General features: G+C 64.4%; 114 protein-coding genes and 5 pseudogenes (1 of these 119 running past the window's edge). 62 read left to right on the plus strand and 57 right to left on the minus strand.

Going from position 1 to position 112,909, the window contains the following annotated elements; all coding sequences use genetic code 11:
• The 3 genes from ACFV2O_RS31030 to speE form a co-directional block, all read right to left on the minus strand.
• Positions 1 to 131: the 5' portion of a fatty acid desaturase family protein gene (locus ACFV2O_RS31030; RefSeq protein WP_379255030.1), read on the minus strand. The gene continues 1,153 nt to the left of window position 1, outside the view; the window shows 131 of its 1,284 coding nt (coding positions 1-131); it begins with the start codon at positions 129 to 131; the stop codon falls past the left edge of the window.
• A gap of 236 nt (positions 132 to 367) precedes the next feature.
• On the minus strand, positions 368 to 1,123 hold the full coding sequence (locus ACFV2O_RS31035) for a phosphohydrolase (RefSeq protein ID WP_379255031.1): 756 nt from the start codon (positions 1,121 to 1,123) through the stop codon (positions 368 to 370).
• 345 nt (positions 1,124 to 1,468) lie between these two features.
• Positions 1,469 to 2,401 (minus strand): polyamine aminopropyltransferase, encoded by a 933-nt coding sequence (gene speE, locus ACFV2O_RS31040; protein WP_379255033.1) that lies wholly within the window; start codon positions 2,399 to 2,401, stop codon positions 1,469 to 1,471.
• 599 nt (positions 2,402 to 3,000) lie between these two features.
• On the opposite strand from speE, the gene ACFV2O_RS31045 reads away from it, so the two are divergent.
• Positions 3,001 to 3,507 (plus strand): winged helix-turn-helix transcriptional regulator, encoded by a 507-nt coding sequence (locus tag ACFV2O_RS31045; RefSeq protein WP_379255035.1) that lies wholly within the window; start codon positions 3,001 to 3,003, stop codon positions 3,505 to 3,507.
• Positions 3,508 to 3,621: 114 nt separating this feature from the next.
• Here the strand turns inward: ACFV2O_RS31045 and ACFV2O_RS31050 are convergent, their stop codons facing one another.
• Positions 3,622 to 4,623, minus strand: coding sequence for a hypothetical protein (locus ACFV2O_RS31050; protein WP_379255037.1), 1,002 nt, complete (start codon positions 4,621 to 4,623; stop codon positions 3,622 to 3,624).
• A gap of 90 nt (positions 4,624 to 4,713) precedes the next feature.
• Here ACFV2O_RS31050 and ACFV2O_RS31055 point away from each other — a divergent pair, with 90 nt between their 5' ends.
• The 3 genes and pseudogenes from ACFV2O_RS31055 to ACFV2O_RS31065 form a co-directional block, all read left to right on the plus strand.
• Positions 4,714 to 5,331 (plus strand): TetR/AcrR family transcriptional regulator, encoded by a 618-nt coding sequence (locus tag ACFV2O_RS31055; RefSeq protein ID WP_379255038.1) that lies wholly within the window; start codon positions 4,714 to 4,716, stop codon positions 5,329 to 5,331.
• Between the two features lie 228 nt (positions 5,332 to 5,559).
• Entirely contained in the window at positions 5,560 to 5,733 is a 174-nt protein-coding gene (locus tag ACFV2O_RS31060) for a hypothetical protein (RefSeq protein WP_379255039.1), read from the plus strand.
• Between the two features lie 1,288 nt (positions 5,734 to 7,021).
• A pseudogene (locus tag ACFV2O_RS31065) lies at positions 7,022 to 7,192 on the plus strand (transposase); the annotation flags it as partial.
• 72 nt (positions 7,193 to 7,264) lie between these two features.
• On the opposite strand, the gene ACFV2O_RS31070 reads toward ACFV2O_RS31065, so the two are convergent.
• The 7 genes and pseudogenes from ACFV2O_RS31070 to ACFV2O_RS31100 all read right to left on the minus strand — a co-directional run bounded on the left by ACFV2O_RS31070 (position 7,265) and on the right by ACFV2O_RS31100 (position 13,529).
• Complete coding sequence (locus ACFV2O_RS31070) at positions 7,265 to 7,453, minus strand: hypothetical protein (protein WP_169332755.1); 189 nt, start codon at positions 7,451 to 7,453, stop codon at positions 7,265 to 7,267.
• 49 nt (positions 7,454 to 7,502) lie between these two features.
• A pseudogene (locus ACFV2O_RS31075) lies at positions 7,503 to 7,676 on the minus strand (IS701 family transposase); the annotation flags it as partial.
• Between the two features lie 80 nt (positions 7,677 to 7,756).
• Positions 7,757 to 8,914: an acyl-CoA dehydrogenase family protein gene (locus tag ACFV2O_RS31080; protein WP_379255041.1), complete on the minus strand. Its 1,158-nt coding sequence runs from the start codon at positions 8,912 to 8,914 to the stop codon at positions 7,757 to 7,759.
• Positions 8,915 to 9,517: 603 nt separating this feature from the next.
• The gene (locus tag ACFV2O_RS31085; protein WP_379255043.1) at positions 9,518 to 11,224 is read right to left on the minus strand and encodes an aldehyde dehydrogenase family protein; all 1,707 of its coding nucleotides are present in this window, start codon (positions 11,222 to 11,224) and stop codon (positions 9,518 to 9,520) included.
• Positions 11,225 to 11,233: 9 nt separating this feature from the next.
• Positions 11,234 to 11,596 (minus strand): 2Fe-2S iron-sulfur cluster-binding protein, encoded by a 363-nt coding sequence (locus ACFV2O_RS31090; protein ID WP_379255045.1) that lies wholly within the window; start codon positions 11,594 to 11,596, stop codon positions 11,234 to 11,236.
• A 12-nt stretch (positions 11,597 to 11,608) separates the two neighbouring features.
• Positions 11,609 to 11,863, minus strand: coding sequence for a hypothetical protein (locus ACFV2O_RS31095; protein WP_157171078.1), 255 nt, complete (start codon positions 11,861 to 11,863; stop codon positions 11,609 to 11,611).
• Positions 11,864 to 11,927: 64 nt separating this feature from the next.
• Positions 11,928 to 13,529: an AMP-binding protein gene (locus tag ACFV2O_RS31100; protein WP_379255046.1), complete on the minus strand. Its 1,602-nt coding sequence runs from the start codon at positions 13,527 to 13,529 to the stop codon at positions 11,928 to 11,930.
• A gap of 720 nt (positions 13,530 to 14,249) precedes the next feature.
• On the opposite strand from ACFV2O_RS31100, the gene ACFV2O_RS31105 reads away from it, so the two are divergent.
• From ACFV2O_RS31105 to ACFV2O_RS31125, 5 genes are all read left to right on the plus strand, one after another.
• On the plus strand, positions 14,250 to 14,714 hold the full coding sequence (locus tag ACFV2O_RS31105; RefSeq protein ID WP_379255048.1) for a nuclear transport factor 2 family protein: 465 nt from the start codon (positions 14,250 to 14,252) through the stop codon (positions 14,712 to 14,714).
• 6 nt (positions 14,715 to 14,720) lie between these two features.
• Positions 14,721 to 15,224, plus strand: a complete 504-nt coding sequence (locus ACFV2O_RS31110) for a hypothetical protein (protein ID WP_379255050.1) — start codon at positions 14,721 to 14,723, stop codon at positions 15,222 to 15,224.
• Positions 15,225 to 15,610: 386 nt separating this feature from the next.
• Positions 15,611 to 17,638, plus strand: a complete 2,028-nt coding sequence (locus ACFV2O_RS31115) for an FAD-dependent oxidoreductase (protein WP_379255052.1) — start codon at positions 15,611 to 15,613, stop codon at positions 17,636 to 17,638.
• A gap of 456 nt (positions 17,639 to 18,094) precedes the next feature.
• Entirely contained in the window at positions 18,095 to 18,658 is a 564-nt protein-coding gene (locus ACFV2O_RS31120) for a PadR family transcriptional regulator (protein ID WP_379255054.1), read from the plus strand.
• Positions 18,659 to 19,196: 538 nt separating this feature from the next.
• Complete coding sequence (locus ACFV2O_RS31125) at positions 19,197 to 19,541, plus strand: hypothetical protein (protein WP_379255056.1); 345 nt, start codon at positions 19,197 to 19,199, stop codon at positions 19,539 to 19,541.
• A gap of 407 nt (positions 19,542 to 19,948) precedes the next feature.
• Here ACFV2O_RS31125 and ACFV2O_RS31130 read toward each other — a convergent pair whose 3' ends face one another.
• From ACFV2O_RS31130 to ACFV2O_RS31145, 4 genes are all read right to left on the minus strand, one after another.
• The gene (locus tag ACFV2O_RS31130) at positions 19,949 to 20,254 is read right to left on the minus strand and encodes an ATP-binding protein (protein ID WP_379255057.1); all 306 of its coding nucleotides are present in this window, start codon (positions 20,252 to 20,254) and stop codon (positions 19,949 to 19,951) included.
• Positions 20,255 to 20,716: 462 nt separating this feature from the next.
• The gene (locus tag ACFV2O_RS31135) at positions 20,717 to 20,887 is read right to left on the minus strand and encodes a hypothetical protein (protein WP_373281169.1); all 171 of its coding nucleotides are present in this window, start codon (positions 20,885 to 20,887) and stop codon (positions 20,717 to 20,719) included.
• Positions 20,888 to 21,038: 151 nt separating this feature from the next.
• Positions 21,039 to 21,737, minus strand: a complete 699-nt coding sequence (locus tag ACFV2O_RS31140; RefSeq protein ID WP_379255058.1) for a hypothetical protein — start codon at positions 21,735 to 21,737, stop codon at positions 21,039 to 21,041.
• Positions 21,738 to 22,056: 319 nt separating this feature from the next.
• The gene (locus tag ACFV2O_RS31145; protein WP_379255059.1) at positions 22,057 to 22,698 is read right to left on the minus strand and encodes a class I SAM-dependent methyltransferase; all 642 of its coding nucleotides are present in this window, start codon (positions 22,696 to 22,698) and stop codon (positions 22,057 to 22,059) included.
• A gap of 183 nt (positions 22,699 to 22,881) precedes the next feature.
• On the opposite strand from ACFV2O_RS31145, the gene ACFV2O_RS31150 reads away from it, so the two are divergent.
• Entirely contained in the window at positions 22,882 to 23,298 is a 417-nt protein-coding gene (locus tag ACFV2O_RS31150) for a helicase-related protein (RefSeq protein ID WP_379255060.1), read from the plus strand.
• A 447-nt stretch (positions 23,299 to 23,745) separates the two neighbouring features.
• Here ACFV2O_RS31150 and ACFV2O_RS31155 read toward each other — a convergent pair whose 3' ends face one another.
• The 3 genes from ACFV2O_RS31155 to ACFV2O_RS31165 all read right to left on the minus strand — a co-directional run bounded on the left by ACFV2O_RS31155 (position 23,746) and on the right by ACFV2O_RS31165 (position 26,680).
• On the minus strand, positions 23,746 to 24,414 hold the full coding sequence (locus ACFV2O_RS31155; protein WP_379255061.1) for a hypothetical protein: 669 nt from the start codon (positions 24,412 to 24,414) through the stop codon (positions 23,746 to 23,748).
• Positions 24,411 to 25,046 (minus strand): RNA polymerase sigma factor, encoded by a 636-nt coding sequence (locus ACFV2O_RS31160; RefSeq protein ID WP_379255062.1) that lies wholly within the window; start codon positions 25,044 to 25,046, stop codon positions 24,411 to 24,413. The genes ACFV2O_RS31155 and ACFV2O_RS31160 overlap by 4 nt, the downstream gene beginning before the upstream one ends.
• 611 nt (positions 25,047 to 25,657) lie before the next feature.
• A complete protein-coding gene (locus tag ACFV2O_RS31165) occupies positions 25,658 to 26,680 on the minus strand; it encodes a tyrosine-type recombinase/integrase (protein WP_379255063.1) in 1,023 nt (340 codons plus the stop codon).
• 580 nt (positions 26,681 to 27,260) lie between these two features.
• Between ACFV2O_RS31165 and ACFV2O_RS31170 the strand changes: the two genes are divergently transcribed.
• Positions 27,261 to 28,016, plus strand: a complete 756-nt coding sequence (locus tag ACFV2O_RS31170; protein WP_379255065.1) for an HD domain-containing protein — start codon at positions 27,261 to 27,263, stop codon at positions 28,014 to 28,016.
• Positions 28,017 to 28,095: 79 nt separating this feature from the next.
• Here ACFV2O_RS31170 and ACFV2O_RS31175 read toward each other — a convergent pair whose 3' ends face one another.
• The 3 genes from ACFV2O_RS31175 to ACFV2O_RS31185 are packed head-to-tail and all read right to left on the minus strand — an operon-like array spanning position 28,096 to position 29,763.
• A complete protein-coding gene (locus ACFV2O_RS31175) occupies positions 28,096 to 28,932 on the minus strand; it encodes a helix-turn-helix domain-containing protein (protein WP_379255067.1) in 837 nt (278 codons plus the stop codon).
• Entirely contained in the window at positions 28,929 to 29,459 is a 531-nt protein-coding gene (locus ACFV2O_RS31180; RefSeq protein WP_379255069.1) for a DUF6879 family protein, read from the minus strand. Before ACFV2O_RS31180 ends, ACFV2O_RS31175 begins: the two co-directional genes overlap by 4 nt.
• Positions 29,437 to 29,763: a hypothetical protein gene (locus ACFV2O_RS31185; protein WP_379255070.1), complete on the minus strand. Its 327-nt coding sequence runs from the start codon at positions 29,761 to 29,763 to the stop codon at positions 29,437 to 29,439. Before ACFV2O_RS31185 ends, ACFV2O_RS31180 begins: the two co-directional genes overlap by 23 nt.
• Positions 29,764 to 29,943: 180 nt before the next feature.
• Here ACFV2O_RS31185 and ACFV2O_RS31190 point away from each other — a divergent pair, with 180 nt between their 5' ends.
• The 7 genes from ACFV2O_RS31190 (at position 29,944) to ACFV2O_RS31220 (ending at position 37,616) form a co-directional block, all read left to right on the plus strand.
• Positions 29,944 to 30,663: a histidine phosphatase family protein gene (locus ACFV2O_RS31190; protein ID WP_379255072.1), complete on the plus strand. Its 720-nt coding sequence runs from the start codon at positions 29,944 to 29,946 to the stop codon at positions 30,661 to 30,663.
• Between the two features lie 102 nt (positions 30,664 to 30,765).
• Entirely contained in the window at positions 30,766 to 31,644 is an 879-nt protein-coding gene (locus tag ACFV2O_RS31195; protein ID WP_379255073.1) for an SAM-dependent methyltransferase, read from the plus strand.
• A 70-nt stretch (positions 31,645 to 31,714) separates the two neighbouring features.
• Positions 31,715 to 32,512, plus strand: a complete 798-nt coding sequence (locus ACFV2O_RS31200) for an SAM-dependent methyltransferase (RefSeq protein ID WP_379255074.1) — start codon at positions 31,715 to 31,717, stop codon at positions 32,510 to 32,512.
• A 120-nt stretch (positions 32,513 to 32,632) separates the two neighbouring features.
• Entirely contained in the window at positions 32,633 to 34,249 is a 1,617-nt protein-coding gene (locus ACFV2O_RS31205; protein ID WP_379255076.1) for an FAD-dependent monooxygenase, read from the plus strand.
• A 254-nt stretch (positions 34,250 to 34,503) separates the two neighbouring features.
• Positions 34,504 to 35,820: a cytochrome P450 gene (locus ACFV2O_RS31210; protein WP_379255078.1), complete on the plus strand. Its 1,317-nt coding sequence runs from the start codon at positions 34,504 to 34,506 to the stop codon at positions 35,818 to 35,820.
• A gap of 13 nt (positions 35,821 to 35,833) precedes the next feature.
• Positions 35,834 to 36,781 carry a hypothetical protein gene (locus tag ACFV2O_RS31215; protein WP_379255079.1) on the plus strand — a complete coding sequence of 316 codons (948 nt, stop codon included), beginning with the start codon at positions 35,834 to 35,836 and terminating at the stop codon, positions 36,779 to 36,781.
• A gap of 199 nt (positions 36,782 to 36,980) precedes the next feature.
• Positions 36,981 to 37,616: an AAA family ATPase gene (locus tag ACFV2O_RS31220; protein WP_379255081.1), complete on the plus strand. Its 636-nt coding sequence runs from the start codon at positions 36,981 to 36,983 to the stop codon at positions 37,614 to 37,616.
• Between the two features lie 16 nt (positions 37,617 to 37,632).
• Here the strand turns inward: ACFV2O_RS31220 and ACFV2O_RS31225 are convergent, their stop codons facing one another.
• The gene (locus ACFV2O_RS31225; RefSeq protein WP_379255083.1) at positions 37,633 to 38,358 is read right to left on the minus strand and encodes a dihydrodipicolinate synthase family protein; all 726 of its coding nucleotides are present in this window, start codon (positions 38,356 to 38,358) and stop codon (positions 37,633 to 37,635) included.
• A gap of 170 nt (positions 38,359 to 38,528) precedes the next feature.
• On the opposite strand from ACFV2O_RS31225, the gene ACFV2O_RS31230 reads away from it, so the two are divergent.
• Positions 38,529 to 38,900, plus strand: a complete 372-nt coding sequence (locus tag ACFV2O_RS31230) for a hypothetical protein (protein WP_379255084.1) — start codon at positions 38,529 to 38,531, stop codon at positions 38,898 to 38,900.
• Between the two features lie 38 nt (positions 38,901 to 38,938).
• On the opposite strand, the pseudogene ACFV2O_RS31235 reads toward ACFV2O_RS31230, so the two are convergent.
• The 3 genes and pseudogenes from ACFV2O_RS31235 to ACFV2O_RS31245 form a co-directional block, all read right to left on the minus strand.
• A pseudogene (locus tag ACFV2O_RS31235) lies at positions 38,939 to 39,207 on the minus strand (YnfA family protein).
• Between the two features lie 386 nt (positions 39,208 to 39,593).
• Positions 39,594 to 39,797: a hypothetical protein gene (locus ACFV2O_RS31240; RefSeq protein WP_379255086.1), complete on the minus strand. Its 204-nt coding sequence runs from the start codon at positions 39,795 to 39,797 to the stop codon at positions 39,594 to 39,596.
• Positions 39,798 to 39,985: 188 nt separating this feature from the next.
• Entirely contained in the window at positions 39,986 to 40,333 is a 348-nt protein-coding gene (locus ACFV2O_RS31245; RefSeq protein WP_379255088.1) for a hypothetical protein, read from the minus strand.
• A gap of 108 nt (positions 40,334 to 40,441) precedes the next feature.
• Here ACFV2O_RS31245 and ACFV2O_RS31250 point away from each other — a divergent pair, with 108 nt between their 5' ends.
• The 3 genes from ACFV2O_RS31250 (at position 40,442) to ACFV2O_RS31260 (ending at position 43,939) form a co-directional block, all read left to right on the plus strand.
• The gene (locus tag ACFV2O_RS31250; protein WP_379255089.1) at positions 40,442 to 42,382 is read left to right on the plus strand and encodes a hypothetical protein; all 1,941 of its coding nucleotides are present in this window, start codon (positions 40,442 to 40,444) and stop codon (positions 42,380 to 42,382) included.
• 217 nt (positions 42,383 to 42,599) lie between these two features.
• On the plus strand, positions 42,600 to 43,220 hold the full coding sequence (locus ACFV2O_RS31255) for a hypothetical protein (RefSeq protein ID WP_379255091.1): 621 nt from the start codon (positions 42,600 to 42,602) through the stop codon (positions 43,218 to 43,220).
• 212 nt (positions 43,221 to 43,432) lie between these two features.
• The gene (locus ACFV2O_RS31260) at positions 43,433 to 43,939 is read left to right on the plus strand and encodes a hypothetical protein (RefSeq protein WP_379255093.1); all 507 of its coding nucleotides are present in this window, start codon (positions 43,433 to 43,435) and stop codon (positions 43,937 to 43,939) included.
• Positions 43,940 to 44,067: 128 nt separating this feature from the next.
• On the opposite strand, the gene ACFV2O_RS31265 is transcribed toward ACFV2O_RS31260, so the two are convergent.
• On the minus strand, positions 44,068 to 44,328 hold the full coding sequence (locus tag ACFV2O_RS31265) for a hypothetical protein (protein WP_379255094.1): 261 nt from the start codon (positions 44,326 to 44,328) through the stop codon (positions 44,068 to 44,070).
• Between the two features lie 325 nt (positions 44,329 to 44,653).
• Here ACFV2O_RS31265 and ACFV2O_RS31270 point away from each other — a divergent pair, with 325 nt between their 5' ends.
• The 5 genes from ACFV2O_RS31270 to ACFV2O_RS31290 all read left to right on the plus strand — a co-directional run bounded on the left by ACFV2O_RS31270 (position 44,654) and on the right by ACFV2O_RS31290 (position 50,144).
• On the plus strand, positions 44,654 to 46,141 hold the full coding sequence (locus ACFV2O_RS31270) for a hypothetical protein (protein ID WP_379255095.1): 1,488 nt from the start codon (positions 44,654 to 44,656) through the stop codon (positions 46,139 to 46,141).
• A gap of 224 nt (positions 46,142 to 46,365) precedes the next feature.
• Complete coding sequence (locus tag ACFV2O_RS31275; protein ID WP_379255096.1) at positions 46,366 to 46,812, plus strand: hypothetical protein; 447 nt, start codon at positions 46,366 to 46,368, stop codon at positions 46,810 to 46,812.
• 96 nt (positions 46,813 to 46,908) lie between these two features.
• The gene (locus ACFV2O_RS31280) at positions 46,909 to 47,883 is read left to right on the plus strand and encodes a hypothetical protein (RefSeq protein WP_379255098.1); all 975 of its coding nucleotides are present in this window, start codon (positions 46,909 to 46,911) and stop codon (positions 47,881 to 47,883) included.
• A gap of 213 nt (positions 47,884 to 48,096) precedes the next feature.
• Entirely contained in the window at positions 48,097 to 49,500 is a 1,404-nt protein-coding gene (locus ACFV2O_RS31285; protein ID WP_379255100.1) for a DNA recombination protein RmuC, read from the plus strand.
• A gap of 269 nt (positions 49,501 to 49,769) precedes the next feature.
• Positions 49,770 to 50,144, plus strand: a complete 375-nt coding sequence (locus ACFV2O_RS31290; RefSeq protein ID WP_379255102.1) for a hypothetical protein — start codon at positions 49,770 to 49,772, stop codon at positions 50,142 to 50,144.
• Positions 50,145 to 50,172: 28 nt separating this feature from the next.
• On the opposite strand, the gene ACFV2O_RS31295 is transcribed toward ACFV2O_RS31290, so the two are convergent.
• The 8 genes from ACFV2O_RS31295 to ACFV2O_RS31330 form a co-directional block, all read right to left on the minus strand.
• A complete protein-coding gene (locus tag ACFV2O_RS31295) occupies positions 50,173 to 50,685 on the minus strand; it encodes a hypothetical protein (protein WP_379255104.1) in 513 nt (170 codons plus the stop codon).
• 515 nt (positions 50,686 to 51,200) lie between these two features.
• Positions 51,201 to 51,644, minus strand: a complete 444-nt coding sequence (locus ACFV2O_RS31300) for a hypothetical protein (protein ID WP_379255105.1) — start codon at positions 51,642 to 51,644, stop codon at positions 51,201 to 51,203.
• Positions 51,645 to 51,890: 246 nt separating this feature from the next.
• Positions 51,891 to 53,114 (minus strand): hypothetical protein, encoded by a 1,224-nt coding sequence (locus ACFV2O_RS31305; RefSeq protein WP_379255107.1) that lies wholly within the window; start codon positions 53,112 to 53,114, stop codon positions 51,891 to 51,893.
• On the minus strand, positions 53,111 to 53,974 hold the full coding sequence (locus ACFV2O_RS31310) for a glycosyltransferase family 2 protein (protein ID WP_379255109.1): 864 nt from the start codon (positions 53,972 to 53,974) through the stop codon (positions 53,111 to 53,113). The genes ACFV2O_RS31305 and ACFV2O_RS31310 overlap by 4 nt, the downstream gene beginning before the upstream one ends.
• Positions 53,971 to 54,585 (minus strand): hypothetical protein, encoded by a 615-nt coding sequence (locus ACFV2O_RS31315; RefSeq protein WP_379255111.1) that lies wholly within the window; start codon positions 54,583 to 54,585, stop codon positions 53,971 to 53,973. The genes ACFV2O_RS31310 and ACFV2O_RS31315 overlap by 4 nt, the downstream gene beginning before the upstream one ends.
• The gene (locus tag ACFV2O_RS31320; protein WP_379255112.1) at positions 54,579 to 55,151 is read right to left on the minus strand and encodes a hypothetical protein; all 573 of its coding nucleotides are present in this window, start codon (positions 55,149 to 55,151) and stop codon (positions 54,579 to 54,581) included. The genes ACFV2O_RS31315 and ACFV2O_RS31320 overlap by 7 nt, the downstream gene beginning before the upstream one ends.
• Positions 55,144 to 57,606, minus strand: a complete 2,463-nt coding sequence (locus ACFV2O_RS31325) for a PEP/pyruvate-binding domain-containing protein (RefSeq protein ID WP_379255113.1) — start codon at positions 57,604 to 57,606, stop codon at positions 55,144 to 55,146. The genes ACFV2O_RS31320 and ACFV2O_RS31325 overlap by 8 nt, the downstream gene beginning before the upstream one ends.
• Positions 57,603 to 58,337, minus strand: coding sequence for an aspartyl/asparaginyl beta-hydroxylase domain-containing protein (locus ACFV2O_RS31330; RefSeq protein WP_379255115.1), 735 nt, complete (start codon positions 58,335 to 58,337; stop codon positions 57,603 to 57,605). Before ACFV2O_RS31330 ends, ACFV2O_RS31325 begins: the two co-directional genes overlap by 4 nt.
• A 193-nt stretch (positions 58,338 to 58,530) precedes the next feature.
• Between ACFV2O_RS31330 and ACFV2O_RS31335 the strand changes: the two genes are divergently transcribed.
• The 3 genes from ACFV2O_RS31335 to ACFV2O_RS31345 all read left to right on the plus strand — a co-directional run bounded on the left by ACFV2O_RS31335 (position 58,531) and on the right by ACFV2O_RS31345 (position 61,500).
• Positions 58,531 to 59,862: a helix-turn-helix domain-containing protein gene (locus ACFV2O_RS31335; protein ID WP_379255117.1), complete on the plus strand. Its 1,332-nt coding sequence runs from the start codon at positions 58,531 to 58,533 to the stop codon at positions 59,860 to 59,862.
• Between the two features lie 11 nt (positions 59,863 to 59,873).
• Positions 59,874 to 60,413: an NUDIX domain-containing protein gene (locus ACFV2O_RS31340; RefSeq protein WP_379255119.1), complete on the plus strand. Its 540-nt coding sequence runs from the start codon at positions 59,874 to 59,876 to the stop codon at positions 60,411 to 60,413.
• Between the two features lie 700 nt (positions 60,414 to 61,113).
• Positions 61,114 to 61,500 carry a hypothetical protein gene (locus ACFV2O_RS31345; protein WP_379255120.1) on the plus strand — a complete coding sequence of 129 codons (387 nt, stop codon included), beginning with the start codon at positions 61,114 to 61,116 and terminating at the stop codon, positions 61,498 to 61,500.
• Here the strand turns inward: ACFV2O_RS31345 and ACFV2O_RS31350 are convergent.
• From ACFV2O_RS31350 to ACFV2O_RS31375, 6 genes are all read right to left on the minus strand, one after another.
• Complete coding sequence (locus ACFV2O_RS31350; protein ID WP_379255121.1) at positions 61,481 to 63,103, minus strand: PfkB family carbohydrate kinase; 1,623 nt, start codon at positions 63,101 to 63,103, stop codon at positions 61,481 to 61,483. The genes ACFV2O_RS31345 and ACFV2O_RS31350 overlap by 20 nt on opposite strands.
• Complete coding sequence (locus ACFV2O_RS31355; protein ID WP_379255122.1) at positions 63,100 to 63,975, minus strand: hypothetical protein; 876 nt, start codon at positions 63,973 to 63,975, stop codon at positions 63,100 to 63,102. Before ACFV2O_RS31355 ends, ACFV2O_RS31350 begins: the two co-directional genes overlap by 4 nt.
• 1,102 nt (positions 63,976 to 65,077) lie before the next feature.
• Positions 65,078 to 65,422, minus strand: a complete 345-nt coding sequence (locus tag ACFV2O_RS31360; protein ID WP_379255124.1) for a hypothetical protein — start codon at positions 65,420 to 65,422, stop codon at positions 65,078 to 65,080.
• 77 nt (positions 65,423 to 65,499) lie between these two features.
• Positions 65,500 to 66,315 (minus strand): SAM-dependent methyltransferase, encoded by an 816-nt coding sequence (locus ACFV2O_RS31365; RefSeq protein WP_379255126.1) that lies wholly within the window; start codon positions 66,313 to 66,315, stop codon positions 65,500 to 65,502.
• Positions 66,316 to 66,633: 318 nt separating this feature from the next.
• Entirely contained in the window at positions 66,634 to 67,650 is a 1,017-nt protein-coding gene (locus ACFV2O_RS31370) for a nucleoside hydrolase (protein WP_379255128.1), read from the minus strand.
• Positions 67,619 to 68,140 (minus strand): hypothetical protein, encoded by a 522-nt coding sequence (locus tag ACFV2O_RS31375; RefSeq protein ID WP_379255130.1) that lies wholly within the window; start codon positions 68,138 to 68,140, stop codon positions 67,619 to 67,621. The genes ACFV2O_RS31370 and ACFV2O_RS31375 overlap by 32 nt, the downstream gene beginning before the upstream one ends.
• Before the next feature lie 669 nt (positions 68,141 to 68,809).
• Here ACFV2O_RS31375 and ACFV2O_RS31380 point away from each other — a divergent pair.
• Together ACFV2O_RS31380 and ACFV2O_RS31385 are read left to right on the plus strand one after the other, a co-directional pair.
• Entirely contained in the window at positions 68,810 to 70,186 is a 1,377-nt protein-coding gene (locus ACFV2O_RS31380; RefSeq protein WP_379255132.1) for an XRE family transcriptional regulator, read from the plus strand.
• Positions 70,183 to 71,031, plus strand: coding sequence for a DUF1932 domain-containing protein (locus ACFV2O_RS31385; RefSeq protein ID WP_379255134.1), 849 nt, complete (start codon positions 70,183 to 70,185; stop codon positions 71,029 to 71,031). Before ACFV2O_RS31380 ends, ACFV2O_RS31385 begins: the two co-directional genes overlap by 4 nt.
• Positions 71,032 to 71,803: 772 nt before the next feature.
• Here ACFV2O_RS31385 and ACFV2O_RS31390 read toward each other — a convergent pair.
• Entirely contained in the window at positions 71,804 to 72,490 is a 687-nt protein-coding gene (locus tag ACFV2O_RS31390) for a hypothetical protein (RefSeq protein WP_379255135.1), read from the minus strand.
• An 807-nt stretch (positions 72,491 to 73,297) separates the two neighbouring features.
• Between ACFV2O_RS31390 and ACFV2O_RS31395 the strand changes: the two genes are divergently transcribed.
• The 3 genes from ACFV2O_RS31395 (at position 73,298) to ACFV2O_RS31405 (ending at position 75,907) form a co-directional block, all read left to right on the plus strand.
• Entirely contained in the window at positions 73,298 to 74,305 is a 1,008-nt protein-coding gene (locus ACFV2O_RS31395) for a hypothetical protein (RefSeq protein ID WP_379255136.1), read from the plus strand.
• A 590-nt stretch (positions 74,306 to 74,895) separates the two neighbouring features.
• Positions 74,896 to 75,441: a hypothetical protein gene (locus ACFV2O_RS31400; RefSeq protein ID WP_379255137.1), complete on the plus strand. Its 546-nt coding sequence runs from the start codon at positions 74,896 to 74,898 to the stop codon at positions 75,439 to 75,441.
• Positions 75,442 to 75,499: 58 nt separating this feature from the next.
• Positions 75,500 to 75,907 (plus strand): hypothetical protein, encoded by a 408-nt coding sequence (locus tag ACFV2O_RS31405; RefSeq protein ID WP_379255139.1) that lies wholly within the window; start codon positions 75,500 to 75,502, stop codon positions 75,905 to 75,907.
• A gap of 353 nt (positions 75,908 to 76,260) precedes the next feature.
• On the opposite strand, the gene ACFV2O_RS31410 is transcribed toward ACFV2O_RS31405, so the two are convergent.
• From ACFV2O_RS31410 to ACFV2O_RS31420, 3 genes are all read right to left on the minus strand, one after another.
• Positions 76,261 to 76,461, minus strand: a complete 201-nt coding sequence (locus ACFV2O_RS31410; RefSeq protein ID WP_379255140.1) for a hypothetical protein — start codon at positions 76,459 to 76,461, stop codon at positions 76,261 to 76,263.
• 110 nt (positions 76,462 to 76,571) lie between these two features.
• Entirely contained in the window at positions 76,572 to 76,799 is a 228-nt protein-coding gene (locus ACFV2O_RS31415; protein WP_379255141.1) for a hypothetical protein, read from the minus strand.
• Between the two features lie 516 nt (positions 76,800 to 77,315).
• Positions 77,316 to 78,107 carry a hypothetical protein gene (locus tag ACFV2O_RS31420; protein WP_379255143.1) on the minus strand — a complete coding sequence of 264 codons (792 nt, stop codon included), beginning with the start codon at positions 78,105 to 78,107 and terminating at the stop codon, positions 77,316 to 77,318.
• A gap of 76 nt (positions 78,108 to 78,183) precedes the next feature.
• On the opposite strand from ACFV2O_RS31420, the gene ACFV2O_RS31425 reads away from it, so the two are divergent.
• The 4 genes from ACFV2O_RS31425 to ACFV2O_RS31440 all read left to right on the plus strand — a co-directional run bounded on the left by ACFV2O_RS31425 (position 78,184) and on the right by ACFV2O_RS31440 (position 81,078).
• Positions 78,184 to 79,158 (plus strand): ATP-dependent DNA ligase, encoded by a 975-nt coding sequence (locus ACFV2O_RS31425; protein ID WP_379255144.1) that lies wholly within the window; start codon positions 78,184 to 78,186, stop codon positions 79,156 to 79,158.
• A 416-nt stretch (positions 79,159 to 79,574) separates the two neighbouring features.
• Positions 79,575 to 79,730 (plus strand): hypothetical protein, encoded by a 156-nt coding sequence (locus tag ACFV2O_RS31430; RefSeq protein WP_350910434.1) that lies wholly within the window; start codon positions 79,575 to 79,577, stop codon positions 79,728 to 79,730.
• The gene (locus ACFV2O_RS31435) at positions 79,727 to 80,122 is read left to right on the plus strand and encodes a hypothetical protein (protein ID WP_379255145.1); all 396 of its coding nucleotides are present in this window, start codon (positions 79,727 to 79,729) and stop codon (positions 80,120 to 80,122) included. Before ACFV2O_RS31430 ends, ACFV2O_RS31435 begins: the two co-directional genes overlap by 4 nt.
• A gap of 215 nt (positions 80,123 to 80,337) precedes the next feature.
• The gene (locus tag ACFV2O_RS31440) at positions 80,338 to 81,078 is read left to right on the plus strand and encodes a hypothetical protein (protein ID WP_379255147.1); all 741 of its coding nucleotides are present in this window, start codon (positions 80,338 to 80,340) and stop codon (positions 81,076 to 81,078) included.
• Here the strand turns inward: ACFV2O_RS31440 and ACFV2O_RS31445 are convergent.
• Complete coding sequence (locus tag ACFV2O_RS31445; RefSeq protein ID WP_379255148.1) at positions 81,071 to 81,268, minus strand: hypothetical protein; 198 nt, start codon at positions 81,266 to 81,268, stop codon at positions 81,071 to 81,073. The two genes, ACFV2O_RS31440 and ACFV2O_RS31445, sit on opposite strands and share 8 nt — an antisense overlap.
• A 199-nt stretch (positions 81,269 to 81,467) precedes the next feature.
• Between ACFV2O_RS31445 and ACFV2O_RS31450 the strand changes: the two genes are divergently transcribed.
• Positions 81,468 to 82,007, plus strand: a complete 540-nt coding sequence (locus ACFV2O_RS31450) for a hypothetical protein (protein WP_379255149.1) — start codon at positions 81,468 to 81,470, stop codon at positions 82,005 to 82,007.
• A gap of 660 nt (positions 82,008 to 82,667) precedes the next feature.
• Here the strand turns inward: ACFV2O_RS31450 and ACFV2O_RS31455 are convergent.
• Both ACFV2O_RS31455 and ACFV2O_RS31460 read right to left on the minus strand, forming a co-directional pair.
• Complete coding sequence (locus ACFV2O_RS31455) at positions 82,668 to 83,501, minus strand: AAA family ATPase (protein WP_379255150.1); 834 nt, start codon at positions 83,499 to 83,501, stop codon at positions 82,668 to 82,670.
• A gap of 360 nt (positions 83,502 to 83,861) precedes the next feature.
• Complete coding sequence (locus tag ACFV2O_RS31460; RefSeq protein WP_379255151.1) at positions 83,862 to 84,824, minus strand: hypothetical protein; 963 nt, start codon at positions 84,822 to 84,824, stop codon at positions 83,862 to 83,864.
• A gap of 219 nt (positions 84,825 to 85,043) precedes the next feature.
• Between ACFV2O_RS31460 and ACFV2O_RS31465 the strand changes: the two genes are divergently transcribed.
• A complete protein-coding gene (locus ACFV2O_RS31465; RefSeq protein WP_379255152.1) occupies positions 85,044 to 85,505 on the plus strand; it encodes a hypothetical protein in 462 nt (153 codons plus the stop codon).
• Positions 85,506 to 85,593: 88 nt separating this feature from the next.
• On the opposite strand, the gene ACFV2O_RS31470 is transcribed toward ACFV2O_RS31465, so the two are convergent.
• From ACFV2O_RS31470 to ACFV2O_RS31480, 3 genes are all read right to left on the minus strand, one after another.
• Positions 85,594 to 85,923, minus strand: a complete 330-nt coding sequence (locus tag ACFV2O_RS31470; RefSeq protein WP_379255153.1) for a hypothetical protein — start codon at positions 85,921 to 85,923, stop codon at positions 85,594 to 85,596.
• A gap of 188 nt (positions 85,924 to 86,111) precedes the next feature.
• Entirely contained in the window at positions 86,112 to 86,726 is a 615-nt protein-coding gene (locus ACFV2O_RS31475) for a restriction endonuclease (protein ID WP_379255155.1), read from the minus strand.
• Between the two features lie 14 nt (positions 86,727 to 86,740).
• On the minus strand, positions 86,741 to 87,793 hold the full coding sequence (locus tag ACFV2O_RS31480; RefSeq protein WP_379255157.1) for a hypothetical protein: 1,053 nt from the start codon (positions 87,791 to 87,793) through the stop codon (positions 86,741 to 86,743).
• Positions 87,794 to 88,304: 511 nt separating this feature from the next.
• On the opposite strand from ACFV2O_RS31480, the gene ACFV2O_RS31485 reads away from it, so the two are divergent.
• Entirely contained in the window at positions 88,305 to 89,198 is an 894-nt protein-coding gene (locus tag ACFV2O_RS31485; protein WP_379255158.1) for an IS982 family transposase, read from the plus strand.
• Between the two features lie 22 nt (positions 89,199 to 89,220).
• Here ACFV2O_RS31485 and ACFV2O_RS31490 read toward each other — a convergent pair whose 3' ends face one another.
• Positions 89,221 to 89,607 (minus strand): hypothetical protein, encoded by a 387-nt coding sequence (locus tag ACFV2O_RS31490; RefSeq protein WP_379255159.1) that lies wholly within the window; start codon positions 89,605 to 89,607, stop codon positions 89,221 to 89,223.
• Between the two features lie 197 nt (positions 89,608 to 89,804).
• On the opposite strand from ACFV2O_RS31490, the gene ACFV2O_RS31495 reads away from it, so the two are divergent.
• Both ACFV2O_RS31495 and ACFV2O_RS31500 read left to right on the plus strand, forming a co-directional pair.
• Positions 89,805 to 90,317: a DUF6283 family protein gene (locus tag ACFV2O_RS31495; RefSeq protein ID WP_379255161.1), complete on the plus strand. Its 513-nt coding sequence runs from the start codon at positions 89,805 to 89,807 to the stop codon at positions 90,315 to 90,317.
• Between the two features lie 89 nt (positions 90,318 to 90,406).
• Positions 90,407 to 91,528 (plus strand): alpha/beta hydrolase, encoded by a 1,122-nt coding sequence (locus ACFV2O_RS31500; RefSeq protein ID WP_379255163.1) that lies wholly within the window; start codon positions 90,407 to 90,409, stop codon positions 91,526 to 91,528.
• A gap of 37 nt (positions 91,529 to 91,565) precedes the next feature.
• Here the strand turns inward: ACFV2O_RS31500 and ACFV2O_RS31505 are convergent, their stop codons facing one another.
• Together ACFV2O_RS31505 and ACFV2O_RS31510 are read right to left on the minus strand one after the other, a co-directional pair.
• Complete coding sequence (locus ACFV2O_RS31505) at positions 91,566 to 92,126, minus strand: TetR/AcrR family transcriptional regulator (protein WP_379255164.1); 561 nt, start codon at positions 92,124 to 92,126, stop codon at positions 91,566 to 91,568.
• A 466-nt stretch (positions 92,127 to 92,592) separates the two neighbouring features.
• Complete coding sequence (locus ACFV2O_RS31510) at positions 92,593 to 93,111, minus strand: hypothetical protein (RefSeq protein ID WP_379255165.1); 519 nt, start codon at positions 93,109 to 93,111, stop codon at positions 92,593 to 92,595.
• A gap of 303 nt (positions 93,112 to 93,414) precedes the next feature.
• On the opposite strand from ACFV2O_RS31510, the gene ACFV2O_RS31515 reads away from it, so the two are divergent.
• The 3 genes from ACFV2O_RS31515 to ACFV2O_RS31525 are packed head-to-tail and all read left to right on the plus strand — an operon-like array spanning position 93,415 to position 95,353.
• Positions 93,415 to 94,443, plus strand: coding sequence for a hypothetical protein (locus ACFV2O_RS31515; protein WP_379255166.1), 1,029 nt, complete (start codon positions 93,415 to 93,417; stop codon positions 94,441 to 94,443).
• Positions 94,443 to 94,724, plus strand: a complete 282-nt coding sequence (locus tag ACFV2O_RS31520; protein WP_379255168.1) for a hypothetical protein — start codon at positions 94,443 to 94,445, stop codon at positions 94,722 to 94,724. Before ACFV2O_RS31515 ends, ACFV2O_RS31520 begins: the two co-directional genes overlap by 1 nt.
• Entirely contained in the window at positions 94,721 to 95,353 is a 633-nt protein-coding gene (locus ACFV2O_RS31525; RefSeq protein WP_379255170.1) for a hypothetical protein, read from the plus strand. Before ACFV2O_RS31520 ends, ACFV2O_RS31525 begins: the two co-directional genes overlap by 4 nt.
• 165 nt (positions 95,354 to 95,518) lie before the next feature.
• Here the strand turns inward: ACFV2O_RS31525 and ACFV2O_RS31530 are convergent, their stop codons facing one another.
• Both ACFV2O_RS31530 and ACFV2O_RS31535 read right to left on the minus strand, forming a co-directional pair.
• Positions 95,519 to 96,526 (minus strand): tyrosine-type recombinase/integrase, encoded by a 1,008-nt coding sequence (locus ACFV2O_RS31530; protein WP_379255171.1) that lies wholly within the window; start codon positions 96,524 to 96,526, stop codon positions 95,519 to 95,521.
• A gap of 690 nt (positions 96,527 to 97,216) precedes the next feature.
• A complete protein-coding gene (locus tag ACFV2O_RS31535; protein ID WP_379255172.1) occupies positions 97,217 to 97,438 on the minus strand; it encodes a DUF2283 domain-containing protein in 222 nt (73 codons plus the stop codon).
• A gap of 315 nt (positions 97,439 to 97,753) precedes the next feature.
• On the opposite strand from ACFV2O_RS31535, the gene ACFV2O_RS31540 reads away from it, so the two are divergent.
• The 6 genes from ACFV2O_RS31540 (at position 97,754) to ACFV2O_RS31565 (ending at position 101,591) form a co-directional block, all read left to right on the plus strand.
• Positions 97,754 to 97,894: a hypothetical protein gene (locus tag ACFV2O_RS31540; protein ID WP_379255174.1), complete on the plus strand. Its 141-nt coding sequence runs from the start codon at positions 97,754 to 97,756 to the stop codon at positions 97,892 to 97,894.
• A complete protein-coding gene (locus ACFV2O_RS31545; RefSeq protein WP_379255175.1) occupies positions 97,891 to 98,082 on the plus strand; it encodes a hypothetical protein in 192 nt (63 codons plus the stop codon). The genes ACFV2O_RS31540 and ACFV2O_RS31545 overlap by 4 nt, the downstream gene beginning before the upstream one ends.
• Before the next feature lie 515 nt (positions 98,083 to 98,597).
• On the plus strand, positions 98,598 to 98,834 hold the full coding sequence (locus ACFV2O_RS31550) for a hypothetical protein (RefSeq protein WP_379255176.1): 237 nt from the start codon (positions 98,598 to 98,600) through the stop codon (positions 98,832 to 98,834).
• A complete protein-coding gene (locus ACFV2O_RS31555; protein ID WP_379255178.1) occupies positions 98,831 to 100,630 on the plus strand; it encodes a zeta toxin family protein in 1,800 nt (599 codons plus the stop codon). Before ACFV2O_RS31550 ends, ACFV2O_RS31555 begins: the two co-directional genes overlap by 4 nt.
• A gap of 78 nt (positions 100,631 to 100,708) precedes the next feature.
• Positions 100,709 to 101,005 carry a hypothetical protein gene (locus ACFV2O_RS31560; protein WP_379255180.1) on the plus strand — a complete coding sequence of 99 codons (297 nt, stop codon included), beginning with the start codon at positions 100,709 to 100,711 and terminating at the stop codon, positions 101,003 to 101,005.
• A 133-nt stretch (positions 101,006 to 101,138) separates the two neighbouring features.
• Positions 101,139 to 101,591, plus strand: a complete 453-nt coding sequence (locus ACFV2O_RS31565; RefSeq protein WP_379255182.1) for a hypothetical protein — start codon at positions 101,139 to 101,141, stop codon at positions 101,589 to 101,591.
• Positions 101,592 to 101,593: 2 nt separating this feature from the next.
• Here the strand turns inward: ACFV2O_RS31565 and ACFV2O_RS31570 are convergent.
• Positions 101,594 to 102,434 (minus strand): annotated as a pseudogene (locus ACFV2O_RS31570) (IS701 family transposase); the annotation flags it as partial.
• Positions 102,435 to 103,489: 1,055 nt separating this feature from the next.
• Here ACFV2O_RS31570 and ACFV2O_RS31575 point away from each other — a divergent pair.
• From ACFV2O_RS31575 to ACFV2O_RS31585, 3 genes are all read left to right on the plus strand, one after another.
• Positions 103,490 to 103,651, plus strand: a complete 162-nt coding sequence (locus ACFV2O_RS31575; protein WP_379255184.1) for a hypothetical protein — start codon at positions 103,490 to 103,492, stop codon at positions 103,649 to 103,651.
• Between the two features lie 506 nt (positions 103,652 to 104,157).
• Positions 104,158 to 106,869 (plus strand): class III lanthionine synthetase LanKC, encoded by a 2,712-nt coding sequence (gene lanKC / locus ACFV2O_RS31580; RefSeq protein WP_379255185.1) that lies wholly within the window; start codon positions 104,158 to 104,160, stop codon positions 106,867 to 106,869.
• Entirely contained in the window at positions 106,866 to 107,954 is a 1,089-nt protein-coding gene (locus ACFV2O_RS31585) for an MsnO8 family LLM class oxidoreductase (protein ID WP_379255186.1), read from the plus strand. The genes lanKC and ACFV2O_RS31585 overlap by 4 nt, the downstream gene beginning before the upstream one ends.
• Before the next feature lie 256 nt (positions 107,955 to 108,210).
• On the opposite strand, the pseudogene ACFV2O_RS31590 reads toward ACFV2O_RS31585, so the two are convergent.
• A pseudogene (locus tag ACFV2O_RS31590) lies at positions 108,211 to 108,612 on the minus strand (IS701 family transposase); the annotation flags it as partial.
• A 500-nt stretch (positions 108,613 to 109,112) separates the two neighbouring features.
• Between ACFV2O_RS31590 and ACFV2O_RS31595 the strand changes: the two are divergent.
• The 6 genes from ACFV2O_RS31595 to ACFV2O_RS31620 all read left to right on the plus strand — a co-directional run bounded on the left by ACFV2O_RS31595 (position 109,113) and on the right by ACFV2O_RS31620 (position 112,809).
• Positions 109,113 to 109,601 carry a macro domain-containing protein gene (locus tag ACFV2O_RS31595; RefSeq protein WP_379255187.1) on the plus strand — a complete coding sequence of 163 codons (489 nt, stop codon included), beginning with the start codon at positions 109,113 to 109,115 and terminating at the stop codon, positions 109,599 to 109,601.
• Complete coding sequence (locus ACFV2O_RS31600; protein WP_379255189.1) at positions 109,588 to 109,944, plus strand: hypothetical protein; 357 nt, start codon at positions 109,588 to 109,590, stop codon at positions 109,942 to 109,944. Before ACFV2O_RS31595 ends, ACFV2O_RS31600 begins: the two co-directional genes overlap by 14 nt.
• Positions 109,945 to 110,225: 281 nt before the next feature.
• The gene (locus ACFV2O_RS31605) at positions 110,226 to 110,906 is read left to right on the plus strand and encodes a hypothetical protein (RefSeq protein ID WP_379255190.1); all 681 of its coding nucleotides are present in this window, start codon (positions 110,226 to 110,228) and stop codon (positions 110,904 to 110,906) included.
• A complete protein-coding gene (locus ACFV2O_RS31610; protein WP_379255192.1) occupies positions 110,903 to 111,679 on the plus strand; it encodes a DUF2786 domain-containing protein in 777 nt (258 codons plus the stop codon). The genes ACFV2O_RS31605 and ACFV2O_RS31610 overlap by 4 nt, the downstream gene beginning before the upstream one ends.
• Positions 111,676 to 112,179, plus strand: coding sequence for a TIGR04338 family metallohydrolase (locus tag ACFV2O_RS31615; protein ID WP_379255194.1), 504 nt, complete (start codon positions 111,676 to 111,678; stop codon positions 112,177 to 112,179). The genes ACFV2O_RS31610 and ACFV2O_RS31615 overlap by 4 nt, the downstream gene beginning before the upstream one ends.
• 39 nt (positions 112,180 to 112,218) lie before the next feature.
• Positions 112,219 to 112,809, plus strand: coding sequence for a hypothetical protein (locus ACFV2O_RS31620; protein WP_379255195.1), 591 nt, complete (start codon positions 112,219 to 112,221; stop codon positions 112,807 to 112,809).
• Positions 112,810 to 112,909 lie beyond the last annotated feature (100 nt).

The raw sequence follows: 112,909 nt of genomic DNA on the forward strand, positions 1-112,909 counted from the left end.
CGAATGTAGTCCGCATCTCGTTGTCCAAGTGACTGTTCTATATTTCGTCGGAGCTCGTCGAGCTCGCAACCGAGGGCTTCCACATCTGCCTCAGTAAGGTGAGCGAATGCCTTGATATCCGTGACTGCCAACAATATTCCTATGCATCTCGTCGGACGCGACCGGCAATCATCGTCCAAATTCGTTAGCTATGCGGATGCCTTTGAAGACATCCCCTTACACGCCCGTCACCACTCTGCCTGGCCCCCAAGTTCGCTTGTCTGTTGAGTTGGGCATTTCTCCAACGACGGGGCGGTTATGGAGGAGTTCGACTGATCCTCTCGTGATCGTCGAGCAGTGAGACCACCATCGCGCGGGACGCAGCGGGCTATTCGGAGAACGGCGCGGAGTTGACTATCAGTTCGAATCCAAATCTGTAGAGTAGAGCAGTTCTTCCGTCGGGTACAGCTTCAGCCTCGCGGGCTACGGCGCGGGTCACGAGGCGCTTGAAGTCCAGGCGTGGATGGCGCGCAATGATGTCGGCAACCCACTGTGGGTCGAGTTCTTTGAGGCGATCTCCGAACAGGTCTACTCCTGCGCCGGCCGCGAGCGCTCCGGCGAGATCGGAAAGGTCGGAGTCGACACCAAGAGTCATGTGTCCGGCGATCCCGTCGCGGACGAGCGCGACGCGATCGGCAGTGCCGCCGAGGTTGCTGAGCAAACGCTCCGCGTGCTCCGCGCCACGGACTGCAAAGCAGCGGTTTGGTTGAGGGTTCTCCAACTCGATGTCATGAAGCATGGCCGAGGTGAAGAACAGTTCATCGTCCAGCTCGGCATCGTGCGCGTAGGCCAGGGCCTTACCGAAAGCCCACACGCGATAAGAGTGGTTTAGCATGGTAGAACTCAACAGGTTCTGCGCTTCCCGTTCGGCGGCTGCTGTCATCGGTGTATTAGGCGGCCGCAGCGCCGCCCCCTTGAGCTGGGCAGTCGGTCCCCGAGCACCGGAGAATGACGTGATGCGCCCGCCCAGCAGAGTCGGCATCGCGAACAGAAGAAGACCCAGCAATTGATTCCACTGCCGTCTGGTCAAATTGCCGCCAGTTATCTTGGCCCAGCTCCACTCAAATCCCTGAGGTGGCGCCATAACGGACCTTGACCTTCCTCATATCGGGCCAAAAAGATACGAGCCCAAGCCGAGCGCTATAGACCTGCCGATGCACATTTCGCTCTCTTCAGAATTGGCATCTCTATCCCTATGTGTCAATGAAAATGGATTTTTCATTTGGGCGGACGCGCGGTCGTCACCTATATCGACTCCTGTGGCGGCGCCTTCCGGGCACTTCATCTGCGGTCTCGCGCGACTCACTGCACGTCGGAATATCCATAAGGCAAGGAAGTAGAGATCATGGCACGGGCCCGTAAGACCACTGAGCCGATCACCGCTCTACGCGTACGCCAACAGGGACGAATCCCAACTAGCGGTCAGGCATTAGATGCCGATATTTGGCCGAACAACCCCCGAGTCCACACAATGACCGGCGTTCTCGGGCAGCCGTTCATCGCCGCCGGAATCAGGCGCCACTTTCAGGAATTCTGGAAGATCGAAACAGGAACGCAAGATCGCATCGTTTACATACTTGGCACTCTTGTCGAACATTGTCGCCGGAATCTCGTAGTACATTTTTGAGCCGAGGGAGAAGCTCCAGAACCCACCCGGATAGGTGGGCACCGTTGCGCCATATACCCCGATTATTGGGAACAAGCGTTCGAGATTATGTACAGTTTGATTCATAACTTCTCGATGGAACAATGGCGATTGACTTTGACAGACCATCAAGCCGTCCCCCTTCAAGGCATGATGCACATCACGGTAAAAGCCGTACTCAAACAGTCCCATAGCAGGTCCGATGGGATCCGAAGAGTCCACCACGATCACATCGTAGCAACCCCTCTTCGTCTTGATGAATTCCACACCGTCGGCAAATATGAAATTCACCCGTGGGTCCGACAAATTACCCGACACGGTGGGCAAATGTACTCGGCATGCCTCCACAACGAGCTCGTCTATTTCGACCATGTCGATCTTCTTGACGCAGTCATATTTCGCGACCTCACGAGCCGCTCCACAATCTCCACCGCCCACGATGAGAACATGCTCCGGGTTGGGGTGGATCATCATAGGAACGTGGGTGATCATTTCGTTGTAGATGTGACCATCCAGAGATGTGGATTGCACCACTCCGTCCAATACCAGCATGCGCCCGAAGTCATAAGAATCCAATATCATCACATGCTGAAATGTAGAATGACCGGCGTAGATCACTTCTTTGATGCGATAGCTGACCTTCAGATTATCCCGCTCGTCTTCCACCAGCCAGAAATCGCTACCGACCTGCTCCAAGAATTCCAGCTGCTCGTTCACTTGAATATCAAACTCCTTCGATGGTCGAACTCGGGCACTATCGCCCTCGTGGATACATGCAATACACGAAAGTCCAGCTGTCGAAATTACTGGCACAGCCTGCAATGGCAGTCGCCATGCACCGTTACACTCGACTGCCTTCTCAACGCAAAAATTTTGAATCCGCGACCTACGACCTGCAGTGATAGAGACAAAGCATCTACCACCACAGAGACGCCAGTAGCGGACCTTGCATTGATGTTACGATCACTGCCCCGACACCCGTCGACACGATTTCGATACGACTTCACCGAACGGGCTCCAGCCTGTACAACAGTACGCGCTTCATACCAAAATGACGTTCCGCGAACAGCGGCAATTCCAGTTTCAGTTGGCGCACCGCTGTCGGGGACGCACATCTTCACGTGAACTGTGTTGTTCAGCAAACTTACGTCAAAGCGTGAGGGCTAGGCCTGTCAACTTTGACGCCTCTGACTCATACCCCGACCGAACCCGCGAATCGGGCGGCGTTACGCTTATCCTCCAGGCTGGCTCCCGCACGGTAGCGTGATGCATATACAGACCTTATACTGCTGGCTTGCGTATAGCAAGGGACTGAGATGGCAAGAACTGACTTCGGCCGCATCGCGTGTTCGATCGCACGCTCAGCGGCGATCGTCGGCGATGCATGGGCACTACTGGTCGTCCGCGATGTCGCTGTTGGGTTGCACCGGTTCGACGAGATTCAGCGTGACCTCGGCGTGGCGACCAACGTGCTGAGTGATCGCCTGCAGCGCCTGACCGACGCCGGGGTCCTGCGCCGGCACCGGTATGAACAGCATCCGGACCGGTTCGAGTACCTGCTGACCGACAAGGGGCGTGACCTAGTACCCGTTCTGCTCGCCTTAATGGCGTGGGGCGATCGCTGGGAAGCGGATCCGGACGGGCCACCCCTGATCCTGTATCACCATGACTGCCACCACATCACTGAGGCCGCTGTGACCTGCGGTCAATGCGGGAACGACCTGACAGCCGATTCCGTCGAATACCGGCCTGGACCCGGCGGACGCCACGCGCCGGGCACCGCGATCATTGGCACTGTACTCACGTCCCCGCCGATCGAGTAGAACTGAACCGGGCACTCGATGCGCCGTCCAGGCAGGCGGCGGAAGGTTCACGGATGAAACGGTCCTGCCTCGACCGAACCGCCGGTGATTCGGACCCAATAGCAACCGGGTTGTTCATACCGAGGCGAGTTCCGGCTGGCGAGGAGCATCTGAGGCCGCGGCCGCGCGCTGGCGAGTTTCGCGAAGCGTGCCTATCGCAAAAAAGAACACGCCGCAGACCACCCAAACAGCGAGAACCAGTAGCGGCTTGGTTGCGCCCGCACCATCGAAGTAGGCGAGGCAGCGCAAAAGGCTGCCGGTGGCGCCGGGCGGGAGCAGTTGACCGAACGCACCCCAGCCAGCTGGAAGCATCTCTGGGGCGCTGGTGAGTCCGGACAGAGGGTTTCCGAGGAATATCAGCGTGAGCGCGCCGAGGGCAAGACCGACGTTGCCGAAGGCGGTGCGCATCCCGAGGATCATCCAGCAGGATGCGGCGATGCCAAGCGCAGCCCCCGCGGCCGTAATCCAGTAATTGCCGTCGACAGCCCCGAGTCCGTATTGCAGCAGCGCGGTCAGGGAGGAGCCGCCTACCAGAGCAAAGCCGATCGAACCGACGACTCGTTGGGCAGTTCCTTGTACCAAGAACAGAAGTAGTATCGCGCCGATGTATCCGCCCAGCGACAGGGGTAGTGCGCCTGCGCTCAGCCCCGCGCCCTTGGGGTCGTCCGCTGGAAGCGGCCGAACATCGGTCACTTTCACGTCGTTGCCGAACCTTGTCGCCGCTTCCCTGAGCAGCGCCCCTACCGCAGGACCCGCGGCGGAAGCCACCATCAGCTCTGGGCTTCCACTGGCTGATGTGTTGATGGCGCCATACACATCCCGGTCGAGGATGCGCGCCCTGGCGGCGCCAGCGTCAGAAACGACAGTGATGTCGAAGGCACCCGGGTAGGCGCGCTCCAATTGCTGTTCCGTTTGCTGCGCGCCCGGACCGGACACGGCGAGGGGCAGTTCATGTGGCTTGGAATTGATCGCTGGCAAGGCGAACGCCGAGAGCATGCCGATGAGCAAGGTCGCCGTCAGGCAAGTGACGAGGAATACCCGACCCCAGGGGCTTGTAGGTGCGGATGGTGTACTCATGCCGCCTTCCAATAAGAAACGATACGTATACTAAACGCGATGCTAAGCTAAGAGCGATAAGAAACGCAACGTTCTCTGCAAGGTAGGTAGATGCCCCCCGTCACTCGCCGCCGCGGCCGAGACCTGGAGCGGGCCCTTCTCGACGCTGCAAGGAAGGAGCTGACCGCAGTCGGGTACCACGGCCTCACCTTCGAGGGGGTCGCCGCCCGGGCCCACACCAGCAAGCCGGTCCTCTACCGCCGCTGGCCCACCCGGGCGGAGCTAGTCACCGCCGCACTTTTCGACGTGCTCCCTTCAGACGAGGAACCACCGGACACAGGGTCACTGCGCGGTGACGTCATCGCCTTGCTGTATCGCGGACGTGAGCGCTTCACAGCGATCGGTGCCGAGGCGGTCTGGGGCGTCATGGCGGAGAGTATGCGGGAGCCGGCGCTAGCCGAGCAGCTGCGAAGCCGCGTAGGTACAGCGCTGTATCACGGTGTCCTACGCCGTTTGATCGACCGGGCCGACGAACGAGGCGAGATCTGCGCGGGATCGCTCCCGGACCGCGTCGTCTCACTGCCGACCGACCTGGCTCGCAGCGAGCTACTCGTTCATGGTGAGCTAACCGACGACGCGGTGATATCTATTGTCGACGAGATTTTCATGCCGCTGGTCACCTCACTTCAGCCGGAGGGTCGGGCAGCTTCTCCTCACAGGGTGGTGTAGACGGCGCTCGGCGATGGCGAACGCAGCGGAGACCTGCAAGATCGACGAAATTCTTGTTTGGCCGTAACCATGCACCAGTTCGACGAGCAGCCGCACTCATCCGGAACTCGGCAGATCGGTCGATCGTCTGACCGTACGTCGGCCGCGCACATCGTTGGCGGCGATCACATGTCGAGTCGCCGGTGTGGTTTCGATGTCCTACAGAATCATCTGCTGGATTTTCACGAAGTGACCGACAGGACCAGTATGGGCATCCCAGTCGAACGCGGTGCCGAACTCGTGCACGGCCCGAACGTCTCCACCTGGCCGCTACTGCGCCCCGCCGGTATCGATACGCACCAATGGAACGTGGAGCGGTGCCGCTTCAACCCGGGGAGTGCGTGGGTCAGCCAGCGCGCCTAACAGTTCTGCAACTTCTCCCAGAGGCGGCCCACACTGCGGACCCACTGCCCGCACCTCTGCCCGGAGAGACCGCAGCCAACCACCTACAGCGTCTTGGAATTTCGCCGCAGAACTACCCTCGCACTGCTGGTGATCGATACCGACAGTGAACAGTTTACGAAAATGCCCGCCGAAGAGATGATTGAGAACCTCGCAACCGCACTCAGCGCACCGATCAACGGCCCCGATCGACGACGGCTACACTGACTTCTCCGCGATCGGTGGGTACGACACAGTAATCGAACAGGTAGCGATCGGGCTGGACATCCGGAAGAAGCACGAGGTCACCATGGTCTGCCATAGCCGCAAGGGCGTCGAGGTGCTCGCGGGCGGTGAAGTGTTCCCCGGGAAGAAACTCGTGGTGGCGCTCCCGGCCGCCAGGCGCGGCAGGGGACGATCCATTTCGACGCGCCGCTGCCAGAGACCCTGCGCAAGTAGTTGTTCGGAAGTCGCCTACTGCCGGTGTACAAGGGCCTACTCGAATTCGCGGCACCGATCCTACCGGAACCGTGGGATCTGATCGAGGACTACTCGGTGAATCCCCCCACCATGTGGAACGGCTCGGTGGACGAGCCCGGCTATTGCGGCCAGGTCGTGGTCGACTGGGCCACCGGAGACGCGGCAAGTGAACTGCTGGCCCTGCCCGAGAATCAGCGACTCGCCGCCTCCCTGGAAACTGGCCGCAGGACAAGTACGCCTTGGGCGCCTACCCCGCCCCCAACTCGAAACAAGACGGCCTTTACGAGCCGATCGATAACACCGTCTTTGGGCCGGTATGGTCACCAGTTCGATCCACGAGTCCTACAGCACCGGCCTCAATGCCAGCTCTGCTGTGCTGCGCAGCCTGTGAGCGCATGCGGCACAACGCAATTACGTTATCCTGAAAGCGCCCTCGCCGACGTCCCGGTGGGTGGCCGGGCCGCAGTCATCCGGGTGTGGGTTCGGCGACTCGTCTCCCCCACAGGACACTGCTGCGTTGCGTTTCGTGAACAAGTGCCTGGTGTGGTGGAACGCTACCAGCGGCGGACTGTTCGTCTGATCCGGTAGGTGCGCGCAGTGGTGTGGAAGCTGGCCGGACGGGCGGCTACGCCGCTGCCGACCTAGCTGGCGGTGCGTTGGCCCGCGATACCGCCGTCCGCCGCATCGGCCGGCACCGCGGGCGCTGTGCGGGGACAACTTCGCGCTGCGCTACCGAAACCGTTACGACACAGTCCTGATCGACGCCGTCAGGCACTAGCGGATCGACCTGCTGCCTGACCGTAGATCCGAGAGACTCAAGACGTGGCTGCGTGAGCATCCCGGCGTCGAGGTCGTCGTGAGCGACGGGTCGGCCGCCTACTCCGAAGCGATCCGGCGCTCTCTGTCCGCCGTGACCCGGGCTTGCAATCGGTGGCATCTGCGGCACGGGCTGACACGAGCGGTAGAGAAGGCAGTGGCCGCCCACGGCCGATGCTGGACCGAAACGACAGGCTCGGCCTCGGACTCAACACCGTCAAGCGTTACGCCCGTGCTCGCGAACCCGATCGGCTGCGCCGTCCACCCCGGATACCGTGGCCGCCTGGTCGACTCTTGCTGCGACCACCTGCGTGCTCGCCGGGCCGCCGAACCCTGCGTCGCGGTTCTGCACCTGTTCCACGAGATCAAAGCCCTTGCCTGCCCCGGCAGCATCAACCTGCCGCACGATACCCGTTCCTGCGCGGCCTCGACCAGGACCACGATGCTGCGATCACCGGGCTCACCTCACCGGCCCGCTCGGCCAGCGTCCACCCGTTCTTACGCTCGAGCCCCGCGACCAGCCCGGTCACGTACTCCCGGGCCCGGCCCCGCGGCTCCGACCGCGTGAACCGCCCACCGATCCTCTCGTGCAACGAATCCAACTCCGCTGCAACAACATCCACCACCACACCAGCAAGCTACCGAACCGACTGCCGTTGCAGTACTAGTCGTGAGGCCTTGCTTGGGCGGTTTCGGGAGGAAAGACTTGTCACCGAAATCGGCTGGTGATATCGCGACCGATGATCTCTTTCATGATTTCGGTGGTGCCGCCGTATAGTGTCTGCACCCGGGCATCCCTGTAGGCGCGTGCGATCGGGAACTCGTTCATGAACCCGTAGCCGCCAAAGAGCTGCAGACAGCGCGTCGTGACCCGCTGCTGGAGTTCGGTGACCCACCACTTGGCCTTCGACGCCTCGACCATGGTGAGGGTGCCGTCGTTCAGTCGCAATATGCAGCGCTCGATGTAGGCACGGGTGACATCGATCTCGGTCTCCATCTCGGCCAACTGGAAGCGGGTGTTCTGGAAGTCGCCGATGCGCCGACCGAACGCCTTGCGCTGGAACACATAGTCCAGCGTCCAGGAAAGAGCAGCCTCGCAAGCTACCATGCCTCCGACGGCGATCGAGGTGCGTTCCTTGGGTAAGTGCTGCATCAAGTAGAAGAAGCCCTGTCCTTCCTCGCCAAGCAGATTCGATTCTGTTAGCCGGACGTTTTCGAAAAACAGCTCAGCAGTGTCCTGACCAAGGAGGCCAAGCTTGTCTAGCTTGCGGCCCCGCTCGAACCCTGGCATGCCCTGCTCGACCACAAACAGACTGAACGAGCCTGCGCCCGCACCTTCCCTGGTCTTCGCCAGGACGATGACGAGGTCGGCAAGAATACCGTTGCTGATGAACGTCTTTTGCCCGTTCAGCACCCAACTATCTCCATTCCGTTCGGCGTTGGTGCGAATGGCTTGCAGATCACTACCTGCATTAGGCTCGGTCATGGCGATGGCACCGACAAGTTCGCCGGTGCCACAGCCCGGCAGCCATCGCCGCTTCTGCTCTGCACTTGCAAGGTCGAGAAGGTACGGCAGCACGAGGTCGTCCTGGACAGCTAGGCTCATATTGAACGATGTCGCCGCGATTGCAGCAGTCTCCTCGGCGACGACCATGCGGTAGCGCCAGTCGGTCTCCCCAGCGCCTCCGTACTCCTCGGGAACGGAAAGGCCAACGATCCCACTCTGCCCGGCCGCGGTCCAGACAGCCTTGTCGATGAGGCGCTGCTCTTCCCAGGTGTCGTAGTAGGGAGCAACCTCACGCTTGAGAAACTTCCTGACGCTGGCGCGGTAGGCATCGTGGTCGGGGGTGAAGAACGGCGATAGCATGACTGTGTCACCTAGAGCTTTCTCTTGAAGATCGTTTCTGGTCGTGGTCGTCGGGAGCCGACAGACAAAGTCGATGGCGGCCCGGCGCTCGCAGGTGGCGCATTCACTTTGCCCAGGCGATCACTTCGGCCTCGATTGTTGGACACCTCGCGCTTCAAGCGCCATTGCCTCGGCGTCCGAGCGGAGCATCTTCGCAGCGTCCAGCGAGAGCGCTGGACCCGACGCATGCGCTCTTGCAGTTCACGCGATCAGACATTGCCAGCGCAGATGACGATCACGTCGTAGTCCTAGATCGAGCACTCTCGACTCATGGGCATGCGGCCGCCTGGATGTCCGGACACCGCTCGACCCTATGCATCGCGAGCGCCTCGCCGCATTGCGCCGACGCACCAACACTATCGAGTCGACGATCCTGCCATCCTCGCTGTACACCGGAGAGACGCAGCCGGTGACGTTCACCATGGTCACAGATCACACGCCCTGTGCGCCCGAGTGGTCGCCATTCTTGACGTGTCCTCCGCCTGCGTCGAGATGAACAGCTACGCTGTGCGTTCGGTTTCCAGGTTCCTGCGGTTCGTAACGGCATGCTGATCAGCATGGCTGTCAGCCGCGCAGCGCTGAGGAGAGGACGCCGCTCACCGTTGTCCAGCGCGGCCGCTTAGCGAAATTGGTCAGCCGTTCAAGAGTGGTGGTAGCGGTGCGGTTGGTGACGAACCACGGCGGCTTAGGTGTGAGGGTGAGTTCGCCATGGAGAACTGACCGAGGTGCGGGTCGGAACGGCCCACGCAGCACAGTGCGTTCGGGTTCGTCGATGAGAAGTGCGTTGTGCACAACTCCGATCCCGCTCTGAATATCGGCGAGAGTATGTCCGGGGAACGCACCCCAAGTGGCGCGGGCGGTGAGATATCCGATGCCTGTCCACGCATTTATAGCGATGGTGCCGTATCTCAGCTGTGCTACGGCTACATCGAACGCGGCGCCGAGGACCTTGATGCTGTGGGGGTGAGCGACAACGTTGATACCGAGAGTGCCTTCGAGTTCGTCGTTACAGACTCGGACGGCCTGGCTGAGGAACTCTTCTTCGGTGCCCGGCAGCTCGAGGATGCCGAGCACCGGCGCGAAGTACTCTGTGCACAGGGCAGGTTCGGTGCGGGTCGGCTGCAGGTGTTCGATGAGTATGCGATCGGTGTGTGGGCCGATCACTTCTGCATGGCGATACTCCGAAAGTGCGCGGGCGACGCGGTCTGCCGCTCCAGGGTAATAGTCAACGCGCGCCGGTGTTCGCTGGATTGCACGGCGAAGTTCGTCCAAGAACTGCCGTTTCTGCGGCCAGTTCGCGCTGATAATGGCCACTTGAGCAGCGATGCAGTTGTAGCCGTTGTTGTGCAATCGATGGGTTGCGACGTGTTCGGCTTGGTATCGCAGGTCTGAGGTAGACCATTTACCCGGAAGAACGACTGTCGGAGAGACACCTCCGAGCTCGCTCGTGATCGGCTTGGTCAGCAGAGGTGTCGCGTTGGCCTTACGAATGGCGCCGTCTTGACCGGCACCGAAGACGATTGTGTCGTGAGTCGCGGCGCTGCCGGTGATGTGCACGGCCGCGACGGCGGGGTGCTGTGTCAGCTCGGCACCGATTCGCGGTCCACCGGTCAGGATCCGCATGAAATCCTGGTCGATCGCTGGTGCAAAGATCTTTTCCAGTACCGGCAGGAGCGGATCGGCGATGGGGTTCAATTTGATAACTACCACGCGGTTGCCGGCGTACATTTGATACAGCGCGTCCAGAGGTGCGATGGAAAATATGTTGCCGGCACCGAGGACGACTGCGATCCCGTTTGTCTGTTCGGGGAAACGTTGCCCCAGGCCGGCGCGTGCGCGCATCGATGCCGCATCCACACCGGGTTTCGACCACACCTGCGCTCGGAACCCGTTGAGCACCAACCTGTCGAAGCGATCATGGGGAAGCACCTCGACTGCGGTACGACCACCGGGCGCCGGAAGAAATCGACAACCGTCGAGAGGGCTGCGTTCTTCCTCAAGCTTCCGCACACTCTCGGCGAGTGCTGCTGTTCCGGTCATCAGCGGATACGGTCCGGTCGACCACTCCTCACCGACCAGCGGTGAGCCTGCGGGAAGCCCTTTGATATCCGCGGCGATCTCGACCCATTCGCGTGCGTACGCGGCGGTGCTGGTGTGTATCTGTTCGAGTAGGCCACGTCGTTCGGACAAAGTAGTCGTCGCCCAGACGTTTTCGCCTCGGCGCAACGCTGCCAGCGCGGTAGAGACCGTCGCTTCCACGCTTGAGTCCATCAGAGATCCTTACTGCTCGCGCGCTTCGATGCACAACGGGGCACTGTGCATACCAAGATCGACATCGGTGCTCGGACAGGCGACACACGAGTGGGTGTCACCGAACTGGCTGTCGGGCAGCAGAAGCCGTGCCTCTTCCGCAAGGTTGGCACTGCCCGTGACGACGCGTATTCGACACCAACTGCATTCACGCGAGCGACACGCCACTTCTGGCCGGATACCGTTATCCTCCAGACCGTCGAGCAGCGCGCGAAAGGTGTCGACCACCTGGCGCGTTGCGGCCGCATGGTCACGACGGTGGAGGATGCGGTCTTCGATCTTCCTGCGAATGTCGGCCGAACCATCGCATCGTTCGGTGAGAGGGTGTTTCATCGAGCACTTCTTTCAACTTGTTTCGGTGCGCAGCAGGCGCCGAGCAACACGGGCTTCAGGTTCGAGGGTGCGCTGGAAGCCGCCGATGCCGGCCCAGGATCCGGCCGGATGGAGCCCAGCAAAATGCGGTTCGCGTTCACTGTTGCAGGACAGGCAACCTCTGGTGGCATCTTGGTCGCAGCCATAGATGGAGCCGCCGGGATGACCGCGACAGCGCAGGGCGGTCATCGAAGTAGCGGCATCGGCTTCTTCGTTGGAATGGGACATAGCCGTATCGCATGCACATGTCGCGTGGGCGGCAGCCGATCGCCACCCGAATGACTGATCCAGCTCATGTCGTCGCTGCGCGGCTGGCTTCCAGCTCTTTGAGATTTTTCCGGAGGATCTTGCCGGCCACGGATCGCGGTACGGAGTCGATGAATTCAACCGCACGTACTCGCTTGTGCGGTGCCACACGTTCGGCGACGAAGTCCATTACTTCCGCGTCCTCGAGCCGTGTATCCGGCTGCTGTACAACAAATGCCTTCGGATGTTCTTCACCGTCGGCGTTGCGTACTCCGATAACGGCCGCGTCTGCAATCGCGGGATGACTCAGCAGTACTGCCTCAAGCTCAGCCGGTGGTACTTGGTAACCCTTGTATTTTATCAATTCTTTGAGACGGTCGACTATGAATACGACCCCTTCGCTGTTCACTCTTGCCACATCTCCGGTATGGAGAAAACCGTCCTGGTCGATGACTTCGACTGTTGCGTCGTCTCTGCCCAGGTATCCGGCCATCACATTGGGGCCTTTACAGCACAGTTCGCCGGGCTGGCTCAGCCCCTCTGCTGGAGGGTCGATTTCGTCACCGGTTGTGAGATCGATTAGCTTGCACTCGATATTCGCCATTGTGAGGCCGATTGATCCGTGCGGAATGTCATCACGGTTTTCCGGGATGCCGTGACTAGCCGGGCTCATCTCCGTCATCCCGTAGGCCTGCCGTACGCGGCAGCCCAAGCGGGCGGCGACCGCGCGACCGAGTTGCTCATCGAGGGCCGCCGCGGCACACAGGATGGTCCGAATGCTGCTGAGATCGAAACTCTCGATCATGGGATGTTTGGCCAGAGCGACGACGATGGGAGGGGCCACGTAGAGATAGGTGCAGCGCCAAGTGGCAACGAGCGTTAGGAAATCCTTTAGATCGAATTTGCTCATCGTGATGATAGTTGCCCGACGATGCAGGCCAGCGTTGAGCAGCGTGTTGAAGCCGTAAATGTGGAAGAACGGCAGCACAGCAATGATGTGATGCCCAGGTCCGACATCCATCAATGGTTCGAGTTGACACAAATTGGCAACCAGGTTGCGGTGCGTGAGCATCACACCCTTGGGCTTCCCCGTAGTTCCGGACGAGTACGGCAGAAGAGCGATGTGAGTCGCGGGATCGATAACAATCTGCGGTACGGGGCTGCGGTCAGCCAACAGGTCCCCCAGCGACGGGTAGCCCTCCGAGCCATCGACCACGATAAGGCGACCTGCAACGATCCCTGCCGCCTCGGCTGCAATCGCAGCTTGCGGCAGTAGTGCAGACATCGTGAATAAGAACCGTGCCTTTGAGTCGACGAGCTGATTAGCGATCTCCTCAGCGGTGTATAAGGCATGCACCGGGGTCGCGGTGCCACCGGCCCTTAGGATGCCGTGAATAATCGACGCAAACTCTGGAACATTGGGCATGTGCACTGCCGCCACATCTCCGACTGCAAGCCCCCGAGTAGCCAAAGCGCCTGCGACAGAATCGATCTGATCGATCAACGATCGGAAGGAGATCGTCGCTCCGGTCCCGCCGTCGATGAGTGCGGAGCGAAGGAAGTCAACCTCTTCCATCCGCCCGAACAAGAAGTCGTAAACAGTCGAACTGGGGATCTCAACGTCAGGGAAGGGGCTCTTGAAGCTCAAGGTATCGCTCCTGGTTGTCGTGACTGCTTTGAAATCATGGGTGCTGTTTACCCACACCTAAGGGTGTGCTGCGATTCCCAGGTACAGCGTGGGCTCAGCGCAGCTGCGACATCTCGAACCGCGTTGCGTGTGCTATGCGGCGTCGTGCAACCACATCGAGCGCTCGCCGCCAGCGATGTATCAGCATTCACTGTCGGGTGAGTCACATCCGAGGTCAGCATAAGGCCAACAAGCAGTCTAGACAACTAGTTGCTTAGCCGCTTTCGTCCACGCCTGACTGTAAGACTGTCGGCACACCTGACGCGCCGACGCCTACCACCGACCGACTTGTCGCCACCGCGACGTGTCGTCGCACGCCATAGGCTCCGTTACCAGGGGAGAGCCTAGGCGCATGCGTAGCGTCCCCCTCCGTGCCCAACCGGCCATACAGGTGCGCATAGGGTGCGCTTCCTCTGGACGTGCAGGCAGCGGTATGGTATGAGTTAGACAACAAGTTGTCTAGACGAAAGAGTGAGTCAGCGCTCCGCTTAGTCGCTTCGACAGCGTCGGCCACGACGGCCGCGCTTGCAAGTTCGCGTCCTTGCGCGCTCGTGCGCCCGCAGCGATGAGTAAAAGCTGCTGGCCCGGCGGTCTGAAACGAATTGCCTCAGATGTTATCTGCGGGCCAGAGCAGGGCGGGTTCGTTGTGAAGAAACGAATAGCAAAAGGAGTATGTGAGACGTGTATCACCGCATTGTTGAGCAAAAGCTGAGAGCTACATTCGGCGACGTCAACCGCGGCAATTACATCCCCGTGGTGAATGGGTTCGCGGAACAGGGTCTGCACTGGTTCTCCGGCACACATGCACTGAGCGGAGAAAGGAGTGGGCCTCATGACATAGCTCGATGGTACGGGCGGCTCGCCCTGCTGTTTCCGGACCTGACCTTCACCATCGTCGAGGTGGCGGTCAGGGGCTGGCCGTGGAATACCACGGCAATGGTCGAATGGACCGACAAACTGCATGACCGTAAGGGTGTCGAATTCACCAATTCAGGTGTGCACGTAGTCAAACTGCGCTGGGGTAAGATCGTATCTCTCCGAATCTACTGCGACACAGCCCGACTGGCCATGGTTCTGCGCACGCTTGCCGAACAAGGAGTCGAAGAAGCCACAAAAGAGCCGATAATTTCGAGATCGAGGAATTAATTTGCGATGAAAACTTTAGCCGCATTAAAGTCTCAAAGCCTCAAATTGCGAGCGTTGGGGGCACTCGCCTTCGGAGTGTTCTGCAGCGCGCCGCTACACCCGGCAGCAATAGCACACCCGCTTGATACGCCGAGCGATATATCAAGCATGATCGGCGCTGCAACGCTCTACATCCAATCCCTCGTCACCCATAACGCGGAGAACGTCCCCCTCGCACCTGATGCCTACCGGGTCGAGAATGGGTTCGTCACCGGTATTTCTGCTGAAGATATCCGGACGCAGCTCGATACTGGGCCGCAGTACAGTGTCCTGACAGGTATTCGCAGGCTCACTTGGCCTTCGATAGAAAAGGATAGCGTCACTGCGGACTACTATCTCGACACTTGCGGGCCTGTTGTACCCGTGCAATTTCTCACCACACATGTTATTGAACACTTCACATTCGATGCCAGTGGTCAGATCAAATATATCGAAGCCTCCCTTACAATACTTCCAGGGCATGCAGAATAGCATCAGAAGTGCGACCGCCTCGAATAAACGAGAGCCCGCCTCACGACGCCTGCTGCTACATAAACCTCTATTAAGGATCAACTCGATCGCCTCCCAGGCCCCCTCAGGCACCAACTCCTGACGAAGGTCTATGCAGCGTATGAATCGTGACTACTTTGCTATCGCTGCGCCCAGAGCATGGGCCGCCCTATGGGCATGCTTCAATTCGGAGGGGCCCGGCCGGGAAGCTCGAGATGACCCAGGTGTGGCGTAGATGATCAGGCTCGGCTTCCGTTTGCACGGGATCCATAGTTGCACCGAGTGATACCGAGTCGAGTCAATTGACGTCAGAGACACATGATGTATTACCTATTCAAAAAGTATTTGCTTAACAAGAAAATTGGGCTATGAGTGAACTGACGTATCCGCACTTATTGAAACCACTCGACCTGGGCTTCACCACATTGCGCAACCGCGTTCTGATGGGGTCGATGCACGTCGGCCTGGAAGAGGCGCCTAATGGGTTCGAGCGTATGGCCGCGTACTACGCTGAACGGGCCCGCGGTGGCGCCGGCCTGATAGTCACAGGCGGCTTTGCGCCCAACGAGGCCGGCCGACCCGCTCCGGGCGGGGCGATGCTGATCAACCGTGAAGGGGTCGAAAAGCACAGGGTTGTCACCGACGCAGTTCATGTCGCCGACGGCAAGATCGCCCTGCAGATCCTGCATTTCGGTCGCTACGCCTACCACCCCGACCTGGTCGCTCCCAGTGCGCTGCAGGCGCCGATCAGCCCACACGTGCCCCGCGAACTGACTGACGCTGAGATCATGCAGACCATCGATGACTATGCCCGCTGCGCGGCGCTTGCCAAAGAGGCTGGCTACGACGGTGTGGAAGTGATGGGTTCCGAGGGCTACCTCATCAACGAGTTCATCGCCCGTCAGACCAACCATCGCACCGATCGATGGGGTGGAGCATACGAAAATCGGATTCGCTTCCCGATCGAAGTCGTGTCCCGGGTCCGCGAGGCGGTGGGGGAAGAATTCATCATCATCTACCGGTTGTCGATGCTCGATCTGGTACCGGGCGGGTCGACTTTTGATGAGGTCGTCACCCTGGCCAGGGCCATCGAAAGGGCAGGAGCAACAATCATCAACAGCGGCATCGGCTGGCATGAGGCTCGAATCCCAACCATCGCCACCTCGGTCCCCCGCGGCGCATACGCCTGGGTCACCAAGAAACTGATGGGCGCCGTCACCGTGCCGCTGGTCACCAGTAATCGGATCAATACTCCCGATAAGGCGGAAGAACTGCTCGCCAATGGGTATGCTGATATGGTTTCGCTCGCCCGGCCATTCCTTGCCGATCCCGACTTCGTGGCCAAGGCCGCTGCTGGAACGCCTTACGCCATCAACACCTGCATCGGGTGTAATCAGGCATGTCTCGATCACACCTTCTCGTTGAAGATAACATCCTGCCTGGTCAATCCACGCGCGTGCCACGAGACCGAACTCGTGCTCGTGCCCGCCGAACGGAAAAAGAAGATCGCCGTCGTCGGCGCCGGACCGGCCGGTCTCGCGTTCGCTGTGTCAGCGGCGGAACGCGGTCATCACGTCACTTTGTTCGACGCTGCCGGTCAGATCGGCGGCCAACTCATTGTGGCGCGCGAGGTACCAGGCAAACAGGAGTTCGATGAAACGTTGCGCTACTTTCGGCACCGACTCGACGCAACCGGGGTCTCTGTGCGCCTTCGTACGACCGTCAGTGCCGATGATCTCGTCGCGGGCGGATACGACGAGATCGTACTGGGCACGGGCGTCACTCCACGCGTTCCCGATTTGCACGGCGTCGGCCATCCGATGGTGCTTGGTTACCTCGACGTCCTGCGCGATAAGAAACCGGTCGGCGAGCGAGTAGCCATCTTGGGTGCCGGAGGTATCGGATTTGACGTAGCTGAGTACCTCACCGGTTCGGGCGCCGATACTAGCCGCGACATCGCCGCATTCCTCGCAGGCTGGGGTGTCGACGAAGAGCTCAGCGTCGCCGGTGGCCTAATGCCACCACATCAGCGCCAATCCCCCCGCACGGTTACCTTGCTCCAGCGCAAGACCAGCAAGGTCGGAGCCGGGCTCGGCAAGACCACGGGCTGGATCCACCGAACAGAACTCAAGCATCGCGGTGTGGATATGATCGCGGGTGCATCCTACGATCGCATCGACGACGATGGTCTGCACTTTCAAATCGACGGCCGAAAGGCGGTACTTGCCGTTGACAACGTCATCTTGTGCACCGGGCAGGAGCCCAACCGAGACCTGCATCGACAACTCGAGGCACGCGGTTGCACCGCGCATCTGATAGGCGGCGCCGACATTGCCGCTGAACTGGATGCCAAACGGGCCATAGACCAGGGCACTCGGCTTGCGGCAGCTCTCTAACCACTTGCGGGCGTTGTATGGTGAAGGCGGTCAGCCTGCGGCAGAATGAGTCGATATCGGAGTCGCGAATAGTTCTGGTGTGTTGATATCACCGATACGGACACATGAGGCGCGACAACACCGATACCTTAATCAACAATCAAGGTCGGATGGCAACATCCCGTCTCGACCGCCCTGGAACAACGGCGACTTCGAGTCGTTCATCGCAGGCTGCGTCACGCAGTGGGTCACATTTGCAGCCATTGACCAGCCGGATCTACGCCCGCGTCGTAATCGGCGATTCAAGAACGACCACAACTAGCGGTACCGGCCTTCGGCACTAGGTCCTTACCCCGGCCAAGTACATTGAATCGAACACTCCGGACGCAAATACCGGGCGACTGCATCATCGGCGCGGTCACAATGACGACCTCAGATGGGTAGAAAAAATATTGATTATTATGCTACTTTAAAATCATGGCACTACGCAATGCAGTTCTTGCTCAACTCGTTCACGGCGAGGCTTCCGGTTATGAGTTGGCGAAAGGATTCGACGCCTCGGTTGCCAACTTCTGGATGGCTACACCGCAACAGCTGTATCGAGAACTCGATCGCATGGCAACGGAAGGCCTGATCGATACGCAAGTGGTTCAGCAGGACCGCAGGCCGAACAAGCGTGTACACACTATGACTCCGGCGGGCCGCGAGGCGTTGCACGATTTCATCGGCGAACCAACGAAGCCGAGTGCGATGCGTGACGACCTGCTCGTTAAGGTCCACGGGATGGACACCGATGACGTATCTGCCGTCCGGGCTGCTGTCACCGAGCGGCTGGAGTGGGCGCAGGGCAAACTGGATCGGTACGAGCGATTACGCACTCTCATTCTGGACGGCCGGACCGAGCAGGCGTATCTCGCCGAAGCAGACCGTATAGGGCCCTATCTCACCCTCCTGCGAGGCCTCACCTTCGAGCAGGAGAACGTTCGTTGGGCTGAGTTCGTGCTGAAGGTTCTGGACAGGCGCAGCGTCCAACACTTCTAAAAATGTCTGTCGGATCTCGCAGGCAACTACGCAGGGGCGGGGCCGAGCGAGCCTAGGAGTGCTTTGTTAGGTGCTCGGAGATGTGTTCTGCTGCAATGGTGTTGCGTAGGAGATCGATGCGGTCCGACCGGTGATCGATGAGTTCGCCGGGGAGCTGTTCGCCGGGTTCGCCCGACTGGACCGTCGGGTCAAGGGGCAGCTGTATCTGCGGAGCCTGCTCTTGGACAGTAAGCGCAAGTCGAAATAGCCCATTGCGGCACGGCTCGGGGTAGATCATCAGCAGCTGCAGCAGTTCGTGACCACCTCGACCTGGGACCCCACCCAGGTCCGCGCCCGGCCGACCGGGCGAGCGGCACGGTTGGTCGACCCAACGCCCTTGTGGTTGACGACACCGGGCTTCCGTCCGGCGGCGCCCGGGCCGCCACCGACCCGGGCGAAACCGGACAGATCGCTGCCCGCGGGCGCAGTGCGCGATCCCTGACCTGGCCAGGTAACCCTGCGGGGCCTTCGCCGGCACCGGTGCGGTGGCGGAGGGCTGATGGACGCGATCGAGGCGACAATCACAGCTGGCTTGATTGGCACCGGGACAGTCGGGCAGCTTCATGCGGCGTGCGGGTCTGGTCAGACGCTGGTCGTGGCCGAGTGCGCGCGGTGGCTCGTGGCACCCGGCGGGGTGGCCGTAGCGGTGGTGCCGTTGATCGCCCTCACAGATACCCTTTCGGTCGGGTCCGGCCGAAGTGTCGCGATCGCGGTGTGCAGCGACGACACGGTGGCTGCCGACTCGGCGGGCCACGCCGCCAACGTGGACACCACGGTGAGCACCAATGTCCCGACACTCACGGAATGTGACTCGGCCGCGGTGGTGACCGCGTCGTGGTGTTGACGTACGTGTCGGCGGACCGCATAGTCGGCGCTTTCGCCGAGGCCGGTCTGATCGCAGACCTTCTGGCGGCATCTGAGGGACTTTCGGATCGTGGTGATTGGCGTCGTCGACTCTCGGATGCGGAAAATGCTGAGGGACAGAGACACTGCATGTGTGGATCGACCCGGGGCACCCGAGCTGCGGACCGTGTGGCTAGGCAGGCGGATTCTGGCGTCGATTCCAGACGAATTTGAGCGTCATTGGGTGCCTCGAAGGGCCCTCGATCCATACGAAAAGTAGCGTCACTTGCGCCGGCCGTCGATTACGGCTCCGGGCCGAGATACGGCTGGGATCGACAGGTCAACCACCTCAGCGCAAGCACAGCGGCAGACTCTTCTCCACCCAGTTGCAGGTGGCCAGAGTGTGGATCATCGCCGGGTCGACGTTCGGGTTGGCCTCGAAATAGGAGGCCCGCAACGATTTTTCGCGGGGCACCGGGCCGCGCGGATGCGCCGCTCGCTGCGGCGGCGGGCGCGGTCGTCGCACTCGGCCAGCAGCAGTTCGGCCAGAAGAGACCGATACGACATCTGTTCGCGTTCGGCGGTGTCGGCGATCTCGGCGAACTGCTGAGAGATCAAGGGCAGTCGCAGCATCCGGCATGCCTGATCGATCGAGGCGTCGGCGGCCTGCTCGGTCATTCCGCGGCGCCGGGGCGTGCTGGAAGTGGTGGTCATGAACTGGTTCCTTCTGCGGGTGGGTAGGGGCGACGCAATAACTGGTCGTAGACGGCCACCGACGGCAAAGGCCTGGAATCGGGCGGCAGTTGCGCCACCCGGCGCACGGTCAGCGACGACACCGGATTGGGCTAATCCAGCTCCACCGGCAGGCGCGGTGGCTCCGTGTCGCGATCTTGCGGGGTCTCCAGCGCCACAGCGTCGGCGCTCAGCGCACCGTCCTCCAACGCGGCCCTCAGCCCGGCAATGACCTGATCGGGAGGCATGTGTCGATGCAGCAGTAGCACCTCGATGAGGGCGCGGTTGCCGTCGCAGTCGCCGTGTGCCTTGCGGGCCGCGGCTCTCCACGCGTGGTGAGCCGCAGTGAATCGACCGGCCGTGCGCGCCTGCTCCAGGGCTGTCGCCCCGGCCAGCGCGCCGGGCTTGCGTATGAGCCCTTCTCTGCCAGGTAATAATCAAGATTCATGCGGTTCTGCCCCTTGCCCGCGATGCGTTCGTGCTGGGCGACCTCGGTGCGGCTGTCGTAGCCACCAGCGTGGACGCGTGCAACAGCACCCGCACTTGACGGCCGATCAACCGGATCGGCACGCTGTAACGATTGGTACGAACCGTGATCAGCGAATACCTGTCCACGCCCGGGGCACAAACCGGTCTGGAATTCCTCGTCCGGCAAACGCTTCAGCAACCCTCTTTCGACCTCGAAATGCTCCCCGACCGTGCGAGCCGGGCACCGACACGACGCGCATCATCGGCGTAGTCGAACTCATCGATCAACGCGTTCAGCTCATCGACCGAGTCCACGCGAGGCACCGGCACAAGGAGGTTGCGGCGGAAGAGCCGATATCGCCTTCCAGACCGCTCTTCTCGTGAGCCCCGGGAGTTCTAGCTGGCAGTAAAAGACATCGAGATTCCAGTGGGACCGGAACGCCGTCCACCGATCTGTCTCAACCCACCTCCGCGGCAGCCCGATCACCCGCGCGACTGCCGCGTTCAAGTTGTCGTAGCGGACCTTCCCGAACGGTACCCCGCCCAACCGCAGCAACGCGTGAACATACCCCTCGAAGAACGCTTCCTGACCACCCGAGGTGGACATCCGGTGAATCGCTCTGCAGAGAACGAAAAGAGAACAAGAACATCTCGATCCTCTCACCGCCAAGCTCGACGGTGACTTCCTCGAACTCGAGCTCGGCTTCCTCGCCACGACGGTGCGTCTGCGAATGAACACCTCGGCCGGGCCGCGACCGGCAGCAATACGGATTTCCGGTTGCCGTATCGACACGTATCCGCGCACCGTCTCGTAGTTGACATCGACCATCCGATGCTTGTCGATCAATCGAGCGAAGATCCGCCGCACCGCGCGCCACTGCTTGCGCGGCGCATCCAGATTCGCCACCAGTGACTCGTCGATGACCGGCTTGAACTCATCCAGCTTCGACGCCCGCGACGGATACTTCTTCCGCTCGGCCGGCCACGCCGCCCGCACCGTCTGGTACCCGACGTTCTACTTAAGCCGCAGATCCCGACCCGACATCCCAGCCCGAGAGTCTGGCCAAATCGCGGCCTACAGCTCACCTCGGACTGACGCGGCGACGGCAACGCGGCTCCTACGAGACAGGTTCCAGCCCCTCAGACAGCGCATACAGCACGTTGCGGCGCAACCTACCACCATCACGACCAGGTGAAGCCGAAATTCGTCTGTACCAACATCTTCGGATCACCAGCGATGTTCAGTGGTCAAGCCGATGCTGCCGGCGATCAACAGCAGCATGCCCAAACAGGTGGACGGCCGGAATGCCCGCTTCTCACATGCCTGGGCTGTTCGGCTTCTGCCAGACCAGAAGGTAACGCCAGAACAGGAGTCGTCGAACCCGCACGCCAGGCAGTACCGCGGCGGCCTGGCGGGCGACCTCTCGGGTGGTCAGCGGCGGATCCATGACGACGGGCATGGTCGAGCTGGTGGAGTCCTTCGCGAACCCGCTTTTGCTTCCCAGCAACCTTCCCGACAGGAACACCACCCCAAGCAGGCGGGAACCAACTGTCGCGACGATCTCAACAGGCAGTTCCCGGCGCAGGTCCGGTCGAGGCAGAGCAATGGCAGCAAGGACCCCGCCAGGCCGCAGCGCAGGCGCGAGTACCGCCAGTGCATCCTGCAACGGCATGTGGTGCAGTGCAGTGATCGAGAACACCGCGTCGTAGTCCTTACCCGGCAGCGAGTCGGTCAGCACATCAGCGAGAACGCAGTTCACGTTACTGGGGGTGCGGCGCTTCGCCTCCTCGATCATCTCCGTGGAGCGATCGACGGCGTCGACCTGTTCAGCCCGTTTGGCAAGTCGAGCCGCGAACGCTCCCGCACCACAGCCGACATCCAGCACCCGTCGGCAGTGCTGCGGCATCCGGCGGAGAAGCAGCCGGTGGTAATAGGCGTTGTGATCCCAATCAAGCACAGCCAGACCCTACCCGGCAACGCCGCTCGCGCCCTCTGGCACCCGCCTCGGACGGAGCACACAAAACGTTGCGGCGCAACCTATCACCATCCCGACCCTGAGACGTCAAAATTCGCCTGTACCCACATCTTCATATCAGCAGTGACGTTCAGATCCGCCTGTAAGTGATGTCGTAGATGACCTGTGGAACCAGACCGTGGTCGCCCAGGCCATCTGGTCAAAGCGGCGCACACCTACGGGCTGCGCCGCACTCTGGTGTTCACCACCGTGTCAACGCGGCCGCCCGAATTGGCGCGGTCACTGGCCGGCGTGGTCGATCGTGTGCCCGCCAATCAGCGCCCGCCCGGTCCGCTGGTGTCCTGGCACGTGCACGGGCAGCAGCCGATCGAATTCCGGAAAGGGATCATGGATCACCTGCGCGCCCCGACGAACGGTGGCTGGTCGGTTGTGACGAACGTTCGATGTCCGCATGAGGGCATCGACGTCCCCGCAGTCGACTGCGTCGTGTTCGCCCTGCCGAAACGGTCCCCGGTGCATGTCGTCCAGGTTGTGGGACGAGCGTTGCGGCACCCGAAAACACCGCCGACATCGCCAGAGTGATCGTGCCGATGGTGGTCCCCGACTATTCAATTATCGGATGCAGCCAAAAACGGCAGCTCAGCGCGCCCCGCCTGCGCAGTCAGCTGGGGGCCGACCACCTGTAAGCGGATGCCATACGGATGACTATGCCGTGAAGATGTCGGGGTCGCTCCGGCCAGGGAAGGTGACTTCCCGGCCAGCCCGACTGTGCCGGGCGGCTACACGGTCGAGCACACTACGTACGATTTCAGCGACATTCCTCGGAATGGCGATTTCGCCGTGCTACCAATCGAGCCCCGGACCGGTGCGTCGGTACGGGGCTCGTTCGGGGGTATTCGCGCCTATCCACCGATCGCTCGGTAGCTTGACGAAAGCAAACCTACCTCGCGCAGAAGCTTTCTCCAAATCGAAACGTCCCCGTCCAGCACTGCTCGGCAGCGCGCCAGCGTGAATCGTGACTGTGCCGATCTATTCCGCTTTCCGCATCCTGGGCAACTCGGTGTCGATACCGCGGTGTCCGGGTTGCTGTGCGCATCGGCTCCACCTGTAGTGGGGGTAGTGGTCGTCCTTTTTGATGTAGGACAGCCGCAGCAGGACCTGTTCCAGCGACATCGACAGTTCGGCGGCGAGTTCGGCCATGACCAGCATCATGGTGGCGCTGTCGAGTTCGTGAGGGTCGGTGAGGATTTCGTCGAGCACCATGCCGCTGAAGGCTTGTTGTCGGGTCAGGACCCGTCCGGGCAGCCAACTCAACGCCCACCGCTGTCCACGGATCCCGTCGGCCAGGCGGATCGCGACCTCCGGGGAGATGGCACTGGCGATCCGCAAGGGCCCGATGATCAGATCGTTCATCCGCGCGGCCACAATCTCCTTCAACGACACCGCGTTCACCGCTGAGGCGGCGGCCCCCCTGTCCCCGACCGCCGCGCAGTCGTCGTCGCTGAGGCGCGCGCCGCGCTGGGCTTGCTCGGTTTCGGCTGGGGTGAGCTTGTCGATGGTGCGCTGCAGCTGTTGCAGACCTGCATCGACGTCATAGTGGTAGTCGTTGTCGGATGCCAGGTAGCCGTCGAGTTCGGTGAATACCTCGTAGATGCTGACTGTCGTGGTGGTGGTGTCCCTTTCGGTGTCCTTGGTCATGCTGTTACTTCACCTCCGTTATCGGCCCCTGTGCGTGGGGTGCGCGGGATGCGGCCGTGTGGATCGAACTCGATCCGGTAGCTCCCGCTGTTCTCGATCGCCCGGATCCTTCTGCGGGCTCGGCTCTTGTGTGAATGCACCGTCGACACACTCGCGCCGATCACTGTCGCGATCTCCGCATCCGGCAGCCACAGATCCCACGCCATCACCGCCACCCGGTATTCCGCGGCGGTCAGGTTCTGTCGCAGCACCTGCCACACGTAATTGACGGTGTCGTCGTCGAGGACGCGGTCGGCGGGGTTCTTGGTCACCACCGACAGCCCGAGCATCGGCACCGCGGTGTCTGTGTAGTCGGGCACCGACACGACGCCGTCGCTGCGCCGCCACGAATCGATCACCCGGCGTTTGGCGATGGTCATAATCAACGCAGCCGCCTCTGGCGCTTCGGCGTTGAGGAAGTCGCGGTCGTATTGCTCCCACACGGCGAGGAACACTTCTTGCACGATGTCGTTGGCCCGGTCACGATCGCCCCCGAATGCTTTGATCGCGAGCCGGAACACCGCAGGAGCGTGAGAGCGAAACAGGTTGTCGAACCGGCGTTGCGGACCGGCCGGATGCTGCTGATCTGTCATCGCGCCGAAAACTCCCCGCCGATCAGGCCCGAAGACTCCGACACCGTGAACCGTGCTACGCCTTCGGGAAGGATCGACCGTGGCCCCGTGCCGTCGGTGCGGCGGCGGGTGCTGGCGAGCACGGTGGTGGCGGACACGTGACAACGTGCGGTCCTGACAGTGGCCGGCAGCCGCCGGGGGTTCGGTAGCTGCGTTAGGGACCGCGGGACCGCCGGTACCAACGCAGAACACCACGCAAGCGGGCCCGCCATCGACAGCCGACCCTCACCAACCCACAACAGCGTCATGCCACCTACTTCGTAGCGCAAGCATGAATTCTTGAACCCGCCACGGCCAGTCGCGCCGACACGCCGAAACATCTGTCCAGCTCGTAACCGGTGCCGCCGCTGGCGTCGCGGCATCGCCTCGGGCTGCGACATCCTCGGCGAGTCCGGCACAACTGATCACTGCCCGCCACGGTCGGCAGGAACAGCTCGAGATCATCGCATCGCCAGCCACCAAGCACGGTCGTCTGCGCCCGTGGGCAATATCGGCAACTCCCGATGGACGCTGCAGATTCGCGCGCGGCAGGGCGCGAGGGCTGCTCGCTCTTACGGCCCGGTAGGTCGTCGTCACAGGTCGAAGGCCAACTGGTGGTCGGTCACGCGGGCTGCGTCCGCCGGAATCTGGTGGTGGCCGGGCGGAACGGTGTCCGGTACGGCCATTGCTTCGGCGATCTTGCTGGCGAGGCGAGGCTCGAGGGGCAGTTGCAGGGTGTGCAGGCGCTGTGGGTTGGGGCGGGTCAGTCCCATGGTCTGCGCGACGATCCATGGTTCGATGCCGGATTCCATCATGCGGGTATCGAAGGTGTAGCGCAGGGTGCCTGGTGAGAGTTCGAGCCCGGCTTCGCGACCGATCGTGCGCACGATGCGGTCGATCGAGCTCGAGGAGATGCGCCGCCGCCGCTCGGAAACGAACAGTGCGCGCGGGCGCAGCGCGCCGAGCATGGCGCGCCGTTCGGCCAGCCAGAGCTCCAGCAGGCGTCGAGTGCTCGCCGCCAGGACAACCGTCCGCGTGGTCCCGGAAAGTCCATGGACCCTGAGACAACCGGACTCGGCGCGAAGGGTCAGCCCGTCCACATCCAACAGGCGAACTTCCGACAGCGACAGGCCGTTGTTGAGCAGCAGCCCGACGATCGCGTGATCACGGTGGCTGCGCGCCGCGGCCGCGCGCAGCAGCGAACTCTGCTCGCCGGCGGTGAGAGTGCGCGGAGTGCGTGAGGGGTGTTTGATCCGCGCGAGCGTGGTCGGCCCCACACCGCGCCACCGGTAGAAGGTGTTGATCGCCGCACGGGCGAGGTTGACCGTCGACGGCAACACCCGCCGCTCACCGGTCAGATGATCGTGGTACGCCAACACGACCCGATCCCGAACGACCGGATCATGAAGCGCCTCTCGACGATCTGCCCGAGTCTCCAGCCACCTCAACAGATCCGCGACGCGCTCGCAGTAAGTCTCCCGGGTCCGCTGCGACAGATCGTCTCGACCCGCCAGATACGTCTCGAACCGGTCCAGCTCTTCCCGCGCCCACAACGACCGCGGCGCCGACTTCCGCATCGACGCCCTCTGCACCACCGCGGTGACAGCGCTTCCCATACTCACCTCCCGGCACGATCCGCCCGTCGAGGATCGCACTCACCACCGACAATGCGCCACTTAATACGATTAGTGCCCAACCGGATCCCCGCGATGGGCACTAATCGACAATAGATCGAAGTCTAAGAAACAATGGCGCTCCGTGAGATGACCGCACCGCCGATAAGCGAAAAAGCCACTGGCAGCCAACGGCTACCGCAGGGAAACCATCGAAACCGTCGTCATGGGCCCGTTCCGGCCGAATATTGACTTCGATCTTGCCCGTTGCGCATTAGGGCGGGAGCGAATCACCCGACGAAAGAGTGCGCTTGCACAACCGACGCGCAGCTGTACCGGTGATGATACAACCAGTGGTTTCACGGCATTCCGCGGCGAGACACATTCAGCGCGACCATAGTTGGGCCACCCGGTGTGGGTGATGGTCTGCAATCGCTTGTACAAAGTGGGTTGGCTACTGCTATTGACGGAAGGGGCCGGGGCTGCCAATTCTGGTATGGAGATACATCGTGACGGTGGCCGAATTCGCGCCACGATTCGTGCGGTCTCGCATACTGTTGGTTCAAGGAAGTCGAGGTGTGTCATGGCGCCGCCCCCGGGGTTCGATTGGAACTGGGCTGTCACTAGCGGAGGGAATTTGACTCGTCGTCAGATGAATCAATTGCTCGGGCTTCTGCTCATTACGATGCCCGGCTTACTGGGTGGTCGCATCGCGTCGTTCTTCGGTGCTCGAACAGCGGCCACCCGACTCGACCTCACAGCGCTGCAGCCACCCGATTCAGCCATGGCGCTGGCCGCCGGACGAGAAGCGCGTGGCGTGCTGAGCGCCAGCATGCTCAACCACTCCTACCGCGTCTGGGCCTTCGGTAAAACCCTTGCCCGCGCACAGGGCGCCCAACTGGATGACGAACTGTTCTACACCGCGGCCATGCTGCACGACATCGAACTGGAGAACCCACAACCGAAGGGCTGTTTCGCAGTCCGCGGCGCAGAGCACGCCGCCCAGCTCCTCGGCGAACTCGACGTGCCCGCCGATCGGGTCGCCCTCATCCGCGACGGCATCGCCGGGCACATGACCCTCGGCGCCGACTCCGACCTTTCCGACCTCGCCGGCGCGCTCTCCGCCAGCGCAGGGGTCGATCTCTTCGGCAACCGCATACAAGAACTCGATCCGCAGTGGGTCGCCGAAATCATCTCCCGCCATCCACGCTTGGACTTCAAGCGCCTCGTGACCGCAGCCGTGGCGCGGGAAGCCGAAGCCGTCCCCGACGGACGAACCGCTCTTCTACGCAGCTTCGGATTCGACCTCATGGTCGACTCGTCGCCATTCGCCGAGTAAATCGCTTGGATGATTCCAGGGCCCACCTTGCGACTCGTCGTGAGGCGACAAATTTGTGCCTCAGATCGTCACGTTGAAGCTACGGCTCGGTCGCTCGTCCGGCTTGGATGATCATCGCTCGAGCCTCGTCGCCGTAAGCCGCCTGTCGGCGAAGGCCTTCCCAGGCCTTCTCGTAGTACAGCAGCTCTGAGGGCGTTGTGATCGATAGTTCCGCACTGAGCGTCTCGACGAGCGCGAGTCGCGCATCGTAGACCGCAAAACTAGTTGTGGTGTATACGAACTGGGATCTCATTGGGACGATGCCCAGCACGAGGCGCGGGTTGCCGAATCCCGTATCGAGCAGATGCTGCAGTTGCGCCTCTCGGACTTCTTCGTCACCGACGGACGTGTAAAGCACAGGTTCGTGGAGCAGCACCGAAAACTTCGTTCGGCCCGTGCGAAGGGCACTTCCTCGCGCCATCCGTGCGTTGACCGCTTCTTCCAGGTCATCGTAGGTGCCAAGAAATCCGATGCACGTCGACAGGACCGCACGTGCATACGACTCGGTCTGCAGTAGTCCTGACACGATCACCGAGGAATAGATCCGGACTGCATGCGCGTCCATGTCGAGCTTCACGCCGCGGCGCTGTCGATGCGCGTGGCCGCCTGCGGCCACACGCTTCCACTCCGCCCACTGTGCTCGAGCATTGCGCAGCGACGCAATCAGGTCCGGTAGCACGAGCTCAGCACCGCAGATACGGCACCAGTCCTCGATATCCGCCTCGCTCGGTGATTGCTTGCCGGTCTCGATGCGCGAGACCTTCGACCAGTGCCAGCCTGCTGCGTTGCCGAGTTCGCGTCCGCTGAGCCGTGCAGATTTGCGAAGTTCACGCAGGCGTGTCCCGAGTACCTGCTTGCTCTGGGCGGCGCCTGTCACCGGCGAGTCAGGTACTCGACGTAGGGTGTGGACGCCGACCAGACCCGGTCCCTGACCTCTGCAGCATAGGCAACGATGACGGGGTCGTCGGTGGAGGCGGCGCCGACCCAGTATCCCCGTTCGTCGAACAGGCTGTAAGCGACCAAATTGTCATCGAACAGCCAAAAGTCATCCGCGGAGGAGTCAGGAGACTCGGCCAGATGCCGGGCCAGGTAGCGGACGTCCTCGCCAGCCGCAACGTTGTGACGGGTCAGCGCCAGCAGGTATCGGGTGTAGAGGGTATGCGGTTCGGAGACAATGCGCGCTCGCTGCATCACCACGCCGCGCTCGACTGCCGCTTCGACCTGTCGCTGCCATCCGGCGAACCACTCCCCGCCCGGGTCGATTGTTTCGTCTTCCCGGAACGCAGCCAACGAAGGCTCCTCGTTCTCGGTCAGGTAGTCGTCTCGTGTCTCCAGGTGGAACGCGCGGTGCTTCGCCGAGCCGAGCGCCGCGCGAAATCGTTCAGCCCCGAGCAGTAGCTGCATCCGGGCGCACCTCCTGGCCGATCGCCACCTCCACCGCGGTCTCGTGGTCGGGAATCTTCATCTGTGCCAGCGCTTCCGAGTCGATGACGGGTTTGCCGGACAGATAGAACGTTCCATGTCCGGAGTCTTCCAGTCCTGTCAAGCAGGTTCCGGCCGGACTGTAGGCGAGTAGCCGGTGGGGAATCTCGATTCGACTGTCGTCGTCGGTCTTCCACCCTTGGACGAGGTAGGTGTCCCGGTCGCTGGCATACAGGCGCGGCGACCCGTCGCCGCCTGACTCACCGCCGATGAACCGTACTTTCATGTGCTGGACAGCCCTTCTGTTTGTTGTGGAAGTGTGCGATTGCATCTCCAGAGTCGCAGTTGAAGCTTCTATGCGTCAACCGATTGCGCACATTTGCGCACATTTGTAGTGGCGGGATGTCAGCGAGCCATACCGTCGACATGCCCGGGATCAGCGGCATGCGAGAGGATGTGAGACGCGGTGAACAGCGGCAACACACACGCCGCAGACGTACGGTTGCTCCTCATCTGCCACGGACATGCACCAAGCGATGCCCGCAACGAATTCATGGGCCCGAGGCGATGCCGCGGTCTGGACAGGGCAGGTCAGCAGCAGGCGCGGTTACTCGGTCAACGGCTCGCCGCGCAGCATCTGCAACCACAGGTGATTCACCACATTGACGTAGCCCGAGCTGAAGACACCGCGAACATCATGGCCGCGTTCCTGGGCCATCCACCCGTGTTGGCGAGTCTGAGCTGCCGCAACTACGGAACGGCCGACGGAGCGCTCGTAGATGAGATCTATGCAGGCTTCGAGTCGCCCTCGGAGCTGAGGCCCGACATGCCATTTGCTGAGGGCGCGGAGTCGTGGGCGCAGCTGACCGCGAGGGTGGGACGTGAACTCAACAACATCATCGCTCGCCAAGGCGGACGGTCGACTGTCGTGGTGTGCGACCAGGACACAATCGGGGCCACCTTCCAGCTCTACCGCGGCGACTCACCCGACGCGGCGCAATCCCGACGCAGCGGAAACACCGGCATCACTGAGTGGCAGCTGACGCTCGAAAAGGACGGCGATCCAGCGGCAAAGAAGTGGAGAGGAAAACTCCTGTGTCACAACGACGTAGCACATCTGCCGAATTCACTCGGAACCTCGCGAGGCCGTCAGCTCACCAGTAGCCGCCCGCCTGTACGAGCGTGACCCGCAGCCAATGGAGACCTGTGCTCCGACGCGCCATTACCTCATCCGAAGACGTTGCGGCACTGAATAGTGCGGCTGCAACGCAGGACCATTGGAGTACTTGTGTCGATTGATCCGTCTCCTCAGACCGGCGTCCGCGCTCCCGTGGGTGTGGACACGACGCGCGCGAGTATCGCCCGCGTCTATGACGCCACCCTCGGTGGCAAGGACAACTATGAAGTAGACCGCTTCGTGCGCGACAAAGTCGCCGAGGTCGCGCCGCGGCAGAGCGATGTCGCCTGGATGAATCGCCGCTGGCTGCACCGGGTGGTGCGTTATCTCGTCGGTACCGCCGGCATCGGTCAGCTGCTGGATGTCGGGGCGGGTCTGCCGACCGTCGGCAACACACACGAGATCGCGCAACAGCAGACCCCCACGGCGCGCGTGGTGTACGTCGACAACGATCCGGTGTGCAACATCCACGGCCGCGTACTACTCGAGCGCAACGAGCACACACGGTTCGTGCCTGCGGATCTGACCGCGCCGGAAACTCTGCTGGCGAACTCCGAGGTGACCCAGCACCTCGACCTCACCCGACCGCTGGCGCTGATCCTGTGCGGCATCCTGCATCACGTCGACGACGATCTCGATCCGGCGGGGATCATGCGTCAGTACATCGATGCGCTGCCCGCCGGCTCCTACGTCGCGATCACGCATTTCTACGATCCCGCCGACGGCGGCGAGGCGCACGAGATGGCCATCGAGCTGCAACGGCGTTTCACCGAAATGGGCCTTGGCTCCGGGTGGTACCGCACCAGGGAGCAGATCGCCTCGTACTTCGGCGATCTGGAACTGATCGAGCCCGGTCTGGTCGAACTCGACGACTGGTGGCCGATGGGGCCCGCGCTGCGGCCGCGGCTGACGGAGGAACGTCTGCTGCTCGGCGGCGTCGGTTTCAAACCCAGCGAACGCGGCAACGTGACGCTTCTTCCGCGCCGCTGACTCCACGTCAGCGACGCCGCCGCCTCGAGCGGTCACTCGAACTCTCACCCCGTGTAGGAGCGCACACCCGATGCTCGAAGACCACAGCCCGGTCGTCCGAACCGATATCCCCCACTCCGCGCGCATCTGGAACTACTGGATGGGCGGCAAGGACTATTACGAGATCGACCGCATCGCAGGCGATGCCGGGATCGAGGTGGATCCGGACATCACCACCATGGCGGTGCAGTCGCGCCAATTCCTCATCCGCGCGGTGGGCTACCTCGCCGGGGAACAGGGCATCCGCCAGTTCCTCGACATCGGGACCGGCCTGCCCACCATGCAGAACACCCACGAGGTGGCCCAGAGCGTCGCGCCCGAGTCCCGGATCGTGTACGTGGACAACGACCCCCTGGTGCTCACCCACGCGCGGGCACTGCTCACTTCCACCACGCCCGAGGGCGTCACCACCTACGTCGACGCCGACTACCACGATCCCGAGCGGATCATCGCCGACGCCAAGAACGTCCTGAACTTCAACGAGCCCATCGCCGTGATGTTCATGGGCGTGCTCGGTCACGCCAAGACCTACGAGGATCTGCTGCGCATCGTGCACACCGTGCTGGACGCCGTGCCGTCGGGCAGCTACCTGGTGATGTGGGACGGCACCGACGATTCGAAGGCCTTCGTCACGATGTGTGAGAACTACACCGGCACCGGCGGTGTGCCCTACATCCCCCGGCCGCAGGCTCAACTGCGCCAGGTTTTCGACGGCCTGCACCTGGTGGAGCCGGGCTTCGTCTCGATCACGCAGTGGCGCGCGGATGAGACGGAAGTGGGCGAGATTCGGCCGATCTCGGCCTACGGCGCGGTCGCACGCAAACCGTAGAGCAATTGTCGACCGGCGGGGTTTTCCGCCGCATCCGAGTAACGAGAATTCGGGGCGAGCCCGCCCATTCTCTCAACATTTCTGTGGCGATCATTCACGTCTTGTTCAGGAGTAAATTTCATGTCTGCCATTTCTGTGTCGGACTCCCGGATTGTCGTTGTGGGCGCCGGCGCTGCTGGGCTGATGACCGCTCTGCAGCTGTGGCTGCGGGGCGAGCCTTGTGTGGTGATTGACAAACGGCTCAGCCCCTGGTCGGATACCCGTGCGATCACGCTGCATTCGTCCACGCGCGAGGATCTCGAAGCGATCGGGCTTGCCGACAGCCTCGGCGCGGCAGGTCTGCCGAGCTACTCGATGGACTACCACTTCAAGGGCGCCAACCGCGGGGGTGAATCTCCGCGACTGGATTTCACAAAGCTCAAGGAGACGAAGTACCGCGATATTCTGAACATTTCTCAGGAGGTCACCGCCCGGATTCTGCGTCAGCGTCTGACGTCGCTCGGGTGCGAGATTCTGTGGGGCACTGAACTGCGGCACCTCACCCGTGACGACGGCGGTCGGATCACCGCAACGTTGGGCATGCGCGGCGATGCGGTGGAGGTGATCCGCCCTGAGTTCGTGGTGGGTTGCGATGGGGCGCGCAGCACTGTGCGCCGTCAGCTGGGCATCGAGTTCGTCGGCGCGGCATACGACAACGACCTGAGAATGATGGACACCGTGCTGTGGGGGCTGCCGCTTCCCCGCGACCGCCTCCACTACCTGATCTGCGATCAACGCCTGGTATTCCTCGCTGCATTGCCCAGTGATCCACAGGTCCCGCTGTTCCGGGTAATCATCGGCGAACTCCGAAGCGATGGTCACCGCGCCGAGACCACGCACGCCCTGTTCCAGGAAGCGTTCGACGTGCATTTCAACGGTGCGGTGACCGTGGGTGAGCCGAAGTCGGCGATCAGCGATTTCCGGCTCGGGCAGCACATCGCCACCCGCTACAGCAACGACAGCGACAACATCATCCTGTGCGGCGACGCCGCTCACACCCAAACCATCGCCGGGGGCATGGGCCTGAACCTGGCCCTGCAGGACGCGATCAATCTCGCCCCGAAACTGGCATTGGTCGTCAAGGGCCTGGCCGATCCCTCGCTGCTGCGTTCGTACGAAACCGAACGGCGCCAGGCCGCGATCCAGGCCGGCGAGGTCGCCGGCCGCGTGCACGGCGTGATCATGGACCCTCGCACGCCCCTGGAACAACGCGCCGCGGCAGCGGCGGAGTTGAACGACGAAGCCGTCGGGCTGATCTCCGGTCACCGACTCAACTATCGAGCTGTTATCGGGCAGGCCGCAGAGCTCACAGTGCTGGAGGGGTTGACAGCGGGCGAGCGCGCCCCCAACGTCGCCATCACCCGCGAGCAGCGCGTCCATGACCAGATCGGTCACTACTACACGCTGCTGGGTGTCCAGGACGAGCCCGACTCGGCTGCGGCATGGACGAAACTGGCCCGCGAGGTCCACGAGCGTTTCGGAGAACGCGTCCGATTCACCCTCATCACGCCGCCCGGAGTTCACAGCGGCGCACCGGTCCCATCCATCATGGCCGAAACCAGACAGTTCCATTCCGTCTACGGTGCCCGCGACCGAAACGCGCTGTGCCTGGTCCGGTCGGACCACTATGTCGACATGCGCTGCCTACAAGACCAGCAGGACGCGCTTCTCAACAAACTCGGCGCTGTCTTGACCTGACAACGCAGCCACGACGCGCCCAACTCGTCGCGCCGACCGCGCGCGACAATCTCACGCTCACCGGATCTCTCGAACCCTCGTCAGTGCACCCTGCGGCCCAGCGGCCCGAGCGGCGCGGGAGACGCCTGTCCGAGCGACCCGCATCGCCGTTTCGTTCCCTTCCCATCATCCTCGAATCCTCATGTGGAGTACGACCTCGAATGACAACACCCCCATCACCGACACCCGCAGACCCAACGGCCACCACGACTGGAATGTGCCTTGTTTCGCACGGGTCTCCATTCCCCACCAATGATCCACGCGTCCCCCTCTACGGCTCGGACTTCGCCGCCGACCCGCACGGCCTTTACGGCCGCCTCCGTGAGCAATATGGTTCGCTGGCGCCGGTCGAACTGGAGCCGGGAGTTCCCGCGACGCTTGTTGTTGGGCACGCGACGGCTGTGAAAATTCTTCACGACACCGACCACTTTGGATCCGACCCCAGCATCTGGCAACAGCACGTGCCGCCGGGATCGGCCGTTCTGGAGATGATGCGACACCTGAGGGCGGCCAGATTCACCGATGGGGACGCCCATAAGCGTCTTCGCCAGGCCTGCGCCGACGCTATCGACGGGGTGAACCTGTTCGATATTCCCGCCCTCGTCGAGGGCATCGCTGTGGCACTGATCAACGAATTCTGTCAGACCGGTCACGCCGACCTGCTCGAGCAATACGCCTCCAAGCTGGTGCTCGCAGTCCTCAACGAGATCATCGGCTGCCCACCAGAAATCGGTGACCGCGTCGCCACAGGAATGGCGTTGCGTTTCGACTCCGGCGGAGACGCCGCCCAAGGCGTAGCCATGCTGCGTGATGCGCTCAGCGCGCTGATCACGTTCAAACGCGCACAGCCGGGCGACGACATCACCTCACGACTGGTGTGCCACCCGGCCGATCTCGATGACGAGGAGATGTTCGCCCAGCTGGCAAGTCTCTACGGCGCGGGCTTCGAAGCCCAGCGCAACCTGCTGACGAACACCGTATTGCTCGCTCTCAACGACCCCCGATTCCACGGCGACCTCCACGGGGGCAGCTTGTCGACGCGTGACGCGCTCGACGAGGTGCTGTTCACCGATCCGCCCATGACCAACTTCTGCATCAGATACCCCCGCCAGCCGACGCTGATCGACGACGTGTGGTTGCCGCCGAACCAGCCGGTCCTCATCAGCCTCGCCGGTTGCAACCACGACCCGGCGCTCAGCGCTCAAGACCGCACCGGCAATCGGTCGCATCTGGCGTGGGGCGCGGGACCGCACATCTGCCCAGCGAAGTCGGTTGCGTATCTCATCGTGGAGCATGGGGTCGATCAAGTGCTCGATGCCCTGCCCGACATGAAACTGGCCGTGCCCGCGACCGAACTGGTCTGGCGGCCAGGGCCTTTCCACCGGGCGCTGTCCGCGCTGCCGGTCATCTTCCCCGCGACGCCGCCTTTGGTGACAGGGCTGTGGTCGTTGACCACGGTGCCGAATACCGCTGGGAAGCTGACCGGCGGTCCGGCGCTGAACCGACGCCGCCCTACCTCCCGCCTGGTGTGAACGGATTCTCGCTGTGGGTGATATCGATGACGACGATTGCTGCGATCCGACCGCGTGGTACCACCACGAACTGTGGCGCGCCGAGACCTACGGTTGGGACAGCCTCGCCAAAAAGCTTCGCGAGGCCGGCCCACCAGCACGCGAACTCGCGCGCACCCCGGTCATCTTCGAGGCGCCGATCACCAGCGATCCCGGCAATCTGCTGGCACTACTGAGCGCCGCAGCCTCGAACGACCTCGCGCTCGTCGTCACCAGTGACGCCGCTAGCCGCGCACTGGGATGCGCCCGTTACGTCCTGGACTCGGTCGGCCGCGACGACGTCCCGGTCGTCGGCCAGGCGCGACCGCCGCAACAACACCACGGGCTGGACAGTGACGGCTCAGCTGCTGCCGCTGTCGACGATCCCAGTGTGGATGTCCTCGCCGCGGTCCGGAAGGTATGCGCGACCTCTTCTCCCGCTGTGCGCTGGATCGCCACCGGCTCCCCGGCCACGCTCGCCAGCGTGCTCCGGCATGACGCGCAGCTGCGCACGCTTCTCGCGGTCACCCTGTCCGACACCGAATTTCTCCACGCCCCTGCTGACGCGGCCGCGGTTGTCGAGTCCGTGGAAGATCTGATGCTCGTACGATCGCAGACGGTGTCGGTTGCGGAGATCACCATGCACGACGGGCTGTTCGCTGCATGCGGCGTACCGGCCGATCCCGCGCTCGGGCCCCTTCTGGACCGCTGGCCCGCTGACCCGGTGTGTTCTGCGCTGCCCATCGCGACGACAGCCGCAGGATTGCTGATGCCGTTCGAATTCACCCAAGAGCATGTGATCATCAGCGAGTCCGGACAGATCATCGTCGATCCGGCCAGTGGCTACCGGCGGTGGGTCACCACGGAAATCAGCGATGTAGCCTTCTGGCTGAGTAAGCAATTGGCGCATCTGCCCATCGCGCGCGAAAGGCCGCGAGCGTGACAGGCGCAACCGAGATTCTTGAGCTCTACGACACGGTGGACAGCGCGTGAAACCGGGGTCGCATGATGTTCGGCAGCCTGGGACCCCAACCGATCACTCGCCCGTGGACGCGACAGCAATGTCAGCGACACAGAACACGCTGCGAGACTCGACAATTCAGCTCCGCAACTTCGCCAAGGCTTCGTGATGGACTGATCACATGGCAGATGATCACCCCACACTCAGCTCCGCCTTGCCCCAGTCGGTGGCAGAAGCGCTGCGCGACGCGGTCACCGGACTGCACGACTGGGGCGCTATCGTCGTCGCAGGATTCCCAGCGTCCGGGAAGTCGACGGCCGCAGCATATCTCGCGGACGTGTTGGGCGCTCCGGTGTTGGACAAGGATCGGTTCGCGCCGGTGCTGGAGGAATCGGTCATGCAGACGTTGACCGGCGACCCCCACGATCGCGACTCCGAGACCTACCGCACGCTTGTCGGCCCCGGCATCTACGACGGGCTCATCCGGACCGGACTCACCGTCGCCGCCACACACCCGGTCGTGCTCGACGCCCCGTTCCTGTCCACTATCCGCCAAGCCGCCGCGCGTGAGATGCCGCTGAGCGATCACCTCCGGGACTACACCGGCCTTGCTGAATCGGTTCCGCTGGTGACGATCTGGCTCGATGCGACCGCGCCGCTGATCCGCGCGCGGATGATCGCGCGCGGCGCCGAACGCGACGCACCCAAGCTGGCGAACTGGGAGACCTACCGCACAGAAGTTCTCGATAGCGGAGTCCGCGCCCTCGCCCACACCTTCTGTGACCACGTCATCGCCACCTCTCCTGCGGCGGGATAGCTGTCGGGGCGGGTGGTCAGTGGCGCGTACCGGCGTGTAGCGCGTCGATCGCGGGCAGCGTTTCACTGCGGAGGAAACGTTCGATGCGGGTGCGCTGCTGCTCGTCGACACCGGTCAGTGGCGCGCGTACTTGTAGGGGGAAGCCGGGCAGCCGTGTGGCTGCTGCGGCCTTCGCGAACGCGATGTCCGACAACCCCATCGCCTTGCGGGTGTCGCTGTAGGTGTCGCATACCCGCTGCCAGTTGCTCGCCGAGGCTTCGTCACCGGTCCTGGCGGCTGCGGTGATCGTGACCGGCAGCTCGGCGACCGGGCCGCCCGCGCCGGTGACGACCCCGTCCAGGCCGAGTTCGGCCAGCCGCGCCGCGGCGCGGTCGTCGCCGACGAGCACCGACAGCCGCGGGCAGCCTGTCTTGTACGCCCGGGTGACCTCGAGATCCTTCCCGGAGTCCATGACGCCAACCAACTGCGGGAACTCCCCCGCCAACCGTGCTACCACCACCGGGCTGACCGGGTTACCGGCGTGGCGTGGGAAGTTGTACACCAGCCACGGCAGCTCGATGCCGGTCATGACTTGGCGGAAGAACTGCTCGACGCCGGACTCGGGTGCGGCGGCGAAGAAGTACGGGGCGATCACCGCCACAGCGTCGGCGTGCTCCACGGCATGCCGCGCTGCCGCGCGGACATCGGCCACCGCCGTGGCCCCGACATGCGCGATCACCGTCCCCGCCCACTCGCTGCACATTCGCCGCAGGCGCGCCCGTCGGGGCGCACTTCACCAAGTGCTGGGCACCCGCGGGCGGGAGGTTCATCGTCGCGGGCACCGGCACCGCTGCGGTCGTCGAACCGTGGCTGAAGGCGATCGCCGCCGGTCCGGATCGCTCGGCGGCCGCGGTAATCGCCGAGGCGGAGTCGATGCTGCCGCAGCTGTGGCGTGAGGTCGGCGAGCAGTTCGGTGAGGACCAGCTCGGCCCGACCACCGCCTGGACGTACTTCTTCGACCCCTACGGCCGGGCCACCAGGATCTCGGTGTCGTCCCGGTCGAACTTCGCCCGCAAGACCGAAACTCGGGAGGGAACTCTGATCCTCCCCGAGGTGCCCGTGGGCCAGTTCCGATCCTTCGACGGCTCCGACGCCGAGTTTCTCCGGCTGGCCCGACATGTCGCGCACTACTGCACCGAACAGCCCGAGCGCGTGGGCAATGTCGCCGTCGGCGGTCACGCGATGATGATCCGGCTGCCCCGGATCGGTGCCGCCGTGACCCGCCCGTTGGGCCGCCTGAGCTGATCGACCCGCCGGGTCCGGCCCGCGCGACGGCCGGTATTTCAGGCGGTGCGGGGCGTGTACATGATGATCGCGACCCCGACCAGGCAGATGACGGCGCCGATCACGTCCCAGCGATCGGGCCGGAAACCGTCCAACGCCATCCCCCATAGCAGGGATCCGGCGACGAACACCCCGCCATAGGCGGCCAGGATGCGCCCGAAGTTGGCGTCCGGTTGCAAGTGGCGACGAACCCATACAGGCCCAAAGCGATGACGCCGGTGCCGATCCAGGCCCACCCGCGGTGTTCGCGTACGCCCTGCCAGACCAGCCAGGCTCCACCGATCTCGGCTACGGCCGCCACGGCGAACAGCAGGATCGAGCGCAACACGGTCATGGGCGCAGATCCTAAATGCCCAGTCCCAGGGCATCGGCCGACGTTGTCGAGCACCCGCAGCCGGTGCTCGCACACGACCGCTTGCCGGACTCAGTGCCGCCACAGCCGCGCTGCCGCGAACGTCGCCGTGACCACACCAGCCCGGCCACGCCGAGCCCGATCAGGGCGAACCCCCGAGGGGCTCGAGCCACGACAGGCTCACGAACACGGTGCCGTCGCCCAGGATTCCGGCGGCGATCAGTATCGGGGCCAGGCAGCAGCCCGCACACACCGCGATCCCGGCGCCGATAGATGCCCACCAGCGGCGCCCGTTCGTCTGCTCAGCACTCACAACGGCCCGCCGCACACGTCGACGAGGATCTGCCGGTGGCGGTGGGGGTGGTGTCGAACGGGACCGGGCACGACGGTGATTCGCTGCACGCGAGCAAGTCCTCGCACCCCGCGGCCAGTGCAGCGGTCAAGGTATCGCGCACCGCGGTGAGCTCGGCGAGCTTGGCGTCGACCTCGGCCAGCTTGTCCCTCACCCGGGCCCGCAGGCCCGCGTCGGCGCGGCGCCGCGTACCGACGCGGGCACTACCGACCCGTCACGAGTCGAATAGGACGGGTTGCGTCCGGCGCAGAACCGCACGTTGCCTGCGCTTACCTCGACCGTAACCCCACCCGGCTGAACGTCGAGAAGTGTCGGTTGCCGAAGGTACCGTTGGCATTCGTGTCAAGTAGCCGAAGCGCCCGCAAACGCCGCAGAGACCTTCGCAATCGACGGGCCGCGCATCACACCGCCGCGGTAGTCGTCGATGGCTCTGTGGTGGATGTGTTCGACGTGGTGAACCAGCGGCAGACCGTCGACCAGCTCGCCCAACGCATCGCCGACCTTGCCGCCCCCTTCGATGTTTTCGATGTGGTGGGTCAGCTCCAATTCCAGCACGAGCTGTTCGGCGCCGATGCGTCGACACCTGACTCCGAGCTGCTGGCAGCGATCGAGTTCGTAGCGCTCATCCTGGCAGCACGTGGAGACCGAAGCCCGGTGGTCGAAGAAGATATACCGGTCGGCGAACTCCAATCCGCGATGCAGGAAATCAGTTCCGCTGCAACGTCCGCGCTTATAGCTGGTGCTCTCCGAATCGCGGGAACATCATCCCAGGATCCATCACAGGCCTCTGTACTCGCGATGGGTTCGGCTCTGCGAGAGGTTTTCGTCCGCAATATCGCCTATCCACACATGGTCGAGGACGAATTGTCCGAACTGTTCGATCACCCCCAGATCGAACACGACTGCCGAACCGTACTCGGGTTCACCGTCGCGGACATACGACGGGTATTCATCGCGCTGCGAGACCTGCACCGGGAAGCGTGGCACGCCAGGATCGCTGCGATCGGCCGGTTGGTCGAACTGCCTGAGTCCATCGGCGACGAGCCAACTGACACAGAGCACGATCTCATCGACCGAGCGCGCACCGAGTGGGCCGAGGCATGGGGGCGGTCAGGAACAGGTAGCACGATGCTGCCCACCTTCGACGATACTGTTGTCGCCGGACGAGCCGCCGTTTCCCCCGGCGTCGTTCCAGCGATCATCGACCTGTTCGCGGTGTCGTTCGAACACCGAGAACCCGGTGAAGCCGCCGAGGAGTTCCTGACCGGCAATTCACCCTTCCGCACCCGCCCGATCCTGCGCGCTGCCGACGGCAGCTATGCGGTCGTGCACGAGGCGCTACCGACGCATGCCATCCGGGAACGCGTCGAACAGCAACTACGCACCAACCCGGGGGCGTGGAACACCTACCAGAAGCACCGGGGCGACTATCTCGAACGTGCCGCGACCGCGCTGATCCAGCCGCATCTACCCGGTTGCCGAACCCACTGCGCCTTCGACTATTTCATCCCAGCCAACTCCACGGAGAATTCTCCGGCCGAGTACACGAAACTGGTCGAGGGCGACGGCCTTCTTGTGCTCGACGACATCGCCATTGTCATCGAGGCCAAGGCGGTGGCTCTGCGGCCCGGGTCGCGCACCGGCAAGCCGGGCCCGCTGCAACTGGACCTTCGCCGCATGGTCTCGGCCGCCAGCGAACAAGGTAACCGCATGCGCGATCGAATCCTCGCCGACCATGGTCTTCGTCTGCGTGATGACACATGGATCGACCTCGCCGACGTCCGCGAGGTCCATGTACTGGCCGTAACCCTTGACGACCTCTCCGGCATCGCCACGATCACGCACGAGATGGTCAACGCGGGTCTACTCACCCAGGACAACCTGCCGTGGGTGGTGTGCCTGCACGATCTACGCGTCGTCACGGAACTGGTCGATCGACCCGCCGAGCTGCTGCTGTACCTGCGCCGCCGCACCGAGCGCGACCTCACCCAGCATTTCCGAGCCGTCGACGAGCTGGACTACTTCCTGCACTTCCTCGCCGGGCAGCTCTACGTCGATCCGGATCCTGCCCTCACCCGCCGCGAGCTTCCGCAACTGCCGCTGTCCAATGCAGCAGCGCGCCGCCGCCGGCGCCAGCGCAAACAGGTCGAGTTCATCCCCGGCCTCACCGCGGACATCGATGACTGGTACCGCTACCAGTTGGACCCATCGGCAGAACCCGCGGAGAAGCCGCGGATGCACGCCGACCCCGCAGCTCTCGAACTGATCGACACTCTCACCACCAACCGCTTCCCGGGCTGGTTGTCCATGACCACCGCACTGCTCGGGTGCAGCGACACCACGCAGCACGACTTCATGAACCAGCTGGCGGAGCTCGCGAACGCGACCCGAGCCGACAACAACTCCCACTCCACAGGCATCATCGGCGGATCCAGACGCGGCAACAGCTGCCTCTTCGCGGCCATGACCAGCACGGCGGGTAAGCCGACAGAGGCCTACCTGCGTCGCCTCGACCTATACGTTCGCGCCAAGAAACATCAGATGCAGCTCGATCACGCCCTGGGCATCCTGATCGATCCGGTGACCGGTGCAGTCCTGGCTACCGTGTACGACAATGGCATTCCAGGCCCGGATTCCGATCTCGAGCAGCTGGTCATCGACTTCGGTCTTCCTGATCCCCCTGAGCTTCGCCGCCACCGAGTGCGGGGAACTACCGACCGCAGGACCACGACGAAGTGATGAGCCGGAGAAGTGTCTCGGCGGGTCGAGAGCTCCCGCCACGCACAATACTGTGGCACTGTCGCAATACCGCGACAGCACAGGTCGCCTGTACCTGCGGCGATCACGCGCTCGAGCTGTCAGGACAGGTGTGCATACTGGCATCTGATCCGGCCGAGATCTGCCGCCGCGAGGCCTTCACGGCGCTCTACCCGCCGAAGCACAGTAGGAGCGCGCGGTGAGTGACCCGGCGCGGATGAAGGACGAACTCGCTCGTCAGCTGAGGCTGACGCGCTCGGCGTGTACGGCATTCGACGCCGGGGAGCAGGAGCAGGCGCTGAACATCGGCATCCGGCTCCGGACACTGTTCCACCAGACGCCCAAAAGCACATCTCTGATGACCCATCTTGGGGCGGACGCCCCGAAGAAGATCCACGCCACCAAGCGGCATCATGGCGACTGGAAGGACTTCCTCACGATCGAGTTGACCCCGCTCACCGCGCCCCCCGTGCGCACGTCGCCGTTGCTCGGGCAAGCAATCCTGGAACGGGTGTCGATCGAGAATTGGTGGACCGGTCAGCCGGTGTTCGTCCACAACGGCACGACGTTCTCTCGCAGGAAGATCGTCCTTGCGATGGTGAACAAGGACGGTGGTGCGCACGTCGACGAGCTAGAGCAATTCTACGTCGCCCTGCAGGAGGGACTGAGTTTCATCGGTATCACTGGCAACTTCACCTTCGACGCTCCAGCACCCTATCCCCAAGGGCAGGTGATCTATCCGGACAACGGGCACTATTCGCTGCTGCGCCAGTTCGGTCACGAAGTACTTGAGTCGGCGGCCCGCGACGGCTGGGCCTGACATCACGCCGCCGGACACCGGACTCGGCACCGCGCCGCGTGAAGCGCCGCCTGGCCCCGTGCCTGCAGCGCAGCGCCCAACGATGAGAGGACCGGTGGAAGTGATCGACAGGAGCAGCACCCGCCAGGTGATCGGCGTACGTAGGTTTGGACGCCCGGCAGATCGTGCGCGAGGCCAACGTATGTGGCGGATCGCGGGCCTACCATCGCTCGATGGCCTATGACGATGTCGCCGAGCGCTCCTATGAGCCTCTGACCGAAGACCACCTTCGCCGCCTGGCCGAGTTGGCGTACGAAGATCACGCTGAGCTGATGCGACGCCACCCTCACTTGCGGGTACTGCGGGATCGGGTTCTTCTGACGGCACTGTGCCAGGGCGGCGCGCTGCACTGGGTAGACGGGAAGAACGGTGTGAAGGACCTCGACGTGTTCACCTTCTACGCCAGGCATCCCGAGCAGCCGTACCCGCCGCGTCGGAGGAAGTGCCGGGACTTCGGTGCGTCCGATCTCGGGCGACATCCTGCGGATGTCGGCCACTCCGGACGCCGGATCGACTTCATGGGCAAGGATCTCGATGTCCCGGTCGATGCCGATCCGGTAGATGCGGTGCGTTCATACCTACGCGGCCGACGCACACGAACGGCGTGGCATCTCTCGCGAAAGGCGGTGGTGGTGATTGACCCGAATCATCTGTTCGGCCACGTCATTTGGCCCGAGTAGATCACCTTGGTGGTTCGAGCCGGGCAGCGAGGACCCGGTGATGGACGCGACCGGTGTTTCACCGAATACCGCATGTCTGGAATATCGCCATCGCACCAGCCAACTGCGAAAGTAGTAGGCCGTCAGCGCTATTCGTTGTCGGTACCGGCGAAGAGCTGACGATACAGATCCATCCGATCCGCGGCGAGCTTGCTGGCAGCGTATTCCTCGAGTGCTCGACCGAGCGGAGCGATCCGGGTACGGTCGGTCAGCCATCCTGTAAAGGACAAACCAGCAAAGATACGCGCAGCGTCGGGATCTTCCCCTCGCAGCCGATCCAAGTTGGCATCACATATCGCCGAGGCATCGTAGTCGGCCAGAAACTCCTCGAACTTCTTGCCGAGTTCCATCTCTTCACCTCGGGGCGGCATCTGCATATCCATGAGAAGGAGCAGCTTAGCCGTCGAGGAGCTCTGCCCGGACGGCAGGAAGCGCCCCGCGCGAGCTCGCCACACCTCCACTTCACACCGAGAAGCGAGATGTCCAAGCACGGCGAGAAGATGCGGCTCCGCTGTTCCGCCCCCACGATCCGCAATTCGGGATGGTCGTGCTCGGCCTCGTGGTAGCTGCATGCTGGTGGCGGGAACGTGACCGTCGAGGTGGGTGAGCATTTCTCGACCGAGTCCAGGCGTTTGGGTGTAGCGCAGGGCCATTGCGGCGGGAGAGACTTTCGGCGTGACCGACACCGAAGGGCTGGTACTGCCTGAGGATGTGCCGAAGCATCGCTTCATGAGGTATGTCCGTGCACCTCACGGCGAGCATCAGCCGTTGTATCCGCTCATCCCGGCGACGCGGCCGCTGCGGGTCGGCCTGGATGTCTCGACGCTGGGGCCGGAGCCGCCCGATGTCGCCGACTTCGTGTCGGTGCTGCGGCGGCGTCCGGAAGTGGAGCCCGCGTTGCTCGTGTTCGGCGAGGACCGCGACGAGGATCTGACCGAGCTGTGGAGCCGGCGCATCGATTGTGAAGTCGTGCATGTCGTGGACTATCGCAGCTTCGGTGAACTGGAGAAGGTCGCCGACGCCTCCCAGGTTTGGGTGAGCACCTACACCGCGGGCGAAAAGATCTACGGTGGTTGGTGCCCGTTCTTCGGCGTCTATGCCGACCTCGACGCCCTACAGTCCGCAGAGTCCGACCTCAGCGACGAAGACCGATACCGCGCCGCCGCTCTGGCCGCCGTCGCCCTCAAACTCGGGCTCGACGTCGTGGTGACCGAGGCCGCGACCGCGGGCCGCGCCGATGTCGCCGACAACGACATCGCCGCCATGATCACTCCTGCCGACCTGCTTCCGATATTCGGCCACTACCTGCGCATGACCGGAAACCTGAGCCTGCGATACAACCGGCAGGGCGTTATCGTCCACGACGATCTGCGCGCCGGGTCGGTCAGCGGGATGTATCACGTCGGGGTCGAAAGCCACGTCCCGTTGTTTCGTTACTTGATGGTGGCCGCCGGGGTGGGTGGGCACGCCGATGTCGTCTCCGACCTCGGTTCGATCGCGGCGCGGGCCCAGCGCGCACTGCGCGCGCTCGACGAGTTGCTGGCCGCGCTGTCGACCCACAACGGACCGCACACACCCACCGTCGATACCACCGAGCGGGTCAGTGAGGCCTTCGACCGCGAACTGCTGTACCTGACAGCGGTATTCGATACCTTCGGCCGATTGTTCAGACGGCTGCACGATGGCAGGGCGCCGAGGAGGAACGAACCCAAGACCCTGTACTCCCCGGCCCTGGTCACCAGCCACATCGTCGAGAAATACGCCGACGACGGGATCGTGGGCCGGATCGTCGAGCACCGCAGCTACGCCCACATCACTGCGACACTGCGCAACTACATCCACGAGGCAGTACTGCCGACCGGGCCGGTACCCAGCCGTGGATACGGCAGCGCTACCACCATCGCGGTCAACCTCGACCTGCTCGCCGACGTGGAACTCACCCAGCGACAAGCCGACCGACTCGGCGTTTGGAAAGCCATCATCGCGATCCTGTCGGCCGAACCGACGACCGTCGGTGACCTGGCCACCTTCGCGGTGACCTTGATGACCACCGCGCTCGACTACGTCAACACTGTGATCGAACGTTCCTGCTCCACCACCCAACCGACGCTGCCGCGCACGCTCACCCCCTGCTCGGATGCGCACCACAAGACCTCCAGATAGCCGAGCCGCGCCCGGACGAATTGCTCATCCGCAGCTACTTCGGCTGGTGACCGCCGCAGTGCACTGGCCGTCCCCGGAACTCGTCGGGGGCGTCGATCTCGCACCGCCCCGGCCGTGAAAGCCGCACGCGTGTCGGTGCCCGGTCGTAAGCTGTGTGAATTGCCCTCTCTCCCAACGTGTCCGCCACACCGATGCCCGGAATGTGGTGGGTGTCAGGAGCAGTGATGAGCGGATGGATCGGACGGGTCGCGGTGTGGGCCGCGCTCGTGCTGATGGGGTTGTCCTCGGTCGCGTCGTTTCTGTTCGGCCGCGAGCTCGCCGAACTGGCGGGGATGCCGCTGTATCTGACGGGGCTGTGGCCGATCGTCGTAGCGGCGACAGTGTTCCAGGCCGGGCTGTTCTACGCGCTGCTGGCCAGCACTCGCGACCGCGGCGGATCGGCGCGCTGGTATTTCGCCGGCCAATTGGTGGTCTGGGTGGTGGTCGCGGTGGCGGGCAACACCCTCATCCTCACACAGGATGTGCAGCGGCTGTCTGCCGTTGTCTCGGTCGTGGTCACCTCGGTGCCGATGTTGTGCCTGCTGATCTGCGTGTACAACACGGTGATCTTCCTACGTGCCCGACGCCTGCGGCGATCCGACTCGGCGCCCGCGGTGCGCACGCCCGAATAGCACCACCTGTCCCAGCGGTGGAATATGTTCAGCTTCACCGCGCGCAGGTGCGCGAGTCCGCGATGTGGCGAAGCTGCGAACCGAGACGGGACAGAGATGACGGACTCCCATGACCACGACCCGCATACCGCACTGATCGACGAACGGCCCATCCCCACCCTCGTCCCCGGTCTCGGGCGCGAACACGCCCGGGAGTGGCGGCAGTTCGCACGATGGGCGGCCGCCGCCGAGCACACCGCGCTCCCGGCCAGCGCTGCCACAGTGCTGGCCTACCTCGCCGAGCACCCCGGCACTCCCGCGACCCAACGCGGCCGCGTCACCGCCATCAACACCGCCCACCAGCGTGCCGGCCACCCCGCCCCCGGCGAAGCCGAAGCCGTCCGGCGGGCCCTGAACCCCGGCCGCGGCGCCCGGCTCGACGCCGCCCGCGACCGCGCCGGCGCGCTGCTGCCCCAGCTGCCGGTCACCGGATGGACCGAAGGCCTGCACGGGCGCCGCGACGCGGTCCTCCTGCTGCTGGCCACCTCCGGGCTGTCCTGGCGGCAGATCGCCGCCCTAACCCAACACGAGGTCACCGTCACCGACACCACGGTGACGATCGGGCCGCAGCCGCTGGTCGAACTACCTGCCACCGGGCTGCCCGCAAGCTGCCCGGTCCGGGTGTTCCGCCGCTGGATCGCTGTCCTCGCTCACGCACCGAAAGCCGCAGGACACCTCGAGATAGAACGCATCCTCACCTCGACCACCGAGACCGACCCCAACCCCGTCTTGCCCCCGGCCTACGGCGCGCTGCCTTTCCTGACCGACTTCGACGACCGCGGCCTGGCCACCGGATATGTCGACGACCTCGACCCGCTGACCACCGAGACCATCGCGGCCATCACCACCGAACACCTACTGCGACAATATGCTTCGACGCCCGCCGGTGATCTCGACCCCGACTACTATGCGCGCGGCGTCGCGGCTCGCTGGCGCACCCAGCCGATCCTCGACGAACTCGACGATCTGCTGGACCGCTTCGACGCACTCACCGCACACCTGACGCTCAACGATTTCGAGACCGGTATCTGAACTCCTGGCGGGTGTTCACCGAACACCGCGCTGTCCAACCCGGCCTCTCCGCAGCCGACGCGAATCGAGCTTGGCCGACGTTGTTGTCGGTGGGGTGTGGCATGCTCTGCGCCGATCGACACCCCCGAGTTCTGGTCGATCGTCTGCGTCACCTCAACCGGCAATGTGTGGCAAGCCGGTGCCCGAAATCATCTGAGCTATGGAGGGTTTGGCGTGATCAGTTCGATTGCTTTCATTATTGTCGTTGTCTTCGTCGCTGCGCTGGCAGCGGGTGCCGGATACATGGTATCGCGCGGCCGCGCTGACGGTGCCGAGGAACGTGCCCGCCAAGAACACCAGCAGGCTGAGCGGGCTCGTAGCGAACGCGACGCCGCGGTGGCGCAGGTCCAGGCGTTGCAGCAGCAGCTTCAGGAGGCCGCCGCTGTGCAGGGTGGCCTGCAAGCCCAGCTGGATGGCGAGCGGCAGCGGTTCGCCGAACAGTTGGGCCTGCTGCGCGGCGCTCAGGAAGAGATGCAGCACACCGTTCGGCAGATGGCCGGGGAGGTTTTGCAGCAGTCCGGTTCACAGCTGATCGAGCGGTTCACCGAAATGACCGATCATCGCGCGAAGGCCACGGCCGGGGAGATGGATCAGCGCAAGAGCGCGATCGAAGCCATGGTCACACCGCTGCACCACGCGCTCGACAAGCTCTCTGCCAAAGTGCAGACATTTCACGAAAGCGGTGTCGGCGCGTTCGCGGCGGTTGCCGAACAGGTGAAGATGGTGAATCACACCAACGAGCGAATCCGCAAGGAGACCGAGCAACTGGTCAACGCGCTGCGCAAGCCGGGAGTCCGCGGGAAGTGGGGCGAGCTTCAACTGCGTACCATCGTGGAAGCCGCCGGCATGGTCGAGCATGTCACCTTCGAGCAGCAGGTGCATGTGGTCACCGACGACGACACCAAAAATGTTCGGCCGGACATGGTGATCAACCTCGGCGGCGGCAAGACGATCGTCGTGGATGCGAAAGCGCCGTGCGGCGCGTTCCTGGAGGCGCAGGAGGCTGACGACGAGGCTGCCTGCCAGGAGCGTGTGGCCGCTCATGCGCGCAATGTCCGCCGCCACGTCGAACAGCTCGCGGCCAAACAGTACTGGTCGCAGTTCGCGTGCACACCGGAATTCGTGGTGATGTTCCTGCCCTCCGACGCCTTCCTGCACGCAGCCCTGGACCACGACCGCGGGCTGTGGGATTACGCGATCGCCAGCAAGATCATCATCGCCACCCCGACGAATCTGCTGATGTCGCTGCGCACGGTCGCGTACATGTGGCAGCGACAGTCGCTTGCCGAAAACGCCGAGCAGATAGCCCAACTCGGCGGCGAGCTGTACAAGCGGATCGCCACGATGGTCGAGCACCTCAACGCTACGGGCAACAGCCTGGGGAAGGCGGTCGAGAACTTCAACAAGACAGTCGGCTCCTTCGAGGGCCGCGTACTTCCCAGCGCCCGGAAGATGGCAGAACTGCGCGGGGCCGACGCCACACTCAAGGACCTGGCACCCATCGAACGCAGCGCACGAGCACTGACATTCCCGAGCACCACTGATCCCGACACCGACAACGGCGCCGGCGTAGCGTGACTTCACCCCGCCGGTCGGCGACAATGCCGCGCCTGTGGATCAAACACTCGACAGAACCGGCCCGGGCAGTCCCGGGCCGGCGCCCGGCCCGATCGCGCCGCCCGGCACCTACACCCTTGCCCGGGACTTCCCCATCGCGGATCTGCCCGGCCGCTGAGGCTGCTGCTCGGTGCCGGATACGTACCTGACAACGCCGAAGCGCGATTCCGACTGACGAGGAGTTCGACATCGGCGTGTCTGGATCGGCAGCAGGCATATCGTTGTCGGACATGGCAACAGCAGAGATTTCGATGGACGATGCCCTGTTCGCTCACGTGCAGGAGGCGGCCGGGGAGAACCTGTCGGAGTGGATCGCCAAGGCGTGCCTGCATCGGCTGCTGAAGCAGGGCGTGCGGGCCGCGGTCGTCTGGGAACGTGAGCACCCGGACGAGGCCGCTGCCGCGCGAGCCGAGGAGGCGGCACGGCAGTTGGAGGCCGAGGCCGAGGCCGAGATTCGCTACCAGGCAGAGGAAGCGGCCCGCCGCCGCGGTGGTGACGGCGCCGAACCCACCTCCGCAGAGATCGCCGCGGCCGAAGCCGGTGTCCGGGCGCTGTTCGAGCGAGCCGTCCGCAAACTGCGAGAGCAGCAGGAAGGTGGGCAGTGAGTCTCCTGCTCTTCCCGTGGGCTCGAGGCTAGTGTGCGGGCCGGTCGGTCGGCTGCAGGAGTCCGGCGGCTCGGCAGCCCAAGCATTCCCATGCGGATGCGCCGCGTGCTGCGGCGTCGGCGACGTGCGGGCCGGTGCCCCAGGACAGTTCGCCGCCGCAGTGCGGGCAGGTGCTGGGCAGCTCGTCGGGTGAGTTCACCGGGATGAAGGTGTTGTCGATCGGGTAGCCCACGCTGGCCAGTGCTTCGGCGGCGGCCCGTTCCACCTCGATGTACCAGTCCTGCACCTGGGCGGGCCGCAGCGCAACCGGCTCGTCCAGGACCGAGATCACCTCACCGCGGGCAGCGGCCTGGGCGGCGAACTGCTCGGGAATCCGGTCGCGATGAGCCGCGCAGGTACCCAGCACCGCGGCGTGTCGACTCGCCCGGCCACCACCCTCACCGTCGACGGAGAGCTTCAGAACCGCGATGAAACCCAACAGCCGGGTGGTCGTCTTCCCGCACACCGCGCAGGTGTACACCGGGGTAATCGTGCGCGCCATCACCCCAGTCTGCCCTTGCCCCAAGGTTTCACGGGCGAGTTCGGTCGACCCTCAACGCCCCGACAGGGTCTCAACAAGCCGCGTGAAGATCACGCGACCGATCTCATCCGGCATGCTCGGCGCAGATCAGCCCGTGCCGAGGGCGCTCGCGTCAGCCGTGACCGAGTAACCCGGTCCCGCACCGGTGTGGGGAGCTGGTCGAGTCCGATCAGTTCGGCGGCCAGGTCACCGACGAGGAAGGGGCCGTTGTCGCAGCGCCCGCAGGCGGACGGGCGATCAGCCCACCCCGGCTGACCCCCAGACAGTGCCGCCGCTTGACGATCTCGCCGGGCCCGGAGGCCGTCGGGTTCGAGCCGACTGCGCGCTGCGTCGCGGCTCGCTGGCGCACCCAGCCGATCCTCGATGAACTGGACGATCTGCTCGATCGCTTCGACGCACTCACCGCACATCTGACGCACCACGATTTCGACGTGAATGCCGGGACGCCCGGTGGGCGTAACCGAGGCTGGGCACGATCAGTAGTGGAAGCTCACCAAGTCGAGGCCGTCATCGACACACGTGCGGACCCAGTCGCGAAGTTCGGTCACCGATTCGGCGATCTCCTCATCGCCGATCCCCGACAGATCGGCGGTGTCGAACGCCCGGGCGACCGGCTCCAGCTCGGCGCGGGTGAAGTGCCCGACAGCGGGGAAGTCCTCGATCTCCGGCAGGGAGATCGGAGATCCGGAGAAGGCCAGATCATGGGGATCGAAGTCGATATCCAGGCCGCCGAGGGCGTCGCCGACCTTGTCGAACCAGCCGGAACTGATCGGATACCAGTAACGGTTGCTCAACGCTCCGCCGAACCGTGCGCACAGAATTTGCAACGCCAATGCGTACGGCGCGCCGTCGCTGCCGCTGTGCTCCTCGGAAAAGAACAGCTCCCGCAACGCCGTCCGGACTGCCGCGGAGCCAGTCATGGCCCGATGGACATCTACCATCCAGTCGAAGAATCTTTGCGGGTCGCCGGTATGCGCGGATGGTGCCGACAGCACCTGCACATCCACCGCGTACGCCATGATCCCGTATCCCACACCATCTCCCGGTATCCGTCTTCGGCACGACGTCGCCATCGACCACGTCGGTCTCACTGTCGCATGCCTTCACGCTGGAGCTCGTCGAGTGAGGTCAGCCGCAGCCGCCGCCGCGCCCACCATCGCTGTCGTTTATTGAGGGTGGTGTGCGGTATCGCTGAGGTTACGGAGAAAGGTGTATTTGGAGGTGTAGTCGCTGCTGGCGGGGATGTTTCGGTTGTGGAGGTATTGCTGTGTCCAGGTCTTGAGGTAGTGGAGTTCGTCGATGATCTCGGCGCGGCATTGGCGTCTGTCGCCCCGGGAGTTGAAGTATTCGATTTCGAGTTGCTGGAGGACTGCTCGGTTGCCGGTGACGGTGCAGCGGTCGGTCATGAGTGAGTAGATGTGGCCGGTGTCGCTGTTTTCGAGCATGTTGTCGAAGCGGATGCGGTCGAAGCTTCCGAGGTAGTTGGCGTCGAGGTGGAGGTGGCCGGTCAGGTAGGCGCTCATTTCGGCGGTGGTGGCCAGTTCGTGTGGGCAGTCGAGTTTACGTTCGTACCGGGCGAATCCGTCGGTTGCGAATTGCTTGCGTTTGACGGTGTAGCCGCCGTTGAGGCGGGGGATGAACGAGGCGTATCCGCGGTCTGATTCGGTGGGCCCGGTGATGTCGAACAGGTGGTTGCCAAATTGCCACAGTTCGAAGTCGTTGCGGTACTCGGCGCGGTATCCGCTCAGCCCGCCGCGGCGGATCTCGGTGTTGATGTCGCGGGCGAGTGCGTAGATGTCGATGTCGACGTCGAGGGTGATTTTGTGCTCGTACTCGATGTCGGGGTCTTGTTTGAAGTACCAGCACTCGTGGCTGCCAGCAGTCTGGGAGTACGCGGGCAGATTCCGCAGGGTGTGAGCCAGCACCGCGGGCGTCGGTGGGTGCTGTGGTGGTGTGGTCGCCTCGATGGTGTCGAGGCGGTGGAACAGGGCGTCCTCGCCCCCGAGGCGGATCGGCAGGTAGACCAGCCAGCCGGCGGTGTCGGGTGCCAGCAGAGCCAGCGGCATCGCGTCGGGGATCGGTCGGCTGCCGTGCACCGCGACGGTGAGATCAATGTAGGTCACGGTCTCCTCGGCCGCGATGACACCATCGGTGAGGTGGTAGACGCTTGGGTTGTCACGCAATTGGTTCCAGGACACGACTCGGGTGGCGCGCCCACCCACGGCCTCGACGTCGACCAGGCGGTGCACGCCGTGGCCGGTCATATCGTCTATGGCGTGGGTAGGGTCGTCGTAGCGGCTGCGCCACGGTCCCATGATCAGCCAGCATCGAGGGTTTTCGGGCATGGGAAATACACCCCCAAAGACGTTGTCGTCAGATGGTTCGGTCAAGCGCGGGAGGTTATCCGGCGGGCGGTGTTGATCGCGACGAGCACGCCCAGGCGGGCTGCGAGGAACGCGGTGGCGGCGGGCAACAGTACCCGCTTCCAGCCGGTGCGGGTGTCGGCGTAGAAGATCACCGCGCTGCGGTGGTGGTGCCACAGCGATTTGGTTTTGCGGGTGCGGCTGGATTGGCCGCCGTGGTGGATGACCCACGCCGGACCGGACAGCACGGTGCGGTAGCCGCGTTGGCGCAGCCGCCAGCACAGATGGCAGTCCTCGAGATACATCCAGTACCGCTCATCGAACCCGCCCATTTCCTCCCACAGTGGACGGCGCATCATCAGGCAGCACCCCGAGACCCAGTCCACGACCTGGTCGGCATCGGCGTGCTCGGCGGCGTCGCCGAAGTATTCCCGGGTTCCGGCGTTGCCGGGACGCAGCAGGCCCATGATGGCGTGGCGGGCCGCGGTCGTGGTCGAGGGAAACCGGCGGCCGTTGGGATACGGTTTGCCGTCGGTGATCATTCGGGTGCCGACGACGCCCACCTGTTCGTCGTCGAGTGTGGCGCGCATCGCTTCCAGGCATTTTGTATCGCCCAGTGCCGCATCGGGATTGAGGATCGCGACGTAGGGGGCGCTGCCGGTGGCGACGGCTTGGTTGACAGCTGCGGCGAATCCCACGTTGGTCGGGTTGGCGATGGGCTCGATGCCCAGTTCGCGGGCGACGGTGAGGGTGTTGTCGGTCGAGGCGTTGTCGATGACGGTGATCTGCACCTGGTCGGCGACGGTCTGCGCACGCACCGAGGCGACGGCCTCGGGCAGCAGCCGGGCACTGTTGTAGGTGAGGATGACGATATCGATGCTGCTCAACGCTGTGGGACCTCTCGCTGGAACGCGTGGGTGATCGGATGAGGTGCGAGCACGGGCTCGGCGGACGGTATCACCTTCGGCTGCTCCGGCGCCGAGCAAGCGGCCATCAGCGACCGGACCGCGCCGTCGGAGCCGGTGTAGCGGCCGCTGTACTGAACGGGGCGTCCCTGCATGGGCCAGAACGCGATCTTGCCGATCGTCATGTCGGGATAGACACGCACCGGCATCGCCGCGCGCAACTCGAGAGTCCAGGGCATGACTGCACCGCAGTGCCCCAGCGGTGCCGACAGCTGGATCCGCAGCCCGAGCGACGATACCGACCGGCAGGCGTGCAGTGTCGCCGCATAGCTGGTCGCGCCCATCGCTTCCCGTGTCACGCCCAGATAGAGCCTGCCGGGCTGGAGCACGAATCCGGTGTCGGGGATGAGCGTCGATTCGGTTGGGGTGTCGGTGCGCGGGTCCAGGACGCCTCTTTCGGACGGGGTGTAGTGCAGGAGCTCGGCGCCGAGGTGAAAGGCGTAGCTGTTCGCGCACAATCCGGCGGGGTCGAATGGGTCGATGACGATGTCGCCGCGGCGCACCGCGGTAGCGATGGCGGGCCCGGTCAGCACGCCAGCACCCGCTCGACCAAGGTGGCTACTGCAGACTCCAGGTCTATCAGGGTGCCGTCGTTGCAGATCTCGTAGTCCACCTCGACTGCATCGACGCCGGCGGTGCTGGCGTCGGACAAGCTCACATACCCCTTGGCGGCCAGCCTCTTGCCGCGCAGCTCGTCGGGCGCGGTGATCCGCACGGCGGTCCAGCCGCGACACCGCAGCTGCGGGTAGTCGACGTCGTAGGAACGTACGTCGTCGTTGACCAGCACATCAGCGTGAGTCGCAGCCGCTCGGGCGAGGAAGTCCTCGACCAGGAACTGGCCTTCGCGTTTGCGGATCCAGTGCGCCAACGCCTCGAGCAGTTGCTGGTCCTGCTGTCCGTCGGGCAGCTGCTGCCCGAGGCGGGCGTAGAACGCCTGCTGAAGGTCGTAGAGCGGCGCGGCTACTTTCACCACCTCACACGACATCGAACGGCGAGCGACCGCGGAGCGGACGAACGCGGCGGCGCTCGACTTTCCCGCCCCGGAGTGGCCGATCATGCACAGTCGCAGTACCGGGTTCGGACGATCAGTATTAGTCATGGATGTTGGCTTCCGAGGTGGCGAGTGTGTAGACCGCGCCGTCGTCGAGCATCACCAACGCCCCATCCCGCGCCTGGTGTACTGCGGCGGGAATCCGGTTCTCTCGCAGGATGATCGCGAGATGGCACAGGAGTGAGGCGGAGTCGAACAGGAATCCGTCGACGTGATCGATGAGGGCGGCGAGGATGGCGTAGGGGTGGGGCGCGGATACGATCGCCTGTTCCCCGGTGGCGCGGATCTCGCGGGCGCGCGCCACAAGGTCGGCGACGGCGCGGTGTCCGCTGACGTCGACCCCACCGCTGACGCTGACAGCCGGGGCAACCGACAACCGTTGCAGGGCTTCGTGATCGGTCACACGCAGCACCCTGCCGACACAGCGGCCTTCTGCGATCATGATCGTGTCGGCGGCCGCTGGGATGGCCAAGGCGTCGTGCCGGTCGGCGTCGAGCGCCGTGTGGTCGATGTAGTAGACGATGCCGCGGGCATCGACGACCCATTCCACCGCGACCGGACCCAGTTGCTGCTCGAGCCGCATACTGAATTCGATCACCTGGCGCACGTTGTAGGTGCCGCCGAACACGCTCGCCGCCGGTCCCGGTTGCATGACGGTGAACCGCACCTCCGCGCAGGACGCGGTTCCGCGATTCATCGCCAGCAACCCATCAGGCGAGGCCTCGGCATAGAACTCGCTGCCGATGCGGCGGGTGATGACACCTCGTTGGCCGGTCACATACTGCCGGACGAGCACCGTCAACGGTTGTCCATCGGGGGTGGCGGCCAGCAGCCGTTCCAGGTGACCGCGCAGCTGCACGTAGTCGAGGATGATCTGCCGTTCGTATTCGCTGGCGTCGAGGATCACCTGGGCGCCGGAAAGCGCCGGATCCAGGACCGCCGCGAGGTCGTCGTACCAGCCACGGTGCGGCTCGGCCGGGACGTACACGACGAAGGCCGAGCCCCGGGCCAGGTCCAGTTCGCTCGCGAGCAACGCGGCCGTTCGGCGTTTGCCGACGAAGTGCGCCACGGCCGGGCCGATCGGCCCGAGGGGGATATCGGCCGGGAGAGGGTCGTCGTAGAGCCGGACCACCGCTGGCTGGTCACGGTGGCTGAGGTGGCGGACGGTGTTCGGCCGTGCCTGCACCAGATACAGTCGCTGGTCATCGCCGATGACCCATTCGACATCGACTGCCGCACAACCGAGTTGCGCCCGCGCGGCGTCGAGGAGCACAGCGATGCGGTCGGTGTCGGCCGGGGACAGCAGATGCTCGTCGGGGGTCGCGGCGCCGCCGGCGAGACGGTCGGCGCGGCCACGGACGGCTTCGACATGTACCCGGTCAGGCTCGGCGGGGTCCAAGCCGGTCATGGCGATGCCCGCGACGGCCGGTTCGATCATGGCCTGCACGATGACCGCCATCCGCGGAGCCGGATCGAGGTCCCCGGCACGCAAACGCGCGGTCACCGCCGGCAGCGAGTAGTAGGACCGCCACACCGCAGTCACTGCGGCAGGCACGTCTTCCGCCGCGACATCGAGCAGGCTGTCGTAGAGCCCCGCATGCGAGACTGCTACCGAATCCTCCCCGGCGGCTGAGGATCGCACCGCGAACCTGGTACCAGGATTGAACACCTCGCGCAGCCGCAGGGCCAACAGCTCGCGGCTGCGGGCAGTGAGCGCGACGTCGGCCAGCAAGCCGGGAAGCCGGGCGACGTCGTCGGTAAGGTTCGCCCCAACCGTGGCGTGGAGATCGGAGAACACGGCGCTGATCTGCTCGACCGTCCGCGGTGGCAGCGCGGCGGCGAACTCGGTGTCGGGCACGGCGATCAGGTCCGGTACTGCGACCTGGGCCGCCATCTGGGCGAGGGTCGCGGCTTTCGCCCCCACTCGCCCGGCGTCCATCCCGGCATCGTCCCGGCCGGGGAATCGGACGCGTGCGATGTCGCGGTCGAGGGTGCGCCAGCTCTCACTGGGCCGCGGTCCTCGCGCGCCCTGATATTTGCCGTCGTAGCAGGTGATGTCCCCGGATGGGGTCCACCACATCATCTGACCGATCTCCATCCCCGGATACACCCGCACCGGTGCGGTGGCCAGCAGCTGCAAGGTCCACCGGCCCTCGTAGCCGATGTCACCCAGCCCCGAGGACAGATGAATCGACAAGCCCAGACGCGCGATGCTCGAGCGCGCGGAGAACGTCGGCGCGAACTTGGTGCCGCCCAGCACTTCTGCCGTTCCCGCCAGATAGAGCCTGCCTGCCTCGAGCACGAATCCGTCATCGGGGATCACGATCTCGGTGGTCGGGTTGTCCGCTCGCGCGTCCAGCTCCGGACGGCGGTACACGCGCAGAGTGTCACCGAGGGTGAAGTTGTAGCTATTGGGATTGATCCGCGCCTGGTCGAACGGCTCGATCCGGATCGCGCCGAGCCGCCACTGGCGGTGGATCTCCTCACCGGTCAGGATCGTCACCGGCTATCACCTTCCGCCCGGCGCAGCAGCGCGGTGTGGTGAGGGCGTTCGGTGTCGGCCACCGACATCACCAAGTGCACACGGTCGACGGTGCCCGCGTTGAACACCGTGTGCCGCAGACGGGTATCGAACACCCGCACCCGCCCATCGGCGGGCACGTGGTAGCCGTCCCCGTCCGGGCCGACGAGGAACGCTTCGGGATCGGTGCGGATGGCCAGGTGGGCACGCTGGGTCGCATCCGCGTGCATCCGGTAGACCTTGCGCGGAGGCACGATCATCAGCCGCATCCGGCCGACCGGCATCAACGCCCTCACCGATTGCCATACGATGGCGAAGTAGGTATCGGCGAGTGCTTCGTTGACGCAGCAGAACTCGCTTTCCAGGTAGCGCATCGCGCCGTCGGGGGCGAACTGTGACTGCAGGCCGTCGGTCAACGGGTCGGTGGCATCCCTGCGATGGGTCAACGAAACAGCTGTCACCGAATCACCCGCGCGATCGGCAATTATCGGTCGCACCCGCTGCATCACCTCCTCGTAGGCCTGACGCAGCAGATCCACGTCGAATACGGCGTCGGTCGGGCCAAGGTAGAAATCCCCTACGTGAGTCCGCGGGTGGCCCTCCCCTGTGGCGGATAGCTGATTTACCAACGCACGCTTCCCTTCTCGTCGAGCACTGTTGTCCTGGCCCACCATGGCCCCGGATACCGGCCTGGTGTACTCCCGATCTGTCATGCGATATGCGTGTGCGGTAATACGCCCAGCTCCCAAGCCGGGTGCTGCCTACACTCGGCTGATCGAGCCGCACGGGCTCGGCGAAGGTCGCAAGCAAGGGGCAGCAATGGGGCACACACCTGAGCGGGCCCCGCGCTGTCGCTGCGGGGCAGCGCTGGCGCGCGACAACACAACCGGCCGCTGCGTGGCGTGCGTGAACGGCGCACGAGACCGTCTGCACCGGCCCCCGGTGGTGCCGCCCGGGTTCTGGGACGACGCCACCCTGCGGGCTGCGCTCGCCGAGCAGCACATGGGCCGCGTGGTCGCCGCCTACCGCCGCCACCACGCCCACACCAGCACGCTGCGCCAGACAGACGTTGCCCGCTGGGCCGGCTTGAGCCAAGCGAGACTGAGCCGACTCGAAACCGGTCCACCCATCAAACATCTCGACGACCTCGTCTTCTGGGCGCGGTTGCTGGACATCCCCGCCCAGCTCCTGTGGTTCCAGATGCCCGGCACCCCACATCCAGTGTTGTCCGCACCGCCGGAACCTTCCGAACAGCCCAGCGGTGGCCGCTACCGGCTGCTGCGATTCGACGACCACCTACCACCCGACGAAGCCGATATCGCAGCGATGCAGACCTTCCGGGAAGCCGACCGCTCCTACGGTGGCGGACGGCTGTACTCCGAGGTCTTCCACTACTGGAACACCCGACTGGCCCCACGGCTGTTCAACGGCGACGACGACCCCGCACCCAAGGTATTCGCCGCTGCGGCGGGGATCGTGGAAATGGCCGGATGGATGGCGCACGACGCCGGACGAGACGACCGCGCCGACCGCCAGTTCCGCCGCGCCCTGGAACTGTCGAAGATCGGCCGTGACCGCCAGCTGACCGTCCACATCCATGCCAGCCGCGCACACCTCGCACTGCACCGCGGCGACCCCAGACAAGCCATCCGGCAGGCCTACGACGCCGAAATGGCGTTGTCGAAAGCGCCGGCCAGTCCCGAACTCACTGCCCGGGTATACGCGATGCAGGCTCGTGGCTTCGCCGCCATCGGGGAAGCCCGCCAAGCACGCAGACTACTCGTCCGCGCCGAACACGCCCTCGACACCGCCATCGCCACCACGCTTTCACCGTGGGTCAGCCGATTCGACCTCGGCTCTCTCGCCAGCGAGGCATCCCGCAGCCTCCGACACCTCGGCGACCTCACCGCCGCCGCCGCCGCGCAACGCGTTATCGACCTGCGACCCCGCGAACGCACCCGCAGCCGCGCACTCGGCCAACTTACCTACGCAGCCGTCCTCGCCGACCAGGGCCACCCCGATCACGCCTGCGCGATCGCCTCCGGCGTTATGGCCACGACCGGGGAACTCGCCTCCTACCTGGTCGTCAGCCACCTCCACGACCTGCGCGGAAGGCTGTTGTGTTATCGCACCAGCCCGTCGGTGACCGACTTCTTGGACCTTCTCGACCACACCGTGAACACCATGACATGGATACCGCACCGCAGCGACGGACTCTCGCATGCGGGCGATCGGTGATGATGGACCCTGTGCAGCAACCACCGTGGGAAAGTGACCCCGAGGCTTACCGAGCGCACCTGGCCCAGGGCAACGTCAACCAGCCGCGCAAACGAGTCGGCGCCGACGGCCTGATCTTCGACACCGATGGCCGCATCCTGCTCGTCGACCCCAACTACAAACCCGACTGGGACCTCCCTGGCGGCATGGCCGAAGCCAACGAGCCACCCGACCATGCCCTACGCCGAGAACTTGCCGAAGAACTCGGACTACAATTTGCCACTACGCCTTCGCTGCTCTGTGTCGACTGGGTCTCGCCCCACAACGTCTGGGACGACTCGCTGATGTTCGTCTTTACCATCGGCGAACTTACCCCTGACCAAGCCCGGCAGTTGCGTATAGCGGACGACGAACTCGACGCGTTCGAATTCTGCACCCCAGATCAAGCCGCCCAACGGCTCCGCCCCTACGTCTGGGCCCGTCTCGCCGCCGCCCTCGATGCCTTGACCACCGGCCGGGTCGCCTACCTCCACGACGGGCAAAACCTGGTCGCACCCCATCGAAGGGACTGACCGCTGCCTGGCTGCGATGTACGTCCGACCGGAATTGCCGTTACGTCTCGCCAGAACGAATCCGACACCCAGATTCACGCCAGCGGCCAGCCACGCCCGCGCTCTACAGTTCGTCGGCGTGAAGCTGCTGCTGGTGCACCTGATAGGGGTCGATCTCGGCCAGCAGTAGTTCAGCATGGTGCGGTCATCCTCGTTGAAGGCGTCGATGCCATGATCACTCACCCGAGAACAGCGGTACGACTCAATGCCATGTACGTATCCGCACGACGACGATGCGACTTTCGCCGGAGGGTCTTTCCGGACAAACGGCACAGTACGAAGGATCGGTGACATGGTTCGTTTTGATACATCCGGGCACGCAGATCGCGCCCCATGTCGGCTGCCGCGCGAACCACCGAGGTGATCCAAAGTGCGTTGGCCCGGCGAGGGAGTAGAGTCACCTGCTGGCAGTGAAATAGACTGTGTTACAGCACTATTGGGTTATGGATGGCCGTGGGTCCAGCGCGGGACTTCGCACTGCTGTCCATAATGGGGGCCGGAAGGGGGGCCTTCGGTGGGCAACGGGTTGGGGCCATTGCCAGATATCGCGACCGTGACGACCGTGTTGGCGCGGGTTTCTGAGTCGGGGATGGCCGCTGTAAGTGACTTTCGTGGCGGGATACTCGAACCACTCGCGGGACTAGTGGATGCGCATCGTCGCATGGCTGTGGCGCAGCCGGATTGGGATGACGTGGATGTCGTGTGGGCCTCAGGTCCGGTGCCGGTGTTGTCCGCAGCCGGCGCTGATCCCTTCGCTGGTGCGTGGGAGGATGCGCAGCGGCATATGCTCGACATCGACCTCGTGAGCTGCAGCTTCCTTCCAGATCCGAGTGCTGCAGCGGTGGAGCATCATGAGGGCTTGGGCGCGGTTTTCGGCCGGATGGTCCACCTGCATAGGATCTCGTTCGGTCCCTTGATACTTGACGGCCCGGCAGGCAGGAACCGCCAGCAGCTCGGTCGTGCATTGGTCTCCTACGACAGCCTGGCGCGCGAACTGATCTGCGGCAGGAGGTATTTGCCTTCGCCATTCACGCGCCCGGACTCGTGAACCAGACATGGTGCAGGTATGTGGCAGCCGGGATAACAACCTCACGACCGCTTCCACAGCGCGAGCCCGGAGTGATGGCTCCGCCAACCTGATCGGCGGCCACGATGACCGCCTGCTGTACTGCCGTCGAGGGGATCCGGACGCCGATCAGCTGCTCGAGCAGTGTTACCGCGAACCTGTCGCCCGCGCCGCATGCATCGCCGTGCTCGCGGCGCGGTGCCGGGAACACCTGTGCAGGCTCGGTATCGCCGCCGACCAGGACAGCGCCGTCGGCTCCCCGGGTGACTACGGCGTGGTCGCAGCGCCATCGCGCCCGCAGGTTCCGAGCACGGCGGACATCGGTGTCCAAATCATTTCCTACGATGTCGTCATTGGCGAGCCAGGCAGCTTCGTGCTGGTTCGGCACGACGACGCTCACGCGTGGGATCGGTGCCGGGCCGTGCCGGTGGGGATCCCACACCACCGGCACCCGGCCGGTAACAGCTGCCAGCAGCGCGCGTAGTTGCGGTTGCGCGGCGACCCCGCGGCCGTAGTCGGTGACCAGGATGCCGTCAGCCGCAGCGAGTGCCCGTGCGACGTCGGCCGGTGGCTCACCGACCGCTGTCACGGGCGCGGAGTCGTCGACCATCAGGAGGGTTTGTCCTCGCGCACGCATCCGCAGTTTCACCGATGTCGGCCCGTCGCTGGCGAGCTCGATCAGCGATACTCCCGCCGCGGCGAGTTCTGCCCTGATCCGCTGCCCCGGTTCGTCGTCGCCGAAAGCCGCCACCATCGTCACCGACCAGCCATCGCTGGCCGCGAGCATCGCGGCCAGCCCCGCACCGCCGGGACGCCACTGCCTCGCCAGCCCGCTCAGCACCGGCACCGGAGCCTCTGGCGACACTCGCGTGACCTCACCACTCCAGTCGCAGTCCGCGAGCGCGTCACCCACCACCACCAGGTGCCCGAATCGCCGTGGCGGTGCAGTGCCGTAGGTCGGCGGCTCGATCGGCACCGGTTGCTGCGTTTTCGATGTCAAGGCGGAATCGACGGCGCCGCACAGTTCATGAGTGATCAGCAGGTGGCATTCTTGAATCGTCGAAGTCGTCGGCCACTCGACGGACACCACTTCGTCAAACGCTCTCGCCAGCGGGCTGCCGAACGGGCCGGTCACCGCAAGAGTCAGCATTCCCAGACCGTTCGCCTCCACGGTCGCCGCGAGCACATTGGCGCTGCACCCGGACCTGGAAAACGCCACCAGCACGTCACCTTCGCGGCCGTGCGCGCGCACCTGTCGCGCGTACACCTCATCGAACCCGTAGTCGTTGGCGACCGCAGTCACGACCGCGGAGTCGGTGGTCAACGCCATCGCCGCCAAGGGGGTCCGCTCGGACTCGAACCGGCCAACCAGCTCGGCGACCAAGTGCTGTGCCTGCGCCGCCGAGCCGCCGTTGCCGACGCCCAGGACCCGCCCACCCTGCTGCAACCGGTCGGCAAGGATCCGTCCCCACGACCTGACTCTCTCCACATCCATGTACCCGAGGGCCGTCGTCAACGCCGTGATGCGATCCACCTCGACGTCGTTGGTCGCGGCTCCGCTGCTGTGCTCCGAAGCTATAGTCATCGCTGCTCCCCGACCGATTCGGCGATCTTGCGGCGCACGAGGTCGGCACGCTGCGCGACATAGCGGTTCTGCTTGTGGACCAGCGCGGTGAAGCGCGGCCCGTACATGTGCTGATACCGGTCGGTGGCTTGGCTGCGCAGCGGGACCCCAGACAAATCCATCGCGCCGACACAGTCGGGTGCGTCGATCAACGTCTTGATCCGAGCCCGGTAGCCGCCGTCGACCGCGGACGTAGCGATCACCGCATCCCAACCACGGGTTCCCAACCGTTCTCGCGCGCCGTCGACCGCTGACAGCGATACCGGGCACGTGGTGCGCTCCAGCTTCTTGCGCACTCTGCTGGGCCTGCGGGTGACGATCAGTACCTGCGGGTATCCCGCCGTTCCTGCTTGTTCGGCAACAGCTCGCCCGAGCATTCCGCCTCCGACCACCAGCAGAGTCCGTCCCGCTTGTTCCGAGCGCTCGGCCAAGGCAGCGAGGGCCGCCGCCGGATAATCCAGCGCTGCGGCGAAGCCAATCTCTTCGCGCAACCGCCGCGCCAGCGTCACGGAATCCTCGACGACCGGCTTGCACGGATGGCGTTCAGGAAGCCGCTGGCAGGCCGAGGCGACCTGGCGCAGCACGAATCCCTCACCCACGATCCGAGCGCGCAGTCCGGCCGCGATTTCGGCCAGCCTCTGCCGCACGGCGCTTTCACCGGTGATCCGGTCGGCGGTCTCTGGCATCCGCGGATCACGGCCCCCAGCAGGGATCGCTTCGAGCGAGACGAGCTCCACCCGTTGGCCCGTACTCAGGACGAATTCGTTATCACTCGGCGTGATGCCGGTGGACAACCACTCATGGTGAGCGCCGATCTCTTGCAGATCAGCCACCGACGAATCGAAATACGAGCACCACATGACCCGCGCTTCGCGAACCGCTGCGTCAGGCGTAGGCGCAGACATCGACACGTCGGCCCCCTTCGCATCGTGTGGGTCGCCGAGAATTCCAGTGTCCGCACATCGCGTACACATCGTCAACACGCTGTTTCCTTAAAGAAGTTGCCGCACTTGCATTTTCATGCGCAGATAGCGCAAACGGTGCCGAGATCCCTCGGATCCGATGTGCTCCCGACAAGTCGGCGTGCAGCCGGACCACAAACAACGATCGGGTTCCGGGGCGGCCTCCAACCGCCAAGAATCCTCAGCCGAAGAAACGAGCCCCGGAGGGCGCGAAGTTCATCACCACACCACCCCCAGTGGGCAGGTAAGGGTCGGATAGTCCGGCCGGACTCGGCTGTCGTAGGCACGACATGCCTGGTAGACGGTATCCTATCGCGCGAGGGTCGGCTCTCCGTAGCTGGCGCGGCGCCACGCGTCCGCAATGGCCGCGACAGCTCGCCTATCCCCTCGACGTATGGGGCTGCGGCCTCGACCGAGGTGACGAGCGGTTCCCGCACTGCTTCGAGATAGTCCTCGCAGCTGATGCCCATGTGGCCGACCACTTCCGACCCGGAATCGCCATCGGCGGCGGTCACGCTGTCGAGGTTGCACCACTTGTCGAATCGACCCAGCAGAAACGCTGCGCGCAGGATCGTCACATGCGGGTGGTGCTCGGGCACCTGGCCGTCGGCCATCGCCGATAGCAGCTCGGTCGATGACGGCAGCGGGTACGGGCGTGGCAGTCCGTCCATCCACCGTGTGCGGGAGCGGTCGACCAACGCCGCGAGGTGAGTACGCCCTGCGGGGGTGAGTTCCCACGCGGACACCGACCGCACCAACCTGCGGCGTCTCAACTCCTCCAACCTCGATCGGATCGGTCGGTGTGGGCGGCTGCGGCCTGCCAGTTCGGCGACCATCCGAGCGCCCTCGGCAGCCGCCAAAGCCTCCAGAACACGGCGCGCGGACCGAGTCAGATGACGTGCCATGTGCTTCCTTCCTTCACACCAATTCGGTACGCGCCGCGACACGACCTCACCGTGCGGACGCGGTCGGATCACTCCCACGCCGTCCCCCGTACGTGGCCTGCTTCGTCGACGCTCAGCCGCACTCGCAGCGGGCGTCGTTGCCGTGCGACGGCTAGCCAGATCAAGCTCCACGCGCCAGCCGTGATCACGGTGAGCGCTGCATGGATCAGATGAAGGGGCGGCGGTCCAGACAGCACCACCACCGCGCTGAGATCACCGCGGACCTGCACCTCACAAGTGGCGCACTCGGACAGCAAGGAGATTCGCGCCTCCAGCCGCTCGCGCCGCTGTTCCGCGGTCAGCGGCTGCCGAGCATCGACCGCGTCCCTGACGACGGTGAGATGTCGCGGTCTCGCCGACCGGGGCGCTTCCACAGCCCGGTGCTCGGGGCCAGGACCAGCCACTACCGCGCGCCCTCGACGCGACGCAGCCGCGGGATTCTCGGTCCGGGTCATGGCACCCTCCCAACTGCTGCGTAGCAGCAGATATCGGTGCTGTGTGCTGGCACCGACCCGAGCTGTTGTGCGCGGCGCTGCTCGAGCTCGTCATCAGGCCGCCATCGATGCGGCGCGACCAAGCCAGGCTCGATGAGTTCACAGCCGGCCAGAATTCGGGTGACCTCGTCACGGGTGCGCGGCCAGAACGCGATGTCACAGCTGGCGTAGACGGCGGCAGCGCGTTCAACGATCTCCGTATCGAAATCGCCAGTGATATGGCTGACAACGACGTACGACCCGGCGGGCAACGTACCGACCAGCTCCTGAACAACCCAGCACGGGTCTTCGACGAACTCCAGCACGGCTCCCAAACAGATCGCGATGGGCTCGCCGAGATCCAGAAAGCCGCCCATCTCGCCTGCGATCCTGGCTGTGTCGATCACATCAGCGTGCACGAATCGGGTCTGCCCACTGCTCGTCCGGAAGTCGGCCAGCAGCGCGCGCCCGTGCGCCGCGACAACTGGGTCGTTGTCGACGTAGAGCGTGCGCGCCGCCGGAGCGCACGCTTGGGCGGCCTCATGCACATTCGGTGGACAGGGATAACCAGACCCAGCTCCACGAACTGCCCGACCCCCCCGCTCGGCAGCAAGGTGACGAACCGCCCGGATGAGAAACGCGCGGGCGGCGCGGGCGGCCACCTGATATTCGCCCGCGCTTCCCACGATTCGTTCACCCGCTTCCCTGTCGACCGCGTACTGATCCTTGCCGCCGAGCAGGTAATCGTGGATGCGACCACTGTGCGCCTTGAGCGAATCGAAATGCTTGCTCAACGCAGGCACCGACTTCCTCCCAGCACCGACCATCAGGTGGTTCCTTCTTGCTGCGGGCCGCTGTCGCCGGAGCTGGAACTCTGCTCGACCCGCGGGCGCACCCGACAGTGGGAACTGCACTGCCCATGCAGTTGTCGTGTGTCCTCGGCACGCTGGGGAGTCAACTCGCCCGGATCGTCCCAGCAGTTCCAAAGGTTGGCATCCATATGCTGATATGTGCGGCGGTCCAGGTAATTCCCATTCACCGGAGCCCTCCGCTCCACCACGAATCGGTGACTCGGGCGGCCGCAGCCGGGACGAGCACCAAAGGCATGATCGTCATTCGCGCCCCGGCTCGCTGAATCCGGAGAAGCCCGCCTTCAGCGTTGCGCGCTCATCCGCCGCTTGACCCAAAGTGACTGGTCGTGCCGGTTTCCCGGTGCGCAAGGTGGCCAACACCCACTCCACGAACGCGCCATAGTCAGCCCCGGCCGACAGCAGCGCACCAAAGTCGGTACCCGCGGACATGCGAGCGTCAGGCGCGAGGTGGAACTCGGCCCACTCGAAACTGACAAACCGCAGTCCGATCGCGGCCGTCATGGTCAGCGGGTCATGCATCTTGCTGGACGAATGGAAGCCCAAGAACCACTGATCCAGGTGCTGTCGAAGCAACTGCGCCCACGGCCGCGGGGATGCGGCCAGCAACCGATAGATCGGGCTGCCAGTATCGACCGCGATATCCGGCACGAACGTGTGATCGGACATCACCAGCGAAAAGTGTTTCGCCCGCGCCATGACCGCGTGCACTGCCTGCGGGTTAAGCCGGAAATTGTGCTCGGCACGCTCCGGGCGCCGATAGTTCAGGGCACCGCCCATCTGCCAGATACACAGCCGCTCGCCCAACCTCAAAGGGTTGGACTGGCGTAAATCCTCCTCCAAGATGTAGGCGAGATCGGTCAGCGGTCCCAACCCCAGGTAGCGCACCGACGTGCTCACTCGGCCGCAGACCTCCGCGACGGCCTCATACACATCTACGCTCTCGACAGTGATATCCGCCGGATACAGATGGTCGGCGGCCCAGTACTTGCTCTCGCCGAGCACACGGCCCGCCACTACTCGAACGTCGTCTCGGCCGAGAAGGGTCAGCAGGTGTCGAGTGAATTTCGCGCGGCGCGAATCCGGGAGCTCGTCAGCGGTGATCACCAGTTCGAGCCGTGGTTCGGTCATCGCCAGCAGGGCAAGCGTTAATGCATCATCTGGGTCGCCGCCTTGGTCGCTGGCAACGATGAGCGGGGTGTGCAGCTGGGCCGTCATAGGCTCGTGTTCACCCATGTCGCCGCCCTGCCAGCTTGTCACCGGCCGACACCGTGATCTCCGCGACGGTGTCGAAGTCGGCCCGCCTGCGACCAACAGGTTCTTCCAGCCAGCTGCGTATTTTATCGTCTGGACCCGGCAGCGGGACCATGACCCCGTGTACGGTGCGGATCGCAGCATTGCGGTAAAGCCCAGCGTCCCGGCGAAGCGACACCGGCACGCCACTCTCAGCCTCGCGCCCGATGTTCAGCATGTGCACCGGCCGTGAGTCATTAGCTGGCGCAGCGTTGGTGATGAACATCAGATAGCCGGTTGTCTTGTTCAAGATGATCGGCGTCCGAATCTTGCTCTGCTCCAATTCATTGCGCACGATATCGCCCAACTGGCGGGGCATTTGAATGCTGTCGATACTTCCAGCAGGTACAACTATGCGCGAAAAGCGATTCACCTGCGCACCGTCGAAACCGTTCTCAGAGCGGTACCGCGCACACAATATCTCGGCGGCTCGGGTCGATGAATGGGCTAAAATCATTAATCCTCACAGGAATACGATGGTAGGCGAGCGTCAAGGAAATGCGGCGCTGGTGGTGGAAGGCTTCAGGGCGGCTCAGTCGATATGACTCGCTGGTTAGTGCAGTTCGCGAGCAAGCGCGATCACGGTAGGAAAAGCCGTTGGCAGGGAAGGCGAGCCATCTCTTCTGTCACGGCGTCATCGACTGTGACAGTCCGAGAAAGACTCTGTCGTCGCATCTCTGCGGCGAAAACGCCCGCTGCGCTTCTTTCTGCGCGGAAGTGCAGGATCACCGGCAGACCGTTGATGCTGAACTCGACTGCGATGTGGCTATCCATCGGGTCACGACCGTGGGCCCTTGTGCGGTGCAAACCCAGCATCAGCATTGCGGCTACTGCTACACGCTGCAGGACAGAGTCGCCGTACCGTAGTAGTTGCACAATGGATCCGAGACTCAGGTTTGTCCCACCAGAGAACACCGCCTCCTGCTGTTCGGGTCATCATGCCCCTCCTGACTGCTGATCTGGCCAGTGATTGATGACCTCAGATCGTCGTATAGGAAGGGCGTGCATGCGGTCAGCATGTGGTCAGCAGTGGTGCGCATCTGGTCAGCAGACAGGTCTGGGAGTCTCATCGGGTCCGTAGTCTCAGCTTGTCGACGTACCCACAGTCATCGGAGAAGGAGATCGCGTGGCCGGCCAGGCAGATCGCACGCGCCTCGAACAGTTGGTGAAAGCGAAGCGGCTCACCACGAGTGAATTTGTGCTTGTTTTCCAGCGGACGTCTGCTGAGATCGCTGAACAGACGCATACGCCGAAGGCCGCCGTGTCTTGGTCAACCGCTCGCCGGTGGATCAAGGGAGAGATCGGGCTTCCCACCCCGATCTCTTGCCGAGTCCTCGAGCAGATGTTCAAGGAGTATGGGGTGACCGCAGAAGATCTGTTCGGTCCCCCGCTGGCAGACTGGACACCGTCGACACCGGTACAGGTGCCGCCCCAGGAACTGGTAGCCCCATGGCGTCCTGTACCCGGTATCCGGGAAGACATCGAGGAGATGACCACAATGGCGGCAGCCGAATCCGCCGCGTTCGGCGAGTTCGCCGAACAATCCAACGTGGGGCCGCACACGCTGGAGCAGTTCCACGCTGACCTCCAGCGCATCGTCAACGTCTACCCGAACAGGCCCGTCTACCCCGCCTTCGTCGAGCTGCGTTCGCTTCGCGACCGCGTCTTCAGGAAGCTCGAAGGACGGCAGCCGCCCAAGCTGACTCGGGATCTCTACCTCGTTGCCGGTACAGTCTGCGCGGTCCTGGCGAATGCCTCCTTCGACCTCGGTAGCATCGACGCCGCACAGACGCAGGCCCGCACAGCATTTCTCTGTGGGGAACTCGCTCAGCACAATGGCCTACGCGGCTGGGTGCGCGGTCTTCAGGCACTGATCGCCTACTGGGATGATCGGTTCACCGATGCGGTCGAATTCGCCGAACAAGGATGGCAATTCGCCCCCGAAGCCGACACGGCTCGTGTACGCCTCGCTTCCGTCGAGGCCCGTGCTCGCGCCCGCATGAGGGATGCCAGTGGAACAGAGGAGGCGTTAGCTCGAGCCGACTGGGCCCGGGGGCACGTACAAGGCGAGGATCAGCCCGGCGGCATGATGGCATTCCCTATCGGTAAGCAGGCGTACTCAGCGGCCAATGCTCGTCTGTGGCTCGGCGGTGATCGCAACTACGCCATCGCGGAAACTCTCGCTGACGAATCGCTTCAGCTCTACCTCGAAGACCCGCCCGAGCAGAGACGGCTCGGCGAAATGTCGTTAGCACGCCTCGACCTGGCGGTCGCGCGGCTGTTGCAGCGCGACCTCGACGGCGCCGCGGAACAGATCGAAGCGGTCCTCGAAACAGGTGGACAACGACGTGTCGAAAGCGTCGGTCGACGACTTCGCCAAATCAGTACTGCATTGGAGCGGCCCCACTTCCAGACTTCGGCTCTGGCGATCGGTCTACGCGACCGCATCAAGGATTCGCCCGTGGGTAGCGCTCAGGCCTTGCCACCTGGAGCAGCATCATGATCGTCGGACTGCTACACCCAGGCAATATGGGGGCAGCGCTCGGTGGCCGACTCGCTGCAGTTGGCCACACCGTTCTGTGGTGCCCTGACGGCCGCAGCACTGACACTCGCAGGCGTGCCACTGACGCCAAGCTCACCCCGGTCGAAGACCCCGCGGAACTACTTCGGCGTGCCGAGATCGTCGTATCGATCTGCCCGTCCGCCGCTGCGATCGAGGTCGCAGAGATGGTCGCCGAACACCAATTCGAGGGAATCTATGTCGAGGCGAATGCGATCAGCCCACAGCAGTTGCAACACATCGCTGCGCTTTTGACTGATCACGGCGCTGCAGTCGTCGACGCGACCATCTCCGGACCGCCGCCACGTGATGACAACCCGTCCGCCAAGATTTTCGTTGCGGGTGCTCGCAATGCGTGCGTAGCGGTACGTGATCTGTTCACCCCGGCGGGCGTGCCGGTTGATCTCCTTGGCGACAGGCTTGGTACAGCGAGCGCGCTCAAGATGGCTCTCATCGCGTACCAACGCCCGGCCCGGCTGTTGGCAGCCATTTCACATGGTCTCGCAGACCAGCACGGCATCACCGACATGCTTGTCGCCGAGGCGAATCGGATCGGAACCGGCTTCCTCAACGACCGAGCCGCGCTCCCTGGAGTCGCGGCCAGAGCTTGGCGCTGGGTACCCGAGGTAGAGGAGGCCGCCATAAGCCTTTCTGAGGCCGGCCTACCCGCCGACTTCGTCGATGCTGCCGCGAAACTCTACCGGCGATTCGACGCGGACAAAGACAACTGGGCGAACTCGCCAGAGCAGGTCATCCAACGCCTGAAGGCCACTGATCACGATAAGTAATCGGGCGCCTCGATAACCCTCCAACGTTCGCGCCCTACCCGGCCCCGCTTGCGCCGGACGGGTAGGGCTATAGGAGCACTCGTCGGCCTTCGGACCCGCTCGTCCTTGGAGCCCTGTCTGTCCATGCCGTCCGCGACAGCCTTCACCTGAGCGCATGGCCCGGCGCGTGTCCTCTCGTAGGCATCGTGCGGGTTACGACCGGAGGGTCATGTGCGCGGCCCGTGCCGGGCCGCCGCCGCGGTGCCCGCTGGTGACCTGGCAACTGCGCTTACACTCCCGAACCTACCTACAGTTGGGTCTGTTCGAGGGCGTCAACATCTCGCTCTACTCCGCCGCGCTGGCGATCGGGCCGGCGCCCGTGGTGGTCGCCCTGCACCTCACCTCCCCCATCATGTTGCTGCTCTTGGCCGTGCGCACCGGACAGCGCCCCGTGAGCGTGGGAATCGTGGTCGAGGCTTCTGCTGCTCGGTGTCTCCATCACGTTGGTCGCCGGGCAACCGGGTGCGGACCTCGGTACCGGCAGAGCAGTCGGCGGCTGCGCACTGGCGCTCGGCAGCGCCGCCGCGGTGACAGCCCTCATCGTCCTGGTGACCAGCGAGTCTCGCCAGCGCGACCCGACCATGTCAGCCGGACTTCAACTCGCTGTCGCTGGCGTACTCACCGCCCCCCTGCTGCTGTCGATGACCTGGAACGGGGGTCGCGTGCTCGCCGAACTGGTCTTAGGTGCGGCCCTACTCGGGCCGGGGTTTGCGCTGTACTGGCGCGCGGTTCGTCATCTGCGTCCAGCCACTGTCGGCGCTGTAGGTCTCACCGAGGCGGTCGTGGCATCAGCATTGGTCGGGGTAGTCGACAGATCCCAGATATCCATTCCGATCGTTCTCAGCGGCGTTCTCGTCGCCATTGCGGTACTGCTGGACATTAGAGACCGGTCACGGTGATTTGTCCTGCTGCGAGCAACCGTGAAGCAACGAGCGACGCATCCGGTCGTCGATGCCGGCGCGGCGAAGCGTTGTCCCCGGGGTGATGCGTTGTCGAGAGGCAGCGCGAAGTGCAGAGCGCTGTGACCGACTGGGATGAAGCCTTGACGGAGGAAAAAGCGCCGCCGGTCCCAGCGGCCGACTGGCTCGGTATCAAGAGTGACGGTCAGCTCGCCCGCGCCCGCGCGCCGTGCACGGGCGGCGAATTCGCTCACCAAGGCGGAGCCGACATGCTGCCGGGTTTGGAGCACTCCTACCAGAGCGATATGTCCGGTGGACGCGTTGCCGGCCAACCAGCCGACAGGTTCTCCTCGACGTATGGCCACAAGATGCAGCATCGGCGCGCTGACACGGTGAGCTGAGCGCAGGAACGAGCTGTCGCGCAGCTTGTGCCGCTGATCCAGCTGTTCCAGTAGCGCGCGCAGCGCCAGCCCCATCCCGGACACGTCTGGCGTCACCTCTATGCGGAGATCCTCAGTCACGTCTCGACCATCCCACCGCGCCGACAACGAGGTGCGCCCGGATCGACGTGGCGGCCAGCAGCAGGTGACACCGCGTGACTACTTGCCCGCGCGCACTGCGCGCGACAAGCGTGCGCGCCGCGCGCGACGCACTTCGACCGTCGCGTTAGTCACGCGCAGCTTGCGACTGGGTAGCTTCGCGCAAGCCGATTTCAGCTATGTGCGCGGCGAACCCATGGGGGAATCGGGAGCGTGCGGCGGCAAGTGTAGGTGTGCAAGCATCGACCCGCCCCCACGTCAGGCGTCACGGAGCTCTATCGAGGCTGGCCGCCGAGATCAACCCGGCAGTGACCGGGAAAACCGAGATTCTTCGCCACGTCGAGAAGCCGTCGCACCTCCGTGTGTGTCAACGGTCCGCTGCTTGCCTCGTCGGCCCGGTGTCGTTCACGGTTCGTTTCCCCCCTTTTGATACGCATACCGCGAACAACGTTGCTGCGAATCCAACTGGTCGAGGACGTCACGGCGGCGAAATGTCGGACCGGATGCTGTGCAGGCAGTCGGCCCTTCGAGTCGATCCACCGTGCACGCCGTGCACGCGCAGCCGCTCCGCGCGCGTCCGGTCGCGCCCGTCGCGCGCGGCTTCGTCGCGGCGGGCCCGGGCCGTGCGCGGAGGCAGCGCGCGGTGCGCGGGGCGTCGAGTGCGTCAGAAGGCGGGATCGGCCTCGGTACCGCAGCCGGCCTTCCTCGCCGCTGTTTCGAGTATTCAACGCCTGGCACGACGAAAAGCGGACGCAGCGTTGTGGAGTGGCGGATCGATACACTGCGGATGTGGCGCGGGACGAGTACCGGCACTGGTCGGCGGATCGACGTTTCCGGGAGCTGGTGGGACAGCTCGCTGGTCTGCGCATGGGCGGATGGAGCATCGGCGAGGTGGAGTCGGCGCTGTCGACGCTGGGATGGAAGTTGCGGCCGGTGGTTCCTGCTCGTCCGGTGGATCCGGCGCGGTGGACCTTGCAGGTCGTCGATTGGGAACTCGGCTGGTATCCGGAAGGGCCCCGAGCCGGTGTTGCGACGATAGCTGCCGCGAAAACGGATCCGCGACAAGCTGTCTTGCTGTCGGTGAATGTGTCCCATGGCATCGCATATGACGACGAAGTGGAGTTCGTCCGGGAGGCTTGGGGCATCGTGGAGGGCGTCTGCGGTGTGCGGCCGACACGGTGGGGTGGGCGCGGCCCGTGGCTGATGTGGGAGCGTCCCGAGACCAACATGGCCGTGCGTCTGGACGGCAGCAGTGTCGTGGTGGAGTTGTCATGCACCGCGCTCGCCGGCGACGCGAGCAACGGGCCGCCGATGGTGTGGCAAGCCGCCGAATCGACGGAACTACTCGGTCGCGAGCCCAAGGTTTCCGTCACCGACTGGGATGTTCTGCGCAACAGGCTGAGTGTCGTACTGCGAGCCCTCTGCCGCGACACGCCAAAGTTTCCCGGACAGTTCATTCTTCATCTGGAGTCAGCGGTCGATGAGAAGACCTTCGTCAGCGTGTGGAACGTGGGTGGGGATCTGACCACTGAAGCCTTCGTCCACCACCCTGATCCACCCGACCCGGACCGACTCGTCGGCCTCGGCTGGACACGCGATCTGTGGCAGCGCAACTTCGGCAGCACGATCTCCGACGAGCACGCCGACACTGCGGCGGAGCTCTTGGTGGACGCCCTGCAAACCCTGGGTGTGGACCTGGCCGATGTGAAATACACCGGCACTGTGAGTGGACGCGGGCAGCTGCTCACCCTGTACCTTCCCGAACTCGGCCTGCCGCGGGGTGAAATCGTCCCGTAAGAAAAGGCTACGGTCGGTACGAGCAGCGCTGCCACGACATGTACCTGAGACCGCATCGGCGGCCGGTCTTCTTCATCGTATTCTCTCGGCCAGCGTGCACGGCTCGACCGCGACCGGATGCACAGCGTCGCGCGCGCTCTGTATCGAGCCGTCAGCGACAACATCCCGAGACCGGTGCGGCCCGTCCACAACGTGCGCGATGCGCGCGCCCGCCGCGCGCGGTCGGATAATCCAGCCGAGAGCCTGCGCGCAGGAGATGTGGGGCAAGCGTTGGCTTTGCGCCGCTGGAAGCCTGCACGCGGGTGAGATCGCACTATCTGTTGACGTGCACCGCACGCTTGATAGGCCTGGTGTGCGCGCGAGGAGGTCAGTGAGTTCCACATATCGCGCGCGGCGTGCACGTTCGGTCCTAGCGTGCGGGACGTGGTCGCGCGTGCCGTGCGCGGCCGCCTGCACCCCGCCGCGCGCGACGGCGCGTAGAGCGCGGTGGGTGCCCGTATTCGCGTAGTTCACTACGCTATTCGGCTCGGCTATGGGGAGTGAGTCTTGCAGTGTCAGGAGCCGCGGACGCGAACTGGAAGGCCTCCATCATGAGTTACAGCCAGCTGCTGGCCATCTTGGCCAGACTGCACCCTGCCGTATGGGATGCCATCATTCCCCACAGCTCGGCCCGCAGGCACGCTGTCTCGACTCGAGAGCAAATCGGACCGAACCCCCAACCTCTTCCGCCCGGCCAGGAATTCCTCATCGGCGCAGCGGAACTGGCCCACGACCTGGTTCGTACCGCCACGTCCCTGGACACCGCGGCCAACGCCGAACCCGACGTGGCGGCCGTGTTCATCAGCGCGGTCACCGATGAATGGTGCGGTACGCCGTGGCCGGCCAAATGGCCTCTACCCTGGCCTGGCCCGTTTCCAGCCGCGAGTCCTGACGGCACCCCCGGACCTGTTCCGGATCCGTGGGAGCAGGCCACCGCGCGAGCGATCGCAGCCACGATCTTCGCCTCGACCGCAGCACGCCTGGGCACCTACGGTCGCGGTCCAGCCGACAACGACCAACGCGGCTCACTCGGATTCGTACTGGCCGAAGCCGCCGACCGACTCGCCTCTGCGGCACTCAATCCACCGTCGCGGTAGATTCCAGTGCAGGGTGGGCGGGCGGGCAGCCCATCGAGGGAACCAACGGGGAGGCATTGTGACGGGTAGCGTGCACGAATCCGATCTGGACGATGAGCGCGTCATCGACGAGTACCGCAGAACACCCGAGTGGGACAACGAAGACGGCGACTTGGCCGAACATGGCCAGATCTCCGAAGTGGACCTGCGTCTGCTGGGCTACCGCAAAGAGGACCTAGAGGCGGTCTTCGGACCTCGGACCGAACGGACCACGTCGGGTCGGCCGGTGTGGGACCTCAAGCATGTCCAACGCGTCGAGGCGCAGCGGTTCGGGCCGTTCATCGGACGAATCAGGAAGCGCATGATGGCTTTCGACGATCTCGGCGCCGCTTGTGACGACCTCGAGGAACTCTTCGCCACGATGAGGTACGCACAGCCCGACTGCGGCCAACAGTTCGCAGATCCGGGTCGAGCTGCTTCCGAGTAGCATCCAACGCCCGCCGCGGCGGGAGTGGGGCGGATGCGCGAGCTGTCGTTCAGAATAACTTCACCAGCCGTAGTTGCACCCCTGTCGCGTCGGTCGAGTTAGACCCGTCCATGACCTCCGAGGGGGGCGACTGCTTGTAGCTGGCCCTGCGTGACGACGAGAGGCGGCTGTCCGGGATGTCAGAACCGATGGACGCATCAGGCGCGTGATCAACTCTGCGGGCTCGGTGAGTATCGTGCGGGGGCCGCGCGGATTCCGCCGTCTGAATGGCCGCAATGCTCATCGGCGGCGCGGCGAGTAAGCAAGGCGAACGACGATGGTGTCGACAACCGGGGGGCTTGCTGCGGGCGGGGTCACTTGTCGTGGGTGTGCGGGGTGGGTTGCTGCAGTCGCCAGCCGCCGCCCTTGCAGTCTGCGGGCAGTGGGGGTAGCCGATGGCCCACGACGTCGGTGCTGAACCGGTGCCCGCACGAGGTCGGGCTGCAACATTCGTAGATGCCGCTCTGGGGCGCTTTCTGCCCCGGCTTGAGCACTTCTTCCTGGATTTTGGTCATACTCGGCAGATACCCGACCTGACCGCCTGTACACGCTCCCGGCTGATCATCCGAGTCCACCGCCCGGCCGGCGTGAACGTCTGCTCGGGCGACGGTATCGGCACAGATATCTAGGCGCGCTGTTCGACGTCCAGGACGTACTCGAGGTCGCGGACGCGGTCGGCGGCTTCCGGCGAGCAAGAGATGACGACGCGATCGGCGCCGCAGAGCTCAACGGGCTCGGCGTCGACGGTCTGCAGCCAGTCGAAGAACGCCCCTCGAACGCCCCCCGGTGGCGCACTCCCCTCGCGCAGGCATGGATCGAGACGAACGAGGTAAGTACGGTCGCGCGCCGCCATGACCCTCTCCTCCGATCGTCCGACAACAATCGACATCCAGCGTCCGGTTGCCCCTCTAGATGACTCTCATCCGTCCGCTGTTCACCGTCTTCTGTGTTCGAGTGTGATACCCAGTTCATGCGGCCGCACGCGATCGGCACCAGAATGCGCGGATGCGGCTCAGGGCCAAGAGAACGGATCGGTGGTTCAGTCTGGCTTGACGGCATCCCAGGGCACCCACTGCCGGACGGTCACCTCAGTCAAACCTGCCTGCGACCGGAGTCCAAGCTCTATCTCGAGGAACCATACGGGTTCGGCACCGAATCGTAGGCGCGCCCACCGGTACCCCAGCGCGGGGATCCACGTCTCTCCTAGACGCAAATCCAGCGCGGCGGCCTTCTCGCCCAACGTCACCGGCATTGTCCGTTCGGGGCTGCGAACAGGCGACACCCACACTCGCCGCGGATCCACAAGCACCCTCCGCGGCGGAGTGATCATCCGAGTGGTCTCGTATTGGTTGCCCTTCATTGACGCGGCCTACCCCGTCCTGGCGATCGACGCGGCCGCAGCAGCCGTTTCCCGTGTCGCCCAACGCACTTTCTGCGCTCCATCTCCGGTCAATTGCACACGAGTCGTGCGAGACCGATGTGGCTCGCGCCCACGGACACTGATCTCATAGCTGACTGCGCGCAGTCGTCCTCGACCTCGGCCGAGGCCTGTGTAGTCGGCCAGGTCGCTCCGTATTTCGAGGTCGGGTCGTGTCCAGTTCGTGCTCGTCACGATGAGCACTGCGTCATTTCTACGAACTCGTGCCAGCAGCGCCCGCATCCGGCTCGGCGACGCACCGCCAGCAGCATCGAAAACAATCATCGGCACACCATCCAGCAGAACTGCGGCCACCTCCAATGGGTCGGGCCCAGGGGCAGCGATATGGGCCACGCGGCTGAGGTCACCACCCATCTCGGCCACCGCGAGCAGCCCCAACGAGGGCAACCCCACCACGGCCGTCCACTCCCCCGCCGCAGTGGCCGCCGCCAACATCCCCAGCAACGGACCCTTACACCCGGTACAGGCGATAACGGCGCCGCGCGGTAGGCCACCCTCTGGCAGTGCATCACCGAGCCCACCCGCAATCGACAACACTCTGCTGGAGTCGACGGCGGCCCTCAACGGCGGCTCTGTCGCACCGACGCGCCCGTCGATCGCCGCCATACGAGCACGAAGGGCCGACAATTTCTCCGCCTTCGACAGCCCAACCAGCGACTGATCAGCGATGCGCCCGGCACGGGGCGGTTCATCGCTCACAACAGACAAGGCATCATCGAACATTTGTGCGAATGATGACATATCTCGACTTCGTTGTCGACAAGACCCACCAATCGATAGCCAAGAATAAGCTGATCTCATGATCGGACCATTGGCTCCGATGCTGGCCGTCGCAGGACAGCCTCCGGATGTCCCTGGAGTCTGGTCGATAGAGATGAAGTGGGACGGTATGCGCGCCATCGCACAGACCGGTCAGCGCTGCCGATTGTCCAGCCGTACCGGTCGCGACGTCACCGCGACGTTTCCCGAGGTTGCTAGCGCCCTCGATGCGCTGACCGAAGGACGCGAGTTGATCATTGACGGAGAGATCGTAGCGCCCGACCTCACTTCGGGAGCGCCACAGTTCGGGCGTCTCCAGCGGCGGATACATGTACAGAAGCCTTCGGCGGTGTTGATGCGCACCATACCCACCCAGTACTTCGCATTCGATTTGCTCGGTGCCGATGGTCAGTTGATCACAGGCCTGCCCTATTCCCAGCGCCGCCGCCGCTTGGTCGACGTGGCGCTGTCCTCGGCATCGGTACAGACCCCACCGTCGTGGCCGGATGTCGATGCGGCAACGATGCTGGATCTAGCACGGGAACATCAACTGGAAGGCATCGTCAGCAAACTGGCGGCCTCCCCCTACCGGCCGGGAATACGGTCTCCGACTTGGGTGAAGACTCCGCTGCGCCAAGCCGCCGACGTCATCGTTGCCGGTTGGGTCCCAGGCCGTGGCCGTTTCAGCACACTTTTCGGCTCCCTCATTCTGGCTGCCTACGACAGCCAGGGCCGATTGGTACACATCGGCAATGTCGGCACGGGCTGGACGATGCGCGCCCGCCGAACCCTACAGGCCCGGCTGAACGAGCTTGCCCGCGACACCGACCCTTTCGACCTACCTCCACAGAGGTGGCTGACCCGGTACGCGCGTTGGGTCGAACCCCAGATTGTCGGCTTGGTTGAGTATCGCGAAGTCACAGCCGAGGGGTTGCGCCACCCGAGCTGGCGCGGGGTAAGGCCGGACAAATCTCTCCATGAAGTAACCGTCCCGGTGAACGTCCCGCCAAGCTAGCGCCACGACAGGAGCCACCAGCGCCGGTTGTCCCTTGCACGGCACGCAGTTGTGCGACGGCCGGGCACTTTCGACATTCTCCGAAACCCACGCCACACCGCATCGGCACCCCACCGCCCCCACGCTGACGTGGATCCGCTCGGCCGTCGTCGCGAGCAGTGCGCGCCTTTGGGCGACTCCTGAAGACTTCGCGAGTTGTTGACTGCGCCTTTCCCAACTCCGCGCGGAACTCGCGCTGGCGCAGCAGTAGCACGTAAGCCCGTCGACCGCAGCGCACAGGCGCGCAGCGCGCCCGCTGTCCTCAATTCCGACCCGAGGCGCGGCGCGGGCAACGCGGCCTTGAGCTGGCTCCTACACGCTGCCCGGACGTGTCCTGCAACTCCCACAGCGGACGCCCGCCTCGTATGATGTGCAAGATGAGCGAGCAGGCGGTCGCAAACTGGGACAAGCAGGTGGAGCAATGGCGCCGCGACAACGGAGCGCCAACACCTGACCAGATCACCGAAGCCGAGGCCCTTGTGGACGCCTTCATGAAGCGTCAAGCCCGCCGTGAAGCCCGCCACGCGGCGTGACCTACGCCAGCAGTGCGGCAGCTGGCTTCATCATCGACGCGACCGCAATCGCTCGAGCCCGCTCTAGCATCTTCCTTCAAACACTGATCCGGACGAACCTCGCTCAGGATCGCCGCATCGTCATTCCCGCCACAGCGCTTCTGCAAGCAGCCAGCACCGGCCGCATCACCGCAGACGAGCTCAATCACCGCGGAATCACAATCGTCGCGCTCACCGAAGCCATCATCGACGACATCGCCGCGATCATGCACGACGCCGCCACGCCAGTCGCCCAGCACATCGCCCACGCCGCGTATGAATCTCGCGAAACCGGGTTCTATCCCATCATCACCGCAGAGCCCTCGGCCTATAGCAGCCTTCCTTTCCCACTCGAGCTCGAGGCGCTGCCCTGACACTGGCCAACGCAGCGGCGGATACATCAACATACGAACACATGGATCTGCTTCCGGCCCCCGCTCAGCGTGAGGTTTCCCCCACGCCGGTTAGTGATGGTTCACGGATGACCACGGGAGCTGCCCCACCCACCAGGGTGGCGTCGGGACTTTCCTGTACGACGCCGTGCGGATCCCCAGGACCCGCACGCCGGGATCAACGAAAGAGGTCATCGATGATCGCAGTGCAAGATCTGATGAGCTGGCTTCGGGGCTTGGATCCCCGCAGCGGCGTCGGTATCCGCGAAGATGACCTGACGCTCGTCGCGACGGGCCGGGACAGCAACAGCACCCGCGGTTGCATCAGGGTCGGCGGGTCCGACAGCTCCGCGGAGTCCACGCCGTTGACCGAATCAGCGATGTCGCACTACCAAATTGGCGTCGCGGCCAGCCATGCGGTGATCACAGTCTCAGATCTGCAAGAGATGGTCGGCAGCAGGCTCACACGCACCGAACTCGAACACGTTCGTGCCGCCATCAAACGTTCGACCATCAGTGACTTCCTCAAAGATGTGGTCTTTGCCGTGACCGAGACACGCCGCCACCAGTTGACCGACTCTGTCCGCACGTTTCCCGATGCTGCGGCCTACGCCGGTAGCCTGGGCCCCCAGCCGTTGTCGGCTATGCCCGCCGCGCAGGTAGGCTCAATCCTCGCCGAGATCGAATCGGCGACCGGACTGGCGCTGATACGAGTACGCTGCGGCGATGAGGCCCGGCTGTGTGTCGATGATCGAGCGACGGGGCGACTGTTCGAGGTCGACGAAGTGCTCCAGTCGTGGCTCCACGGGTATGACACCTCCCCAGGTCTTCCTGTCGATTGGATCGGATCGGCGATCGGCGACTTCACCCGCGACGAACTGGTCGAGTCCGGGCCCCGCGACTATGTGCTGCCCAAGATCTCTGCCCTACTCAGCTGACCTGCCCGATGCGACCCACGATTGGCGACATGTCGGCGCATTCGCACACATGCTGAGAGGTGCTGGTGAGGAGTTCGCTGCGGGCCAGGATCCGGTCGAGTTCAACTCGGTCGGCGTGGGTGAGGTTGTCCGGATGTTGTGTCATCCAGCCAGCCACCTGACGATGCCGAAGGAAGAAGTGCTTGTCCACCTGTCCTTGCGGCGGCTCTCGCGAGGCATCCACCCCTGGTGAATATGGTTCTGGAGTGCGAGTCGGAAATCGACTCGGCGGCAGCGTGGCCCGCGCGTAGTCTGGGTTCCCGGATCCACAATCCCCGGGAGTACCAATGCAGCCCGCTATCTGCTGCCCGACCTGCGGCAGCACCCACGCTGTGTACAGCCTGCGGGCTGTGAACCAGCAAGGCACCGGCACGATCGAAGCCCACAGCACCCACACCGGTATCGGTATCACCTCCACCGGTGCCCTGCTGCCGGTCACGGGCACGACATCGACCCTCGCGGTGCACACCAGCTACTTGGCGGCACAGACTGCCCCGGCACCGGCGCCGCGGTCCACCGCCGGGCCGATTGTTTTCGCGTTGGTTGCGCTCATCGGGCTCATGCTGGTCTTCCCGCTGGTCACTCTCATGCTGGCGGAGGAAGCACGTCACGGCGTCGATGTGGCTGTGAAGGCAGCAATCTGTTCGGCGGTATTCGGTCTGCCCGTGGTCGCGGGTTTCGCGGTTGCCGCAGTGCGTGCACGAAGCAACCGGCGCATCAGCCGCGGCAGGCCGATCGCACTGGGGGTGTGGCACAACAGCTGGTATTGCGGCCGGTGCGGTGGTTGCTTCCTGACCCACACGAACTGGCCCGACATCCTGCCCGCGGGCCGACTCCTCGCGCCTCGTGAGTACCAGCTGCGCCTGTGGCGCATCGCCGGATTTCGCTGATCGCGCTTCAACCGCGGCCCGGCAGACTGGGACGCTGCTGTGGTGTCCATTACCGGGCGAAATTGAATGGACTGACTGCGGGACAGCGTGGAGTTGACGACCATCGCGTGGTATAGCTGCTGGCGCGCAGTGCCGAGTGTGTCCCAGTCGTCCAGTTCCCCCAGCTCTTTCATGCTGGTCACGGTAGAGCGCCGAGCGGGCCCCGCCACAGCGATTTGACCGGACCTTTGCGCTGCTCGATGTCGTTGCCCGATACCGGGAAAACTTTCGAAGACGACATACACCCCTTCGATAGCGCCCGCAACCGTCACGCCTCGACTGCTGCGTCGCGAGCGAGCGGCTGCCTCGGCCTGCTGGAGGTCGCCGCGGAGCTTCCTTCCGTGGGCACCGCGGTCGGGAGGCGGGTCGGGTGGTGGCTCACTGTTGCCTTTCGGAGGCGGACTGTACTGCGCCGACTGCGCGGTCGAAACAATCAGGTGGGGCTTGTCTCGTTGTGCCACAAGAACCGGCCCGCGTTAGATCGCGTGCTGGCGACGCTCGCGAAGAGCTGCGCGCAGGCTTGCCGTGGTCACCTGTTTTCCTCCTGCCAGGATCGCGTCCTTGGCTGCTGTGTCGCAGGCGATGGCGATCTCGCCGTGGCTGAACCCTTCGGCTTCGGCATCAAGTTTGGCCCATTCGAGCCGGCCGACGCCGGACGTGGGCCAGGCGGTTGCGGATCACCTGCCGGGCCACGCTGGGTGAGGGAAGCGGGTAGTCGATGACCGCGTCGAATCTCCGAAAGATAGCTCGATCCAATAGTTGTGGATGGTTGGTCGCGGCTATCACCAGGCTGTCGGAATGTTCCATCTCCAGAAACTGCAGGAATGAGTTGAGGACTCGTCGTATTTCGCCGACGTCGTTGGTCGACCCGCGCTCACCGGCGAGCGCATCAATCTCGTCGAACAAATACACCCCTCGCGTTTCGGCGAGGGCATCGAAGATCAACCGCAACTTCGCCGCAGTCTCGCCCATGAACTTGGTGATCAACCCATCGAGACGGACCTGGAACAGTGGTAGCCGCAATTCACCGGCCAACACATGCGCAGTCATCGTTTTCCCGGTCCCAGGCGGACCGGTCAGCAGGAGACGACGCATCGGCAGGTAGCCGTGGGACCGTAAACGATCGCTCTGCCGCTGCTCCAGCAGTACTCGCTCGAGACGTGAACGGACCGCCTCCTCCAAGGCCAGATCAGACACGACCAGGTCGGGATAGGAAGCCGAGAACAGCTGAGCGAGTTCCCCCCGTGGCTGAGCCACCGAAGCGATCGGCGCCACTTTGCGGTGGCTCTCCCGTGTCCGCAGACTGTCCACAAGATCACGCAGATCTTGCGCGAAGCGGATTTGCCCGTTGCGGGCGGCACCGGCGGCCACCTGCAGAGCCACGGTGTAGAACCGAGAGTTGTCGCCTTCGCCGTGGCTTTTCACCAGCGCTTTCACCTGGTCGGCAGTCGCCACCAGTCACCTCCCTCCAACGGTCAACGCATCGTGTGTGTTGATTATGGCAGCAACAATCCGCATCTCCTGCCCTGCTTGCGAGATCCGCCTCGCCATCACTCCGGCAGCAGCCGCAGCGACCCATGGTCCCGGCCAACTGCAACTATCCGATCAGCCACGACCGTGACGATCTCCTCCTCTCTTTCACAACCATCTCGCCGCTGACGGACGCGCGGCTGCCGTCCGGCGAGGGCGCGACATCAAGCACGCTGGTCGACGACCGGAGCAGGAGAACCACGGAAATTGGCATCAATGAGTTGAGCGTCCATGTCCACCACGAAGTCGAGACTCAGCAGGGGTGGGTGTCGACGGTGCATTGGGCTACTCGTTCGGATCCTCATGCATCGATAGCGATATCGCTTCTAGTCTGTTCTTCTGATTCTCGTCGGGATCCACTGACAGCAGCGTCATGGACAAATGCGCCCTGACCATGTCGCGTAGATCATCGGTTTGTATACCGCCTACCAGCTCACGCGCTGCCGCCAGCCTGCGATCCTCTTGGCTCTCTTCACGAAGCAACAATCCCTGCTGAGCCATGTCCCTTCGCGCACGGTTCGACTGGATGAAGAAGATCGATGACAGGACGTTCGTCACGATACCTGCGCATACGGCGACCAGACTGGCGTACTTCTGGCCATCAGGCGTCGGCGCGTTCGAGATTGCCAAGAATATCCCCCACATCAGGAGGCCGGCGCCGGCCACCGCGGCGATGATGCTGACGAAGAAGCTGATTTTGGCTTGGGCGAGGCCTTGCGTGTACATCTCCCGGAGGATCTTCTCCTGCTTCTGCAGCGACTCAGATGTCCGGATCATCGATACGTCCGAACCCACTGAGTCCACACGAACGTAGGCCTGGTCAGTGGCATTGATGATGAACGGCGGCTCTCGTGCCTCGATCCGATCACGGATGTCGTCAGCCTGTCGATCAAAGACTGCCCTTTTGAAGGGGCGCGTCGCCATCGATATCAACACCAGGCCGAAGACCAGCGGGAAGTATCTGACCGAGTTGTTGGTCTCCGGACCGAACGCTTCGAAGAGAAGACCAGAAACAACGGTGGCCGCGCCTAGGGCGAGAATGATTCCCCTGAACCATCTTTCCATGGATCGCGCATCAGACTGCTGATCTGTATCTCTTCCCGCTTCGACTCGTGCGGGCGAAGCATTGCGATCCGGATTCTTCTCCTGCTTGGTCGGTGGCGAATCGGCCGGGTCCGCTGGCCGCGGGCTGCCGGGCTCGCTTGATACGGCTGCCACCTCGTGGTGCGCATCCCCAGACGACGTCACAGGGCAAGGTTAGGGCATATCGGTATCCAGTGTGCGGGAACGGTTGGGCCACAGGCAGGTAGTAGGTCATGTCCCCCAAGTGGGTTCCGAGTTTGGAATAGTTGTCTGGCCTCGAGGAATATGGGTCCGCATTCCGGTAGCCGGTTCCGTGTCGGCGTTTGACGTGCCAATGTCAGCCATCGCAGTTACTCCGCCTCGGAGAGCGTCTCGGCAGATGCGGTGGAGAACAACAGGACCACATCGTCGCTCGCCGAACGCCGTCGTCCCAAACGACAGGGCACCACCCAAGCCCGACGAGAAGCCAAGCAGCGCAACGACTCCATCAAGCAGGCTCTCTACGTGATCATCCGCCGCGACGCCGACAAAGGCCTGTCCGGGCGCGAGATCCAGCGCAAGCACAACGTCGGATATCGAACCGTCCGCGCGGCGCTCACACTGGACACTCCGCCACCCCGCAAGAACTACCGGGCCCGCGAACGAACCAGCATCCAACACCTGACCCCGGACATCGCCGCCATCCTCGAAGCCACACCCGACGCGACGGTCCAGGACATCTGGAACCAACTACTCGACCAGCACCACGCCGAGATCTCCTACAGCGCGCTCCGGCACTACCTCGCCGACCTCCGAGGTCCCAGCACACGACGACGCAGAAACGCCAACTCGGCTCACTTAAAGTGACAATCCGCCCTCCGGCTCCTTGCCACCAAAAGTGAGCCACCCAGGTCACAGCTCGACGAGTGGCTCAGGTTCATTGGCACCGGACAATTCACCGATAAACGACGTCAGCATTCGCAGGCATAACCAGCTGCGCGGGCGCGACGGACGAGGGCGCCCTGGTGGTGTCGGCCGGCCTGTCGGGAGATCCCATGTGGGTGAGGGTCAGCACGACCAGCACGAGGGCCGGGATGCCGAAGAGCGCGGCGAGGCCCCACCAGATCGGGGTGGGTGATGCACTGCGGTAGCCGTGGTAGTAGGGGGACCGGTAGCGCCCCGGCCGCTGCGGTGCGCGTCGGTCGGTGAAGCAGACCGACCCCCTCATGTAACTGCCGCCGACCCGTCCCCCGCGCGAATGCCCCCGCACGGCTTCATGCCCCATGACCGCCAGTATGACGCGAGAGCCCGACACCATCAGCCAGTCGCCGAGAGGTTGGGCCTGGCGGGTGGTGTCGGCCGGCCAGGCCCAACACCTCCAGTCTGGAGAGCATCCGTTCGCAAACGCTGAGAATCTGCAGGAGTTTGCGGGTTCACAAGGTGCACAGCCTTTTCGACACCGGTTTCTCGGGCTCAGTCCCAGGGAGTCGGCCCGGTCTGCGATTCCCAGGCGGCGAGGGCTCTTGCCGGGACGAGCGAGATGCCGACCTTGGCCGCGTACACGCGGGCTTGCGGGGTGAACGCATGGGCGGTGGTCACCACGGCCGCCACATCGGCGCCATGGATGGTGTGCGCGGTACCGCCGAACCGCTGCACGTCTTGGCTGCCTACGGTGCGGTCGTGGCGGTAGCGCTTGGCTTGCAGCACGATTCGGCGGCCGTCCGGTGCGCGGGCGATCACGTCGGCGCCCAGATCGCCGGATCCGCCGACCACCCGGACATCGGTGCAGCCGTCGCGGCGGCACATCGCGGCCAGCGCCTGCTCGAACTCGGCGGGACTCAGCGAGTTCTGCCGTAGCGCCGCCAGCACCCGCGCGTCATCGCGGGCACGTACCCGGCGGCGATGCCACACCGCCAGCACAGCAGCGCCGACGGCGACGGCCAGCGCGCACACCCCCGCAGCAGCGAGTGCCACGGCCTGCTGTTCGGCGATGTCCGCGGCCTTGGGCGCTACCACCGACGCGGCGACGGCGGACATGAGCATCAACGCCGCCGCGTCCGATCCGCTGCGACTACGTCGTCTTCCCATTCCTGGTATCCCTCTCAGCAGCCCGATTGAAACGGGTAGCAACCTGCCGGGAACCGCGGCTGAGGCGCCGCGGCTTCCTCCGGCGGCGGGGCCGCAGCTTCCTCGGACGGCGGTGGCGCGGGCGGGAGTTCTGCTTGTGTGGTGGGCGGCTGGATCGTTTCCTGGTTCGTGACCTGCCGGGCGGCGGGGTGGTGGGGCGTCGCCATCAACCAGATCCCGGTGCCGAGTGCGATGAGTGCCAGTGCAGCAGCAGCCAGCGGGCCTACGAGTCGCCGCCGTACCGGTTCGGGTGCCGCTGGCGCAGAACTGGGGGCGGCCGGTCGCGGCACGACTTCAGCGGTTCCACGGTCGAGATCGCCGAAGCGGTTCGCCGCCGGGATCACTGTGCGCGGTGCGGGTTCCGGCGGCAGTGGCGGGATACGCGTCGAGCCGGGCAGGGACGTCGGAGAACTGGGCGGGGTAACCGGGTGAGGCGACGGCGGGGATGGTTGTGGCCGGCGGGGCGGTTCCACCGAGATGGCCGGGGCGGTTGTGCGGGTGGGGGTTTCGGTGCTCTGGTTCGGCAGCTGGATCTGGCCGCGGGTAATGACTATCTGCTTCACTTCCGTCTTGTCGTTGCGTAGCAGGGTGGTTCGTCCGGCGCGGTACCAGTCCTTGTAGCGGCCCACTCCGCCGTGGTTTTCCCCGCCGCAGGCGCAGACACAATTGAAGACTGTGGAAGGGCTGGCCTCCTCGCAGTTCGTGTCACACTGCATCGTCTTCGAGATCTCGAGCCGTAGCTCGATTTCGCCGTACTTGTCGGCCATCGCCGAGGTGAGCCGCAGCATGTGCTTGCGGCCGATCTTCCACGCCGTGCGGTCGTTGCGCTGCACTGGTGTGAGCCTGACCTGTTTGCCGAGTACTTTCTTGAGCCAGTACCGGTTCGAGCCGTTCTCGTAGGGAAGGTACGCGTACAGCTCGGTGGTCTTCTCGGTTCCTGGTTTGATCGCGCGCTCGACCCATGGGCGCTCCGACATCGATTCTCCCCCTTCAGTTTCCGGCACCTGCACAGCCGGGTGAGACGTCATGTCGACCCAGTGTGAACACGGGTACCGACAGCATCGGTGCCGATCATGACGACAGCCGTGACACTGTCACGGCTCTGCGTCATGATCACGAACTTCTTTCGCGCTTGCGGCGGCGATAGTCGCGCTGGCGACACGTCGGTGAGCAATGACGGGCATCGGCGCGAAGGTTCCGCCCGCCAGGGAATATCGACCGGCCACAGCCGGGACAGATGATCCCCGCCTCAGGCGCATCTGCGGCGACAACGCGCTGGCCAGCGGCCAGCACCCGTTCCCACCCCGCACCGAACTTCTTGCGGGCACGATAGGCGCGGGCGACGCACGCCGGACAGCAGTAGCGGCGCCGGGGATGAGCGTCGCGAGCAAGTGCCGTCCGACAGACAGGACAGCGACGGAGCATGCGCCGGCCCATCCTTCGATTGTCACGGCTTCGGCCCACCTACGCCCCGCTACCTAGACGAGTAGTTCCGAAGTTTCGGTCTGTCAAAGGGGCGAGGGTGCCCAAGATCCGTGTGTGACAACAGACCTGGACACCCTCTTGACCGCACTTTACGTGAAGATCGATGACGAAATCGAAGGAACTCGATGCCTCGGCCGACCCCCGATGCTCAGCGATTCCGAACTCATCTGCCTCGCGGTGGCCCAAGCCCTGCTCGGCTACCACTCTGAAGCCCGCTGGCTGCGCTACGCGAACAAGCACCTGTCCGGCATGTTCCCTTCCCTGCCGCAGCGAGCGGGCTACAACAAGCGTCTGCGCGCGGCCCTGCCCCTGGTCAAACGGCTGATCCGGAAACTGGCGATCGACAGCGACTTCTGGTTCGACAACCACTGGATCACCGATTCCACGCCGGTGCCGTGCGGGATGTCCCGCCCTACCGTGCGGCGCTCGGGCCTGGCGGGATGGGCCGGCTACGGCTACTGCGCCTCCCACTCGCGGTTCTTCTGGGGCCTGCGCCTGTATCTGGTCTGCACCCCGACCGGGATGCCGATCATGTGGGCCCTGGCCAACCCGAAGATCGGTGAGCGCGAGGTTCTGGCCGCGATGCTGGAGGTCGACGCCAACCTGGTCGCTGAGCGTGAGGGCATCCTGCTGATCTCGGACAAGGGCTCCGCGTCCAAAACCTTCGAGAAGGCCCTCGCCGAACTTGGCATCGAACTGCTGCGGCCCTCACTCAAGCGGAAGAAGCAGCGGCACGGCGAGCCGATGCTCAAGAAGGTCCGCCAGCTCATCGAGTCCGTCAACGACACCCTGAAAGGGCAGCTCGACCTGGAACAACACAGCGGGCGGACCTTCGAGGGTGTCGCTGTCCGGGTTGCCCAGCGTGTTCTGGCGATGGCGGCCGGGATCTGGCACAACAACAGGATCGGTGCACCGGTCACCCGCTCGCTGGTCGCTTACGATCACTGATCGCCGCGGGCCCTGCCGCCAGTCATCGGGTCGGCATCCCTCCGTGAGGGCTGTTGACCACGATCGGCACAGACCCTTCGACGAGGTAGGGGTGTCCAGGGAAGTAGTCGATGTGGAGGTGACCACCGTCCTCGGCGGTGGCCATGCTCTGGAGGTCGGCTGCGAGGATCGCTCTGGCACCGGGCGCGCCGCTGATCACCAGAACCTGCCGTGAGGCGTCCAGTTCGATCCGAATCCCGGGGCCGGAAGCCTTCCTGACGCCGACCCCTGCCAAGGTGCCACCGCCCAGTGGTGACGTGGAGCCGATGAACCCGTAGCCCTCGGCCACTGCCCTTGCCAGGCTGGCCAGTTCCTCCACTGAAGCGGTGATATCCACTTCGCCGAACACGGGATCGAAAACCAGTCGCACGGGCGGCACTCCTTCAGAGGCGGACCTTCATGATGCCGTTGCAGGCCATCAGCCCTGCGCTCACCCCCGCAAGCCGACCAGAGGTGACCAGGCACATCGGAACTACTCGTCTAGCGGCCTACAAGGCTTCAGTCAACGTTGGCGGATACCCGACACCACATCGAGCCAGCCCACCGGCACCGCGTGAGACATCACCCATGAACGACCACGACCACGACACACCGACTCCCGGCACCACGGGTCACCGGAGGCAGCTCGGGCCGCCGGCGGCCGATCCGTGCCGCTCGCGCCCCTACCGCCGCGATGTTCCCAGCGGCATCTGGGACGCCAGCGAATACGACGAACTCCCCCGCTACGGCGAGCCCACCTACAACCAACCGCCGGCTTTGTGGGTATGCCACCAAACCGACCGCGACCACCCCGCCAGCCGTGTGTGCGCCGGATGGGTCGGCTTGCCACGGCGCCCAACCTCTCGCCCTTCGCTTCGGGCTTCTGATCGGCGAGGTCAGCCGCGACACCCACCGGGCCGCCTGTCAGCGGCCAGCCGAGATTCCCCACGGATGGCCAGTTCCGCGTCCCCGCAGGCGGCCAGTTGGCACATCCTGGCGTATGACCAGCCAACCGTGCCGAGCGCGCTCATGCCGAATGCAACGCGATCGGAGGTCCGGGGGTGGCCGCCAACGCACACCCAGAACCCGCCAGCTTCTTGACTGGCGTCCAAGACGGCTCTACCGTAACCGCGACCTACTTCTTGGATGGCATCCAAGAAGGGTGGTGGTGAAGCGGAAGGACGCGAGGCATGGAAATCAGGGGGCCGGCCGATCGGCGCGAGACGGCAACGGTGCGGCGGCGCGAGGTCTCGTTTCCCTCTGGCCAGGACGAGTGCGCGGCATGGTTGTACACCGCACCTGACCTCAACGGCCCGCGCCCGATGGCGATCATGGGGCACGGGCTCGGGGCGGTGCGGGAGATGCGCCTGGATGCCTACGCGGAACGGTTCACCGCAGCGGGCTGGTCGGTGCTGGTGTTCGACTACCGCCACCTCGGGGCCAGCGGCGGAGCGCCGCGCCAACTCCTCGATATCGGACGGCAACGCGCCGACTGGCATGCCGCCCTGGCCTTCGTACGCACACTACCGGAGGTCGATGTCGACCGGATCGTGCTGTGGGGCAGCTCTTTCGGCGGCGGACATGTCCTTCAGGTCGCCTCCGAAGACACCCGAATCGCGGCGGTCGTGGCCCAGTGCCCCTTCACCGACGGACCGGCGTCGTTGCGCTCGCGTATCCGGACCGGCCCGCTGAGCGTGGTAGCGCTGACAGTGGCAGGCATCCTGGACACGGTCGGTTCCTGGTTCGGCGCGAAGCCGATCCTGTTGCCGATGGCGGGGACGTCCTGGATGCCCGCGTTCGTGGCCTCACCCGACGCCCTCGCCGGTTCTTCCGCACTCCTGCCTGCGGGGACCCGGCTCTCGCGGCGCACCAGCGCGTTGTTGAAACGGCTGCCGTCGGTGCGGGCTCAGGTGTCGAAGAGCATCGCGCTGACCGAGATCGACGGTGGGGAAGAACCCGTGACCGGTGTCGGTCGCGACAGCATATGGGGTGTACTGCGCGGCCCAGACGGTGAATTCGATGCCGCCAACGCCCTGGCCGCACGGCTGGTGCTGCACCTCCCGCTCGATCGGCCCGGTCGCGCGCTGGCTCGCTTCAGCACTCCGACGCTGCTGTGTGTCTGCGACAACGACGCGGCCGCGCCCGCGAAGACCACGAAGCGTCGCGCGCAGGGCCTGGCACACGTGCACGTCCAGAGCTATCCCTGCGACCACTTCGGCATCTACCTGGGCGAGCACTTCGAACGCGCCGTGTGTGACCAAATCTATTTCCTGGCAACACAATTCGACAACACAGCACACAACACGCAGTAGGTCGCCCCTGGCTCGTGGGCGTGCGGAGAGCAGGCACTCAGCCGGCGGCTGCGGCGAGACTGCGAGCGCTGTTCAGCAACGTCTCGATCACCGCGCGCCGCTGGGCCTGCTCCGTCGGATGCGTCAGCAAGCCTTCGACAACGAAGACGCCGATCGCGACCAGCGGATCCAGTTCGTCAGCGGGCACGCCGAGCTCGATCAGCTCTGCCCGGAACAATCCTTCGGCCAGCGCGTGGAACTGCTCGTGCCATTCGTGAATGGCCGCGGACTCCTTGGCGCGCGTGTGCACCGTGCTCACCAACCGGCCCAGTTGCTCCAATTCCTCGACCAGCCACAACAGCCGATCAGCCAGCCCGGAGCCGAGCATTTCGCTGTAGGAGGCCATCGAGTCGGCCAGGACCGCGTCCAGGACCGCGATCAATACCGCGTCCTTGTCCTGGAAGTACCAGTACAGCGTGTTCGACACGACTCCGGCGTCGCGGGCGATCCGCGTCATCGACGCCGCGTCGTATCCGTGCTCGACGAACAACCGCCGAGCAGCCACCACGATCTCCGCGCGCTTCTCTTCCCGATCCTGCGGACGTCTGTTGCGAGGCATCTCCAGTCCTGACCTAGTGCCAGCCCCCGATGCTATCTTGACCAGCCCCCAAGAACGGCCCCGGCAGGCGAACTGTCAAGCAGGCGGTCCGACGAACATCCTCTTAACGTGTATCACGCCTCCACCAGCCAGCGTCGCCGTTGCTGCAACGTAACCCTGGCGGCCAGATAGCTCCCCGTCAGCTGGCCGCCGATGGGGAATTCCAGCTGGCCACTGACAGCCGCCATCGCCTACCAGTCGTCGACACCACTGTTCGACACCGGCGCCGAAGCAGCTGCCCACCACGGCCGCAGACACCTCCACTATCCCACCCGAGCCGCACGCCGACTCATCACCAAAATCCTGCGCCGCCGAGCCCTCCCCCCGCTGAAACCACCACCGCACAGTAGCGAGCCGTTATCCGCCACCGATGATTCCTCGCCGCACCGCTGCCGGCTTACCTGCCCGTGGGAAGGGCGGGCAGGGATTACCGGTCCGCTATCCCCAGCATCGTGTAATAGGCCGTCGAACGCCGCTGCAGTGTCTGAGGGTCGAAACCGACCGGAGACTGGATGCGGAACCGGAAAGTGGTTTCCAACCCGGTGGCGGGGTCGGTGGCCACCATCGGCGCTGGCTCGTTCCATATCCGTGTCAGCTCTTCGGGGTCAGGGTCTTGCAGCAGTGGCTTCAGAGCCGGGTTCTCCGCAGCGCACGAGCACAACAGTTGGAAGGCGCGTCTGGTGCCTGAGTCGCGCTCTTGTGCGTCGAGATACCAGAGCAGAAACTGCCGGGCGGCCTGCCCCCAGTTCGGCATCCGTTGCGCCGCCGGGTCCAGAAACAGCCACTCGATGAGGTTCATCCCGGTCCGAAGCCCGGTGAACACCCGGCTCCACTGCGAATTGCACACAGCGACATCCCAATCCAGGGTCAGGTTCGCAGCAGGCCCTCCGAACACCTCGATCATGCGGGCGTTGTGGATATCGGGCACGTGGGCAGGAAAAAACATCGGCGATCCTTCACTGTCGCGATCTGACGAATATCCAACCGCATTCCGGCAGCAGCTCGCCACCACTGTCGTACTTACGCAGCCGCGAGTGGGCAGGCTCTAGAGGCCCCCTGCCAGCGCGTCGGGCACAACCTCACGCTGTTGCACCGCGCCTGCAGCGGCACGTCGGCTGCGTAACGAAACGGCCTGCCGCGCGGTCGATAGCCGCATCCGCATCGAGGCCATCACCCGCCACGGCGGCCTGGCGAGCGATCTCACCGACACCCGGCCGCCTCGCCCCCTCTCCTGGAAGGAGTCTGCTGTATGCAGCCACACGACCCGGTGCAGTTCGCGTGCCTCATCGCGCGACTGCGCGCCACGGGGACGTTCACCGACGACACCGTCGCAGCGCTGGCCGAGGCGATGCACCTGCGCACCGAGGACCTCACCGAACTCATCGACCACGCTGAGACGCTGTCGAAGGCGGTGTCTGCCCGCATCGACAGCCTCACGAGCGCCAAGGTCTATCGCGGTCACGCCCCCACGATCTGCAGCTGCCGAGAATGGGCCGCACCGTCCACCGCGCCCACCCAGCAGCGCTCGCAGACACCGGCGCGGCCGACAGCGCGGCAACCACCGACATCCTCGCTTCTCAAGCCCGTCGCGATCAGCATCAACGACACCGCGCTGGCCGACTGCCTGCGCAACCCCGCCTGGCTACGATCGGTGCCGACCACCGCCCGCGGCTGGAACCTGCGCTGGCGGAGAGAAACTCGGCGCATCATCGACGAACTCGTCGCCCACGGCGGCGTCTTCGCCGCCAACCTGCCCAGCGACCTGCCGGTCACCGTGCGCTACGACGACCTCACCGACCCGGCCGGGCTCCAGGTGTGGGCGCAGACAGGGCCCGACGACGCCCTGTGGGGCGTGCGCCTGGCCACCGTCGAATACGAACGCGGCCTGCACTACGCGGCCGACACCGCCACCCAGGTCGAAGCCGTCACGGCTTTCCTCACCGACCTCGTGCGTCGCCTCAACGATGACCTGCGCGCAGTGCGCTCGGTCCTCACCTCGCAGACCACCCCATCAGCCGCTTCCGACACCGAGACACGACAGCTCATCGAACTGGTCGTGTTCCGTGATCCTGACGCCGGCACAGCCGTCGACCTCTACATCGACGGCCGCCACCACAAACAGGTCGTGGAATACCACATCGACCCCGGCCGCGGCACCAGCGACGACACCGCCGAGCAGCGCGCCGCCCGCGAGATCACCCTCGCCGGTGCCTCACCGGCCGCCGCCGCGCGGCTGCGTGGACTCTACGACCGCTACCCCATCGAGGAAACCGATTGATGAACCGCCCTATCACCTGCGCGAGCACCCTCGCTGCCGCCCTCACCGACTACTACGACGCCGCCGAAAGCTCCTCCGACAACGCAGAACATGATGCCGCAGTGGAACTGGCGCGATGCGCCGAATGGCTGCTGGACACCCGCGCTGTCCGGATCGCAGATTACTTCGCCTGCGCCGGACTGCGTGCCCGCGCCCTCGCCCTCCGAACTCGAACAGCCGCCGCCGCTGCAGTGCGCCTGCCGCAGCGGGTGCCCACCCTAACCTCGAGGAGTCTGCTGTGATCACCGTCGACCGCGCCACCGGCCTGCCCACCGGATGGAGTGTCCGCATCAAACCGGCATGTGACCTGCAGACCGTGACCTTGATCGATGCCGAGGGCATCGTCCGTCAATGGACCGTGCGCCGCGGCGCAGACAGCCACCGCGGCGGAGAAGAGATCACTGTGCGGCGCCTCGCCGACATCACCGATCCCGTATTCCGCGAATGCGCCCGCGAGCTGGTCGACCGCCACCGCGACCACCTCATCACCGCGGCGCAGACTTTCGAGGCATTCTGCCGTACCGTCGGCGACCTCGATCACCTCACCCAGCACCTGGAGTCGACGATTCCCGGGCTCGGCACCCGTATCCAGATCGACCACACCACTCTCAGCGTCGTTGCCACGCTCACTGCCACTGGGCAGGCTACGGGTGCGGTGTGCAGCCTGGTCACCACATGGCTCGCCGACACCGGCCACGGCGGTCAGCTGCCCAGCGGAGTCACCATGGACCTCCAGCACAACGATCTGACGCTGACGGTGACCTTCGACCAGGCGCGCGCGGAAGCATTCTTCACCTGGTACAGCACGCACACCGCGGCGCTGCCGGTCGACCCGACCATCGCCGAGGAGGTGCCCGCCATCGTGGACTAGCTCCTACAATTCTCTGTCCACGACAGCCACGACCACCGCCGCAACCCGATCGAAACTGCCCACGCGGATCCACTCCCGCTGCCGACATCGACGAGAACAACTGAACTCGATCACCACATCACGCGCACGTGCTCAACCATGCAGGGCCCGCGGCAGATGAGACCTTCAGAACTCCATGCGCAACTGCTCGGCGACCCCCACAGCAGCCCCAGGCAGGCCACCGGCGCGCATACCGGGCCCGCTGCGTTGCGGCCGGGCGGAGATACCCGCCGCGCGCAGCGCCCGGACCTTGCCGAGATCCGGCTTGGATCGGCCCATCAGATAGACCACTTCGGCCAGTTCCCGCCCCTCCAGCAGCAGATCCTGCTCGAAGGTATTGCGCAGCACTCCCGGAGACAAGGCCGAAGGCAGGCCCGCTGCCACGCCGATCTCGTACACGATCTCACCAACACGTCGTGGTGAAATCCGCTTACCGCTACGGCCGAGGAAGAACGCCTTCTCCTTCTTGCGGCCCAGCAACTTTCGCCGTGCGGCCGCCCACGTCAACTGCACCCTGCGCGCGCCCGCATCCAACGGCACCACACGATCCTCATCACCCGGGCCTGGCGCACGCACCCAACCGGACACCGCATCCAGGTGGATGTCGTCTATATCGATGTTGGACAGCTCTTCGCGCCGCAACCCGGTCTTCAACAGCAGCACGAACACCGCGTAATCGCGCGGTGTCCGCGCAGCCGCCTCATCCAGACACCGGCTGCGCTGCAATGGAGTCAACGTCGGCGGCACAGCCCTGTCCACACTGACCGCCTCGACCTCAGGTTCCCCCAAACCTCGCCAGGTGTAGTAGGAATCCAACGCGGCCAACGACACATTGTGCGTGGACCTCGCCAGCCCCCGCTCCACACCCAGATGCGTCAAGTAGGCCGCCACAGCCTGATCCCGTCCGGTCGACGAACTCAACGCATCCAGATACTGCGGGCCCGCCGCCTTCAGCCACCTCAGATACGCCCCCGTCCGCTCCAGGTACGTTGCCTGCGACGTCGGCGCCAGCAGACTCGCCGCGAGCCAGCGACGAAACAACTCCTTCTCCCCCGCCCAGCCACCATCACCGCCCGGCTCCTCACCGAACGCCCCACCGTCACGAAAATCAGCCGCAGCGACCCCACCAGTCACCGGCCACCACCTCCTTCGCTGTCCCTGCCAAGGATCGCAGGCGACACCGACAAACAACGCAACCCATTAGTGGCGATAAGTCGCGCTTAGCGCCGCTACTAATGGTGCAACTTTTTGCGGCCCAAGAAGGATGGCCGAATTCGAAACTGCTCAGCGCGATAACCCCAAGGCTTCTCGACTGGCCCACCTGTCGCAGCGGCCCGGGTCGGCCGGTCAACGCAGACCGGCATAGCGCGGGGGATCCGCACGTAGCCTTAGGCCGGTGACCCGCTCAACGTATCGCAGGCTTTTACAATGAACATCACCGTGGGCAACGCTATCTCGTCGCAATAGGAAGGCGTGCATTCGAGTTCGCCACACGCTAGTGGGTCGATGCCCGGGAAGGCATGCGGGCGGATCTGACCGGCCGAGCCGCAGGACCAGTGCGAACCGTTTATCACCGCCAGGATCGGGCTATCAATGGATGAGTGCTTGGCCGTCACCATCGGCAATTGCCTGGACCCGCGTGCGATTGACACGGCCGCGGTATCTTCCGGCCCGCGCCGTAAAGGCGCAGCCTGTCGGCTAGATTCTCCCAACTGACTCGATGCCTCAAACGCGCGGTAATGCCGGACACCAGATGACCTCCGGCCCGATCTCGACGTACATGATCATTTCGTCGAGCGGGGCAGGTGTTTGTGCTGACGCGGGTCAGTCGTCAGGCAGCAAGTTCGGATCCAGTTTCGCCCGCGCATCGAGCACTTCGATCCCGACAATGACGCCCTCGGCGTCGAGATCGACGTTGACCATGCCTCCGATCGCGATCGGATCGACCGGAACGGTCGTTGCCACACCGCCGGGCGGGATCTCGTGCCTCAGGTATATGTAGGCGGCGTCGGCTACGGGGTCATAGGTGACTCTGGGTACGCTCATGCCGACATCCTGCCTCACAGCCTTCTTCCCCGAATGCATCTGCTACAGGCAAGCTTTCGCCGGGGACTAGTCAGCGGTGCGTTCGTCGGTGAACGACGACACCTGCGGGTTCAGTGGCGGTAGCTCCCTGAGGCCGCGCGGGTTGTATGCGCGCTATCTCGACTCCCTGGCCAGCGCGGTTGTCTTGTTACGCTGCGCAGGGTCGCAGCATTGGCACGCGGAGCAGGCCGCTGTCGATCGGCAGCGATTGATCGAGGAGGCGGAATGAGCGCGCACGGTCTGTCGACTGTGCCTCCGGGCGCCATACACCGGAAGATGAATCGTGACTACGCCGCCCGCTGGTTCGGATTCCCGCCCGACCCGATCTCGGGTGAGGTGGAGACTGCGTTCGACGGCAGCGTCTGGACGTTCTCGGCCTTCTCACCGTGGTGGCTGCTGGCCGAGGAGATCACATGAGCAACGTCCGGATCGTCGAGTCGAGATCCAGCACATGGGTCTACCACCTCAGTAGTGACCCTACGTCGCTGGTCGCCCTGTGCGGTGCGCAGACGATGACCAGCCCGGCGACGCTGGAGAGTTGGGGTGTCGTCACACACGTCGGTGAACGGTATTGCCCACAGTGCGCCCGTCTGGGCGGAAAGTAGCGCGCCATGAGCATGCATCGCGCTGGCGACTGGCTCACGGTCCTGGACGGTCCCGACGAGGGCCGCACGCTGCGAGTACGCGAGATTCGCATGTTCGCGAGTTCCTGAGGATGACCGAGAAGCAGTACGGACGCTGGCCCGCCGCGCTGATGTCCGGGCAGAAGTTCGGGTGACTGGGCTGATGAACAGTTCGGCACCGACGGGTAAGGCAGCCAAAGCGAAGGATCGTCGGTGAGAAGACGCTCTTTTCCAAACCCGCCGTCCGGCAGCAGCACCGCGACGAGTTCCTCAGGCAGTAGCGAATACTCCGCCTCACAATGTTGGTAACTCCCGCACACGCAGATCTTCCAACACGTTCGCCGATCGGCGTGTCCTTGGCGCGGAGCGCACAGACGTCCACGACACGAACGCGGCTCGTCAACCACCCGCCGCAGTGCAGGTCGATCAGCGCGTAGCCTCGTATCCGCACTCGCTGAACACGCCGCGAGCCCCGATATCAGAGGACGAATATCACTGTGGGCCACCCCATCCCGCCACTCGATGAGACCGCCGCATACGACCGCGCCACACGCTATCTGACCGCGCTCGCGGCTGACGCGAGCCGACGAGCGGAAACCGATCCGCGATGGGCCTCGATCCGCGACGAGCTCGTGCGCCGGCGGACAGCGTTGCGCCCGCAACACCACCACGACATCCAAGCTGTGCTCGCCATCGACGCCGCCGACCTGGCAGCGCAGCTCGACCCCCAATGACTCTGCCGGGGCCTGCGCCGCCGCGACTACCCGAACAGGTTCACACCCACATCTTCACCACCCAGATCATCCCGGTGCTGCTCGCCGAGGCGTTCCCGGACCCCGATCCACACGCGATCGTGCTCACCAGCCATCCCGGCGCACCGTCAGCCGCCCTGGCCCGCACGATCGCCGACACCCTCTCAGCCCGCAGCACGCCGAGCATCTTCGGCATCGAAGACCTGCTCCTGTTTCACCCGCACTACCAGCGCGGCCAACACCCCGTCGATCCCCTCGTCGCCGAGCAGGCACATCAATGGCTGATCGCGGCCACCGAGCATCTGGCGAACATCGGCGCCAGCTTCATCATCGACAACACCCTCGCCAGCAGGGAAGTCGCCGCCGACGTCGTCGCCGCGCTTGCGGACACCTACCGCATCGAATGCGCCTTCACCGCTCACTCGCTGGCCGAAAGCCGCCTCGCCGACCTAGAATCCGCCCAGATCGACTACCACTGCCTCGGAACGGTCGACTACGCAGGCGGCGAATATTTCGCCGAGTGCACCGAGAAGCTGCTCGACGTCGCGGACTGGGCACAGACCGCCGACCGCGTCTCCGCGCTGTCGGTCTATCACGGCCGCGACAGCGAACCGTACCTGCGCAGCATCCGCGAGCACACCGGCTGGCGCACCACCATCTCACCCCGCGACACCACGGATCCCCACAAGCCACCCCTCGTAGTGAGCGGCGCCTCGACCCGGGAATCAATCGAGCTCATCCGCGAACAACCGCTGTCGTTTCGTGAAAGCCGCGACTGGCTTCGCCTGCATGCCAGCCTGCGAGCACGTGCTCATCCGCAGCTGCGGCACGCACTCGACCACACCCGCGAACTCGTCGAGCCACTGCTGTGGCGCACCGCCCAAAGACCGCGATCACACCTGTCGGCAGTCACTCTCGACCGCTCTCAGGTCGTGACCGTCGCGGATCTCGACACCGTGGCCACGATGCTGCAAAGCTATCCGCGTCTCACGATCGGGGTGTTGACCCTGCGGCCGCCGCTGCCACCGCCACCGCCTCTGCCCGCGGAGCTGGTGTTGGCGCATCACGAACTCGAGCGGCTCAGCGCCGCCCAATACAACCCCTTGACCAGTGAACAACGAAAGACGATGTGGACGGCGGCATTGACCGCCGCGGGGCTGGATGAGCGGGTCAGCGTGGAAGAGGTCACCGACCTCGACCAGATCAACGCACGCTTCCCCGTCCGGCAATTCCAGCTCGTCTTCGCCGCCGAGCGGGTCGACGACACGGTCGACGCGACCGCGGCGCGGTTGTTCGCCGGGATCCTGCGACGCAGCGTGACGGTTGTCGAGGCGCCGATGCGCTACCACCAACCTGACCTGGCCGGCATGTGGCGTACAGGCAGCGACGCATGGCGCCGCTACATCCCGCGCGGTGCGCTGGAAGCCTTCCTCGCCGCCGACGGCCCCGACCGCGTCCTCGCCGACCCCACTGCCAGCACCATGCAGCGAATCCGTTATCCAGGACCACCACGCTCTGATGCCGCCACCGACAGAATCACCACACAGCTCGATTCCGCGGTCGAGGACCTACGGCTCGAGATCGCCAGCCTTCCTCACCACGAACGCCGCACCGATTCTGAGCCCATCACAGCCGACCAGCGTGCCGGACACAGCATCGGGTTCGCGGTCGGGGACATCATGTCCGCCGAAACCTTCCACGTCGGCGAGGCGTTCGTGTACCTGCCGCAGCCGCCCGATCGCCCCGACCAGGACCTGGGGCCATCCCCGCAATCATGAACGGCCGCAAAGCACTCGCTGCCGCGCATTCGGAGTCGACCGCCCGCTTCTGTGCAGCACATCCAGCAGTGACCGACCATGCAGGACGAGGTGGTGAGGAACATCGACGAACCCTACGATCACGACACGCTGTGGCAGGCGTATCTGTGGCCTTCGGACGCCGGCGAGATGATGCTGCGCAACCGCTACGGGCTGCACAACGAAGCCGAACTGGCCCGCCGCGAGCACCGCGAAACCACGAAGCGGGAACTGGAAATCCGCACCGGAAAGGTTGACATCCCCGTCACCGGTGATCTCGCGGAATGGCGTGCGATCCATGCCCACCTGTTCGGCAACGTCTACGACTGGCAGGCCAGCTGCGCACCGTCGGCATGAGCAAAAGCGGCCGCGACTTCCTACACCCGCTGCACTTCGACCGCTTCCCAAACACCGCCCTGGCCGACCTGCGCGCGGTGCCCTAGGCACGGCTGGACGCTTCCGGTTCGTCGAGTACATCTCCTACACCTACATGCGGTTGAACTGGGCGCATCCCTTCCGCGAAGGCAACGGCCGCGCACTCGGCATCTTCCTCGATCGCCAAATCGCCGACGCTCGATACGCACTCGACTACAGCCGCCTCGGCGACGACCCCAGCGAGTGGAACCACGCGGCCTGGTCAGCATGCCCAGAGAAATACGCGGCGCCCACCGACTACCGCCCGCTGCTGCGGATCTTCTCGAGAATCACCGTCTCTCGCGCCGCGACCAGTACACCCACTCGCGACCCCACCGATCCCCACCACCTCGAAACCATCCTCGCCGCCATCCGCCACAGCGCCCAAGGCAACGAAACAGGGGACGCCGTCGCCGCCGCGGGCCTGACCGGCAGCGACATCGCGGCCGCGGCGTGCCCGCCTCACCGCCAAGGTCGTCTAAGACTCGGACATGTTCCGGCCGCGCTTCACCGGCCGGAACATCGTTGAGGCCAGTGCCCGCGACCGGGCGCCCACAACACCCTGATCGGGACTCTGGCCCAGTCGTAGTCACGAGGTCCGTGCGCACCCGCACCGGCCGAGATCCGCTGCCAGCAACGGGCCGGCAGCGCAGCGACGAGTTCGTCGGCGCGGGCCTGGCCCCATCCGGTAGTGACCAGGTGTCGTTGCGGCGGGTGGCCAGCACGTGGGCTATGTCGTGCTGTCGAGCCAGAACCGCAGATACTTCACCGCTCCGTAGGCTTCGTCGGCGGTGAATCAGCGAAACGGGACCCCGCCCGCGATCGCCCGTTCGAGCATGGCCATCACCAGCCGCGGCTTGGTCGCGAACCCGACCTCGTCCGGGACCCCGGCACTACGGCAGCGCTCACGATCGGCGGTCCAGGACTCCGGCAGGTACAACTCCCGATCCACCAGCGCGTGACCTCGCCCGGACGCGTAGGCCAGAAACACCCCGATCTGGCAATTCTCGGTCCGCCCGGCCGTGCCGGAGTACTGACGCTGCACCCCGGCCGAACGCAGCCCCTTCTTCAGAAACCCCGTGTCATCGGCGATCAGCACCGCGTCCCGGTCACCGAGCCGCTCGGCCACATACGCGCGCACATCGTCACGGACACCGTCGATATCCCAGTCCGCCCGCAGCAACCGCTGCATCCCGTCCGGGCTCACCTCACCGGCCCGCTCGGCCAACGTCCACCCGTTCTTACGCTCCAACCCCGCCACCAACCCAGCCGCATAATCCCGAGCCCTGCCCCGCGGCTCCGACCTCGTGAACCGCCCACCGATCCACCCCAACAACGAATCCAACTCCACCGCAACCACATCCATCACCACACAGGCGGGTAGGTATTTCGGGATGGCGGTCGGCTCGGTTTTGCGTTCCAGAGTGCTCAACTCGGCGAGATCGCCTCCGGCATGTTGCGAACAGCGTGCGTAGTTGCAACGCGCGTAGAACTTTTGGACAGTTCGCGTCCGTCCTGTCCGCGGACCGTGAGCCTGGACCTTCTCCGAAAGCGAATAATACTCAGCCACAACGAGTCCGGATCGACTGTGGAATCCGGTGCCGCTCGCAATGATTATGCTGTCTGCGTCAGAACCTTTCCTCGTCAGCCGACAGACGAATCACCGTAGTATCCGATCGACATTCGAGGCAGTAGTTGTGTCCCACTACTTTTCGCTAACTGTTTCGATCTGGCTGCGCCGAATGCGTATCGATGTGTTGCAACCCGCACTAATGATGATCCGGACGGCCAACGCAGAATCGGTACGGCATCGACGCCAGCTTCGGGGAGGAGATTGACCGCGCTGTTGGTCCCAGCCGATGTTCGAACAGAGGTACATGGTGATGACCTCACTCCAAGCGCAACGTATCCTGAGTTATCCCCACGACCGAGCCCATCGAGGCTCCGATGTTCGTTGCCCACTCATAAGTGGTCCGAAATCGAGTAGTCGACTACCTATTCAGGCCGCCTCCACTTACGTTATCCTGAAGCAGGCTCCTTACCATGAGCCGCGGTCATTGGGCCTCGTCACGGCAACGACGAGACACGGAGAGTCGACGAACCAGCGATATCGACAGTCAACTCCAGAATCCTTCGTAGGGCGGCGAACGCACGGCCACCTCAAAGGCCGCGCGGTGGAAGGACCAACAATGGCAACCGGTAACGAAAGTCCATCAGTGGGGTATGCAGACGAGGTGCTCAGGTTGCAGCGATTGGCGCTGGACCGAGCGTTGTCGCAGCGTGATTTTGAAGCCCCCCAGAGCACGTCGTCATGTACGTCCGGCAGTTGCAACGGTGGTATGCACTGCATTCCCGAGAATGTGACAGCATGAGCGTAAATACGTCAAGAGTCGAATCATATCTTCGATGAATAATTAGGACGGCATCATGGCCAAGGAGAACGAGCTCACAGAAATGGGTGCTGTACTTGAACTCCAGCGCATGTTTTTGAACAAAGCCATTCGAGAACTCGATGCTGCGACTCAGAGTTGCTCGTCATGCACAACGAACAGCTGTAATCATCCCGCCGAAGAGATCGCGCAGGCATAGCTGAAGTTCGCCACACCTGAGTCCTCATCGCCTTCGAGCGTCGCGCATTGGACTTGGAAGGAAGGACTGTGATGGGTACTCGACACGAAGATTCATCTACCACTGCACAGGATGTTCTCAGGCTCCAACGAATGCTGATCGAAAGAGCCCTATTCCGTAATGACGCCAATGCGATACCGCAAAGCACGTCGTCGTGCGCCTCGCACAGTTGTCAGCCGGTGCCTATGTGCGCGCTGCCGTCCGAACGGGAAGCATCATGACCCGCGGCGGCAATGTCGATAACAGTGCGGCAGCTGTCCTCGAGCTGCAGAGACTGTTTCTCGAACGCGCTGTATCCAGCATGGACGCGCCGCAAAGCTGTTCCTCGTGCACCAACGGCAGTTGCAATGGGGTGGCCGAGGATCGGCCTGTCACCAATGTCCCCGGATAATTCTGGACCCAGGTATCCAAGTATCGGCGAGGTTCGCGGCGGGGCGGACCTTTCCAATTGAGGAGTTGGTCGCAGAATGCACGATTGGGAAGCCATCGACGGCTATCGCCAGTTTCATCCGCGATGGTTCGAGTCGATAAACCGATACAATCCGGGCGGGGAACACGCGAAGACGTTTCGAGAAACGTCCGAAGTGGGCTGGAGCCTTCGTCGAAGCGGGGCGTGGTTTGTCGCGGACGCACCCGACGGAAGCATGCCCGAGCAAGGATGGAAGCTGCACATTTCAGCATCTACCGCGGATACCAACGCAGTTCTCGGAGCTGTTATACCTCTTCTTCAGCGCGAGCATGTGACGTTCAAGTTCCTGGTCGATCAAAGGATTGCTTCGCTCGTCAACGGCAAGCTCTGGCCGCGCGGCGCGGCAGGTAAGTTCATGGCGATATACCCCTCGTCCATCGACCAATTCCTGCGCATAGGAAATAGCTTGTGTGACGAGTTGCAGGGTTACGTCGGCCCTTATATCTTGTCCGATCGTCGATGGCCCAACTCCCACAATGTGTTCTACCGCTATGGGGCCTTCAAGGCGAGAACGCGAGTGCGCCCGGACGGCATGCACGATCTCGTCATGGAGACACCCGACGGCGACCTGATGGTCGACAAGCGAAATCCTTTCTGGAGTCCCCCCGAATGGGCTGTCGACCCATTTCCTGCCACAGCTCAGCGCGCACGTGAAGGGCAGGTCGATCTTTGCGACGGACGGTTCACAATCGAATCAGCGTTGACATTTTCCAGCAGAGGTGGAGTCTACGTCGCGATAGATCGGGCGAGCGGAGAAAAAGTCGTCTTGAAGGAAGCTCGACCCGGAGTCGAAATCGGGTACCGTCGGGTGGACGCCGTATCTGTCCTGCACAAGGAGCATCGACTGCTGCAAGCGCTACAGGGCACCGACTACTTCGTTCGTCCGGTCGCGTTGTTTCACGAGTGGGAACACGCGTTCCTTGCTGAGGAGTTCCTGCCGGGCGATCACCTGGGAAGGTTCTCGATTCGGAGCAATCCGATCTACTGGACAGACAAACCACAGGCCGAGATGCGCGGCTACCTCGAGACGATGCGAACACTGTGGGTCGAGGTGGCCAAGGCCATCCGAGCGGCCCACGAGCGTAACATCATTCTCGCCGATCTGTCGTTGACAAACATATTCGTGGACGCGCCGCCGGTCGTCCGAATCATCGACCTGGAATCAGCATTCGAGAAGGGCGTCGACAGCCAGGTCGCTTTGCTCACCCCTGGGATCAGCAGCGCACGCTCGCTCGAGACCAATACATCCAACGAGTCCGACGACTACTCGGCCCTAGGATCGATCATATTCGGCAGCGTCATGCTGGCTACCGGCATCGCCGGATTCCATCCACCGGCCCGACGTACGTTCCTGCGCGAACTGCACGACGATTTCGCACTCACCGACGAGTTCGCCGAGTTGGTTCACGACCTCTGTGCGAACTCCACCGCCACCACAATCAATCTCGCCGACCGCATTTCGAAAGTGCCGATCACACGAGTCGAGCCCAAAGCCCCCGCCCGAACATCGAAGTCGCGTGGCGACAAGCGGAACGTTTCGACCACCGACGACTCGCTGCGCCACCGCGTCGAGGACGCCTGCACACGCGTCGTGGACTATCTGTCTGCCGTGGCCGACCGTGCGCGCCAGGATCGTCTCTTCCCGGCGGATCTCATGGTCTATGAGACGAACCCATGCTCGGTCGCATACGGTGCGGCAGGTGTAATCCACGCGATACACAGGATGACAGGATCAGCACCTGACGAGCAGGTGGATTGGCTACTCGGCCAGCGACATTCGAGCGAGGACTATCCTCCAGGGCTCTATGTCGGCCAGTCCGGCATCGCCTGGGTGCTGGCCGAGTTGGGCCACCTCGACCCGGCCACGAAAATTATGGAGGACGCAGGTCGTCATGATCTGCGCTGGGCCTCGAGCAACTTGATGCACGGGTCAAGTGGCTACGGAATGGCCTGCCTGAAAATGTGGGTATCAGGAGCGGGGTCGACGTTCCTCGACGAGGCCCGCGCCGTCGGCGAACGGCTTCGCGTAGAAGCACAGGCTACCGACCACGGCATCTATTGGAACGAAGCAGGACGTGTCCGGTTGGGATACCTGTTCGGCGGAAGTGGAATCGCACTGTTCCTGCTCCTGCTCTACCGGGCATCGGGCGACCCGACCTGGCTGCAACTCAGTCGAAGCGCACTGGAATTCGAACTTGCTCAGGCAGCCAAACGCAACGGCTATATCGTCGGATTTCCGGATGAGGCTACCGAGGAGCCGCTCGGCGCGCCGGTTCTCAAAAGCTACTGGGACATCGGCACCGCCGGTATCGCGTCGAGCTTGGTTCGGTATCTGGCGATCGCTCCCGACGTCCAGCTATCGGCATGGTTGGACGAGCTCATACCCGACATCTGCCGTAAATACGCGGTCTTTCCGCAACTGTTCCATGGGCTGGCCGGACTGGGCAACGCACTTCTCGACATCGCTGTCCTGGCGAAAAATCAAGCCTGCGAGCAGGAAGCATGGAAGGTTGCCCAGGGGATCCTCTTGTTCGGGATCGAGCGCGACGAGGGATTGGCCTTCCCCGGCGAGCAGGCGATACGGGAAAGTGCGGACTTCGCCACCGGGGCAGCAGGCGTCGGCCTCTTCCTGCACCGCCTGCTCGAAGTTGCTGCCGGGCGGACGCCATCCTGCTTCACTTTCGTCGTCGACGAGCTCCTGACGACATGAATGGCCAGCATGCTGGAAGTGGGTCCGCGCTGCCGCCGCTGTCGGTTCTCGATACCGTGCCGGTCGGCCCCGGAATCGACCTTTCCGCAGCGCTCGATGGTAGCCTGTGCCTGGCTCGCACCGCCGATAGTCTCGGCTTCCGGCGCCTGTGGATCGCCGAGCATCACGCTTCGGCCGACAGTGGTTGCGGCACACCAGCTGTGCTGATCGCCCGGGTCGCTTCGGTGGCCACAAGAATGCGGGTGGGCGCAGGTGGAGTGATGCTGCCGAATCACGCGCCGCTCGTAGTGGCCGAAGAGTTCCGCATGCTGGCAGCCCTTTACCCGGACCGAATCGATCTCGGGCTCGGGCGGGCGAAGGCCGTTGACGACGCACTGGTGCCGTTGTTGCGCCGGGCGGACGCGGATTATGGAGCCTATTCGAGCCAGATACGCGAATTGCAGACCTGCCTCTCCGGTCGCATTCCAGGCCATCATGCGAACGGATCCACGCGCATGCCACCGGTCGCGCCGCCGCCCCTTTACATTCTGGGCTCCGGCGCAGGCAGCGCGACCCTCGCCGGGGCGCTTGGACTCCCGTTCGCCTACGCGCACTTTCAGAATCCTGCTGGCACCGCCAACGCGATATCGTCATATCGTTCGGCGTTCGTGCCGTCGGATGCATGCGCGGTGCCGTTTGTGATATTGAGCGTACGTGTTGTCGGCAGGACCTCGGAATCCGAAGCATCCACCGCCGCAGTCACAGCGTCGGCGATTCGCCTACGGCAAACCGCAGCCGATCGGAGCGACCTCGACGTTGCTGTCGCAGTGCTACAAGACACCTCGCTGACGGACCTGGAACATCGCCTGGCCCAGTCACATCTAGCTCAGAGTTCGGTGTTCGTCGGCAATCCACAATGCCTCGCCGCATCGTTGTCGCCGCTCACCCGGGAAGTTCAGCCCGATGAACTGATGGCGCTCCCATTCGAATCGGATCCGGCAGGACGCATCGACACAATCGGCGCATTAGCCGCGGCGACCAATCACGTGCCGAGGTTCAGCGCCCCTCTCCCCTCCCAGAGGCGGCGACCGAGCGAACTCAAGTAGCCGGATTGACTATGTTCGCGTCAAAGTAGTTTACCGACGGCACGACCAGACCACTAGTACTGCAACGGCAGCCAGGTGAGTGGGTGTCCGCGTCGTCGGTAGTGAGAGAGGCGGGCTTGGTGTTTGTCGTCGGCGGCGCCAGTTCGACCATGCCCAGACACGGTAGGCGCAGCGGATGGCGGGTAGGAGCAGGGCGATGGTGAGGCGCCGGATCTCCGGTAGCGTAAGTGCGATCATATCTTGATCGCTGGCGGTGGTTCCCCTTTTGCGCAACGGCTTCCGTCCCGGCGAGCCAGGCCAAGGCGAGCATGGACAGGGCGATGTGGGCATACCAGGCCCACCAGCTGCGGACCTGGTAGTGGTCCAGCCCGGCTTCGTTCTTGGCCTGCTGGAAACACTCCTCGGTCCGCCACCGTGACCCCGCGATCTACGCCAGATCCGCGACCGTGGACCGGCGCGGCCCATAGCAGACGTAGTAAGCGATCTCGGCGGGGTCGTAGATGCTGCGCCGGGCCAGGAGCCAGTGCCCGCGGCCGGGTTGCCAGCCGATCCGGATCGGGACCTTCGCCCAGTCGTCGCGCGGCCCGTGCGCGCCGGCACCGGCCGAGATCCGCTGCCAGGCTCGGGCCGGGAGCGCGGCGACGAGCACGTCAGCGCGGGCCTGGCCGAACCAAGGAGCAGATGCTCGATGACTGCCGCTCACGCGGACTGGTGCCGCCGCGACTGTACGAGCTCGGCTACAGCCACAACAACTGCGGCGGCGTGTGTGTCCGCGCCGGCCACAAGCAGTGGCGCCACACCCTGCGCGTGTTCCCCGAACGGTTCGCCGAAGCCGAACGGCACGAGAACCACCTGCGGACATTGGTCGGGGACCGGTCGATCCTCACAGAACAACGCCGCAGCGTGAAATATCCGCTGCCCTTGTCGGAATTGCGGCGGCGCGCCGAGTGCGCACCGATACCGCACACCCTCTCAGAGACCGCGCCCCCTGCGCCGAGTGGCCGCAAGCCGGTCGAAGAACCCAGCACGAAACACTCCTCCCCAGCGCTCGTGCCGGCGGCGCGTTCCCGGCGGTCTTCTCGGCGGCCGGCACTGCGCACACCCGACGCCGTGCCCCGTTGTCGGTGACCTCACCTACCTTCGGCTCAGGAGGATGCCATGGCAGCAGCAACCGATATCCGCTACACCCGCGGTGACGCGACCGCACCCCACGGCGCCCGTCCTGCGGTTATCGCTCATATCGTGAACGACCGCGGCGCGTGGGGGCGCGGTTTCGTCCTCGCCGTCAGCCGCCGCTGGCCCGAGCCCGAACGCGCCTACCGCGCCTGGCACCGCGGGCGGGACTCCAACGATTTCGCTCTCGGTGCCGTTCAACTCGTTCGCGTGGAGCCCCAACTGTATGTGGCCAACATGATCGGCCAGCACGGTATCGCCACCCGCCGTTCTGCTCGCCCGCCGATCCGCTACGACGCCACCGGTCGATGCCTGGCGGCACTGGCCGACCACGCAGCGGCCGCGGGCGCGTCGGTCCATCTACCTCGCATCGGGTGCGGGCTGGCGGGAGGCCGTTGGGAGCAGGTCGAACCACTCATCCGTACGCATATGTGCGCGCGAGGGATCCCGGTAACCGTGTATGACCTCCCCTGAGGACCACCACCACCCCGAAACCCCGGCCGCGCAGCTGCTCCGCCACTACAGCGACGCCGCGCTGGTTGGCGAAGCACACGCCGTCATGCACGGCCAGCGACACCTCACCATCGAGCACGGCTATCCCGAGACCGCCGACGACACCGCCCGTCTTCAACACCTGTCGGACACCGCATGGCGTGGTCGCGACGGAGCACGCACCCGATCCGTCGGCGGCGGCGGCGACTACACCACGATCACCGTCGAAGGCCCGCACGCCGATGAGTTCGTCGACAGCCTGGCACAGCTCGCCGAAGAGAGCCTGAACCCCGGCTGGTGGAAAGTTCGCCGCTCAGCACGCTGACTCCGAAAGACACAAGGGTCTTTCGGCCCTCACTCGTGTCGTGCTCGTCCACGACGGGGTCCATGACCTCCCGGCTGGGCCGGTCAGCGAGCACACGATCACCAACGCGTCCCCTCCACCATCCCTGCTGATCCGGAGACGAGCGATCCCGGCAGCGGCGACGCATCGGCGACCGAAGAACAACCCAGCTGATCGCCGACCCGCCCTGTTCTAGCGGGCCCTGGAGCCCCTGTACCCGGTGGTCCACCGTTCGCTCATCTCTCACAACGGAGTTCACTGTCATGACCGAACACGCCCCACCCCCAGCGCCCCGAAACAGAAACCGCGCTGCCTTGCCTGACGCGCTGCGCGATGCACCCATGTCACAGGGCATGGCGGTGCCCTACATCACCTTGGCTCATCGCGACCGCAGCGACCGGCCCGCATGGGGCAACGTCGACCCGATCCGTTTGCGAGAGGTACTGGAGCGTGCGCTGTGCCAAATCTGCGGCAGACCTCTCGGCGAGCAGGTCATCCTCTTCATCCTGCCCTCCGACTTCCGCCGAGGCCTCACGGTCGAACCTGGGCTCCACCCCGCCTGCGCCGAGTATTCGGCCCGAGCGTGCCCCCTGTTGGCCGGCCGGATGCATCGCTACCACCGCCATCCCGCACACCGTCTCACCCGATGCGCCGATCCCCGCTGCCACTGCTGGGGGTGGGTGCCGCCGCGGCCCGACCCTGCCCGGGACGGGGCACCGACCGAAGCCTGGTACGAACTGCGCCTTCCGTTGAGCGAGTACCGGGTCATCACCGTTCCCGGTACCGATAACCGCCCAGCGGTGACCGGCATCGACCTGAAGACACCCCGGTTGATGCACCGGATCCGGAAGATCCGTGACGCCGCGCAACCCAGCCAGCGCGAGCGCGACCCGTTGGCGATGCTTCTCGTCGTCGGCGTGTTGTTCGCAGGTACAGACCAGTGAGCGGATCCGACCGGGCGCTCTCGCGCGTCGCCGGGTTGCTGCGCAAGGCAGAGCGCACCGACAATCCGCACGAAGCTCAGATCTACTTTGCCCGCGCACAGCAACTCGCGACGCGGCACTCGATCGATCTCGCCCTCGCTCGCGCCACGCAGCCAATCACCACCCGGGCGACCCCAGTCATGCGTGAAATCTCCATCGGTGAGCCCGGCGCCCGAGGGCTGTCCACCTACGTGCAGTTGTTCCTTGCGATCGCGCGTGCCAACGATGTGTGCGTGGACATCGCGACGAATTCGACGTGGGTGGTCGCCTTCGGGATGGAGTCCGACATCGCTGCGGTCGAAGTCCTCTACGCCGGCCTGTTGCCGCAAATGATCCACGAGTCTCGCGCCTACCTTCGTTCCCCCGAGCGTCGCGCGCAGCGCGCCGAGGGACGCGCGAAAGCGGGCATCACCGCGCGCCTGGCCTTCCAACACGCCTTCGCGATCCGCATCGGCCGGCGTCTCACCGAGGTCCGCGACATCACTCGCGCTCAGGCGCTGTCCTCGGCCGGTGATCGCGGTGCGGGGCCGAGCACGGCGCTGGTGTTGCGCGGCAAGGAACTCGAAGTCGCCGACTTCTACACCAGCCACTCCCGAGCTCGCGGAACCTGGCGCGCCCCGCGCCGCCGCCGCGTCGACGGCGCGGCATCGATCGCCGGAGACCAGGCCGGCCGCCGCGCCCGCCTCACCGAACAACAATCCCTGCCTGCTGCTGCGCGGCGGTTGTCGTCATGACCCGCAGCACCCGGGATACTCATCGAAACCGTGTCTATGCTGCCGAAGCGCTGGTCTGGAACATGTTCGAGCGGGCCGATCAGCTACCCGGCCGCCAGGTCGAGATCTTTGGCTCGCGAGTGACATTGCCGATCGAGCGGCGAGTGGTCTCGCTGGAGTCGATGCAAACCTACGTCGATGCCGTCCTCGCGCTGGAGACAGTGCACAGCCGGTACAAGCGAGCCCGGATCCCGGTCACGGTCCGGGCCCGACGCGGACAGTCGCGCGCACACTACGAGCTTGCCACTGCCACCATCGCGATGCCCCTGCACAATCGCAGCATGCTCAGGGAATCCGTGCTACTGCACGAAATAGCCCACCATCTGCAACCGCTCGGCAGTCCCGGCCACGGCCAGCAGTTCTGTCAGATCCTCTGCCAACTCATCGAAATCGCCATCGGCGCCGAAGCCGCCTGGCTGCTGCGCGCCACTCTCGCCGACACCCAAGCCGACCTCAACTGACCTGCAACCTCATCCGACCCCGAGACCACAGCATTCCTCATGGACATTTTCGCATTCGCTTGCCGTGTCGCTGCCGAGCTCGGCCCCGGCTGGACTGCCCGCCCGCATCGTTACTACAGCTACGAAGCCGAGTTGCACGGCCCCGACGAGGAACAACTGGCGTTGACCGACGGCGATCACTCTCATCGCCGCAACGACCACGGCCGTGTCCTCATCACCGGCCACTACGGTGAGCTCGGCACCCACCTGCATGACCGAGACAAAGCCGATCCCATCACCGTGGGTGCCGCGCGGCACCCGGCCTTGATCGCCGCGGACATCGAATCACGTCTGTTGCCGCCCTACCGGGCCGCACTCGCGCACGCCCGCCCCCGGGCGAATGCTGAGGCGGCCCGCGCCCAGCGACGCGAAGAAATCCTTGCTGCCCTGCCGCAGATCCTCGCGCCCGCCGACCGAATCCACGACAACGTCGTCTACCTCGGCGGCAACCGGCCGGTGTCCGGAAAAGTCACCGTCAACGCTCAGGGCGGCGCCCACGTCGAACTCGACATCGACGCCCGCCACGTGCTCACCTTCGCCCGCGCAATCGCCGCCAGCACGCACCCCGCCGACACACCCACCAGTGCGTGAAAGCGGCTGGCTGACCGAGCCGTGAACTCAAGCTGCCGCACCCACGACACACCGGAACCGGTAATCATCCCCGCGGCGGCCGCGTCAGGAGACCCATCCC

This window comes from Nocardia sp. NPDC059691 (assembly GCF_042733915.1).
GTDB lineage: Bacteria > Actinomycetota > Actinomycetes > Mycobacteriales > Mycobacteriaceae > Nocardia > Nocardia sichangensis.

Coding starts and splice junctions, on each gene's coding strand:
- ACFV2O_RS31125 (WP_379255056.1), top strand. CDS start 19,197: ATGGACGCGATCGAGGCGACAATCACAGCTGGCTTGATTGGCACCGGG.
- ACFV2O_RS31560 (WP_379255180.1), top strand. CDS start 100,709: ATGCAGGACGAGGTGGTGAGGAACATCGACGAACCCTACGATCACGAC.
- ACFV2O_RS31095 (WP_157171078.1), bottom strand. CDS start 11,863: ATGTCCCATTCCAACGAAGAAGCCGATGCCGCTACTTCGATGACCGCC.
- ACFV2O_RS31535 (WP_379255172.1), bottom strand. CDS start 97,438: ATGAGCGTACCCAGAGTCACCTATGACCCCGTAGCCGACGCCGCCTAC.
- ACFV2O_RS31180 (WP_379255069.1), bottom strand. CDS start 29,459: ATGCAGCTACTGCTCGGGGCTGAACGATTTCGCGCGGCGCTCGGCTCG.
- ACFV2O_RS31420 (WP_379255143.1), bottom strand. CDS start 78,107: ATGTTCGATGATGCCTTGTCTGTTGTGAGCGATGAACCGCCCCGTGCC.
- ACFV2O_RS31595 (WP_379255187.1), top strand. CDS start 109,113: ATGGCAGCAGCAACCGATATCCGCTACACCCGCGGTGACGCGACCGCA.
- ACFV2O_RS31085 (WP_379255043.1), bottom strand. CDS start 11,224: ATGGACTCAAGCGTGGAAGCGACGGTCTCTACCGCGCTGGCAGCGTTG.
- ACFV2O_RS31320 (WP_379255112.1), bottom strand. CDS start 55,151: ATGACTAATACTGATCGTCCGAACCCGGTACTGCGACTGTGCATGATC.
- ACFV2O_RS31520 (WP_379255168.1), top strand. CDS start 94,443: ATGAACCGCCCTATCACCTGCGCGAGCACCCTCGCTGCCGCCCTCACC.
- ACFV2O_RS31425 (WP_379255144.1), top strand. CDS start 78,184: ATGATCGGACCATTGGCTCCGATGCTGGCCGTCGCAGGACAGCCTCCG.
- ACFV2O_RS31110 (WP_379255050.1), top strand. CDS start 14,721: ATGAAAACTTTAGCCGCATTAAAGTCTCAAAGCCTCAAATTGCGAGCG.
- ACFV2O_RS31295 (WP_379255104.1), bottom strand. CDS start 50,685: ATGGCGCGCACGATTACCCCGGTGTACACCTGCGCGGTGTGCGGGAAG.
- ACFV2O_RS31115 (WP_379255052.1), top strand. CDS start 15,611: ATGAGTGAACTGACGTATCCGCACTTATTGAAACCACTCGACCTGGGC.
- ACFV2O_RS31090 (WP_379255045.1), bottom strand. CDS start 11,596: ATGAAACACCCTCTCACCGAACGATGCGATGGTTCGGCCGACATTCGC.
- ACFV2O_RS31220 (WP_379255081.1), top strand. CDS start 36,981: ATGGCAGATGATCACCCCACACTCAGCTCCGCCTTGCCCCAGTCGGTG.
- ACFV2O_RS31345 (WP_379255120.1), top strand. CDS start 61,114: ATGGCTGTGGCGCAGCCGGATTGGGATGACGTGGATGTCGTGTGGGCC.
- ACFV2O_RS31540 (WP_379255174.1), top strand. CDS start 97,754: ATGAATCGTGACTACGCCGCCCGCTGGTTCGGATTCCCGCCCGACCCG.
- ACFV2O_RS31430 (WP_350910434.1), top strand. CDS start 79,575: ATGAGCGAGCAGGCGGTCGCAAACTGGGACAAGCAGGTGGAGCAATGG.
- ACFV2O_RS31035 (WP_379255031.1), bottom strand. CDS start 1,123: ATGGCGCCACCTCAGGGATTTGAGTGGAGCTGGGCCAAGATAACTGGC.
- ACFV2O_RS31330 (WP_379255115.1), bottom strand. CDS start 58,337: ATGACAGATCGGGAGTACACCAGGCCGGTATCCGGGGCCATGGTGGGC.
- ACFV2O_RS31565 (WP_379255182.1), top strand. CDS start 101,139: ATGCGGTTGAACTGGGCGCATCCCTTCCGCGAAGGCAACGGCCGCGCA.
- ACFV2O_RS31160 (WP_379255062.1), bottom strand. CDS start 25,046: ATGACAGATCAGCAGCATCCGGCCGGTCCGCAACGCCGGTTCGACAAC.
- ACFV2O_RS31280 (WP_379255098.1), top strand. CDS start 46,909: ATGACGGACTCCCATGACCACGACCCGCATACCGCACTGATCGACGAA.
- ACFV2O_RS31260 (WP_379255093.1), top strand. CDS start 43,433: ATGGCCTATGACGATGTCGCCGAGCGCTCCTATGAGCCTCTGACCGAA.
- ACFV2O_RS31130 (WP_379255057.1), bottom strand. CDS start 20,254: ATGACCACCACTTCCAGCACGCCCCGGCGCCGCGGAATGACCGAGCAG.
- ACFV2O_RS31210 (WP_379255078.1), top strand. CDS start 34,504: ATGTGCCTTGTTTCGCACGGGTCTCCATTCCCCACCAATGATCCACGC.
- ACFV2O_RS31475 (WP_379255155.1), bottom strand. CDS start 86,726: ATGGGAAGACGACGTAGTCGCAGCGGATCGGACGCGGCGGCGTTGATG.
- ACFV2O_RS31050 (WP_379255037.1), bottom strand. CDS start 4,623: ATGAGTACACCATCCGCACCTACAAGCCCCTGGGGTCGGGTATTCCTC.
- ACFV2O_RS31575 (WP_379255184.1), top strand. CDS start 103,490: ATGGCCAAGGAGAACGAGCTCACAGAAATGGGTGCTGTACTTGAACTC.
- ACFV2O_RS31470 (WP_379255153.1), bottom strand. CDS start 85,923: ATGGGGCATGAAGCCGTGCGGGGGCATTCGCGCGGGGGACGGGTCGGC.
- ACFV2O_RS31515 (WP_379255166.1), top strand. CDS start 93,415: ATGCAGCCACACGACCCGGTGCAGTTCGCGTGCCTCATCGCGCGACTG.
- ACFV2O_RS31275 (WP_379255096.1), top strand. CDS start 46,366: ATGAGCGGATGGATCGGACGGGTCGCGGTGTGGGCCGCGCTCGTGCTG.
- ACFV2O_RS31165 (WP_379255063.1), bottom strand. CDS start 26,680: ATGGGAAGCGCTGTCACCGCGGTGGTGCAGAGGGCGTCGATGCGGAAG.
- ACFV2O_RS31410 (WP_379255140.1), bottom strand. CDS start 76,461: ATGACCAAAATCCAGGAAGAAGTGCTCAAGCCGGGGCAGAAAGCGCCC.
- ACFV2O_RS31440 (WP_379255147.1), top strand. CDS start 80,338: ATGATCGCAGTGCAAGATCTGATGAGCTGGCTTCGGGGCTTGGATCCC.
- ACFV2O_RS31290 (WP_379255102.1), top strand. CDS start 49,770: ATGGCAACAGCAGAGATTTCGATGGACGATGCCCTGTTCGCTCACGTG.
- ACFV2O_RS31265 (WP_379255094.1), bottom strand. CDS start 44,328: ATGGAACTCGGCAAGAAGTTCGAGGAGTTTCTGGCCGACTACGATGCC.
- ACFV2O_RS31230 (WP_379255084.1), top strand. CDS start 38,529: ATGCTGCCGCAGCTGTGGCGTGAGGTCGGCGAGCAGTTCGGTGAGGAC.
- ACFV2O_RS31505 (WP_379255164.1), bottom strand. CDS start 92,126: ATGCCTCGCAACAGACGTCCGCAGGATCGGGAAGAGAAGCGCGCGGAG.
- ACFV2O_RS31500 (WP_379255163.1), top strand. CDS start 90,407: ATGGAAATCAGGGGGCCGGCCGATCGGCGCGAGACGGCAACGGTGCGG.
- ACFV2O_RS31225 (WP_379255083.1), bottom strand. CDS start 38,358: ATGTGCAGCGAGTGGGCGGGGACGGTGATCGCGCATGTCGGGGCCACG.
- ACFV2O_RS31585 (WP_379255186.1), top strand. CDS start 106,866: ATGAATGGCCAGCATGCTGGAAGTGGGTCCGCGCTGCCGCCGCTGTCG.
- ACFV2O_RS31600 (WP_379255189.1), top strand. CDS start 109,588: ATGACCTCCCCTGAGGACCACCACCACCCCGAAACCCCGGCCGCGCAG.
- ACFV2O_RS31055 (WP_379255038.1), top strand. CDS start 4,714: ATGCCCCCCGTCACTCGCCGCCGCGGCCGAGACCTGGAGCGGGCCCTT.
- ACFV2O_RS31555 (WP_379255178.1), top strand. CDS start 98,831: ATGACTCTGCCGGGGCCTGCGCCGCCGCGACTACCCGAACAGGTTCAC.
- ACFV2O_RS31300 (WP_379255105.1), bottom strand. CDS start 51,644: ATGACTGGCTCCGCGGCAGTCCGGACGGCGTTGCGGGAGCTGTTCTTT.
- ACFV2O_RS31205 (WP_379255076.1), top strand. CDS start 32,633: ATGTCTGCCATTTCTGTGTCGGACTCCCGGATTGTCGTTGTGGGCGCC.
- ACFV2O_RS31120 (WP_379255054.1), top strand. CDS start 18,095: ATGGCACTACGCAATGCAGTTCTTGCTCAACTCGTTCACGGCGAGGCT.
- ACFV2O_RS31400 (WP_379255137.1), top strand. CDS start 74,896: ATGAGTTACAGCCAGCTGCTGGCCATCTTGGCCAGACTGCACCCTGCC.
- lanKC (WP_379255185.1), top strand. CDS start 104,158: ATGCACGATTGGGAAGCCATCGACGGCTATCGCCAGTTTCATCCGCGA.
- ACFV2O_RS31200 (WP_379255074.1), top strand. CDS start 31,715: ATGCTCGAAGACCACAGCCCGGTCGTCCGAACCGATATCCCCCACTCC.
- ACFV2O_RS31375 (WP_379255130.1), bottom strand. CDS start 68,140: ATGATTTTAGCCCATTCATCGACCCGAGCCGCCGAGATATTGTGTGCG.
- ACFV2O_RS31045 (WP_379255035.1), top strand. CDS start 3,001: ATGGCAAGAACTGACTTCGGCCGCATCGCGTGTTCGATCGCACGCTCA.
- ACFV2O_RS31155 (WP_379255061.1), bottom strand. CDS start 24,414: ATGACCAAGGACACCGAAAGGGACACCACCACCACGACAGTCAGCATC.
- ACFV2O_RS31250 (WP_379255089.1), top strand. CDS start 40,442: ATGGGTTCGGCTCTGCGAGAGGTTTTCGTCCGCAATATCGCCTATCCA.
- ACFV2O_RS31615 (WP_379255194.1), top strand. CDS start 111,676: ATGACCCGCAGCACCCGGGATACTCATCGAAACCGTGTCTATGCTGCC.
- ACFV2O_RS31415 (WP_379255141.1), bottom strand. CDS start 76,799: ATGGCGGCGCGCGACCGTACTTACCTCGTTCGTCTCGATCCATGCCTG.
- ACFV2O_RS31480 (WP_379255157.1), bottom strand. CDS start 87,793: ATGACGTCTCACCCGGCTGTGCAGGTGCCGGAAACTGAAGGGGGAGAA.
- ACFV2O_RS31620 (WP_379255195.1), top strand. CDS start 112,219: ATGGACATTTTCGCATTCGCTTGCCGTGTCGCTGCCGAGCTCGGCCCC.
- ACFV2O_RS31080 (WP_379255041.1), bottom strand. CDS start 8,914: ATGCTATCGCCGTTCTTCACCCCCGACCACGATGCCTACCGCGCCAGC.
- ACFV2O_RS31510 (WP_379255165.1), bottom strand. CDS start 93,111: ATGTTTTTTCCTGCCCACGTGCCCGATATCCACAACGCCCGCATGATC.
- ACFV2O_RS31495 (WP_379255161.1), top strand. CDS start 89,805: ATGAACGACCACGACCACGACACACCGACTCCCGGCACCACGGGTCAC.
- ACFV2O_RS31350 (WP_379255121.1), bottom strand. CDS start 63,103: ATGACTATAGCTTCGGAGCACAGCAGCGGAGCCGCGACCAACGACGTC.
- ACFV2O_RS31605 (WP_379255190.1), top strand. CDS start 110,226: ATGACCGAACACGCCCCACCCCCAGCGCCCCGAAACAGAAACCGCGCT.
- ACFV2O_RS31545 (WP_379255175.1), top strand. CDS start 97,891: ATGAGCAACGTCCGGATCGTCGAGTCGAGATCCAGCACATGGGTCTAC.
- ACFV2O_RS31170 (WP_379255065.1), top strand. CDS start 27,261: ATGGCGCCGCCCCCGGGGTTCGATTGGAACTGGGCTGTCACTAGCGGA.
- ACFV2O_RS31385 (WP_379255134.1), top strand. CDS start 70,183: ATGATCGTCGGACTGCTACACCCAGGCAATATGGGGGCAGCGCTCGGT.
- ACFV2O_RS31185 (WP_379255070.1), bottom strand. CDS start 29,763: ATGAAAGTACGGTTCATCGGCGGTGAGTCAGGCGGCGACGGGTCGCCG.